This window comes from Algibacter aquimarinus, assembly GCF_039543265.1.
Taxonomy (GTDB): domain Bacteria; phylum Bacteroidota; class Bacteroidia; order Flavobacteriales; family Flavobacteriaceae; genus Algibacter_B; species Algibacter_B aquimarinus.
Genome location: NZ_BAABJK010000002.1, coordinates 173,014 through 288,356, shown reverse-complemented (window position 1 = coordinate 288,356; position 115,343 = coordinate 173,014). Strand labels below are relative to the sequence as shown.

The 115,343-nt window shown below is 34.2% G+C and carries 66 protein-coding genes (2 of these 66 only partly in view); 57 read left to right on the top strand and 9 right to left on the bottom strand.

What is annotated here, in order from left to right; translation table 11 throughout:
• The 16 genes from ABD939_RS01140 to ABD939_RS01065 form a co-directional block, all read left to right on the top strand.
• Positions 1-754 carry the 3' portion of a sulfatase gene (locus ABD939_RS01140; RefSeq protein WP_345163495.1) on the top strand. The gene continues 797 nt to the left of window position 1, outside the view, so the window shows 754 of its 1,551 coding nt (coding positions 798-1,551); the start codon falls outside the window, past its left edge; the stop codon is at positions 752-754.
• A gap of 2 nt (positions 755-756) precedes the next feature.
• A complete protein-coding gene (locus tag ABD939_RS01135) occupies positions 757-1,845 on the top strand; it encodes a PKD domain-containing protein (RefSeq protein ID WP_288956391.1) in 1,089 nt (362 codons plus the stop codon).
• An 18-nt stretch (positions 1,846-1,863) separates the two neighbouring features.
• Positions 1,864-2,820, top strand: a complete 957-nt coding sequence (locus tag ABD939_RS01130) for a hypothetical protein (protein ID WP_345163488.1) — start codon at positions 1,864-1,866, stop codon at positions 2,818-2,820.
• 64 nt (positions 2,821-2,884) lie between these two features.
• On the top strand, positions 2,885-6,127 hold the full coding sequence (locus tag ABD939_RS01125) for a glycosyl hydrolase (RefSeq protein WP_345163485.1): 3,243 nt from the start codon (positions 2,885-2,887) through the stop codon (positions 6,125-6,127).
• Positions 6,128-6,155: 28 nt separating this feature from the next.
• A complete protein-coding gene (locus tag ABD939_RS01120; protein WP_345163482.1) occupies positions 6,156-8,921 on the top strand; it encodes a family 78 glycoside hydrolase catalytic domain in 2,766 nt (921 codons plus the stop codon).
• Positions 8,922-8,968: 47 nt separating this feature from the next.
• Positions 8,969-9,661 (top strand): SGNH/GDSL hydrolase family protein, encoded by a 693-nt coding sequence (locus ABD939_RS01115; RefSeq protein ID WP_345163479.1) that lies wholly within the window; start codon positions 8,969-8,971, stop codon positions 9,659-9,661.
• A 111-nt stretch (positions 9,662-9,772) separates the two neighbouring features.
• Positions 9,773-12,535 (top strand): glycosyl hydrolase, encoded by a 2,763-nt coding sequence (locus tag ABD939_RS01110; RefSeq protein ID WP_345163476.1) that lies wholly within the window; start codon positions 9,773-9,775, stop codon positions 12,533-12,535.
• Positions 12,536-12,559: 24 nt separating this feature from the next.
• On the top strand, positions 12,560-16,582 hold the full coding sequence (locus ABD939_RS01105) for a glycoside hydrolase family 2 protein (protein WP_345163473.1): 4,023 nt from the start codon (positions 12,560-12,562) through the stop codon (positions 16,580-16,582).
• Between the two features lie 7 nt (positions 16,583-16,589).
• The gene (locus ABD939_RS01100; protein ID WP_345163471.1) at positions 16,590-18,002 is read left to right on the top strand and encodes an L-fucose/L-arabinose isomerase family protein; all 1,413 of its coding nucleotides are present in this window, start codon (positions 16,590-16,592) and stop codon (positions 18,000-18,002) included.
• 120 nt (positions 18,003-18,122) lie between these two features.
• Positions 18,123-19,553: an arylsulfatase gene (locus tag ABD939_RS01095; protein ID WP_345163468.1), complete on the top strand. Its 1,431-nt coding sequence runs from the start codon at positions 18,123-18,125 to the stop codon at positions 19,551-19,553.
• 26 nt (positions 19,554-19,579) lie between these two features.
• Positions 19,580-22,459, top strand: a complete 2,880-nt coding sequence (locus tag ABD939_RS01090) for a glycosyl hydrolase (protein WP_345163466.1) — start codon at positions 19,580-19,582, stop codon at positions 22,457-22,459.
• Positions 22,460-22,471: 12 nt separating this feature from the next.
• Positions 22,472-25,753, top strand: a complete 3,282-nt coding sequence (locus tag ABD939_RS01085; RefSeq protein WP_345163461.1) for a glycosyl hydrolase — start codon at positions 22,472-22,474, stop codon at positions 25,751-25,753.
• 50 nt (positions 25,754-25,803) lie between these two features.
• Positions 25,804-29,283: a glycosyl hydrolase gene (locus ABD939_RS01080; protein ID WP_345163458.1), complete on the top strand. Its 3,480-nt coding sequence runs from the start codon at positions 25,804-25,806 to the stop codon at positions 29,281-29,283.
• Between the two features lie 81 nt (positions 29,284-29,364).
• Positions 29,365-30,759, top strand: a complete 1,395-nt coding sequence (locus ABD939_RS01075) for a sulfatase (protein ID WP_345163455.1) — start codon at positions 29,365-29,367, stop codon at positions 30,757-30,759.
• Positions 30,760-30,936: 177 nt separating this feature from the next.
• Positions 30,937-31,989, top strand: a complete 1,053-nt coding sequence (rhaT, locus tag ABD939_RS01070; protein ID WP_345163452.1) for an L-rhamnose/proton symporter RhaT — start codon at positions 30,937-30,939, stop codon at positions 31,987-31,989.
• An 84-nt stretch (positions 31,990-32,073) separates the two neighbouring features.
• Entirely contained in the window at positions 32,074-33,837 is a 1,764-nt protein-coding gene (locus tag ABD939_RS01065) for a T9SS type A sorting domain-containing protein (RefSeq protein ID WP_345163450.1), read from the top strand.
• A 4-nt stretch (positions 33,838-33,841) separates the two neighbouring features.
• Here the strand turns inward: ABD939_RS01065 and ABD939_RS01060 are convergent, their stop codons facing one another.
• Entirely contained in the window at positions 33,842-34,711 is an 870-nt protein-coding gene (locus tag ABD939_RS01060; RefSeq protein ID WP_345163447.1) for a hypothetical protein, read from the bottom strand.
• Between the two features lie 183 nt (positions 34,712-34,894).
• Here ABD939_RS01060 and ABD939_RS01055 point away from each other — a divergent pair, with 183 nt between their 5' ends.
• Genes ABD939_RS01055 through ABD939_RS01045 form a run of 3 tightly spaced genes read left to right on the top strand, consistent with a single transcriptional unit; the run spans position 34,895 to position 40,321 of the window.
• The gene (locus ABD939_RS01055; RefSeq protein WP_345163444.1) at positions 34,895-37,729 is read left to right on the top strand and encodes a DUF1549 domain-containing protein; all 2,835 of its coding nucleotides are present in this window, start codon (positions 34,895-34,897) and stop codon (positions 37,727-37,729) included.
• Positions 37,730-37,739: 10 nt separating this feature from the next.
• Entirely contained in the window at positions 37,740-39,203 is a 1,464-nt protein-coding gene (locus ABD939_RS01050; RefSeq protein WP_345163441.1) for a DUF1501 domain-containing protein, read from the top strand.
• A 14-nt stretch (positions 39,204-39,217) separates the two neighbouring features.
• Entirely contained in the window at positions 39,218-40,321 is a 1,104-nt protein-coding gene (locus ABD939_RS01045; RefSeq protein ID WP_345163438.1) for a 6-bladed beta-propeller, read from the top strand.
• A 10-nt stretch (positions 40,322-40,331) separates the two neighbouring features.
• Here ABD939_RS01045 and ABD939_RS01040 read toward each other — a convergent pair whose 3' ends face one another.
• Both ABD939_RS01040 and ABD939_RS01035 read right to left on the bottom strand, forming a co-directional pair.
• On the bottom strand, positions 40,332-41,498 hold the full coding sequence (locus ABD939_RS01040; protein ID WP_345163435.1) for a sensor histidine kinase: 1,167 nt from the start codon (positions 41,496-41,498) through the stop codon (positions 40,332-40,334).
• A gap of 192 nt (positions 41,499-41,690) precedes the next feature.
• Entirely contained in the window at positions 41,691-43,058 is a 1,368-nt protein-coding gene (locus ABD939_RS01035; RefSeq protein WP_345163432.1) for a sigma-54-dependent transcriptional regulator, read from the bottom strand.
• 186 nt (positions 43,059-43,244) lie between these two features.
• Here ABD939_RS01035 and ABD939_RS01030 point away from each other — a divergent pair, with 186 nt between their 5' ends.
• From ABD939_RS01030 to ABD939_RS00935, 20 genes are all read left to right on the top strand, one after another.
• Entirely contained in the window at positions 43,245-44,576 is a 1,332-nt protein-coding gene (locus tag ABD939_RS01030; protein ID WP_345163428.1) for a TolC family protein, read from the top strand.
• A 9-nt stretch (positions 44,577-44,585) separates the two neighbouring features.
• Positions 44,586-45,836: an efflux RND transporter periplasmic adaptor subunit gene (locus ABD939_RS01025; RefSeq protein ID WP_345163425.1), complete on the top strand. Its 1,251-nt coding sequence runs from the start codon at positions 44,586-44,588 to the stop codon at positions 45,834-45,836.
• A 5-nt stretch (positions 45,837-45,841) separates the two neighbouring features.
• Complete coding sequence (locus ABD939_RS01020) at positions 45,842-46,516, top strand: ABC transporter ATP-binding protein (RefSeq protein ID WP_298338804.1); 675 nt, start codon at positions 45,842-45,844, stop codon at positions 46,514-46,516.
• A gap of 34 nt (positions 46,517-46,550) precedes the next feature.
• Positions 46,551-48,980 (top strand): ABC transporter permease, encoded by a 2,430-nt coding sequence (locus tag ABD939_RS01015; protein WP_345163420.1) that lies wholly within the window; start codon positions 46,551-46,553, stop codon positions 48,978-48,980.
• Between the two features lie 131 nt (positions 48,981-49,111).
• Positions 49,112-51,970 (top strand): alpha-L-rhamnosidase, encoded by a 2,859-nt coding sequence (locus ABD939_RS01010; protein ID WP_345163417.1) that lies wholly within the window; start codon positions 49,112-49,114, stop codon positions 51,968-51,970.
• A 35-nt stretch (positions 51,971-52,005) separates the two neighbouring features.
• Entirely contained in the window at positions 52,006-53,796 is a 1,791-nt protein-coding gene (locus ABD939_RS01005; RefSeq protein ID WP_345163414.1) for a glycoside hydrolase family 43 protein, read from the top strand.
• Between the two features lie 82 nt (positions 53,797-53,878).
• Positions 53,879-54,685, top strand: coding sequence for a carboxylesterase family protein (locus ABD939_RS01000; protein WP_345163411.1), 807 nt, complete (start codon positions 53,879-53,881; stop codon positions 54,683-54,685).
• Complete coding sequence (locus ABD939_RS00995; protein ID WP_345163408.1) at positions 54,678-56,273, top strand: sulfatase; 1,596 nt, start codon at positions 54,678-54,680, stop codon at positions 56,271-56,273. The genes ABD939_RS01000 and ABD939_RS00995 overlap by 8 nt, the downstream gene beginning before the upstream one ends.
• A gap of 8 nt (positions 56,274-56,281) precedes the next feature.
• Positions 56,282-57,040: a 3-keto-disaccharide hydrolase gene (locus tag ABD939_RS00990; protein ID WP_345163405.1), complete on the top strand. Its 759-nt coding sequence runs from the start codon at positions 56,282-56,284 to the stop codon at positions 57,038-57,040.
• Between the two features lie 491 nt (positions 57,041-57,531).
• Positions 57,532-60,573: a SusC/RagA family TonB-linked outer membrane protein gene (locus ABD939_RS00985; protein WP_345163402.1), complete on the top strand. Its 3,042-nt coding sequence runs from the start codon at positions 57,532-57,534 to the stop codon at positions 60,571-60,573.
• Between the two features lie 10 nt (positions 60,574-60,583).
• Positions 60,584-62,167 carry a RagB/SusD family nutrient uptake outer membrane protein gene (locus tag ABD939_RS00980; RefSeq protein ID WP_345163399.1) on the top strand — a complete coding sequence of 528 codons (1,584 nt, stop codon included), beginning with the start codon at positions 60,584-60,586 and terminating at the stop codon, positions 62,165-62,167.
• A gap of 163 nt (positions 62,168-62,330) precedes the next feature.
• On the top strand, positions 62,331-63,722 hold the full coding sequence (locus ABD939_RS00975) for a cellulase family glycosylhydrolase (protein ID WP_345163396.1): 1,392 nt from the start codon (positions 62,331-62,333) through the stop codon (positions 63,720-63,722).
• A gap of 32 nt (positions 63,723-63,754) precedes the next feature.
• Positions 63,755-65,920 carry a beta-xylosidase gene (locus ABD939_RS00970; RefSeq protein ID WP_345163393.1) on the top strand — a complete coding sequence of 722 codons (2,166 nt, stop codon included), beginning with the start codon at positions 63,755-63,757 and terminating at the stop codon, positions 65,918-65,920.
• 481 nt (positions 65,921-66,401) lie between these two features.
• Positions 66,402-67,199: a T9SS type A sorting domain-containing protein gene (locus ABD939_RS00965; protein ID WP_345163390.1), complete on the top strand. Its 798-nt coding sequence runs from the start codon at positions 66,402-66,404 to the stop codon at positions 67,197-67,199.
• 118 nt (positions 67,200-67,317) lie between these two features.
• On the top strand, positions 67,318-67,632 hold the full coding sequence (rhaM, locus tag ABD939_RS00960) for an L-rhamnose mutarotase (protein WP_345163387.1): 315 nt from the start codon (positions 67,318-67,320) through the stop codon (positions 67,630-67,632).
• Positions 67,633-67,657: 25 nt separating this feature from the next.
• A complete protein-coding gene (locus ABD939_RS00955; RefSeq protein WP_345163384.1) occupies positions 67,658-68,971 on the top strand; it encodes a Gfo/Idh/MocA family protein in 1,314 nt (437 codons plus the stop codon).
• Between the two features lie 112 nt (positions 68,972-69,083).
• Complete coding sequence (locus tag ABD939_RS00950; RefSeq protein ID WP_345163381.1) at positions 69,084-71,276, top strand: T9SS type A sorting domain-containing protein; 2,193 nt, start codon at positions 69,084-69,086, stop codon at positions 71,274-71,276.
• Between the two features lies 1 nt (position 71,277).
• On the top strand, positions 71,278-71,985 hold the full coding sequence (locus tag ABD939_RS00945; protein ID WP_345163378.1) for a fibronectin type III domain-containing protein: 708 nt from the start codon (positions 71,278-71,280) through the stop codon (positions 71,983-71,985).
• 162 nt (positions 71,986-72,147) lie between these two features.
• Complete coding sequence (locus ABD939_RS00940) at positions 72,148-72,417, top strand: hypothetical protein (protein ID WP_345163375.1); 270 nt, start codon at positions 72,148-72,150, stop codon at positions 72,415-72,417.
• Entirely contained in the window at positions 72,384-73,088 is a 705-nt protein-coding gene (locus ABD939_RS00935; RefSeq protein WP_345163372.1) for an alpha/beta hydrolase, read from the top strand. Before ABD939_RS00940 ends, ABD939_RS00935 begins: the two co-directional genes overlap by 34 nt.
• Positions 73,089-73,120: 32 nt before the next feature.
• On the opposite strand, the gene ABD939_RS00930 is transcribed toward ABD939_RS00935, so the two are convergent.
• Genes ABD939_RS00930 through ABD939_RS00910 form a run of 5 tightly spaced genes read right to left on the bottom strand, consistent with a single transcriptional unit; the run spans position 73,121 to position 78,494 of the window.
• Positions 73,121-74,146 (bottom strand): Gfo/Idh/MocA family protein, encoded by a 1,026-nt coding sequence (locus ABD939_RS00930; RefSeq protein ID WP_345163370.1) that lies wholly within the window; start codon positions 74,144-74,146, stop codon positions 73,121-73,123.
• Positions 74,136-75,401 (bottom strand): MFS transporter, encoded by a 1,266-nt coding sequence (locus tag ABD939_RS00925; RefSeq protein WP_345163366.1) that lies wholly within the window; start codon positions 75,399-75,401, stop codon positions 74,136-74,138. Before ABD939_RS00925 ends, ABD939_RS00930 begins: the two co-directional genes overlap by 11 nt.
• 1 nt (position 75,402) lies before the next feature.
• A complete protein-coding gene (locus ABD939_RS00920; RefSeq protein ID WP_345163362.1) occupies positions 75,403-76,803 on the bottom strand; it encodes a four-carbon acid sugar kinase family protein in 1,401 nt (466 codons plus the stop codon).
• Positions 76,803-77,438, bottom strand: a complete 636-nt coding sequence (locus ABD939_RS00915; protein WP_345163359.1) for a cyclase family protein — start codon at positions 77,436-77,438, stop codon at positions 76,803-76,805. The genes ABD939_RS00920 and ABD939_RS00915 overlap by 1 nt, the downstream gene beginning before the upstream one ends.
• Before the next feature lie 6 nt (positions 77,439-77,444).
• Positions 77,445-78,494, bottom strand: coding sequence for an isocitrate/isopropylmalate dehydrogenase family protein (locus ABD939_RS00910; protein ID WP_345163355.1), 1,050 nt, complete (start codon positions 78,492-78,494; stop codon positions 77,445-77,447).
• A 348-nt stretch (positions 78,495-78,842) separates the two neighbouring features.
• Here ABD939_RS00910 and ABD939_RS00905 point away from each other — a divergent pair, with 348 nt between their 5' ends.
• The 9 genes from ABD939_RS00905 (at position 78,843) to ABD939_RS00865 (ending at position 96,734) form a co-directional block, all read left to right on the top strand.
• Positions 78,843-81,008: a beta-N-acetylhexosaminidase family protein gene (locus tag ABD939_RS00905; protein ID WP_345163352.1), complete on the top strand. Its 2,166-nt coding sequence runs from the start codon at positions 78,843-78,845 to the stop codon at positions 81,006-81,008.
• An 8-nt stretch (positions 81,009-81,016) separates the two neighbouring features.
• Positions 81,017-81,826 carry an acetolactate decarboxylase gene (locus ABD939_RS00900; RefSeq protein ID WP_345163349.1) on the top strand — a complete coding sequence of 270 codons (810 nt, stop codon included), beginning with the start codon at positions 81,017-81,019 and terminating at the stop codon, positions 81,824-81,826.
• A gap of 329 nt (positions 81,827-82,155) precedes the next feature.
• Entirely contained in the window at positions 82,156-84,909 is a 2,754-nt protein-coding gene (locus ABD939_RS00895; protein ID WP_345163346.1) for a family 78 glycoside hydrolase catalytic domain, read from the top strand.
• A gap of 15 nt (positions 84,910-84,924) precedes the next feature.
• On the top strand, positions 84,925-87,687 hold the full coding sequence (locus tag ABD939_RS00890; RefSeq protein WP_345163342.1) for a family 78 glycoside hydrolase catalytic domain: 2,763 nt from the start codon (positions 84,925-84,927) through the stop codon (positions 87,685-87,687).
• 6 nt (positions 87,688-87,693) lie between these two features.
• Complete coding sequence (locus ABD939_RS00885) at positions 87,694-89,703, top strand: hypothetical protein (protein ID WP_345163339.1); 2,010 nt, start codon at positions 87,694-87,696, stop codon at positions 89,701-89,703.
• Between the two features lie 30 nt (positions 89,704-89,733).
• A complete protein-coding gene (locus ABD939_RS00880) occupies positions 89,734-90,705 on the top strand; it encodes a family 43 glycosylhydrolase (RefSeq protein WP_345163335.1) in 972 nt (323 codons plus the stop codon).
• A 25-nt stretch (positions 90,706-90,730) separates the two neighbouring features.
• Positions 90,731-92,230, top strand: coding sequence for a sulfatase family protein (locus ABD939_RS00875; protein WP_345163332.1), 1,500 nt, complete (start codon positions 90,731-90,733; stop codon positions 92,228-92,230).
• A 9-nt stretch (positions 92,231-92,239) separates the two neighbouring features.
• Entirely contained in the window at positions 92,240-93,700 is a 1,461-nt protein-coding gene (locus ABD939_RS00870; RefSeq protein ID WP_345163328.1) for a sulfatase, read from the top strand.
• A 43-nt stretch (positions 93,701-93,743) separates the two neighbouring features.
• A complete protein-coding gene (locus tag ABD939_RS00865; protein ID WP_345163326.1) occupies positions 93,744-96,734 on the top strand; it encodes a glycoside hydrolase family 2 protein in 2,991 nt (996 codons plus the stop codon).
• A gap of 292 nt (positions 96,735-97,026) precedes the next feature.
• On the opposite strand, the gene ABD939_RS00860 is transcribed toward ABD939_RS00865, so the two are convergent.
• Positions 97,027-98,709, bottom strand: coding sequence for a GH39 family glycosyl hydrolase (locus tag ABD939_RS00860; protein WP_345163324.1), 1,683 nt, complete (start codon positions 98,707-98,709; stop codon positions 97,027-97,029).
• Positions 98,710-98,875: 166 nt separating this feature from the next.
• Here ABD939_RS00860 and ABD939_RS00855 point away from each other — a divergent pair, with 166 nt between their 5' ends.
• The 9 genes from ABD939_RS00855 to ABD939_RS00815 all read left to right on the top strand — a co-directional run.
• Entirely contained in the window at positions 98,876-101,905 is a 3,030-nt protein-coding gene (locus tag ABD939_RS00855) for a glycoside hydrolase family 2 TIM barrel-domain containing protein (protein ID WP_345163321.1), read from the top strand.
• A gap of 5 nt (positions 101,906-101,910) precedes the next feature.
• A complete protein-coding gene (locus tag ABD939_RS00850) occupies positions 101,911-104,028 on the top strand; it encodes a polysaccharide lyase family 8 super-sandwich domain-containing protein (protein WP_345163318.1) in 2,118 nt (705 codons plus the stop codon).
• 6 nt (positions 104,029-104,034) lie between these two features.
• A complete protein-coding gene (locus ABD939_RS00845; protein ID WP_345163315.1) occupies positions 104,035-107,421 on the top strand; it encodes a glycosyl hydrolase in 3,387 nt (1,128 codons plus the stop codon).
• An 8-nt stretch (positions 107,422-107,429) separates the two neighbouring features.
• Entirely contained in the window at positions 107,430-108,860 is a 1,431-nt protein-coding gene (locus ABD939_RS00840; RefSeq protein ID WP_345163312.1) for a BNR-4 repeat-containing protein, read from the top strand.
• A 21-nt stretch (positions 108,861-108,881) separates the two neighbouring features.
• Positions 108,882-110,213, top strand: a complete 1,332-nt coding sequence (locus ABD939_RS00835; protein ID WP_345163309.1) for a sulfatase-like hydrolase/transferase — start codon at positions 108,882-108,884, stop codon at positions 110,211-110,213.
• Between the two features lie 66 nt (positions 110,214-110,279).
• The gene (locus ABD939_RS00830) at positions 110,280-112,205 is read left to right on the top strand and encodes an ulvan lysase-like protein (RefSeq protein WP_345163306.1); all 1,926 of its coding nucleotides are present in this window, start codon (positions 110,280-110,282) and stop codon (positions 112,203-112,205) included.
• A 17-nt stretch (positions 112,206-112,222) separates the two neighbouring features.
• The gene (locus tag ABD939_RS00825; protein ID WP_345163303.1) at positions 112,223-113,752 is read left to right on the top strand and encodes a sulfatase; all 1,530 of its coding nucleotides are present in this window, start codon (positions 112,223-112,225) and stop codon (positions 113,750-113,752) included.
• A gap of 28 nt (positions 113,753-113,780) precedes the next feature.
• The gene (locus tag ABD939_RS00820; RefSeq protein WP_345163301.1) at positions 113,781-115,202 is read left to right on the top strand and encodes a sulfatase; all 1,422 of its coding nucleotides are present in this window, start codon (positions 113,781-113,783) and stop codon (positions 115,200-115,202) included.
• A 45-nt stretch (positions 115,203-115,247) separates the two neighbouring features.
• Positions 115,248-115,343: the start of an alpha-L-rhamnosidase-related protein gene (locus tag ABD939_RS00815; protein WP_345163298.1), read on the top strand. It continues 2,292 nt past the right edge of the window; 96 of the gene's 2,388 nt are visible here — the first part of the coding sequence; the start codon lies at positions 115,248-115,250; its stop codon lies off the right edge, out of view.

Below are 115,343 nucleotides of genomic sequence, written 5' to 3'. Positions count from 1 at the left end.
TTTAGACCAAGCAGTTGGACGATTATTAGACGAAATAGATAGATTAGGAATTAGTGATAACACAGCTATTGTTTTCTTTAGTGATAATGGAGGAAACATGTACAATGGAATCCGAGAGACTTCGCAATCTGGTGAAGAATTTATCACTGAACCTACAAGTAATCGTCCTTTACGTGGAGGTAAAGCTACAATTTATGAAGGAGGAACAAGAGTGCCTTGTGTAATTGTATGGCCTAAGTTGACAAAGCCAGGTTCTAGGTCGGATGTTATGATTCAATCCACCGATTTTTATCCAACCATATTAAATCAATTAGGAATTGCATTACCTATAAAACATAAGATTGATGGTGTAGATATTACAAAAGCGTTAAAAGGCGATACTCAGGATAGAGGACCAATCATTACCTATTTTCCACACAATCCTAAAATACCAAATTGGTTGCCACCATCTGTTTCTGTACATGATGAAAATTGGAAGTTAATTCGTGTTTTTAATAATGGAAAAGATTTTGCACATCAATATTTCTTATACAACCTAAGGCAAGATATTGGAGAAGTACACAATCTTGCAGGAAAATATCCAGAAAAAGTAAAACAATTAGACGCCATAATTGAAGCGCATTTAAAAGACGCTAATGCTGTTTTACCAATTATAAATCCTGCATTTGATCCAGAAAAATATCATCCAGAAGATATAGGAATTCAAAAAGGAGGACTGCGTGTTGCGAAAAGAGTTGAACATAATAAAAAATAAAAATGCGTTTACTGTTTTGTTTTGTATGGATTTTAGTTTTTGGGTTTGGTTTGTTAAAATCTTATGCCCAATCTAGTCGTGATACGATTTATCCCATATTTCAATTTCCGCAGAACAAAATACCAAGAATAGATGGAGATTTTTCTGATTGGAATTTAGTCCCAAGCACCTATGCCATCGGTCTGGATCAAATGAAAGAATCTATCAATGGTATTGGGTTTAATCTTGATGCAAAAGATTTGGATATTACAGTTAAGGTGGGATGGGTAAAAGACTTGAATAGATTATATTTCTATCTTGAGGTATTTGATGATTTCTGGGAATTTGAGCAATTGGATATTAGGCAAGATATTTTTGAATTGGTGGTAGATGCTGATGTCTCTGGAGGTAACTTTATAAAAAAGTGGAACGCCAACAAAAGAAATATTCCAATTGAAGAACTACATTTTAGAGGACATGGAGCACACGCGCAGAACTACCATGTTTTCATTCCTGCTGTAAATAAAGATTGGGCTATGGTTTGGGGAAATACGCCGTGGATTAAAAATTTCCCTTATGCCAATTCAGCTTATAAGCACAATTTAGAGCAAGGTAAATCAGGTAAACTTCAACTGGAATTTTGGATAACGCCATTCGACTATGCCGCTATTGAAGGCATTAATCGTTCTGCAGTTTCTACCTTAAAAGAAAATGAAATTATTGCAATGTCTTGGAGCGTTCTTGATTATGATGATGACAATAAGGAAAGAAAGGATTTTATAAACCTAGCACATAATATTAAAATGATTCATGATGGCGACTATATGAATGCATTCAGATTAATGCCATTGATAAAACCCTTGCAACCAAAATTACAAGCTAATTGGTCTTTTGTTGAGGTAGATAGAGACAGGCGTATTTTCGCATTTAAAGATGAATCGTTGGGTATCATTGAAAAATGGACATGGGATTTTGGAGACGGAACTACCTCTAAAGAACAGAGTCCAGTTCATCAATACAAAACTGCAGACCATTGGACTGTTGTCCTCACTGTAGAAAATAAAGATGGAAAATCAATACATTCAAAAGTTTGGGATGTGGTTACTAAATAAGTTGAACTAATTTTTACTATGATTAAATTAAACATATATGTTATTCTACTGTCGCTTTTGGCGCTTTCTGATCATTCCTATGCACAAAAAGATTCAGCCCGAATCAATTCTGCTATTCCAACTTTTATGGAATTGAGTAATGACTCACTTCGTTTAAAATTAGATTTAACAAGAGGAGGTGCTATTGCTTATATTTCTAAATCAGACGTAGATAGAAATATTGTAAATGTTCATGATGAAGGTAGGTATATTCAGCAATCTTATTACGGAGGTAATATAATTAATAGGCAAGAAGAAGGTCAGAAAAAAGCATGGTCGCCTTGGTCTTGGAATCCCATTCAAGTGGGTGATTGCTATAAAAATCGAGCAGAAATTCTAGAATACAAACAAGAAGGAAATACATTGTATGTAAAATGTATTCCTATGTTGTGGGATATGAAAAATAAACCTGCAGAAGCAATCATGGAGCAGTGGACAACATTAGAAGGTAATGTAATTAAAGTTCAAAATAAATTATCCTGTCATAGAACAGATACTATTTATGGAGAAGGAAAATCACATAATCAAGAATTACCTGCAGTTTACCCAATATCAGCCTTAAATAATTTGTATTCTTATTTTGGTGATAAACCTTTTACGGGAGAACCAATCAATAAACCAAAAGTAGTAAACTTAACAAGTGGTTTTTGGGGAAAATATAAAAATAATATGGTTACCGAAAGCTGGATGGCTTTTGTCGACGATAATTTATGGGGAATGGGAGTTTACACACCAATCTCTACTAATTTTTTAGCAGGAATGTCTAGAGACCCAGGTTATGAAGCTCACGACAGAGCAACATCGTATATGGCACCATTAAGCAAAGCAACATTTAATAAAAATACAGTGTATGAGTATACTTACTATTTGATAGTAGGTGATTTAAATGACATTAGAAAAAATGTTTATAATTTAAATCAATCAATAAAAGAATAACAATTCAAAAGAGTTAGTAAAACCAATTTCGCATATGTTTTTAAAAAATAATTTAAAGTTTTTGATGTTATCATCAGTATTGTTTTTAGGCTTATTGTCATGCAATAGTTCTAAAAATACAGAAGTAGAAAAATTTAATTACGAAATAATAAAATCAAATTTTGCAAACCCAACAGAAGAAAACAACCTCTGGTGCTATTGGTATTGGATTAATGATGATATTTCTAAATCAGGTATTACCAAAGATTTAGAAGCCATGAAAAAAGCGGGAATTGGTGGTGCCTTAATTGGTAATATTAACCCAGCTCGTAAAGACGGAAAAGTACCTATGTTAAGTGAAGAGTGGTGGTCACACATGGTGCATGCTGTTGTTGAAGGAAAACGAATTGGTGTAGATATAGGCGTTTTTAATTGTCCAGGTTGGAGTCAAAGTGGGGGACCTTGGGTAGATTCTGAAAAAGCAATGCGTTATTTAACCTTTAGTGAAACGAAAGTTGAAGGAGGTAAGTTAGTTAACGTTAAATTAAAACAGCCAAACGAAAAATTTCAAGACACACATACGTTAGCTTTTAAAACATCTGAGACAGAACAAAAAAGTACACAATTCATCCCAACCAAAGTAACTGCCAATTGGAATGATGTAGATGTAAAAGCACTAATTGATGGAAACACAGAATCAGACACTCGTTTTGAGGTTCAAGGAAAGCAAGCTTTAGAAATAACTTTTACTTTAGATGAAGAAATAAAGGCACGTTCTATTTCATTAACACCCAGTCAAGATTTTAAGTGTAAGGTAGAATTATCTGCTATTGTAGATGGAAAAGAGGAAGTAATCAAAAAATTCACTTTCGACCGTTATAAAAGCACTCCGAATGTAGGACCAATTTTAAAAGGTGCTTATGCTACAATATTACCGGAAGTTACATCTCAGCAATTTAAGTTGAAGTTCAGTCAGTTTAGTTCTCGTAAAAAAACATATGGATTTGCTGAAATTACGATTTCAGAAGCTCCAATACTAGATAAATACATCGAAAAACAGTTGGGTAAAATGCACCCTACACCAAAGCCAAAATGGGATACTTATGTTTTTAGCAGGCAAGAGGAACTTCAATCTAAAGAATTAAGTTTAGATCCAAATCAGGTTGTTGATATAAGCGATAAAATTGATAAAAATGGAAATTTAAATTGGAAGGCACCCAAAGGAAATTGGATTGTTTTACGAATGGGAATGTCGCCTACAGGAACTAAAAATGCACCAGCTGCACCTCAAGGCGTAGGGTATGAAGTTGATAAAATGAATAGCAAGCTTGTCCAATATCATTTTGATAATTTCGTGGGCGAATTGTTAAAACGCATTCCAGAAGAAAGCAAATCTGCCTTTAAATATGTGATAGCAGATAGTTATGAAATGGGTTCTCAAAATTGGACTGACGATTATGAAGTAAAATTTCAAGAAAAATATGGCTACGACCCTGTAAAATATTTACCTGTACTTTCTGGTAGAATTGTTGGAAGCGTAGAAGAATCAGAGCGTTTTCTTTGGGATTTACGTCGCTCTATTGCCGATGATGTAGCGTATGAGTATGTTGGAGCTTTAAAAAAAGCAAGTAATAAACACAATTTGAAAACCTGGTTAGAAAATTATGGACATTGGGGCTTTCCTGGAGAGTTTATGATGTATGGTGGGCAATCCGATTTGATTTCTGGAGAGTTTTGGAACGAAGGTACATTGGGTAATATAGAATGTAAAGCCTCTTCATCAACGTCTCACACATACGGAAAACCTATCACTTCTGCTGAAGCGTTTACATCTTCTCGAAAAACGTACCTTAGGCACCCAGCCATGTTAAAAAAACGAGGCGATTGGTCGTTAACAGAAGGTGTCAATCATTTTGTCTTGCACTTATACATTCAACAACCAGACGATAATCGTAAACCAGGAATGAATGCTTGGTTTGGTACAGAATTCAATCGCCATAATACATGGTTTAATCAAGCCGATACTTATTTTGATTATTTAAGACGTTGCCAACATGTGTTACAACAAGGTAAATATGTAGCAGATGTGTGTTATTTTATTGGAGAAGACACGCCAATAATGACGGGCGGTCGTGTTCCTGAAATTCCAAAAGGCTATTCGTATGACTATATCAATGCCGAAGTAATTCTAAACAGATTGTCTGTAAAAGATGGACGTTTTGTGTTACCAGATGGTATGTCTTATAAAGTTATGGTGTTGCCACCTTTTAAAACCATGCGACCAGAACTGCTAAAAAAGATAGAAGAGTTGGTGCAACAAGGAGGAGTCATTTTAGGACAAAAACCTGAAAAATCGCCAAGTTTACAAAATTATCCAGAAAGCGACGAAATCGTTAAAACCATTGCTAACAAAATGTGGAGTGGTACCTACAATCAAGGTAAAATGGATAAAGCATTAGGTAAAGGTAAAGTGTTAGACGGTTACGAATTATCTGAAGTCTTTGAAAAGCTAAAATTAGCAGAAGATGTGAACGTTTCTGATGATGCACCTGTGTTATGGACACATAGAACTACGCCAGAAATGGATATTTATTTTATCACAAATCAAAGTGATGAAACCATAGAATTATCTCCAGTTTTTAGAGTGCGTAAAGATTTGAAACCACAACTTTGGGATGCAGTTAGTGGAGAAATCAGAGCATTACCAGAGTTTGAAATCACGAAAACGGGAGTAAAAATACCTTTACGATTAAAAGCGGCTCAGAGTTGGTTTATTGTGTTTACTAAAGATAATAAGTTATTAGAAAAATCGACGAGTACAGAAAATTTCCCTGCATTTGAAACAGTAAGCGAATTGAAAAATCCGTTTTCAGTAGATTTCTCAAATAAGGAAATCGGTCCTAAGGAACCTATCGTTTTTAATACTTTAGAGGATTGGTCTACATCAGAAAACGAGCAAATTAAATATTATTCCGGAACAGCAACGTATACAACCACTTTTACAATAGACAAGCTTTCAAAAAATAAAGCGTTTTATTTGAATTTAGGAAAGCTTTCTGTGATGGCTAAGGTAAAACTAAATGGAAAAGATATGGGAGGGCTTTGGATAGCGCCTTATCGTTTAAACATTTCAAAAGCACTAAAAAAAGGAGAAAATCAATTGGAAATAGAAGTGGTTAATTTATGGCGAAACCAATTGATAAAAGACAAACAACGGTCAGAAAATGAAAAATATACTTGGTTAGTTATTGATGATATCAAACCGAAATCAAAATTACAGCCTTCGGGATTGTTAGGTCCGATAAGTATTGAAACGATTAAACAATAATAAATAATACACACAAATATAAAATAACATGTACATAATTTCGAGCAATAGATTGGTAACAGTCATACTGGCAATACTATTTTTGGTTTCGTGTTCTTCAGTTCAAAATACTATTCCACCACAGGAGTTGGTAGTAAGTGAGCAATTTAAAAATCCAATAGGTTTTTACGATGCTACACCTTCTTTTTCTTGGAAACTACCACAAGATAAAAACATCAAAAAGCAAACAGCTTATTCTATTGTAGTTGCTTCTAAACCAGAACTACTGCCAAATAATGCTGATTTATGGGAAAGCGGAAAAGTGGAAAGTGAGCAAACTCTATTTGTCAAATACAAAGGAAAAAAACTCTCTTCGCGACAAAAAGTGTATTGGCAGCTAAAGTTTTGGGATCAAGATAAAAATGCTTCAGCTTGGAGTGAGGTGGCTAACTTTGAGTTAGGACTACTTCATAACTCCGATTGGCAGGCCAAATGGATTAGCTTGTCAAAAGTTGATAAAGCAAAGTCGCCAAAAACGAATAAAACCTCTTATAAAGTACAGTACTTGCGAAATGAGTTTACTCTTGACTCTAAAATTGAATCTGCTAGATTGTACATTACGGCAAAGGGACTTTTTGAAGCTAAAATCAATGGCAAAAAGGTTGGCGACGATGTAATGGCTCCAGGTTGGACCCCTTACAATAAACGCATTGAAACGTTAACTTATGATGTAACAGATCATTTGCAAGATGGTTCTAATGCCATTGGAATTGCTCTGGCAGAGGGCTGGTATGCAGGTCGATTAATGCTTAGAGGCTATCCAAAAGTTTCGCCCAAAGTAATGTGTCAACTTGAAGTAAAATATACCAATGGTGATGTTAAAACCTTTATTAGTGATGAAAGTTGGAAAGCTACCCAAGAGGGAGCAATTGTTTATGCTGGAATTTATGATGGAGAGCAATATGATGCACGAAAAGAACAAAAATCTTGGTCGTTAACATCATTTGATGATGCAAGTTGGCAAAAGGTAGTTGCTGGAGATATAGATGCACAAATTAGTTTGACACCTAAGCGACACAATACAGTTAAATCTGTAGAAGAGTTAGCTCCAATTGCTATTACAGAGATTGATAAAGGTGTGGTAATTTTTGATATGGGACAAAATATGGTGGGTGTACCGCGTATTAAAGTGCCAATGGATAAAGATGGAACCTTAAAAATACGCTTTGCCGAAATGCTTCAGCAAGATGGACGTATGTATACTAAAAATTACCGAGGTGCAGTTTCAACCGATTATTATACCGCTAAAGAAGATGGACAAATTGAATATCAACCAACATTTACGTTTCACGGTTTTAGATATGTAGAGTTGAGTGGTTTTAATGCAAATGCTACACCAGATAAATCGTGGGTAATAGGTGTTGTGCAACATTCTGATTATAATTTGAATGTTGAGTTTAACTCGTCACACGAAAAACTAAATCAACTACAAAGCAATATTATTTGGGGATTAAGAGGTAATACACTTGATATACCAACCGATTGTCCGCAGCGCGATGAAAGAGCAGGCTGGACAGGAGATGCTCAGGTAATTGCACCCACCTCGTTTTTCTTAGGTGATGTGCATTCCTTTTGGATGAGTTGGTTGCAAAGCGTACGAAACGATCAAGATGAAGATGGTGCGGTGCCTGTAATGGTACCTTCTTTAGGTGGTAGACTTAGAGCTGGAGCTGGTTGGAGTGATGTGATCACTATTGTCCCTTGGGAAACTTACCAACGTACTGGTGATGTAGGTGTTTTGGAGGAAAACTATGCAAGTATGAAAAAATGGGTAGGATTTTATCAGTCAAATGCTAAAGACCATATTGTTAAAATGTTTACACATGGCGATTGGTTGCAACCCTATTCAACACACAAAAGAGATGAGCGATTTGGTGTAACCTCAAATAAGCTAATTATTACTGCCCATTATGCACATTCTGTTAATCTAACTGCTCAAGCAGCAAAAGTGCTAGGATTTAAGTCTGAAGCCAAAGAATATGAGCTTTTATTTGATGCAATTCGCGATGTATTTCAAAATAGTTTTTTCGATACTCAAGGACGCATTATTGAAGGTCCTGAAACTCAAACCGCTTATTTATTAGCCTTAGCATTCGATTTGTTGGATGATGAATTAGCGCAAAAAGCAGTACCTCATTTATTGGAACAAATAAAACTAACCGATAACCATTTGCGTACCGGTTTTTTAGGTACACCTTTATTGCCTCTGGTACTTGATAAAATAGGCGAGACCGACTTGATGTATGAAATTTTGTTTAAAGAAACCTACCCATCTTGGTTCTACTCCATAAATCAAGGGGCAACTACTATGTGGGAACGTTGGAATAGTTACACCCATAAAGATGGTTTTAACAAAGGTGGTATGAATTCTTTCAACCATTATGCCTACGGAGCTATTGGTCGTTGGATGTACGAACGCATTGCGGGTATTAAACCTATTAAAGTAGGCTACAAAGAAATAGAAATTGCTCCTATTCCAGGCGGCCCTTTAACGTCTGCGGCAGCTACTTATAATTCGCCTTATGGCAAAGTAAGTTCAAGTTGGAAAATAGTCAATAAGCAATTTAATTTAGATATAATAGTACCTCCAAATACAACTGCTCAAGTTTTTGTGCCAGGAAATACACAAGAAAGCATTAAGGTAAACGGAGTAGAATTTGATAGTAATTCAGATATAAAATTAATTAGCAAAACAAATAAAGCTTTTGTTTTTCAGGTAAACCCAGGAACATATTCATTTGAAACGAATTATTAAAAAATACATCTTTTAAAATGCTTAGAAATCATATCATATTTTGTTTGATGTTTCTTTTTTATGGATTTGGTTTTGCTCAGGTTGTAGAAATCGAAAGTAAAAAAGATCAAGATTATTTATTGGAAATTAAGAAAGAACTTAATGTAAAGTGGCCAAATAATAGAACTATAAATATTGTTTTTCACGGGCATAGTGTGCCTTCAGGGTATTTTAAAACACCTGTAGTTAATACCTTGTCTTCTTATCCGTATCAGGTTTTAAGGAAAATTAAAGAAGAATACCCCCATGCCGTTGTAAATTCTATTATTACTGCAATTGGAGGAGAAAACTCTGTAAAAGGAGCCGAAAGGTTTGAAAATGAAGTTTTAAATCTTAACCCTGATGTTCTATTTATAGATTATGGCTTAAATGACCGAAAGATAGGATTAAAAAAGGCAAAACGAGCTTGGGAATACATGATAGAAAGTGCTTTAAAGAATGACATTCTTGTTATTTTATTAACACCCTCACCTGATAGTAGGGTTGATTATAGTAATCCTGAAAATAAACTATGGCAACACGCTAATCAAATAAGAAAACTAGCTGAGACTTATAATATAGAGTTGGTTGATAGTTATAAGGCTTTTGAGTTTTTATATTCTAAAAAGAAAAAACTTAAAAAGTATATGGCACAAGTAAATCATCCTAATGAAAAAGGACATGAGTTGATCACTAAAGAAATTATGAAACACTTTAATTAGGTATATATGGGTTGTAAAAAGATTTTAGTAAAAAAAGAAAATACCTGGAATTTAATATATCTATGGCTTTGTTTGTTAATTTTAAGTTCCTGTAGGACTCAAAATGATAAAATGGAAACTCAAGATTTATTCATGGGCTTTCAAAACCCACCAGCTGAAGCACGTCCTTTTGTGCGATGGTGGTGGAACGGAAATAAAGTTAAGGCAAGTGAACTAGATAGAGAATTAGAGTCTTTACATAGTGTTGGTTTTGGTGGTGTTGAAATAAATCCTATTGCAATGCCTGTAGGTCCTGATAATAGCGATAAGTCCCTAGTTTGGATGAGTGATGTATGGATTGATATGGTAGTTCATGCCTGTAAGAAAACGAAAGATTTGGGTATGATTGCCGATATGATTGCAGGTACAGGTTGGCCTTTTGGGGGAGAGTTTCTTCAAGACAATGAAACGTCTCAACGTATGGTATCAGATCATATTCTTTATAAACAGGGTGCAACTATTGAAGTTGATGAAGCTAGATTGATAGAATTATTTAAAGACAAGCACAAAAACAATAGATCTCAAAAGCACATCAGTAAAAGAACAGCTTATAGATTGTCATTTGTAAAATTAGTGCCCGAAAATTGTAATGATACGAACCAAATAGTCGATTTAAAAAATCACATAGACGCCAACGGAAAAATATCTTATCAAATAGTACAAAAAGGTAATTATGTATTGTCCTATGGTTTAATTCAGCAAAATTTTAGAGATGTTACACTGGGTGCTCCGGGTGGCGCTGGTCCTGTAATGGACCATTATAAAAAGGAAATGACCTTGGCATATTTAAATCGGATGAAGAAAATATCTGAACGTTCAGGTATTCCGCTTAGTGATTTAATTCGAGCTATATTTTGTGATAGCATTGAAGTTTCTGGAGCGAATTGGACGGATGGTTTTGAGCATCTGTTTTTTGAGGCCTATGGCTATAAACTAGATAACTGGCTGCCCTTTGTTTTTTATCAAGCTAATGGCAACTACTCACAAGGAACCTATTCTGAAAATTTTACTCCTGAGTTCAAAGACCAATTAAAGCGTGTACGCTACGATTATAATAAGTTATTGGTTGAAGTTTTTTTGAAAAACTTCACACAGACGTATAAAGATTTTTGCGAAGACAATAATATTCTTTGCCGCTATCAAGCATACGGCACTCCTTTTTTAATGGGTATGTTAGATGGTTACATGATTCCAGATATACCCGAGAGCAACAATTGGATTTATACCGTTGAGATGAAAGATTCTGTTTGGGATTGGAACCAATCTCACGGCTATATGATTTGGAATATGTATGCTTCAGCGGGAGCGCATCTAACAGATAAAAAGATTACAAGTTGTGAAACCATGACCAATCTGGGAGGTGTATTTAAAGCAACCCTAGAGGAAATAAAGCAGCATGATGATATGAATTTCATAACCGGAATAAATCATTCTGTGTTACACGGTTATAATTATTCGCCACCAGAAGTGGAATTCCCTGGTTGGATACGTTTTGGGGCTTATTTTAGTGAGCAAAACACCTGGTGGAAACACTTGTCTAATTGGATAGATTATAATTCTAGATTATCTTATGTTTTTCAAAACTCTCAAGCCGATAAATCTATTGCAATCCTAGGTCCAACCGCTGACCTATGGGGAGATAAAGGTTTAGCAAGAACGCCTTTCCATATGGAGCCAGAGTACTTGTATAGATTATGGGAACCAATAAGTCAATTAGGATATTCTGCTGAGTATATTAATCAAGGTGTTCTTGAAAGCGCTACTATAAATGAAGAAGGAATTACCTATGGTAACATGACCTACAAATTATTAGTTTTTGCCAGTTTAAAATCATTAAGTCCTAAGGCAGCAGAGAACATCAAGCTATTTGTAGAATCCGGAGGTAAAATTATTGTCATAGATCAATTGCCTATGAAGTCTTTACATTTTTCAGAATATGTAAAAAACGATGACTTAGTTAATAATACCATGACAGGTTTATTGGCTAATTATCCTGAATCAGTAATCCAAGTGAAACAACCGGAGTCCATAGACGCTTTATTCAACTGGACAAATGATGTTCTGAAAACAACCCAATTGGAAGCTGATGTCGTGATAAGTAACCCCACTGAAAACGTATATCAAATTCATCAATATACCGATGAAAAAGATATTTATTTCTTCACCAATGTACACCGTTATAGCACAACATCATTTGACGCTAAATTTCCTGTTGATGGCAAATATCCATATATCTGGAATCCTGAAACAGGAGAGAAAAAGCCTTATTATTTTGAGTCAAATTCAAATGAGTTAAGTGTTACTTTAAACCCTTTGGAATCCCTTCTACTAGTTTTTGGAGATGATAAACCTGCAGAAAAAGCTATTGAAGTTGTGGCTAAAATAAAAGAATCTAAAGTGCTTGATGTTCATTGGAAAGTCATTGGCAAGCGAAAAGATGAAAAAGTGTTTACTTGGGATATGCCTACGCTTATTGATTTCAGTAAGTCAACAGATAGTACTCAAAATACTTTTGGTGGCGAAATTGTTTACAAAACAACGATAAATAATGCAGAAGGTTTCACTCATTTAGATTTAGGAAATGTAAATGAAGGTGTCACAGAATTGTATGTGAACGGACAGAACGTTGGAAAACGCTGGTACGGAAAAGCGGTCTATTCAATTTCAGATTACCTCAAGAAGGGAGAGAATGCCATTGAAATTCATTATACAACCGTTTTAGCTAATTATGCCAAATCTCTTAAAAACAATAAGATGGCGTTTGAATGGACAAAGCGATATAAAGATTTGGTGCCAACAGGTATAGAAGGACCAATAACTTTAATTAAGAAATAAAGACAGTCTAAAAAAATAAAACGAATGAAAAAATTGAACCAGATTCTTTTTGTAGTTATTGTAATTTCTGTTGAGGTGCTTTTTGCCCAAAGCGCAGATTATCATATAAAACGTTTGGTAGGTAACCAGAATTTGGAATGGTTAAATACGATTAGTGATAAATTACCTGTTTATAACGTCGAGTTTATAAAGCGACAAGCACCTGGATTTAATCAAGCAGATGCTCATGCAAGAACTCAGATGGTGTTAAATAAGCCTTGGACTTTTTTTAAAAATCAAGAGAAGCACATAAAAAATACTCCTGAACTAGTTTCAGTCCCTCATGCTTTTGATAAAGGTAGAGCATACCATTCCGCATGGTATTGTTCCAAATACAATGTAGATAAACAAAAGAATAAACGCTATTTTTTAATGTTGAGCCGGGTAGATTTAATAAGTGGCGTCTACATAAATGGGAAAAAAGTGGGGTCTCATATAGGTTCTTATACGCCCTTTGAATTTGATGTTACAAATCATATTGAAAAAGGTGAAAATACCATTGCCATTTTTGTCTACGATAAAAGCGGCGCAGTAGATGGTAATCGTTTAATTACGCAAGTTGGTCCTAACTATATGAAGGTAGATGAAAACAGGTTTAAACATCCTGGAGGTATAGATGATGTACCAATATTGGAAGAAAGGAGCCCTCAATATATTCAGGATATTTTTGTAAAGACCTCTACTCGTTTAAACGAAATTGAGGTTGAATTTGAGATCAATAGAGAGCTTAATTCTAATAAACAAAAAGTCTCTTTTGAAGTTTTTAAATGGCCAAATGGTGAAAAAGTAGATTTAAAAATCCCAGATGTAGAGCTTGGTAGTATTAAAAATGGCGTAAACTCAATAAAAACGAAATGGAAAAACCCTGAGCCTTGGAGTCCAGATCATCCCAATTTGTATGTTTTAAAAACGACTTTAAAAACGAACTCAGGAATAGATGTTATAGAGACTCGTTTCGGTTTTCGTGAGTTTTGGATTGAAGGTAAAACGTTTATGTTAAATGGCGTACCAACTAAATTACGAGGAGAGTCTCATTATCATTTATTTCGTAGTGGTGTAGATTTTCATCGTGAAGTTTTTAAAATGCATAAAGAGTTGTTCGAATCTAATGCATGCAGAGTTCATGCATTTATGCCGCATCCAGATATTTTTTTGGGAGCAGATGAAGCAGGTGTTTTAATAGTAAATCAATCTGCTGTTTGGTCAGTAAATGGTCAATTATACGCTAGAGGAGGCGATGAATTATTAGACAATCTTGAACGCGAGTATGAGGCATGGGTGAAGCGCGATAGAAATTCTCCATCGGTTGTTATTTGGGATATAGAAAATGAAATGTTGCGTTTTGATTTTGATTTGCACTTGCCTTGGATTTCAAAACTGCCAGATTTTGTCAAAAAGCATGATGATACACGTCCTATAAATCTATCAGGTGCAGGATGGTTTAGTCCGAATCAAGATATGGTGTCTTTGCACATGCAGGACCATTATGCTCGCATCATGAACGACTGGAAAACAAAAGACAACAGACCTTTGATCACTGGAGAGTTTTGGGTAGGAGCAAGAGCAGACCAACGCTTGCCTAGTGCACCCGAAATCACATCGGTACACGAAAGATATGTAGAAGAAGCTGCGGCTTATGAGCGTAATATTTTAGAAATGCGTTATTTTGGAATTTCAGGCTTTATGCCATTTAGAATTTCAATTCTTGGTTTAAAACAGAGGCCACATTCAGCAGAGGGTTATGAATTTACAGCACCCAATAATTTGGAAAAAGAAAAGCGTCAAAACGATGTGATCATAAAATTAAGGCATGCTTTACAACCCGTGACGACATTCTTTTGGCCTCGTGAAAAATATTGTGATGCCAACCAACCATTTCAACGCGAATTGGTTATTTGTAATGATAGCGAAACAAAAGACCAATTCGAGGTTGAATGGAAATGGGAAGGTCATGAAGGTAAAAAGCAGTTATTAGACATAGTGCCAGGTGAGCAAAGAAAAATAAAGATCAAAGCCATAGCACCAAAATCGGCTACAAGTATTATCGCGCTGTTAAAAAAGAAAGAGAAAATCTTATCTGCCGATACTATTTCAATACATCCAATACAACAAAAAAAGACTAAGTCAACGCAATCTATTCGCGTTTTTGATGATGCAGAATTGGCGAATAAACTTTTAGCAGCTGGATATAAGGCCACAACCAATAAAATAATACCCAATGCAAAGGAGAAGGTGCTTTGGGTAATTCCTGAGCATGCTAGTAATAGAGCACTCGAAGCCTTAAAAGGCGATATTTTAAATTACTTAAATGAAGGTGGCAATATATTATGTTTAAAACAAGAGCAAGTGCCCACATGGTTTCCTATAAAATTTCAATTTTGGTCGGCTAATTTAGTACATCTACATTCTTATGCAGCTATGGGGTGGGAAGGATTGAATAAAGATTTACGCTATGCTAAGTTCGCTACTGTTTTAGCGCCTAAGCATCCTGTTTTTGAGGGTATTACCAATACATCATTACACCTATGGAATACTTTTGATGGTCGAGTGGCAGATGATGCTTATTCCCGCCCAAGCAGTATCGATAAGTATGAATCAGGAAATTGGAGACCATTGGCGGCTTCAGCAAAAAATACGCAAATGAGTTTAGCTGAAATCTTTTATGGTAAAGGAACATTATTGGCGTGTCAACTTCATGTAATTGATAATTTAGAAAACCCTCAAGCAAAACGCTTATTTGATAATGTGCTTAGCTACTTAGCAAACAAAGAGGCAAAACAACTTGATGGAGAAGTTGTTCTCGAAGGTTCCATTTCTCCTGAAATGATATCTAGAATAACAGGTGCTAACAATCAAAACTTGATGGGTCATCAAGACACCAAATACATGTTTGCTTTTGAGGGGGCTAATCAGGAAAATATTAAAAAATGGGCAGAAAAAGGCGGCACAGTTGTGTTGTTTTCATCCAAAATAGCCAAAGGTTTTAGAGACATAGAAGTTTCTCCTGTTAAGGAAGATGTGAATTATATGGCCACTAAAATTAATAATCATCCTTTACTGGAAGGCATTTCTTCAGGGAATTTTAAGTCGACCATAACAGATGGTTATTTTAAAGGCATACCAAAAAATGCCAAAGTATTATTGCAAGGTTTTGAAAGTGACATGGGATTATGGCGAATTAAAGAAGCAGGACCTGTAATGATTTCAATACCTTATAAAAAAGGAGAAATTATCTTGTCAACGATAAATGTTGATGAAAAGTCTAGTAATGCTTCAAAGGAATTTTTAAGACAGCTACTTTCTAATATTAACGTGCCAATAGTTTATAAGGAATTAGGCCCTGAAATAACAACCATTAAAAAGACCGTTCCTATTAAGGTGGATGGAATATTAGATGAATGGTTAGATGATATGGAGGACCGTTTTGTTTCGCAATATGTACATGCACAACCTGTCTATTTAACGTCTCAACAGAAGGTAGAAGGACCTACGGCCTACGATTTAAAACTTTCTGGAATTAATTACTTTTTATGGAATAAAGAAGCGTTGCATATAGCGGGCGTTGTTTTTAGTGAAGAAAAAACAGCTATGTCAGGCATTAGATATGGTGCTGAAAAAGCATATGCACAACAAATACGATTCAATGATGATGTGATTGATGTTGTGTTTAAAAAAGGAAAACTATCTATAACAGTAAATGGACAAACCAATGATGTTATTGCGTTTGAAAACAGTCAGTTGGATTCAAAATATATGACTGATGCCACAAGTTTACAGTTTAGTTATATCAATGGAGGTGGAGAAATTACGACAGTTCCAAGTTTGGTAGGAGAAACCTTTGAGGTGAAAATTCCTTGGGAACAACTCAACAGTAAACCTAATAAAAAGAAGTTAAAAGTCATGTTGAACTTAAGCTCAAAGAGTACAACATTACAGCAGCCTATTACAGGGAATAAAGCAGATAAGGCATCATGGTTAGATTTTAAGTTAGATTATAATGATAAATAATTAAGAAATGATAAAAGTAGGATTATTTGGTATCGGTTTAGATACCTATTGGCCTCAATTTGATGGCTTATTAGAACGATTAGAGGGCTATCAAAAACAAGTAGCCGATAAGATGGAAAGCTTCGGAGCCGAAGTGATTAACGTAGGTTTAGTTGATTCTCCTGTAAGGGCAAGAGAAAAAGCACAAGTATTAAAAACTGAAGATGTCGATATGTTATTCTTATATGTCTCTACCTATGCCTTGTCATCTACGGTTTTGCCTGTGGTTCAAAAATTAGGATGCCCCGTTGTGATTTTAAATATTCAACCCGTGGCAGCTATTGATTACGAAAGTTTTAATAAACTTGGAGATCGTGGTAAAATGACAGGTGAATGGTTAGCGCATTGTCAAGCCTGTTCTGTGCCAGAGTTGGCTAATGTATTTAATCGTTCAGGAATAGATTATGAATTTGTCACTGGCTATTTAGATGAGCCAGCCGTTTGGGATGAGATTCATGATTGGATTGATGCAGCAAATGTTGCTAAGGTAATGGCAAATAATAGGCTAGGGGTTTTAGGACATTATTACTGCGGTATGTTAGATGTATATTCAGACCTTACAAAGCAATCAGCTGCTTTTGGCACACACATTGAAATTTTAGAAATGTGTGAGGTGAAAAAATATCGTGATGCGGTTACCGATGCTGAAGTGGAAGAGAAAATAAAGGAATTCCAAAGCACCTTTGAGGTTATAGATGCCTGTGAACAGTCTGAATTGGTCCGTGCTGCAAAAACATCAATTGCCCTAGATAAATTGGTAGAAAACCACAATTTAGGGTCTATGGCCTATTATTACGAAGGGGAAACCGCTAACGAATATGAAAATATAGTGACCTCAGTAATAGCAGGAAACACGTTACTTACGGGTAAAAACATTCCAGTTGCAGGAGAATATGAAGTGAAAAATGCTCAAGCCATGAAAATTATGGATGCCTTTGGAGTTGGTGGGTCTTTTTCTGAGTTTTATGCCATGGATTTTAATGATGATATTGTTATGCTTGGTCATGATGGGCCTGCACATTTTGCTATTGCTGAAGGAAATGTACAGTTAGTGCCATTACCGGTGTATCACGGTAAACCAGGAAAAGGGTTATCCATTCAAATGACTGTGAAACATGGCCCTGTAACCTTATTATCAGTTGTAGAAGGAAAAGACGATGTTTTTTTACTAGTAGCTGAAGGGGAATCTGTTGAAGGGCCTGTTCTGCATATTGGAAATACCAACAGTCGTTACCGTTTTTCAATAGGAGCAAGAGCTTTTATGAACGAATGGTCTAAACAAGGGCCTTCGCATCATTGTGCTATTGGCGTAGGGCATATTGCCAATAAAATAGAAAAATTAGGAAATATTTTGAATTTACGAGTAGTACACATTTGTTGATTAATATTGTGAATATTAGCAACATGATTTTACAGGATAGTATTAGAATTAAAGATAATTAATTTTGTTTTTATTAATAGCTTCTCGCATAATTAACTGTTAAAAAAATAAGGTCTTAGGATGAAAATATTTAAAACGAATTATCTAATACTCATATTGGTCTTGTTTTCATTAATGTCAAGTTGTAAAAGTGAAACAACTAATAAAAATACAAAAGTAGCTACAAAACCCAACATTATTTTTATCCTAGCTGACGATCTTGGTTATGGAGATCTAGGATTTAATGGTCAAGACAAAATAAAAACACCAAATATTGATAAATTGGCCGCTAAAGGCATGGTATTTACGAATCACTATACGGGATCAACTGTATGTGGACCTTCGCGTGCTGTTTTGATGACGGGTAAACACACTGGACATAGTACTGTTAGAGGTAATCCAAGATGGACGGCCAGTGGAACTCCGGTTGATTTAAGTGAAAAAGATGTTACTGTTGCAGAAGAATTAAAACGTGCAGGATATGCTACTGGAATTGTTGGGAAATGGGGATTAGCGGAAAATCTTTCAGATGGTGTGCCTAACAAACAAGGGTTCGATTACTTTTATGGATTCAATCAACATTCTCCTGCTCATCATTATTACCCTAAAAGTGTATTTGAAAACGAAACACGGGTTGCGATAGAAGGTAATGACCCTCAAAATAAAAAAGGGGAACACATCCATTATTTAATAAATGAAAAGGCAACAGATTTTATTAATAATAATCATAAAAAGCCGTTCTTTTTGTATTTGACTTATACTATTCCACATTTTGAGTTAACTATTCTTGAAGAAGAAAAAGAGCAGTACAAAAATTTGGGATGGCCTAAGCGGAAAATGATACCGGGGCATTATCGTCATGATGAAGATGGTCATATTACTTATGCAGCAATGGTTTCTACCATGGACAGACATATTGGTAACCTTATCGAAGAACTCGAAAATCTTGGTGTAGCTGAAAACACGTTAGTTATTTTTTCTAGCGACAATGGTCACGAATACGATGATTTGAAAAACGAATTTTTTAATAGTAATGATGATTTTAAGGGGCATAAACGCGATTTGTATGAAGGTGGAATTCATACACCTTTTGTCGCCTACTGGCCTAGTAAAATCAAAGCAGGAACAAAAACGAATCATATATCTTCGTTTTGGGATTTTTTACCAACAGCATGTGAGTTAGCAGGTATAACACCAAGTGATGAAATAGATGGTGTTTCCTATTTGCCTACACTTTTAGGAAATAATGAAAAGCAACAAAAACATGATTATTTGTATTGGGAATTTAATGAAAGACAAGGCCCTATTCAAGCAGTTAGAAAAGGCAAATGGAAAGCTGTTAAATTTAAAGATAAACCAATAGAAATTTACAACTTAAACCAAGATATCGGCGAAAATAATAATTTGGCTAACGTAAACCCCAATAAGGCTCTAGAGTTACTTTATCTTATTAATAATTCGCGCACTGAACATTCAGAATTCCCTTTGGTAAAGAAGACACAGAAACAATAATTATTTACTTAAAGTTTGAGTTATTTATGAAAAACAAAACTTTTATTTTATTTGTAATCATTATCTGCATTGAGTTACTTCTACTTGTTACTTCATGTCGAAAAATATCAAACCCAAGTAATTCTGAAATTAAAGCTCTTGAAGAAAACTTCAAAAACCCACCTCATGAGGTAAGACCACAGGCCTGGTGGTGGTGGTTACAAACTCCTACAAACAAAGAAGCCATTACGAGAGACCTAGAAGAAATGAAAGCAAAAGGCTTATCTGGTTGTATGGTGTTAGACGGTGGTGTTGGTCCTTTTGGTCCTCGTAAATGGAAAAAGAAGACTATTATTGATACTACAGAAATTAGATACGAAATTACAGATGAGTACAAAGGCGGAAGCTTGAGTCAACCCAATGATAAAATGGAAACATGGTCTAAACCTTGGCGAGACATGGTTCGTTTTGCTTCTCTTGAAGCTGGAAGGTTAGAACTAGATTTTGGTGTTTTTATTGGGCCTGCGGGATGTGCTGCACCATGGGTAACTCCCGATTATGGTCAACAAGAGCTGGTTTGGAGTGAACTATCAGTTGAAGGAGGGAAAAGGATCAACCAAGAATTTCCAAAACCTAATCTTCCTGTTCAAACAAAAAGACAACGAGAAAATCAAACGGTAAAAGACGCACAAAATACTTTTTACAATGAGATTGCAATTTTGGCTTTACCTGATAAGAAAACACCCTCGATAAACGAAATAATAAATATAACCGACAAGCTTGATGAAAAAGGTCATTTAAACTGGAATGCACCAAAAGGGTATTGGCGTATTATTCGTTTCGGTTACCGCCCAACTGGTCGTAATTTAGGGGGTGTTTTTTATATCGACCATTTAAGTAAAGAGGCATTTGATTTGCATTGGAAAAATACGGTTGGAACCCTGTTAGATGAGATGAGTCAAGAGGAAAGAAAAGCTTTTAAATATGTAGAATGTGATAGTTGGGAAGCAGGTGATCCTAACTGGACGAAACATTTTTCAAAAGAATTTAAAAATCGTCGTGGATATGATATTATAAAATACATGCCGGCATTGATCGGAGTTAATATTGAATCTATTGAAACAACAGAACATTTCTTAAATGATTTTAAACTAACGATTAGCGATCTAATTTCTGAAAACCATTATGGTAGACAACAAGAAATTGCACATAAACATAATTTAGAATCTTATGCTGAAGCTACAGGACCTCATCAATACCAAGCCGATTTAAAAAAATGTGTGAGCAAATGCGATGTAGCTATGGGAGAGTTTTGGATGCCATCACCTCATAGAGAAAAACCTAGTGGTCGATTTTTAGTACGCGAAGCCGCAACTGCAGCACATACCTATGGTATCAAAAAAGTATTTGCCGAATCGTTTACTTCCGTTGGGCCGAATTGGGAAGTCTCTCCTTTTCAAATGAAAGCAGCTGCAGATCAAGCATTTTGTGACGGACTCAATTGGATATGCTTTCACACGTATACACATCGTCCTTCTGTTACTGATGTTCCTGGTTTGACACATAGTGCGGGTACTCATTTTGATAGAACGAATACATGGTGGAATCAATCAATGCCTTTTGTTAATTATCTTTCTCGTTGTTCTTATATGCTTCAACAAGGTTTGTTTGTGGCAGATGTGTTGTTTTATAACGGACATGGTTTGCGCTCAGGTGCTGATGCATTTGAATGGAAAGATGGTATGAAAAATCCACCCGAAAGTTTAGGAGAAGGTTACGATTATGACAAGTGCAACGAAGAGGTTTTGTTAAGCAGACTAGAATTCAAAAATGACAAACTGGTGTTGCCTGATGGAATGAACTATAAGGTTTTGGTTATTGACGAAAAAACACCGGTATCGCTAAAAGCATTGAAAAAAATTGTGAAACTTGCAGAGCAAGGAGCAACCGTTGTGGGTAAAATAGAATATTCAATGTTGGGTACTACAGATGATCTTCATGAGTATCAAAATTTGATTAAGCGCATTTGGGGTAATCTCGAAAAGGGAGAACATAAAATTGGCAAAGGGAAATTTGTTTGGAATAAAACCATAAGAGAAGTCTTGCTAAATAAAAACATTCTTCCAGATTTTGAATGTACTGGATTAAGTGATACTGGGGTTATCGATTTTATCCACCGAAAAACAGAAGACGCTGATATCTATTATGTTGCCAGTAAATGGCAACCTACTGAAAAAGTATCTTGTAGTTTTAGAGTGATTAACAAACAACCCGAGTTATGGAATCCTATTACTGGAGAAACGCGTCTTTTGACCAATTTTAAAGTTGAAAATGGACAAACCATTATCCCTATGGAATTTGGTCCCTCTAGTTCTTATTTTGTAGTTTTTAAAGAACCGATATCAACACAAAATTCGGATTCAAACTGGCCTCAACTTAAAACAGTTCAAAACATTGAAGGGGCGTGGAATTTGAGTTTTGATAAAAATTGGGGAGGACCAGAAACAATTGTTTTTCCAAATTTAGTAGATTGGTCGAAACACGACATCTCAGGAATTAAGTATTATTCTGGTACTGCCACATATCGTAAAACTTTCAACATGGTTTCTTTAAATGAAAATCAACAGCTTTACCTAGATTTAGGACAGGTGCATGAGTTGGCTCGTGTTAAACTAAATGGTATTGATTTAGGAATTACTTGGTCAAAACCATACCGCGTAAACATGACATCGCACGTAAGAGCAAAAGGCAACACTTTAGAAATAGATGTTGTAAACCTCTGGCCAAATCGACTAATTGGCGATGCCTTTTTACCAGAAGAAGAACAATTTACTAAAACCAATATCAGGAAGTTCACTAAAGCAACACAGCTTTTGCCTTCTGGATTAATTGGTCCCGTACAAATCTTAACAACAGAAACTAATTAATTTATCTTGATTATGAAACGATATTTTTCAATTCTAATGCTATTTGTTTTGACTATGTCTTCTTGTAAAAAAGACGAAGTAGCATCTATAACGCCTCAAGAATATGCCAATTTAAAAGAGGAGTTTATCAATCCACCTGATTCAACAAAACCAGGAATATATTGGTATTTTTTAAGTGGTCATATATCTAAAGAGGGCATTACTAAAGATTTAGAAGCCATGAATGCCGTTGGTATCGGAGAGGTTTTTATTGGGGATATATTTTACATGCCTCCTTCAACCAATCCACATGGATTAAGTTATGATACACCAATGGGGAACACGCCTTCACTAAGCGATAAATGGTGGGATTGTATGCGTCATGCGATAAGTGAGGGTACGAGATTAGGGATGAATATTAGTTTTTTCAACTCACCGGGGTGGAGTCAGTCTGGTGGCCCATGGGTAAAAGAAGAACAGGCTATGCGCTACTTGACGTATTCTGAAACCGTTGTTTCTGGCGATAAAAGTATTGAGATAGCACTAGAAAAGCCAAAAGAATTCTTTCAGGACGTATCGGTTTTAGGGTACCCAATTCATCAAAAGCAATCGGCCACACCTAAAATCAAGGCTCTAAACTGTAAAGCTTCAGCATTGAAAAACTTGCTAGATCAAAATAAATCCACAGTAACCACTTTCAGTAATAATGGACAAGAACCTTTAATCTTAGAGGTTTCATTTGATAGGCCTATCACAGCAAGAAGTCTAACGGTTAGCCCAACAAAAATGCACTTTACATCGCATATTGAAGTGCAAGTCTTTGAAGATGGGAAATTCAAATCCGTAAAGAAAAGGCTTTTTGATCGTGCTTTTAGTTTGCCTGGGCGTGGTCCTATACCCGATGCAGATATGATTATGACATTGAATCATATTGAAGCTCAAAAATTTAGAATTGTAATGGACAAAGTGCCTGCTGATTTTGAATTGACAGGAATACATATTTCTGAAGATTATAAAATTGAACATGGGAATGAAAAATGGCTCAATAAAATGGCCAATAGAGGGGTTCCTGGATGGGATGTGTTTCAATGGAAAACACCGGAATACAGTGAGCAACAAGACGTATTAAACACTGATAAAATTATAAACTTAACCGAACATTTTGATGGTAAGGTGCTAAAATGGGATAATGCACCTGCAGGGCAATGGAAAATATTGCGCATAGGCATGACACCTACAGGGCAAACTAACCGACCTGCAACCCCTGATGCTCGTGGCCTTGAAGTAGATAAATTAAGTACAAAAGCATTGCGTTCTCACTTTGATGCTTATATGGGGAAAATGATTAAGTCAATGACACCAGAAGAGCGCAAATCTCTAAAACGTGTTATTGCAGATAGTTATGAAACGGGGCCACAAAACTGGACAGATGATATGAAGGAATCCTTTGAACAAACCTATGGCTATGACCCTACACCTTGGTTGGCAACACTTACGGGAAACATAGTCAATTCTGCCGAAGAATCGGACCGTTTTTTGTGGGATATACGTCGGTTAATAGCAGATAAGGTTGCCGATGAATATGTGGGCGGATTAAGAGATATTTGCGAAGAATATGGTGTTTCTATGTGGCTTGAAAATTATGGGCATTTTGGTTTTCCTTCTGAATTTCTAAAATATGGTGGACGTGCCGATGAAATTGGTGGTGAATTCTGGATTCATCGTCAAGGACCCGAATCTAAACTTGCCGCATCTGCGAGTCATATTTATGGTAAAAACCGAGTCTATGCAGAGTCTTATACTTCACGTGAAGTCCCTTTTTCGGTAAGCCCTGTTAGGTTAAAGAAATCAGGAGATTGGAGTTATACACAAGGCGTGAATCAAGGTATTCTACATGTATATATTCATCAGCCTTATGAAGACAAATTCCCTGGTATGAATGCTTGGTTTGGAACGGAATTTAATCGAAACAACACTTGGTTTGCGCAAAGCAAAGAGTGGATTACTTATCAACGTAGAAATTATTTCCTGTTGCAACAAGGTAAACATGTTGCCGATGTTTGCTTTTATATTGGCGAGGAATCTCCTAAAATGAGAGGATGGGTCGATCAAAATCTATCTGCTGGTTATGAATATGATTTTATCAATGCTGAAATCATCACAGAACAGACAAAAGTAGAAAACAGTAGATTGGTTTTGCAAAGTGGCGCAAGTTATGGCGCATTGGTATTGCCTCCTTGGAATACCATGCGCCCTAAAGTTTTAAAAAAACTTAAAGATTTGGTTGAACAAGGTGCTACCTTAATTGGTCTGCCACCTGAAAAATCTCCTAGTTTTCAAAATTATCCAAATTGTGATATTAAGGTACAGCAACTGGTTAAGGAATTATGGGGAGAGAGACAACCAAAGGCTAAAGACTTTTTCCACCATAAATTTGGCAAAGGAAATGTGTATGCCAACGGAAATATTAATGAGATTTTAAACAAACATCAAGTCTATGAAGATTTGATATTCCCTGATTCATTAAATGTAAAATGGATACATCGTAAGTTAAAGGGGGCAGACATTTATTTTATAACCAATCAAGGAGATACCCAAGTGACTTTTGATGCTTCGTTTAGAATTGCTGGTAAAAGTCCAGAACTCTGGTCTGCGCTTGATGCTACATCTCGAAAATTACCCATGTATAGTAATGAAGAAGAACGTACTATTGTTCCTTTAAGTTTTAATGTGAATGATAGCTACTTTATTGTTTTTAGAGAGCAAGGCCATGGAATAAAGAAAAATCTATCCGTAGCACAAAATTTCGAAGCCGAAAAACCATTGAAACAATTAAGTGCATTATGGGATATTCAATTTAAAAATGAATGGTTAGAAACCGATTTTACATTAGAAAAACAGCCGTTATTTGACTGGACTACTTCTTCTGATGAAAAAATTAAATATTTCTCTGGAACTGCAACATACACCACTTCTTTTGAATTAACCGAGGAGGAATCAAAAAAGGCAATCGCTTTAAACTTTGAAAACATTGGTACTATAGCAACCGTCAGACTCAACGGGAAAGAATTAGGAACACTATGGACAACCCCTTATCGCATTTCTATTGAAAACACTGTTGTTCAAGGTACAAATACACTTGAAATTGATGTTACAAATAATTGGATGAACCAAATGTTGTGGCAAAACAAGAAACCTCAACACAAAAGAGACACCTGGGTGCTAGCAAATACTCTTGAAAAAATGCCCAACAACGGCATCATGTCATCAGGTGTTTTCGGTAAAGTATGGGTGTCAACTAGAAATATTGAATAAAATATATAGATATGATGAGTAATCAAATGCTCAATAACAAAATTAGAAGTATGATAAGTAGAATCATTTTTGTAGCGTTAATGCTTAGTTTGTTTACCTCAGCTTTTCAAGCTCAAAATACGTCATTGGAACAGAACTTTCAAAACCCTCCACCTTCAGCAAAGCCACAAACTATTTGGTTTTGGATTAATGGAAATGTAACAAAAAAGGGAATAACCGCCGATTTGGAAGCCATGAAAAATGTAGGCATTCAAGGTGCCATTCTTTTTAATGTGAGTTTGGGAAATCCTGAAGGTGTGGCACCTTATTTAAGTCCAGAGTGGCTGGAACTCTTTAACTATGCAGGATTGGAAGCTCAACGTTTAGGGCTTGATCTAGGTTTTCATAATGGTGCTGGTTGGTCTTCCTCTGGAGGGCCTTCAATTACCCCAGAATATGCCATGCAAGAACTGGTTTATACAGAAACGATACATCAGGGAGCCACAGTATTTAAAGGTAACTTAGAACAACCTGAAACCAAATTGGGATTCTACAAAGATATTGCTATACTGGCTTTTCCTAAACCCAAGAGTGATGTCCGTATTGATGAATTAGAAATAAAAACCCTTTCTCATAAAGTTCGTAGTCATTTAAACCCTGATGATAAACCTATTTCTGATTTGGCAGTAGTAAAAAAAGGAGACATTATTGATTTAACATCGAAGCTTAACAGTGATGGTTTTTTAGAATGGAATGCACCTACAGGAGATTGGGTTATTTTAAGAATTGGACATACGCCAACAGGTGAAATGAATCGTTTTCCAAGTGATGGAGGTCGTGGTTTAGAATGTGATAAAATGAATAAACAAGCGGTTGATGTATTTTGGGATGGTAGTATTAAACCCATAATAAAAAAGCTAGACACACTTGTTGGTACCACTGTTAAAAGATGTCATATTGATAGTTATGAAGTTGGAACAACAAACTGGACTTCCAATTTCGGCGAAGCATTCAAAAGACTGCGTTCTTATGATTGTCGTTCATATTTGCTCGCTTTGGCTGGTTATTACGTGGAGAGTGGAGAAGAAACCGAGCGGTTTCTATGGGATTTCCGTCGTACCATAGGTGATTTAATCGCTGAAAATTATTACGGACGCTTTGCTGAACTCAGTCATAAAAACAACATGTTGCTTTCTATTGAGCCTTATTGGGGACCGTTTGATAATATGCAAGTTGGAGAAACCGCAGATATGGTTGTGTCTGAGTTCTGGAGCGGAAGCCTTGCCTTTTTTGACTCGCCTAAATTTGTGGCCTCTATTGCCAAATTAAATGGAAACCCGATTGCTGAGGCAGAGTCTTTTACTGGCATGGGAGGTTGGGATCAGCATCCAAGTACACTTAAAGCCATGGGAGATTTAGCATGGGCACAAGGGATTAATCGTTTTGTATTTCATAGTTATGTACATCAACCTTGGGATGTTGGTCCTGGGTTGACATTACAAGTATTTGGAACCGACTTTAATCGTTTAAATACGTGGTGGAACCAAAGTAAACCGTTTGTAGATTATATCAGTAGAGGTCAGTTTTTATTACAACAAGGGACATCAGTAGCTGATGTATTGGTGTTTACAGGAGAAGCATCTCCCAATGACGCCTTATTAATGCCAGAAATAAAAAAATTAGGATATGATTATGATGTGATTGGGTCTAACAAGATAAAGGCATTAACGGTAGAGGAAGGTTTAGTTTGCACATCGGTTGGTGAAAAATATCAAGCTTTAGTGTTACCTTCAAACGAATGGATGACACCAGAAACGCTTGCTAAAATTGAAGAACTGACTGAAAATGGAGCTTTAGTTATTGGCTCAAAACCTAACAAATCTCCAAGTCTTAAAAAGAATTCTGAATTTGATGAAAGCGTCAAGCAAATGGCCGATAGATTATGGGATAAAGGACTCGTAAAAACGCATTCTATTGTAGATGTTTTGAAGAATGGAGCATTGCCTCCCGATTTTTTTATTGAAGAAGAAAGTCAGGAATCCATAGATTTTATTCACAGAAAAACAGAAGACACCGACATTTATTTTGTAGTAAATTCTAAAAAAGAAAGTCGAGAGTTAGCCTGTCGTTTTCGAGTATCAGGAAAACAACCTGAGCTTTGGAATGCCGAAACCGGAGAAATAACTAAGGCCACAATATGGCAGAAAAATGATGATGGGACTACAACAGTATCGATAGCGTTTGAGCCAGAAGGTTCTGTGTTTGTGGTTTTTAGAAATCCGACACATTCAGATCAACACATTGTAAATGCTGAAATGAAGTTGAAAAATCCAGTGGTAACGCTCCTTTCAAACTTGAAGATTATCAAAGCAGAATTTGGAACATTTTTACCTGATGGTTTGGTTGATGTTACGAAGGTCGTTGCAAACAGGATTCAAAATAATGGATTAAATATACACGCGACTAGAGAACTTTCTATAGGAGATCCTGCCCCTGGTTACAAAAAAGAATTACGCATTCAATATAAAATAGGAGAAGCGATTTTCGAAAAAAATGCCATGGAAAGAGAATGGTTAGAAATAGAGGCTACAAACAGCGGGGAATTAATAGTCTTAAAAGCTGTCTTTGGAAAGTTTGCTAGAGGCGTTGATGGCATCCCCCCAAACAAACCAGTTTTTGATGTAACGGAAAAAGTAAAATCAATGGTAGCTTCTGGAGTATATGAAATTCCAGTAAATGATGGTTTTCTTGAAGGACAAGAGATTAAGACAAAGAATGCCTTACGCGTTAGTTTCACAACTAATAATGAAGAGAGAATGGTTACGGTTTCCAATGGCGGTTTATTAAAATTGACTCAAACAACATCAGAACCAAAATTAGTGTATAATAAGGGTAAACTGAATTTGGTTACGCCCTTTGCTGGTGAAATGACCTATGAATCTTCAAACGGAAAAGCCAAAACGTTAAAAGTGAAATCAGTTCCAGAACCTATTGAATTGATAGGGAATTGGAACGTCAGTTTTCCTCTAAAAGATAAAGTTGTTTTAGATAAAACTTTTAAGAATTTGATTTCATGGTCAGATGCTTCAGAAGAAGCTATTCGTTATTTTTCTGGAACAGCTAGTTATAAAAAAGAGTTTAAAATCCCTGCAAAACTTATAAAATCATGTTATTCTTTAGAATTAGATTTAAGTAATGTTAAGGTAATTGCAGAGGTGATTCTTAATGGAAGAAATCTAGGAATATTATGGAAAGCCCCATACAGGATAAATATTGATGACGCTGTTATAAAAGGCACCAATACACTTGAGATAAAAATTACAAATCTTTGGCCAAATAGATTAATTGGTGACGAACAATTACCCCTAGATTATGAACGGAAAGGACCGCATATAAAACAATGGCCAGAGTGGCTTTTAAATAATACTGAGCGTCCAACCGAGCGTGAAACACTGGCCGCTTTTAAACATTGGCATAAGGATTCAAAATTGTTGCCATCTGGTTTATTGGGGCCAGTAAAAATTGTGGTTTCTAAAAAGAAAGTATTATAGTATTTTAAATAAAATCAATTGAATTTGATTTTGAAACTATTTTTAATAATCTTTAACAAATTTGTAAAAACTAAAAAAATAATGCGAATATTTCCCTTGTTTATATTACTGCTGCTCTGTGTTGCGTGTAACACAAAAAAAAATGCTATAGCTCCCAATATCATTATTATAAACGTTGATGATATGGGCTGGAAAGATGTTGGTTTTATGGGAAGTGAATACTATGAAACTCCTAATATAGATTACCTATCTAGTTTAGGAATGGTATTTACAAATGGCTATTCATCTGCTTCCAACTGTGCGCCGAGTAGAGCTAATTTAATGACAGGGCAATGGGCACCACGTCATGGGGTTTATACAGTGAGTCCATCAACTAGAGGTAAATCTGAAGATAGAAAAATAATCCCTATAAAAAACACGCATACTTTATCACCAAAGCATTTTATTTTACCAGAGGTTTTGCATGAAAACGGATATCTAACTTGTCATGCAGGAAAGTGGCATTTAAGTGATAATCCTCTAGAATATGGATTTGATGTAAATATTGCTGGAGGTCATAATGGATTGCCTAAAAGCTATTATCCACCCTATAAAAATGTGAAGATAGAAAAAGGGAATAGCCAATATTTGACTGATTTGGTGATGGAAAATGCTTTAAAGTTTGTAGATACAATTCATAAACCATTTTATTTGAACTATTCGCCTTATGCAGTTCATGTGCCTATAATGCCAATAGACAGTATTGTTCCTAAATATGAGAAAAAAACACCTTGGGAAGGTCAAGGTAACGCGGAATATGCTTCTATGGTAGATAATCTAGATAGAAACATAGGACTACTTATCAATAAATTAAAAGAAAGAGATCTTTTTGAGAATACACTCATTGTGTTTACTTCAGACAATGGCGGTTTGTATGGAATTACGAAACAAAAACCATTAAGAGCAGGAAAAGGAAGCTATTATGAAGGTGGTATTAGAGAGCCTTTTTTCTTTGTATTAAATAGTAAGATTCAACCGAATACGAAGAGTGAAATTCCGATAACGAATTTAGATATTTTTCCAACGGTATTGCAATATGCTGGTATTGATGCTAGCTCACTTCAATTGGATGGTAATAATTTAGCACCAGTTTTAGAAAAAGAAGTAGAGGTTTTAGAACGTCCTTTGTTTTGGCATTTCCCTATTTATTTACAAGCTTATAATGTGAACGATAACGAAAATCGTGATCCTTTGTTTAGAACGCGTCCGGGTTCTGTGGTAAGAAAAGGAGATTGGAAATTGCATTATTACTTTGAAGATGACGAAGTTGAATTATATAATTTATCCGAAGATATTGGAGAAAGAAATAATCTAGTAGAAGTAAATCCTGAAAAAGCAGATGAATTATTAACGCTTTTAAAGGCTTGGTGGAAAGATACCAATGCGCCAATTCCAACAACTAAAAATCCAGATTATATAAATGTCAGTAATAATTAATGAAATTTAAACCAATCTAGAGTATTTATTAAGATTAGGAATTAATAAGCAAACAAAGATATTTTGTCTAAATACATAGTAAATACAAACAGATAATTCTGTCATGATACAACAGGACAGTTTAGTGTTCTTCAAAGTTTAATTTAGGCGTTATTTTCAAATTTTAAAAAAGTAAATATGCAAGCATTATTAGGAGTAATATTTCATTCACTAGGAGGGATAGCCTCAGGAAGTTTTTATATGCCCTTTAATAAAGTTAAAGGATGGGCATGGGAAAGCTATTGGATGGTTGGAGGTTTAATGTCGTGGTTAATAGTGCCGCCTTTAGCAGCATATTTAACGGTTCCTGGGTTTTTAGATATTATTTCTGCTGGTTCAAGCACTGTTGTAGGGTTTACTTTTTTGATGGGTTTGCTTTGGGGCGTAGGAGGCTTAACTTACGGACTAGGCGTTCGCTATTTAGGAATGTCTTTAGGTAATTCAGTTGTACTTGGATTTTGTGCGGCATTTGGTGCTGTTGTACCTTCAATATATTATAACTTTAACCCTGAAGAAGGAAAAGTATCTTTTACTGATATGTTAGGCTCTTCAGGTGGTCAAGTTGTATTACTGGGTGTTTTAGTTTGTCTTATTGGTATTGGACTTTCTGGAAGAGCAGGTATGTTGAAAGAGAAAGAACTTTCTGATGAAGAAAAAAAGGAAAGTGTTTTAGAATTTAATCTTGTGAAAGGTTTAATTGTTGCTGTTCTTTCAGGAATTTTAAGCTCGTTTTTTAGTTTCGGTATAGAGTCTGGAAAACCTTTAGCTGATGCAGCTGTAGAGGCTGGTTATGATCATTTGTTTGCTAACAATGTAACTTTTGTTGTTATTTTGTGGGGAGGTTTATTAACCAATTTAGTTTGGACAACCATATTAAGTATTAAAAATAAATCTTACAAAGATTTTACAAATAAGAGTACACCAATTCGTAACAATTTAATATTTTCTGCATTGGCTGGGACTATATGGTTCCTTCAATTCTTCTTTTATGGTATGGGAGAAAGTAAATTAGGCAGTGGCGCAAGTTCTTGGATTTTACATATGTCTACTATTATTTTAACCGCAAATCTTTGGGGTATTTATCGTAAAGAGTGGAAAGGTGTTGCTAAAAAAACAAAACTGACAATAACAGCTGGAATTATAGTTATTCTTTTATCTGTTGTATTAGTGGGTATTGGGAATTCTATTTAAGTAAGTTTATTCTTAAGCTATACAGTACAGGATAGTTTTAGTTATTAATAACACTATTTTTATTTAATTGAACTAGAAAAAGATATGTTAAAGAAATTACTTAGTTTTTGTGTTGTACTTTTAATAACAACATTTGTATTTGCTCAAAATTATCCTTTCAGCTTGCCTTCAAATATGGAGGCTACTATTAATATTAATTCTACATCAACAGAAGTATATAACAATTTGTTGCTTGGAACAAATACACATCATTTTTCAACCACAAAAGAGAAAGATTTAATAAACAAATTAAAGCCTATAACCATAAGGTTTCCACATGGTTTATGGGCTAACTGGTATGATTGGCGTCGTGACGTTACTCGACTTTTTGGAACAGAGAGCTTTCAGTACGAACAAGGCGTAAATAAAACTGTCAGAACAAAGACAGTAGACAAACTAGCTAACATAAATATATTCGATAATCTTGATATTAAAGTTGGAATAGAAGGTCTCACAAGTTTAAATGCAAGCAGGAAATCAACCACAGGTAAGGGGTTTGATATGATGTGGACATTCAACATGAGTGCTGACGGTACCGATTTTAATAATGGATGTCCTGAAACCATAGCAAGATATGATGATTTGATTGCTAGAGGTTTTGAGGTGAAAGTTGTAGAAATGGGTAATGAAAATTTTTATCCAGGTCAAAGAAGCTCCATCATTCCAAATACGGAAGATTATATAGCTAGAGCAAAATCGATGTCTGCAGCGCTCAAAAAGAAAGACCCAAACATAAGAGTTTCTATACCATTATTACGAAGAGACAATTGGGCAAACCCTAATTGGAATGCAGATTTAACTGAAGACTTAACTTATTTTGATGCGGTAACGGTACACACTTATGTAGGTTCAGATCCTGATGATTCAACAAATAGCGACGAAGCTTATGGTACAGCACTTACTGCGCGCAAGCACTTAGGAAATTCTATTTATGATTATGCACATCAAGTAGCGCCTAATAAACCCATTTGGTTAACCGAATGGGGTGTAAAATCTGGTGGGCCAAATGCAGTATCTGCTTTAGGAATGGTAGATTGTTATATTTTTATGAGTCAAAATCAAGATGTTTTTGAGCGTGCCAATTGGTTTAGTGTAAATGGTAAACTAAATTCACATTACGTTTGGGAAACATATATTTCTCCTAGTGGAGTAGAACGTCCAAGAATTAAATATCCTTTAGAAAAAACACTCTTTGGATCAGCTTATGAAATTATACGTTTAGCGCTTGAAAATACTACGTTAATTGATAGTGATGTACAAGTTCCAAACCTTGTAGATGGTGTAAAAGCGGTTAACGCAAGAGTGGTAACAAAAGAGGGTGAAACCTCAGTTTTTGTTGTAAATCTTAGTAATCTGGATGTGCCATTTAATGTGAACATTGATGGTGCAGCTTATACTGAAACTGCAGTGCATAAAGCCATTTCATTTACTACTATGGATGAAGAAAGAGCTATGGGAATTGATGTAGATCCGTTAACTTTAATTAGCGATAGCAGTGAAAGTATTACATTACCTAAATTTTCAATAAATATTATTGAATTATCTAACGCATCATTATCTACATCACAAATCGCAAAAAATGCTGAAGTTAGAATATACCCAAACCCTAATAAAGGTGTGTTCAACATAAAACTAACCCATGGAGAAGAAGCTCAATATAGAATTTATTCTATAAGTGGTGTGGAAATTCAAAAAGGGGATTTTATATCAACAAAAGAAATTCGTTTTGATAATAATCAGACAGGAATTTACATTTTACAACTAAATACTAACCAGGGTGTTTCGACTCATAAAATTGTTGTTAATTAATATTTTATTCCCTGCATAAATTAACTTCTTTAAATTCTATGTGTGCAGTTACATCGCCAGTGTCACTTGTGCCGTAAGCGCCATATCTCGTGTAAACTCTTTCGGTGGTGTGATTATGTTCAATATAGGTTTCAGTATCGCCAACTATTAATTTTGAAAATGCAGTACCATTAGCATCGTATCCTGTTTCATAAACAAAAGTGTATTCTTGATTGTAATTTAGGGTTTTAAAGTTTTTTACGTCTCTGCCACCACCTGTATCTGTTGTATACGGATTAATGGTTACATGTGTTTCTAGCTGTATTTTATTACTGGACTTCTTTGCATAAAGTAAAAATTGTGCACTTCTGTTTGTGCTTCCAGATTCTTCCCCTTTTAAAATATTGCCACCTGCGTGGGACTGGATAATACATGTATTTCCATCACTTAAATCTACAATTTTAAGTGTTCCAGTTAGAATAGTGTTTTTATTGTTTGCTTGCGAAATTGTTTTAAAAAATCGTTCTACTCTAGTTCTAGTGCCATCATATCGTATTTCTCCACCAGTAATTTTGTAGCTTCCCCAATCATTAGCTAAATTTTCAAAACCTCCAACGGAATTATCTGTTCTACAATCTAAAGTGCCTTGATTGTTAGGGTTTGAAACATCATTACAAGATTGTGATTGTGACGCTGAAGGGCCTAGGTTCGGAAAATCTGATACGTCATCACAAATCTGGTTAGGAGTAGGATTCGAGTTATCGTCCTTTGGTTCTTCTATCATGGTTTCTTCTTTTTCTGATTCGTTTTCAGAATTGCTAGAACATGACATTAAAAGGGCTAAAAGCAAAATGAGTCCACTTTTACCTATTAATGGAATTTTGTATATCATCATAAAAAAATATGGTGGTTTGGGTTATTAAATAACTGATTAAAAATACTTATTAAACTCTTAACAGGTATCCTGTTCTATCTTGTGTTATGTTCATTAAAGCATGAGAGTACAGGATAATTTTAAGTTGCATAAAGAATAACTTTACTATTAAAATTTCATAAACTTACTTTTTGCTTAAAATAAATGGAAAACACAAATTGGGTACTACAATTTTTAGGACGCTTACATCCACTATTGGTACACTTTCCAATAGGTCTCTTGGTAGTTGCATTACTACTTGAGATATTAACTATAGGAGGTAAACGAAAAGGACTTAGAGAAGGTATTAATTGGATGATTTATATAGGTGCAGGATTTGCAGTATTTTCAGCACTCTTTGGTTGGTTCTTAAAAACTCAAGAAGCGTATACTGGCGATTTAGTAGATAATCATCAATACACAGGTATAGCAACAGCAGTATTAGCAATAGTTACAGCCATAATTTTAAAAAATAGTTTTAAAAAAACCATTGTAAATTTAAAAGCATATCGGTTTATGCTCTTTGCAACAGTAGTTTTACTTACCATAGCAGGACATTTAGGAGCCAACCTAACTCATGGCGAAGATTATTTAACATCCGTTTTTCCGGGTAGTAAAGAGGGATATAGCAATAAAGAATCGGGAGCATTACTATCTGAACTTAAAGGAGCAGATTCTTTATCAGAATTACAAAAAGATAAATTAAACTTAGAAGTAAGGGGGCTTTTTGCTCATAAATGTTACCAATGTCATAGTGAAAACAAGCAAAAAGGCGAGTTAGTGCTTGAAACTAAACGAGGTGTTTTTAAAGGAGGCAAAAGTGGACTGGCAGTTGTACCAGGTAAGCCAGAAGAAAGTGAAATTTACAAGCGCATTATTCTTCCAGCTAATGATAAAAAGGTAATGCCTACAAAAGGTAAACTATTAACTACAGATGAGATAGCGCTTGTAAAACTATGGATTAAAGAAGGCGCACATTGGTCTGATAAAGCGGTGAAAGTTTTTCCAGAAGCAACATTAGCCCTAGTGAAGCCAGAATTACCAAAGGTTGAAGATATTTCACATCCTATAGATAAATTAATAGCTATTTATTTTGATGAAAATAATCTTGATTGGCAAGAGGTTATTGACGATAGGGCTTTTATAAGACGTGCCTACATGGATGCTGTTGGGTTATTACCAGAACCAAGCGTAGTTAAGAATTTTATAAACGATAATAATCCAAACAAAAGAGAAGCGTTAGTTGATACTTTGCTAAATGATAATCAAAATTACACGCAACATTGGTTAAGTTTTTGGAATGATTTGTTACGAAATGATTACTACAGCGTAGGAGGAAAAAAACAGATTACACATTGGCTGTATAATTCGCTAATGAAAAATAAATCTTATGACCAAATAGTAACTGAATTGGTAAACCCTATAAAAGGTTCAGAAGGTTTTATAAAGGGTGTAAAATGGCGTGGTGTTGTTAATGCTAGTCAAAGAACCGAGATGCAAGCAGCTCAAAACATTGGGCAATCTTTAATGGGTGTTAATGTAAAATGTGCGTCGTGCCATAATAGTTTTATTAGTAATCTAACTTTAGATCAAGCCTATGGTTTTGCAACTATATTTTCTGATTCCATATTGGAATTGAATCGCTGTGATAAGCCCATAGGGAAAATGGCTAAGGCTAATTTTTTATATCCAGAATTAGGGAGTGTTGAAGGAGAAACCGTTAAGGATAGATTGTTAAAACTATCAGAGGTGATGGTGCAGAGAGATAATGGGAGACTCTACCGAACCATTGCGAATAGGTTTTGGGATCGATTAATGGGACGTGGTATTGTCGAGCCTTTAGATGAAATGGATAATGCGCCATGGGACGCTGAGGTACTAGATTGGTTATCAGTAGATTTTATAGATTCGGGTTCAGATTTAAAGCATTTAATTAGGAGAATCATGACCTCTAAAGTCTATCAATTACCCATGGTCAATTATAAAAAAGCGGAAGATTTAAAAACGAAGTATGTCTTTAAGGGTCCTGTAACACGCCGATTAAGTGCTGAACAATTTTCGGACGCTGTAAGTCAAATTATTGCGCCTTTATACCCACAAGCAGCATTTAACCCTAACGGAGATGATATTAAAGCCATACGTATATGGCACCTAGAAGAAGAGTTGGGAAGAGTAGTACTACCTGAACCTGGTAAAAGGTATTTTAGAAAATCGTTTAATGTTTCAAAAGAAACTATTAAAAAAGGAGAGGTTTTAATTTCGGTTGATAATTCTTATGTACTTTATCTTAATGGAAAAAAAATATTACAAAATAAAAATTGGAAAGTCGTTGATAAAGTTGATGTTACAAGTTATCTAAAAGCAGGAAAAAACTCCATAGCAATTATAGGTGAAAATGGAGGAACTATTGCAAATCCAGCTGGAATATTATTTGCTTTAAAGTTAGACTATGAAAATGGAAAAAGTATACTCTTAAAATCCGATAAATCTTGGGTGAGTTCTCGTGATTTACCAGAAGGCGATTGGGTTGCGGTTGCGTATGATGATAGTTCATGGAAAAAAGTTAGAAATTATAGTACCGGAAATTTTAAAAATTGGGGACAACTACTTGATTTTACATTTAAACCACATACCGAAAAATTTGCACGTGCTAGTTTGGTAAAACAACATTCATTTATGAAAGCTTTAGGAAGGCCTAGTAGAGAAATTGTTACAACCTCAAGAGAAGATCAAGCTACGCTATTACAGGCTTTAGAGCTTACTAATGGTGAGTTTTTTAATGGGATTTTAGAAGAAGGAGCACAATCATGGTTAAAAAAATATGGAGATGATAGCGATACTATCGTTATAGACTTATATAATAAGGCATTAAATAGAGAACCTTCAAATGAAGAAAAAACAATGATACTGAATATTTTAGGAGAGCACCCAAAACAAGAACAATTACAAGATGTGTTTTGGTCTGTTTTAATGTCGCCAGAATTTCAGTTTATTAACTAAAAATAAAAAAATGGATACAAATAAGTCACGTAGAGATTTTTTGAAAAAAATGAGTGCTGCTAGTTTATCAGCAGCTGCAACTACAATTCCAGGATTTAGTTTTTTAAGTTCTTGTTCGCCTGAGGTTCAAAAAATGGCATCTACAGCAGATACTGTTATTTTACTCTGGATGGCAGGAGGAATGGCACATACCGAGACATTTGACCCTAAAGCTTATGTGCCTTTTGAAAAAGGCGTAGAAAGCAAGAGGGTGCTAAGTACTTTTCCTAAGAAACCTACTGTAGTTGATGATTTGTATTTTTCTGAAGGATTAGAGGGTATAGGGAGTGTAATGGATAAAGGTGCTATAATTCGTTCATACAAATCTGCAGATTTAGGACATATTTTACACACCAGACACCAGTATCATTGGCATACTTGTTATGAGCCACCACAATCTGTACAAGCACCTCATATTGGAGCGTGGATAGCTAAAGAGTTAGGGCCTGCAAACCCTGTTATTCCGCCTTTTATTGCCATGGGGCAACGCTTTACAATGGGGGAGTCTGAAGAGCTCAAGGCGTTTCACTCTGCAGGGTTTTTAGGTACAGAATATGGGCCTTTTTTAATTCCAGACCCTTCAAGTGGTTTAGAAAGTGTGCGCCCACCAAAAGGCATGTCGCTTAAACGTTTTGAAGCACGTTATAAATTATATAAAGAACTAGCAAATAAGAGCGAGGTGATGGAGCAGGGTAGCGATTACCAGCGAGAGTCATTAATGCGTTCTATGGAGCAGTCGTATCGTTTATTAAATTCGCCCGAAGCTAAAGTTTTTGATTTATCAGAAGAACCAAAAGAAGTTTATGATACATACAATACAGGACGTTTTGGGTTAGGCTGTTTGTTAGCAAAACGACTAGCCATGAATGGAGGTCGATTTATTAGTGTGTCTACAGAATACGAACCGTTTTTGGGGTGGGATACTCACGAAAATGGACACACAAGACTTAAAAAGATGAAAGCGCTTATAGATAGACCTATAGCTCAACTTGTTAAAGATTTAGACGAAACAGGTCATTTAGATAGAACACTTATTATTTTGGCAAGTGAGTTTAGTCGAGATGCTATTATGGAGGGTAGACCTGGAGAACTTGTTAAAAATCAAGTAAATCAACCCGATATTATAAGAAAAGAAAAACACTATGGGATGCACCGTCATTTTACTGATGGAAGCTCTATTTTAATGTGGGGAGGCGGTGTAAAAAAAGGATTGGTTTACGGTAAAACTGCCGATGAAAGACCTTGCTCTTCTATAGAAAACCCTGTTGTTATAGATCAAGTACATCAATCTGTTTACCATGCTTTAGGTATTCATCCAGAAACCCATTACGAAATAGAAAGCAGACCATTTTATACAACGCCAGATGGTAAAGGAAAACCAATATTAGATTTATTTGGAAACCCTATGAAATCATCAAAAGAAAACATCGCTTAAAATTTAATTCCGTCATGACAAAATCCAATATGAACCGCAGAACATTTATAAATACAACAGCAAAAGCAAGTTTAGGTTTGGCTGTTGTGCCTCATTTTAACATATTAAAATCTAAACCAGATATGTATAATAATATCATTGGTCATGGCGATTTTAAGTATAAAGTGCATAAATCTTGGGGAGATTTAGATAGGGCTGTTACCCCTGTAAAAAATTGTCATGAAATGGTAATGGATTCTCAAGGTAGGCTTATAATGGTGGGTGATGACACACATAATAATGTTTTAATATATGATAAATCAGGTAAATTGTTAGATGCTTGGGGAGTGCGTTACAAAGGAGGTCATGGATTATCTTTATGGAATGATGGCTCTGATGATTTTTTATTTATAGCTGATACTAAAGGCGGTGAACTTATTAAAACTACAACTGATGGAAAAGAATTAATGATTATAGGGCACCCATCTCTATATGGAGCTTACGATAAAAAGGATAAATTTAAACCTACCGAAAGTGCCATTGGACCTAATGGAGATATTTACATAGCCGATGGTTATGGGTCGCAGTACATACTTCAATTTACAAAAGACGGAGAGTTTATTAGAAAAATTGGAGAAGGAAATGGGACAGGGCAAAACCAATTTCAAACAGCACATGGTGTTTGTATAGATTACAGAGGAAAAGGAGAACCTACATTGCTTATAACCTCTAGAGCTAGTAATTGTTTTAAGCGTTTTACATTAGATGGCGTGTATATAGAGCAAATAGACTTACCTGGAGCCTTTGTTTGTCGCCCTGTTATTCATAATGATAATTTGTATTCAGGTGTATGTTGGTCTTCAGAAATTGACTATGATGCTTCAAGGCGTATGGAAACTCATCCTACAAAAACAAGCCCAGGTTCTGGTTTCGTTACTATTTTGGATGATAAAGGTAAAGTAGTTTCCAACCCTGGTGGTACAAAACCAAAATACAAAAAAGGAAAGCTACAACGTATGGTTCAAGAAAAACCGATTTTTCGCCATTGTCACGATGTGTGTGTTGATAATGATGAAAATTTATACGTGTGCCAATGGAACGCAAATAAAGCGTATCCTATTAAACTTGAAAGAGTCTAAAAGGCTTGTTTTAAAACAGCAATGTAAAAACAGTTTCTACGTCAGGTGTAGATTTTACCATTAAGTGCCCTTGATGCAATTGCATAATATGTTTAGAAAGACTTAAACCAATACCTGTACCTTTTTCTTTGGTTGTAAAAAACGGAATAAAGATTTGCTTAAGATTGTTCTCTGATATTCCAGTTCCATTATCTATAACTTGTATTTCTATATTTCCAGAAGTTGTTTTTATAGCTTGTAGTTTAATTACTCCGTTAGCATGATGGGTTAATGCATCTATTGAATTCTTAATCAAATTGACTAAGACCTGCATAATCTGATTTTCGTCTGCAAAAAACTCTAAATTTGTTGGTGTAATTTGAGTTTCGAGAGATATGTTTTTATGTGCCTTTTCGTTACTTACTAACGTGATTATTTTTTCGAATAATGCAGACACTTTTATAAGTGTTTTATCGGGTTTAGGAATTTTTGTTAAAGAACGATACCCTGTAACAAAATCGGTTAAACCTAAACTTTGTTCTTGTATTACAGCCAATCCTTTTTTTACTTTTTCTAAATCACTTTCTTTTAATTGGTTCAATTGAATTTTACCATTATCAGTTTTAATGACCTTAGACAAACTATCTGAAATAGAAGTTATTGGTGCCAAAGCATTCATAATTTCATGGCTCATTACTTTTATTAATCCCATCCAAGAATCGACTTGTTTGGTATCTAATTCGCTATAAATATTTTGAATACTAACTAATAAAAGAGACACATTGTTAACTTCTATAGGTTTAGATTCAATTTTTAATTCAATTGTTGCACGTTCGTTCGTTATAGAAATTACCTGTTGCTTAAAAGGTTGTAGTTTACTAACTAAATTGTAGACGCTGTTATCTATTTTTTTTAGCTGTTGAATATGTGTAAGCACATCGCAATTCAACAATTTTTTTGCACTTTCGTTGGCAAACAAAATATGCCCTTTGGCATTAATAGATAATAAGCCAACATTGGTATATGCTAATAAAGTTTGGTAATACTGCTCTTGGGCTTGGGTATGCAATTTTTCATCTTGAATAATTCTATTAACCTTATTTAAATGCGCATTTAATTGATTTGTTACCGAGTTATTTGTGTTTTCTGAAAAGCTAATGGTAGAATCTGAGTTTTCTATAGCATTAAAAAAAAACATGAGTTTACGGTTGGTACTGTTTAGAAAATTGACAAGTGAAATTATTTGTAAAATTAATACGATTCCTAGTAATACAGCAATACCTTTTATATCATTTAAGATAAAATACACTACGCTAGCACATACCAATACTAGCAATAGTACTCTTAAAATTATTTTTAGATATAAATTTTTAGATAGCATTTTAGAATATTAAATTTTATAACGCTTTGTTTTATTGTATAAGGTTTGACGAGTAATACCTAACTGTTCTGCAGCAGTACTATAATTACCATCGTGTTTTTTTAGCGCAGTAATAATCATATTTTTTTCCATTTCGTCAATGGTTATGTCTGCCGTGTTTAATGCTTTTGTTTGCCGCTGATTAAACATAAAATCATTTACCGTTAATAGATTATTTTCACTTAAAATAACACAACGTTCCATAGTATGCTGTAGCTCTCTAATATTTCCTGGCCAAGGGTATTTAAGTAGTTTTTTCTTGATAGCACTACTCAATTTCAATCCTTTTTTATCATATTTATTCGCATACTTATTTAAGAAAAATTCTGCCAATTCTATAATATCATTGCCACGTTCTCTAAGTGCAGGTACTTCAATATGTATGGTATTTATTCGGTACAACAAATCTTCTCTAAAAAGTCCTTCATCAACCATTTTATTCAAATCGCAATTGGTAGCGCAAACCAATCTAACATTTACAGGAATAACTTTGTTAGACCCAATACGAACGATTTCTTTTTGTTGAATCACTTTTAATAATTTAGACTGTAACTGTAATGGCAAATTACCTATTTCATCTAAAAAAAGCGTACCATTATGTGCAACTTCAAACTTACCTGCTCTATCATTTTTAGCATCGGTAAATGCGCCTTTTACATGTCCAAAAAGTTCACTTTCAAAAAGGCTTTCGGGTATGGCACTTACATCTACATTTACTAAAATTTCTTGATGTTGCGCAGATTGATTGTGAATGGCTCGCGCAATTAACTCTTTACCAGTACCATTTTCGCCAGTTATTAAAACATTTGCAGAGGTTTTTGCAACTTTTTCAGTAATTTTTAAAACGGCATTTATTGCTGAAGAATTTCCAATAATTTGCTGCTCTGTTTCGTTGATAAGGTGTTTTAATTTTTTTTCACTTTGTTTTAGTAAACTTACTTCTTTCTTAGATTTTCCTAATTGAAAAGCTGCATGAATGGTGGCTAAAATCTTTTCGTTATCCCATGGTTTTAATACAAAATCTATGGCACCTTCTTTTAAGGTATTTACAGCTAATTCTACATCGCCAAAAGCAGTCATCATTATTACAGAAGCATCGGGTGCTATTTCTTTTAATTTTCGTAGCCAATAAAAACCTTCATTTCCTGTATTTATTCTGGATGAAAAATTCATATCCAAAAGAATAACATCGTAGCTTTTTAAATCGATAACCGAAGATATTCCGTTTGGGTTTTGAAGCGTAGTTACAGTTTTGTAAACATCTTGCAACAACAATTCTAAGGCGCTTAGTACCCCTTTATTGTCGTCTACGATAAGTATTTTTCCAGATTGCAACATAATAATCCAAAGCTACAAATAAGAATAATACTCAACTACAAAGTGTAAAATATTTTTACACTTTGTATAAAAATATTTTACATAAAAAGGATGATTAGATATTGATGGCGTTTGTAACCTGTTGAATTGCAGTGTATTGTTTTTTTTGGCACGCATATCGTTATATAAAATGCAAAACAATAAAAAATGAAAAACACTTTCCTAATTTTTGTAACCTACATTGCCTTTTCTTTAAATGGTAATGCACAAAAATTATGGACTTTAGAGGAATGCATTGTTTATGCTTGTGAAAATAACTTAGACCAAAAAACAAAAATTTACAATTCGGAGATTGATAAGGAATCGTTTCAACAATCTAAACGAGATTTTTTGCCAGATTTTAATGCTGTATCAAATTTAAACAGACGATTTGGTAGGTATGTAGACCCAAATAATAACGAGGTTATCAATACTGCAACATCATCAAACACCTACGGAGTAACATCGTCTTTAAATCTGTTTAATAATTTTAAGAAGTGGCACCAAAGGTCGCAGAAAAAACTACTATATCATGCAAGCTTAGAAGCTGTTTTGCAAGCAAAATACAACCTTTCTTTTGATGTGATGAACGCTTTTTATCTTGTGAAATTTAGAGAAGATTTATTGCAAATCACAAAAGAAAAATTAGAAATCTCTAATTTAAACTACGAGTTGGTAACTTCAAAAATAGAACTAGGACTACTAGCGAAATCTAATTTATACGATATTGAATCTGAATTAGGTACTAATAAATTAGAAATAGCTCAAGCCCAAAACGCCTTAAATGAGGCGACTTTAAATCTTATTCAAATCATGAATTTTAATGGTACAAGTATAAAGCTAAAACCCGATTTAGTAGCATTAAAATCTCTTGATAGTTTAACTTTAGAAACTGTTTTTTCTAAAGCAATTGCGTTTCTTCCGTCTATTAAACAACAAGAATTACAGGTAAATGCTTCAGAAAAAAACTTGGCTATTAGAAGGAGTGATTTTTATCCATCATTAGCATTAAATGCGGCGTATAGAACAGGTTATTTTGAAACGAGTATTGATGAAAATGGATTGATAACTCCTTTTTTAGACCAGCTATCTAATAATGCTGCCAAATCCATTGGTTTGTCTTTAAGAATTCCGATTACCAATAAATGGTCAAAACATTCTAATGTAAAAATTGCTAAAATAAATATCTTAAAAGAAAAGAATATTCTGGAGCAAAAGAAGCAAGAACTTTATAAAGAAATACAAAAAACAATTCAAAAAAACACTGCGCTTTTAGCGGAAAAAGAGGAGAATGAGTCTAACCTAAAATCTAAAGAACTCGCTTTTAACTTTGCTCAAAAAAAGTTTAACAAAGGGCTGGCTACGATTTACGAATTAGAGGTTGCCAAAAATAATTTAGCACAAGCTAAAATAGAAAGAACCAGAATTAATTTACAATTACAATATCAAAAAAAGGCAATAGATTTTTATTGCGGTATTGCTGTTTTTCCTTTTAAATAATAACAAAGAATGGATACTAAAATAGAGAAGAAAAGAACACTACAACCCAAACATATTGGCATAGGATTACTTGTAATTATTTTAATCGTAATATTTCTATACAATAGTTTAGGCACGCCTAGTACATCATCAGAAGTTAAAAAAAATGAAATTACGATAACAGAGGTTAAACGCTCTAATTTTAATGATTACATTACAATTAATGGCGTTGTAAAACCCATTACTACAGTATATCTTGATGCCTACGAAAACGGAAGAATTGTTGAAAAATATATAGAAGAAGGCAGTATTGTAAAAAAAGGAGATATTATATTAAAGCTAGAAAACAGGCAGTTATATGAGCAAATTTTAGCAAGCGAAAACAACCTAGCCATTAAGCAAAACAATTTAAGAGAAACAAAAATAAATTTTGAGTCGCAACGTGTTTTTAATCAAAAAAGTTTACTTGAAGCAGAATACAGAGTTATAAAAGCAAACAGGTCTTTTGAGCAAAACAAATCGTTATTTGAAGAAGAATTAATAGCTAAAGAAAATTATATAAGAGCCAAAGAAGAAAAAGAATTGGCGTCTAAACAGTACGATGTTATCAAGTTTAAAGCAAAGCAAGATTCGTTATTAAGTGCTACAGGTATAAAAGAATTAGACAACGATTTAATACGAATGAAAAAAACCTTAGCCATGGTTTATGAAAGAATTGAACACTTAAATGTTAGGGCAACTATAGATGGCCAATTAGGAATGCTTGATGCCGAAATTGGGCAAAGCATTTCCCAAGGACAACGTATAGGGCAGATACACGTGTTAACCAATTTTAAAGTACAGTCTAATATAGATGAGCATTATATTGATAGAGTTACAAGACATGTTTCTGCATCTTTAGAACGCGATGGAGAAACCTATGCCTTAAAAACTAAAAAAGTATATCCGGAGGTAAGAGATGGAGAATTTCAAATAGACCTAAGTTTTATAAACGAAAAACCAAATAATATTAGAACGGGGCAAAGTTATTTTATAAAATTAGAATTGGGTACACCTACAAATGCGATACTTGTTAGCAGAGGAGCATTCTCTAATACTACTGGCGGAAATTGGATTTACGTTGTAGATGCTTCTGGTAATTTTGCAACAAAACGCCAAATAAAAATTGGCAAACAAAACCCCCAATATTATGAAATTCTTGAAGGCCTACAACCTAACGAACGTGTAATAACATCTAGCTATAAAAATTTTGAAAACAGCGATAAACTTATTTTAAATTAATAACCATGATACAGACAAAAAACCTAACTAAAATATTTATTACAGAAGATATACAAACTAAGGCATTAAACGATATAAATCTACATGTAAAAGACGGAGAATTTATTGCTATAATGGGGCCTTCTGGTTGTGGAAAATCTACCCTTTTAAATATACTTGGACTAATTGATACCCCATCCGATGGTAGTTATATGTTTCATGGAAAAGAAATAGGCAACTTAAAAGAAAAGGAGTTAACCAAAGCAAGAAAAGGTAATATTGGTTTTATTTTTCAGAGCTTTAATTTAATTGATGGCTTAACGGTTTACGAAAATGTTGAATTGCCATTAACGTTTATGAACATCAATCAAAAAGAACGAAAAGAAAAAGTAAAAGCTGTTTTAAAACGCATGAAAATAGACCATCGTTCTAACCATTTTCCGCAACAATTATCTGGAGGGCAGCAGCAACGTGTTGCTATTGCTAGAGCTGTAATTACCGAGCCTAAATTATTATTAGCAGATGAACCTACGGGAAATTTAGATTCTAAAAATGGTACCGAGGTTATGAATCTATTAACAGAGCTAAGTCAAGAAGGTGCAACTATTATTATGGTAACACACTCCGAAAGTGATGCAAATTACGCACACAGGGTCATCAACTTATTTGATGGGAAAATTGTAATGGAAACAAGCAATTAGTAATACAGCCAATTAACTAAATAACTAGATAAAAATGAACTTTATCAAACTAAATATTTTCTATCGTAATTTAAAAAGAGATAAACTTATTTCTATAATTAATGCAGTAGGTTTAATTATAGGTATACTAAGTGCCTTGTTTATTTTAGAGTATGTGTATTACCAAAGAAGCTACGATAGCCATCACGAAAATGCCAAAGATATTTATCGTGTTGCTTACAATCGTTATCAAAATAACGAAGTGTTATGGAAAACAGCCAATTCATTTCCACCAACCGGAAAATGGTTAAAAGAACATTATAGCGATGTTGTAAATCATGCGAGGATAACTCCAAAAAATGAAATAACCATAAGCTATAACAATGCCTCAGGAAGTAAAATTATTTATTCTGAAGATAAAACGTACTATGCAACCTCTTCTATATTTGAAGTATTTACAATTCCATTATTACAAGGCGAAAAGGACCCTTTAAAAGCGCCAAATACAGTAGCAATATCACACCTCGCAGCAGAGCGTTATTTTGGAGAAGAACGTCCGTTAGGTAAAACAATAAAAGTAAATGGTAATGAAGATTACATGATAACTGCCGTATATAAAAAGATGCCAAAAAATTCGATTGTAAAATCCGATTTTTTGTTTTCTATGGAAACCATTTACAAACAACGTCCTAGAATTAGAACAAGTTGGGGCTACGATTATGGCAGTACTTTTATACAACTAAAACCAAATAGCGATTATAAAAAGCTAGAAAAAGAAGGTCTTCCTGAGATGATAGCTGCTAATTATAAAAAGCGTCTAGATTCGCAAGGAAAAAGAGATACATACTATTTACAACCGTTGCAGGATATTCATTTAACCTCTAATATAGAATATGAATCGGAGCCTCCTGTTAACGGAAAAATTATAAGTATTCTTTTTGGATTTTCTATTTTTCTTTTAATTATAGCTTGGATTAATTTTATAAACCTAACTACAGCACGCTCTATAGAAAGAGCCAACGAGGTAGGTGTTAAAAAAATTAATGGAGCCTCTAAAATGAATTTAATAACTCAGTTTTTAAGTGAAGCTTTTCTTTTTAACATACTTTGCTTAGTCATAACTATTGTATTATTTTATGCTTTAAATCCTTGGTTTAAAACCATTACTCAAATAGGAGATTTTAATTTATTTGAGCACTCTAAATTCTTAGGTACATTTATAGTAATTTTTGTTTTAGGCATTATAATTTCCTGTATTTATCCTGCTGTTATATTACAATCCTATAAACCTGTAACTGTTTTAAAAGGGAAATTTAAAAACAAACGCGAAGGAGTCTTTTTTAGAAAACTATTAGTTACTCTGCAATTTGTAATTTCAGTTGTATTGCTTTGCGGTACACTTATAGCATACAAGCAAGCTACGTTTTTAATGGAAAAAGATATGGGTATTAATTATGCTCAAAGTATAGTAATTAAAGCGCCCAAAACAGGAGAAAAACAGAGTGAATTACAAAGTAAAATTCTTTTAATGAAAGATGAATTAACTCAAATTCCTGAAGTAAAAGGATTTACTTTTTCATCTGATATTCCTGGTCAAGAAATTCAACATTGGTTTAGTTGTAGAAGAAAGGGGTACGACAAAACAGACACAAATTCTTTTTTCCAACTCTCTATAGATGACCAATTTCTAGAATTTTACAATATAAAACTACTTGCAGGAAGACTATTCAGGAAAGGCGAAAAAGAAACTGGAACCAAGAGTATTATTATGAATGTAAAAGCTATGGAACGTGTTGGTTATAAAACACCAGAAGAAGCTATTAATAACTTTGTTGTAACTGGTAGAAATGAAGAGTTTAAAATTATAGGCATTGTTGACGATTTTTATTATCAATCCATCAAAAACGAACCAGTACCAACGGTATTAAGACTTACCGATAGTCACAAAGCCTTTTTAACCTTAAAAGTAGCTAGTAATAATACCACCGAAATTCTTCAAAAGTTAAAAAACATTTATGAGAACTATTTCCCAGAACAACCTTTTGATTATTTGTCTCTAGAAAATAAGATAAGTAATACGTTGAAATCAGACCGAACGTTCTTATTTGTCTTTAGTTTATTTTCAATACTTGCTATTATAATTGCCGTAATTGGTATTGTGGGCTTAATATTAATCACTATTAGCCAACGTATGAAAGAAATAGGTGTTAGAAAAGTCCTCGGCTCAGAATTAATGGATGTCTCTAAACTACTAGCTAAAGAAGTTGCTTCACAGATTATTACAGCTATAATAATTGCCATTCCTTTAGCTTGGTATGGTTATCAAAATTGGTTTTTAAAAACCTATATTAATAGCATAGAGTTGCATATATGGATGTTTTTAGTTCCTGTTATTGTGCTTTTTATAATCGTTTTTTTAGTAATTCATCTTGTGGCTTTAAGAGCGTACCAAATGACTTTGTCTGAAGTATTGCAAAATGAATGATTTCTGAAATAATTGAAGTATTATAAATTTTTTAAAATACATGAGAGTACAGGATAATATTTATTAAGCCTTTAGATACTTTTAAGGAATAAATATTAATTTAAATCAATATCTACCTGAAGATTATTAAAATGATAAAAAAACAGCACCTCTTTTCAATTGCATTATTAGTTATTTTTTGTTTTTCTTGCAATGAAGTATCAACGTCTCGAACATCAATAGCTTTTGATAAGTTATTAACCAATTCAAAAGTAAATCCGTCAACAATTGAAAGCGAGCAACCCACGTTTTCTTGGATAATACATGTTGAAGGGTTCAACAAATCGCAATCGGCTTATCATATTTTGGTAGCGTCTTCAAAAGAAAAATTGGATGAAGACAATGCGGATTTATGGAATTCAGATAAAGTAAATAGTCATAAATCTACATTTGTAAAATACAAAGGAAAATCTTTAGAACCGCTACAAAAATACTTTTGGAAAGTTAAAATTTGGGATGAACAAGGTACTGTTTCTAGATGGTCAGAGATTCAAGAATTCGAAATGGGATTGATGACCAATGAAAATTGGGGTGCTTCAAAGTGGATTACTCTAAATAAAGATACACGAACTTCAGAACATAGATTTAGAGGGTATAAAAGAGGTAACATGAAAGAGTCAAAACCAGTAAATGGTTTTGCGGCTAGTTATTTTAGAAATGAATTAGAGCTTGATAAAAAGGTTGAAAATGCACAAGTTTATATTTGTGGATTAGGTTATTATGAGTTGTATTTAAATGGAGATAAGGTGGGGGACCATGTCTTAGACCCAGCACCGTCTAACTACGATAAGCAAGCATATTATGTAAATTATGATATTACAGAACAATTAAAGTCTGGGAAAAATGCTTTCGGAATTATATTAGGAAACGGATTTTACGGACAAAATATTTCTTGGAGTAGAGATCCAGAATCGAATAAAAAAGGAGTTTCTTACGGGCAACCAACAGTGCGTTGTTTGATAAAATTGAATTATACTGATGGAACTTCAGCAGACTTTTATACAGATGAAAACTGGAAAGAAGCTACAGGGCCAATTGTGTTTAACAACATTTATGGTGGAGATACTTATGATGCACGTTATGAATTGGGTAACTGGAATACTGTTGGCTATAATGATGCCAAATGGGGTAATGCAAAAGTAACATCACCTGATGTTAAAAAAATAAGTGCAAGTCAAATTCCACCGATTAAAAAATTAAAAGAGTTTGAACCGCAAAAAGTTTTTAAAGGGTCAGATGGTAACTGGATTGTAGATTTTGGTCAAAATATTGCGGGTTGGGTAAAACTAAATGTTAAAGAAAAAGAAGGGCAATTAATAGAGGTTGTTACTACAGAAGCCTTGTTAACAAATGGAAAAGATATTTTTAAAGGATCTACAGGAGGCGGAGCAAACGGAATGGCTCAAATATACAAGTACATTTGTAAAGGAGATGATTTAGAATCTTGGGAACCTAAATTTAGTTATCATGGATTTAGATACGCTAAAATTACAGGTATTTCTAGAAAACCAGATGCAGACATGATTAAAGCTGTTTTGGTGGCTACAGATATTCAAGAAACTGGAAATTTTACTTCTTCGGATGAATTGTTAAACAAAATGCATAGTATTAGCAAATGGACTATTGTAGATAATGTACATGGAATTCCAGAAGATTGCCCACATAGAGAAAAATGTGGTTGGTTAGGAGATGCACATGCTTTTTGTGAGTATGCACTTTATAATTATGATATGTACGATTTCTACAAAAAATATATGGAAGACATCAAAACACAGATGCGCCCTACTAAAGGACATAATAATCCAGAAAAAAAATGGTTAGTACCAACAATGATTGCTCCAGGAAAACGTACATCTACCTATGCAAAAATAGATTGGGGAGTAGCTACCATGTATTTGCCTTGGTATAACTATAAGTTTTATGGAGATGAAACTATTGTAAAAGACTACTACGAACCTATGAAAGGGTTAACAGATTTCTATTTGAACTATAAAGGAGAAAATGGAATTATGCAAGATGGTATGGGAGATTGGTGTCCACCAAGATGGGACAGACGTAAAAATCCGAAAGCTATGGAATGTGATCCTATTATTTCTGCAAATGCTTATTTCTATGACGTGTTAGGTATTATGGAAAGATTTGCTAAAATGAATAACGATGCTAGCTATGAAGCACAAATGAAGCAAGAAAAAGAAGCATTAAAAAAAGCATTTAATAAAGAGTTTTTAGTAACCATTCCAAATACCAGCTACAAATGGTATCAGAGTCAAACAGCTACTGTACAAGCATTACAATTTGGTATTGTGCCAGAAAATGAAATAGAAAATGTGGTCAATGGTTTAGCACATGATATTGTTGCCGTAAAAGGCGGGCATCATTCAACTGGAATTCATGGGAATAGATATATCTATACCGTGTTAACAGAAAACGGAAAAGGAGATTTAGCACATGAAATTTTAACAACACCAGAATTTCCTAGTCAGACGTATGTGATGAACTCTGGTTTTACAACATGGCCAGAGCGTCAATTTGTTTGGGAAGAAATGGAAGGACCAACAAATTCGTTAAATCACCCAATGCACTCTGGTTTTGCAGCTTATTTTTATGAATCATTAGGTGGTATTAAATCTTCAGAAGATCAACCAGGTTACAAAGTATTTACTGTAAACCCTGAGTTTCCTACTGCAATTAGAAAAACTGAAGTAAAAGTGCCAACACCTTATGGCGATATTACCAATAATTGGTCTATAAAAGATGAAGTTTTAAGTATAAATCTTGAAGTACCGTTTAATACAAAAGCTAGGGTTTTAGTGACGCCTTCAGAACTTGAAAGTCTAGAAATAAACGGAGTACCTATTTCAGAATTTGAACAGAATAATACTGTTGAAATAGCTGAGGGGGTTATTATTTTAGGCTCAGGAGAATACATAATAGCATATTCTAAAAGCTAAATTTATAAGACACTAAAATACTTAACAAACAAAGCATGAAACTAGTATATCATATTGTTGTAAAATCACTAATTATTATACTATTAGTGTCATTTACCAGTTGTAATTCGAAACCAGAAAACAAAACAGCAACATCATCAAAAGATGTGGCTCAAGCCCAAACGGGAAGCTTTGGAGATCAAGGCGATGGTACATACATCAATCCTATTTTAAATGCAGATTATCCAGATTCTGATATCGAGCAAGTAGGCGATACGTATTATATGATTACATCAAAGCAACACATGTCACCAGGGATGCCAATTCTAGAATCTAAAGACATGGTGAACTGGACCAATGTGGGGCACGTGTTTGAAAGTTTATCTTGGGCGCCAGAATACAATTGGGATCGCATGAATGGCTACTCTTTTGGAACTTGGGCAGGCGATTTAGCATACCATGAAGGCACTTGGTATTGCTACCAAATAGATTACCAACATGGTTTAATGGTAGCAACAGCAAAGGATATTAAAGGTCCGTGGAGCAAACCTATTATGATGCTTCCTAAATCAGAAGTATTAGACGATCCAGCTGTTTTTTGGGATAAAGAAACTCATAAAGCATATGTAATAATTAATACGGCTGGCAAGCAAAAAGCAGCAAGTAATGCAATTGAAGGTAACGAAAATAGAATTTATGAAATGAGTTGGGATGGTACAAAAATCCTAGGTGAAGGTAAATTGGTCTACACTGGTATGGGCGCCGAAGCTGCTAAAATTTATAAAATTGACAGCACTTGGTATATCTTTTTAGCACAATGGACCATGGGCGACAGGTCAACCAAACCAGGTGTAAAAAACCCTAAAAACGATAGAAAACAAATTGTACTACGTTCAAAAGAAAGTATTTACGGGCCTTACGAAGTAAAAACCGTATTAGAAAAAGGTACAGCATTTAATAACCGTAGTGCAAGCCAAGGCGCATTAATGCAAGCACCAGATAAATCATGGTGGTATATGCATCAATTGATTCAGAATGATACCATTCCATTTCAAGGGCGACCGCAATGTTTAGAGCCTGTGAATTGGGTTGACGGATGGCCAATTATAGGCATAGATGAAGATAATGATGGTATTGGAGAACCTGTAAAACAACACAAAAAACCTATAGACGGTTATCCAATTACGGCCCCAAGTTCAGACGACGATTTTTCATCATCTAAATTAGGGTTCCAGTGGGAGTGGAACCATAATCCACGAAACACGCATTGGTCTTTAACCGAGCGTCCAGGGTGGTTACGACTTAAAGCAAGCAAAATATTACCAAACGAAAAAGGTTATGGGCCAAACATAAACGAGTGGACAAACAACGATGGTTCAGATTCAGATTTCTGGAGAGCTTACAATACCTTAAGTCAGCGTATCATGGGCATCACCACAGGAACAGCGGTTGCAAAATTCGATATTTCAGGGATGCAACCTCACCAATTAGCAGGCTTTGTGCGCTATGGTGGCGTGTTCAATTTGTTAGGTGTAGAGGTTGATGAAAACGGTGAAAAGCATATCTTTTACATAGATACTTTTGGTAAAAAAACAAAAGGTCCGAAAGTTGTTGGGCCTGATTTTTATGTACGCACCGTAAACCAGGGTAATCAAGCTAATTATGAATTTAGTCTAGATGGTGATTACTTCTCAGATTTTGGACCAACCTTTACTATTGCTTTTGGAAAATGGACTGGAGATCGTTTAGGATTCTTTACATGGAATGAAAAAGAAGATGCAGGGTATATCGATGTTGATTGGTTTACTTATGATTATGATGGGCCAAAAGCAGCAAAGTCAAAATAAAAGTATATGAATTATAAAAAATCTACGGAAAATATATAGAAGTTAAAACAATAAAGGGTACAGTAAACAGAAAATTAACAATATGATTACCATTTCATCAAAGTCATTATTAAAACGATTAGTGTTTATTTTAATTATGTGTAATGTGCTGGCTACTATTGCTCAAAATATTCAAGAAACACTTAACGATATCAATTCACGTTTTAAAAACGTAGAAGTAAGTATATTAAATTGGCCTGATGATTTAAAACCCCATCTAGGTGATTTAAAAGAATCAGCATTTATTGCTTTACCACTAAAAAAATCTACAGGAAAAATACCTTTACTAATAACATTACACGGTGGCGGTGGAAAAGTATGGAGTCTTGAGCAGCAACTTTCACGGTCGGCACTAGTAAAAGGACTTTCATTAGCTGAATTATCAGGAAAAGAATTAATGCTGCTTGAACCAAATTCTTTCAGTAGTTGGGATCCAAAAGCGTTGAATATCATGCTAGATTATATACTAAAGCAATATCCAGAAATTGATACAAACCGCATTTATGTTATGGGGCACAGTATGGGTGGTAGCGGTACATGGGCATGGATTCAAGATACGCCAGAACGTTTTGCAGCAGCATCGCCTTCGGGCTTTAGTAGTGTTAGAGATACAGATGATATAAATAAGTTAGTAAACTTACCCATTTGGGGAATGGTAGGAGGTAGCGATGTTAAGAACGTTGAACCAGTAAAAAAAATGATAAAACTACTAAAGGAAGCAGGGAACACCAATGTGAGATATACCGCGTTTCCCGAAGCTAATCATGCTCAAGGCAATGCAAAAGTATTTAGTGCTGTTGAATGTGTAGATTGGATGCTTTCATTTTCTCTAAAAAAAGACCATGATTAATTTTAAATATTTTTTTCTACTATTTTCTTTTGTGATTCTTTTCGGTTGTAATGAGAAAACATCTTCAAAACGAACAAATGTCAACAGGCCAAATATATTATTCATTCTAGTAGACGATTTAGGCTATCATGATTTAGGGGTTACGGGCAGCACTTTTTACGAAACCCCTAACGTAGATAAATTAGCCAATGAAGCCATGATGTTTACCCAGGGCTACGCGGCAAGTAGAGTATGTAGTCCATCTCGCGCCAGTATTATGACGGGTAAGTTTACAGCACGTCATGGTATTACCGATTATATTGGTGCTAAAACAGGTGAAGCGTGGCGTACAAGAAATCGATATGACAAATTATTACCCGCAGATTATGTAATGCAATTACCAAAAGCCGATATCACCATTGCAGAAGCTTTTAAAAATCACGGATACAAAACTTTTTTTGCAGGAAAATGGCATTTAGGAGGAGAAGGTTCGCACCCTGAAGACCATGGTTTTGATATTAATATTGGGGGTATAGATGCAGGATCACCCAGAGGCGGTTTCTTTTCACCTTGGAATAATCCAAAATTGCATAATAAGCAAAAAGGAGAAAATTTAACCTTGCGTTTAGCCAATGAAACAGCAGATTTTGTTTCAAAACATAAAGACACAACGTTTTTTGCATTTTTATCCTTTTACGCGGTGCATGCACCAATTCAAACTACGGAAAAAAAATGGCGAAAATATCGCGATAAGGCAGATAGCTTGGGTGTTGCAGATTCGGCTTATGTTATGGAGCGTGTGTTACCTATCCGTCAAGTGCAAGACAATCCTATTTATGCAGGATTAGTTGAAACTATGGATGATGCTGTTGGTATCGTTTTAAAAGCATTAAAAGATAACGGATTAGAAGAAAATACTATTGTAGTTTTTACTTCCGATAATGGTGGTGTAGCTTCTGGAGATCATTACGCTACCAGTAATTTGCCACTTAGAGGTGGGAAAGGGTACCAATGGGAAGGTGGTATTCGCGAGCCCTATTTTATTAAAGTACCATGGTTAAAAAATGATGGCGCTACAACGGAATTTCCAGCAATAAACACCGATTTTTATCCAACGCTTTTAGATGTTGCAAATGTACCGTTACATCCAGAACAACATATAGACGGTATCAGTCTCAAACCATTATTAGAAGGAAAGCATTTAGAATTATCCAGACCTTTATATTGGCATTATCCGCATTATGGCAATCAGGGCGGTGAGCCAGCTTCTATAATACAACAGGATGGCTGGAAGTTAATTCATTATTGGGAAGATGGTCGAGAAGAATTATTCAAATTACCTTCCGAAGAAAAAGACCAACAAAATTTACTATCAAAACACCCTGAAATTGCTAAAAGCCTAAGTCATAATTTAATGTCTTGGTTAAATAATGTAGATGCTAAATATCCTGTAAAAGACTCAGTTTATGATGCTGAAAAAGCTAAAATAAGATATTCAAATACTGTAAATAAGAAATGGCCTTCGCTAGAAAAACAGCGTTTGGAGGTGTTGTCAAAAAATTTTCAACCCAATGAAAATTGGTGGAAAAGTAAAGTAACCGTTGATTAAGATATAATATGAGATTAAAAGCTATAAAACACCAATTCGTAATACTAATATTAATGGCCTTAAGTTTTTCATGTAAAAACGCTGTAAATAAAACAGAATTTAAATCCATTTTTAATGGAAAGGATTTAAAAGGATGGCAAGGAGATGCAACCTATTGGCGTGTTGAGAATGGTGTTTTAACAGGAGAAGTAACACCAGAAACCATTTTAAAACGAAATTCTTTTATTATTTACAAACAGGAACAACCCGAAAACTTTGAGTTAAAACTAGAATATAAAATTACCAATTTAGGGAACAGTGGAGTAAATTACAGAAGTGCACTTATAAAAACTATGCCGTTTGCCTTAAGAGGGTATCAATGTGATATAGATGGGAAGAATAAGTACACAGGTCAGAATTACGAAGAGAAAAAAAGAACTACACTGGCTTACATGGGTGAAACTGTAACTATACCGCAAATGCCAGATAGCATACCAAAACAAAATATACGTAAAAATGTAAAACGAAACTGTTGGCAAACAAGAGACTTGATTGATACAAAATTAAAATCAGAGTTAGTATCTTCTATAAAATCTAACGATTGGAACACGATACATCTCATAGTAAAAGACAACAAAATGAAACATTATGTAAATGGTGTGTTGTTTAGTGAGGTGACTGATTTAGATGAAATCAATAGGGTTGTAAAAGGCTATATTGGTGTACAAGTGCATGTTGGGCCACCAATGAAGGTTGAGTATAAAAATATAAAACTAAAGCATTTATAAAAACGTATTTATCTTTTAGTCTATAATCCAAATACAACACATATCGGCTCCTTAGTGAAAAAGTGCTAAGAAGAAATAAACTTATAATTAGATTTCGAAACTCATAGTTTTAAATGAGCGTTTATTTACACATTTTATTTCTATAATTAATTGGTGCTAAATCTTCAAAGTTTTGCTTAAGATAACTTTTTCGTCTTTGCTTAAAAGCTTAAACTTTTATATTGAATTTCAAGGGTTTTTAAAATTTAGTTATAATTAATATTTGTCCTTTTAATCCATTTACAATTTGAAAGTAAAAAGGAGATGTATGGTTGTGAATAGTAGTATTAATCATGAATATATTCAAAATTAACGAAGAATTATTTTGTTTATAGCTTAAATTGAAATTATATTTTTTTGCGATATTCTTAAAATAGTCAGGATGCAACAGGATAGTTGATAATAATTTACTTATAAATTTGTGAAATAATAATAAACAAACTAAAATATTTATGAAATTAAAAACTACACCAAAGATGTGTCAAAGTTTAATGAAAACTTTCACATGTCTTTTTTTGATGTTGTTCTTTACATCAATGCTAGAAGCTCAAACAGTTTCAGGTACCGTAATTGCTGACGGACAACCACTACCTGGAGCAACTGTTATAGTCAAAGGAACTACAACAGGGACAACAACCGATTTTGACGGAAATTTTACAATTGCTGCAAATGCAGAAAGTACATTGGTAATTTCTTATGTTGGTTTCGCTACAAAAGAAATACTTGTGGGAAATCAAACTCAGATTAATGTAACTTTAGAAACAGATAACAAACTTGATGAGGTTGTTATTATTGGTTACGGTACACAGCGTAAGTCAGATTTAACAGGTTCTGTTTCATCTGTAAGTGCTGAAGATTTAACAGCTATTCCAGTAGCAAGAGTAGATCAGGCTTTACAAGGTAGAGCTTCTGGTGTACAGGTAACTCAAGTTAGTGGAGCTCCCGGAGCAGGTACCGTTATTAGAGTAAGGGGTGGTAACTCCATCACAGGTAGTAATGAGCCACTTTGGGTTATTGATGGTATTGTAGTAGGAACAAATTTCAACTTAAACAACATTAATAGTAATGATATAAAGTCTATTGAGATTTTGAAAGATGCATCATCTATTGCTATTTATGGATCTAGAGGTGCAAATGGTGTAGTATTAGTAACTACAAAAAATGGTGCTGGAGTTGGAACAGGAAAACCACAGATAAGTTTAAACCTTTACACAAGTTCACAAATTTTACCAGAATTACCAGATAGGTTAAACCAAAGAGAGCAAATAGAATTTACAAACGAAAGTGCTCGTTTTAGGTCAGCTGCTGAACCATTTCCAGACGATCCATCTACCTATCCAGATAATGATTGGGTTGATTTGGTATTAGGTTCTGCTCCAATCTATAATGCAGATTTATCTATCGCTGGAGCAACAGACAATGTTAATTATTATACTTCTTTAAATTATTTTAATCAAGAAGGTATTGTAAAGAGTTCAGGTATTGAAAAATATATTTTCAGAACAAATTTAGATATTAAATTAAGTGATAAAGTAAAAACAGGATTTAGATTAAATTACTCTAGATTAGAACAAGATAATGCCTTAGCAAGTTTTAGTCAGGCAGCTTTTGGAATACTTAGAACGCAGCCTATTCGTAATGATGATGGATCCTTTAATGGGTTTAATGATGTTGTAGGATCCCCTTTTTCAAATCCTTTGGCCAACAGAGAATTAAATACTAACGAAACGTTTACTAATAACTTACTGGCAACGGTTTATGTAGAATATAGTCCTGCGCCAAAATGGACTATTCGTTCTACATTCAGTCCAGAATTTAATAATACAAAGCGAAACATATTTAGATCAAGTCAGGCACCAGATTTACTATCAATAGGAGATACTGGACAAGGAAGCGCTAGTGTTCGTACGGTAAATAGCAATGGGTGGAACAATGAAAATACGATTCAATACCAATCAGATTTTGGAGAAGATCATAGTATTACTGCTCTTGCAGGTGCTTCTTTTCAGAAAGTATCTACTGAGATTGCCGAAGCTGAAGCTTTTGGTATTACTAGTGATGCCACAGGTTTTAATAATTTAGGTAATTCAGATCCTACTAGATCTGTAGTAAGTAGTGATTTTACTGGATTTCAAATCGCATCTTTTTTCGGTAGATTAAATTATTCTTATAAAGATAAATATCTTTTAACTTTAGTAGGAAGAACAGATGGTAGTTCTCGTTTTGCTGAAGGTAATAAATACGAGTTCTATCCGTCTATAGCTGGTGCTTGGAAAATATCTGAAGAAGATTTTATGCAAGATCAAGATATATTCCAAGATTTAAAATTAAGAGCGAGTTGGGGTAGGTCTGGTAATCAAGCGATTGGTCCTTACAGAACATTAGGTCTTTTAACAGAAGCTAACACGACGCTTAATGGAGTTGAAGTTCCTGGATTAACTTTAGGAAGACCTTCAAACCCAAATTTACAGTGGGAAACTACGAGCTCATTTGATATTGCTTTAGAAGCATCATTATTTGGAGGTAGAGTATTTACAGAGTTTAACTATTATTATAAAGAAACAGAAGATTTATTATTGGATGTTACTATACCAAGACAAACAGGTTTCAATAGTCAATTACAAAACATAGGGTCTTTAAAAAATTCAGGATGGGAGTTGTTGATAAATTCAACAAATGTTAGCAATTCTAATTTTAATTGGAATTCTACGGTTACCTTATCAGCTAATAGGAATGAGGTCTTAGATTTAGGAGGTGTAGATTTTATTGATATTGTTGTTGATCCAATTATTGGGTCTGGTAATACCCGCTTAATTGTTGGTGAATCTGTTCCTTCATATGTAGGGGTAAGATATTTGGGAACTTGGAAAAGTCAAGCAGAAATAGATGCTTCGGGTAGAACGGATCCTCAAGTTGTTGGAGGGTCACATTTTGAAGACTTAAATGGAGATGGTATCGCTTCATCAGAAGATGCTGTAGTTTTAGGTAGTCCATTTCCAGACTTAATCTTTGGTGTAGAAAATAATTTCTCCTACAAAAATTGGGATTTCTCATTTTACTTTCAAGGAACTCAAGGAAACGAAGTGTACAATTTAAACATGAGAAATAATTATTTCAATCGTGGTGAAACTGTTAAATTCGGTGATTTACGTAACCGTTGGACAGTGGATAATCCAACATCTGATATACCTAGAGCAGGTGCAGACTCGGTAACTAATTCATTACCAAACTCTGAGTACGTTGAAGATGGGTCGCATATACGTTTAAAAACCGTAAGATTAGCCTACAATTTCCCTGTTGAAAAAATGGGATTGAATGGCATTAACAATGCTACTGTTTACTTTTCAGGAACTAATTTATTATTGTTTTCTAAAACGAGATTAATAGATCCAGAAGCAAGTAACTTTGGTCGTAGTAATATAGCACAAGGGTATCTTAGTGCTCAGTATCCTAACCCAAGAGTTTTAACACTTGGTCTAAACGTAACTTTTTAAAAAAACAGATATGAAAACAAAAAATATATTTTTATGTGTCTTTATAGCTTTTGCATGCTTTAGTTGCGAGAGTTTTTTAGAAGAAGACCCTAAAGCGCTTATTTCTCCTGAGTCATTCTTTGCTTCTGAAAATGATGCAAGACAAGCGGTTCAAGGAATGTACGCTATTTTAAAGAATAATTCTATATATGGTCAAGTAGGACTAGATCATTTTTATGACAATGGTTGTGATATTATTGAGCCTAACCGTGCTGCAAATTTTGTTGCTCCCATAGGCAATTACACACTTAATGAAGCAATTGCAGACGTGTCTGTTCAAAAAATGAGTGTTTCAGATACTTGGAAAGATCTTTACAGAACCATATTAAATGCAAATCTAATTATAGAAAGAGTAACAGATAATGAAGCGGTAGGTACTCAAGAAGTAAGAACTGATATTATTGCCGATTCTAGATTTATTAGAGGTTTATGTTATTGGCATATTACCAATCTTTGGGGAGATGCACCTTATTATACTGAAGTGTTAACTCTTGAGGAGATTAGCTCTTTAGGAAGAGCGCCTGAGGCAACTATAATTACAGGAGTTTTAGAAGATTTACAATTTGCTCAAGATAATTTACAAGATGCCTACACTGGAGATCAAAGCGGTAGAGCATCAAAATGGGCTGCAGCGATTGTTATGGCTAAAATTTATATGAAGCAACAACAATGGCAGCTTGGTTTAGATAAGTGTTTAGAAATTTTAAACCAATCTCCTCACAGTATATTACCAACTTACAATGAAGTTTTTGATCAGTTTAACGAATATAACCCTGAAATTATTTGGTCTTTAGATTTTGCCAGAGATATTAATAGTCAATTTGATCCAGCATTTCCAGGTAGATCATTTGCGGGTAATAATAACTGGCGACCAAGTATGTTTAACCCTCGTTTAAGGGATGAGCCTCTTAATACAGATGAAAGATCAGCTTTAGGAGACGCACTTAGAGATAGAGGTGAGGCTTTTAATGGTACAGGTTTACAAGTTGCTTCAAAAGACTTTGCAGAGTCATTTCCAATGAATGATTTAAGAAGAGAGCTAAATATTGTAGATAACTATTTAGGTTTCGATTTAGTATTTCCTTATATGGCTAAATTCTGGAATTTAGAATTAGATAGATCTCCACGTTTTAACCACTCTGATAATAGAATGGTATTTCGATTAGCTGATGTTGCTTTAATGGCTGCAGAATGTGAAAACGAACGTCCTGGAGGAAATCCTGATACTGCTTTTGAATACATAAGAGAAGTAAGAGAGCGTGCTTTTGCAACTGTTGCTGAAGCTGAGGCTATTTTAGGTCTAAGCCAACAAGAGTTTAGAGAAGCTATCTATGACGAACGTAAATGGGAATTAGCAGCAGAAGCTCATAGAAGATATGATTTAATTAGATGGGGAATTTTATTAGACGTAGTTCAAGATTTAGAATTTCGTTTCTGGAATCCAGCTGATAATATCAGACCATGGCACGTAAAATTACCAATTCCTTTACAGGAGTTAGAAAATAATCCAGCTCTATTGGAGTCAGACCCAACAAATAACGGATATAGGCAATAATTAAGTTTTTTATTAAGTTGTTTTAGTTAGTAAAGCCAGGAGATACATCTTCTGGCTTTATGCTTTTTAAAAATTAGTATAAAATTAGTTTAACTATTCAGCACTGTGCAGGACACAATGTTTCATTAGGTATGCTATTTTTAACGTCTTAAAACTAATTTATATGAAGAACAGCTTACTTTTCATTATTTGCCTACTAATCACCTTAACTACATATTCGCAAATAAAACATGGGCTTAGAGATGAACAAGGTAGACACATAATACCTCGCGGTTTTGTTATAAATACAAATGACCACGCAGGTGAAGTGTTTTTTAATAATGATGACTATGCACGCATGGTTAGAATGGGTGCTAATACTCAGGTTATTCGTTTAGAATTAGGGAAGCTAAGTAATTTTCCTGGAGGTAAGTTAGAACCAGATTACCTTAAAAAACTAGATACATTAGTAAGTTTAGGACAACGTTCCGGAATTAAGACAGTATTTAAAATGACCGTTTACGGCGTAGATAAGTTTATATGGGAAGAGTTTTGGCAAAATAAGAAGAAAGAATACAGCACTTATATTGATGCTTGGAAAGTCATTTGGAAAAGATACGCTGAAACCCCCTCTGTTTTAGGTTACGATGTGGTTAATGAGCCAAGAAAATTAACAATGGATATCTCTTATGAGGATTTAACCAATACTTATTTAATACCGCTCTACAGGACTATTATTGATGAAAGTCAAAAAATAAATGCCGATAAAAAAATATTATTTCAATCTATATTTATGAATAAAGGTGAGGGTATTGATAACAATCAGTATGCAGAAATTACGTCGCCTATTAATAGAAAGAATATCATTTTTGCACCACATATTTATCAGAATAAAAAGCATTTAGTAAAGCCAGTTATGGACCGTTTTGATAAAGAATCTGAAATGCTTAACGCACCAATTTTAATTGGAGAATGGGGGTTTCCAACATTTGCTAAAACAGATACACTAGTTTCTGGTAAACTAGGGCAATTAGAGTATAGAGACTTATATATTAAAACAGCCGAGGTGTTTGATAGGATGGGAGTAGGCTCAATAAAAGCTTGGTTTTTAGGAAATAGATCAATGCAACATTTTCTACCTGGCGGGCCTTCAACCTGGTCAATATTTAGTGATAGTACTGATGCAGGAACGGTAGAGCGGAAGTATATTACTGATGTAATATCAAGACCATTTCCTCAAACAATTGCTGGAGATATAGATACGTTTATGTTCAATTTTGCAACTAGAACATTAAATTTAAATATAACTTCCAATAATAGTAAAGGAGCTTCAACAATATTTATCGGTGCAAATCGACACTATCCTGATGGCTTTTCTATTTTAATTGATGACGATATTGTAATGTATCATAATCCATTAAAAAAAGTTAGATTGGAAACTTACAAAGCTCCAAAAGATTTTAATGCATCAGATTTTATATGGGACGAATACACTCAAAAATTAACCATCCTTAAGTGGCCAAATGATAAGAGCAATTTAAACATAAAAATTGTTCCTGGTTTACGCAATTTTTAACTATTAAAAGAACACATTAAAAAACTATATAAATGAAAAAAATACTATTAATATGTTTTGTTGTAGCGGCATTTTTTAGCTGTGACTCCAAAAAGGAGACTTCGAAATCTGGAGACTCAGAAATATCTAAAAAAGTTGAGCAACTCATTAGTGAAATGACATTAGATGAGAAAATAGCAGAAATGACTCAAGATGCACCTGCCAATGACCGTTTAGGAATTCCATATATGAAGTATGGTGAGGCATTACATGGATTATGGCTTGTTCTTGATTATTATGGTAATACAACGGTTTATCCGCAAGCAATTGCTGCCGCTTCTACTTGGCAACCTGAGTTAGTCAAAAAAATGGCTTCACAAACAGCGCTAGAAGCACGTGCTTTAGGCGTTACACATTGTTATTCTCCTAATTTAGATGTAATTTCTGGAGACCCAAGATATGGTCGTGTAGAGGAGTCTTATGGAGAAGACCCTTATTTGGTGTCTAGAATGGGTGTTGCATTTATTCAAGGTTTACAAGGTATGGGTGATGAGCGATTTGATGAGAATCATGTTATTGCAACAGCAAAACATTTTATTGGATATCCAGAAAACCGACGTGGAATTAACGGAGGATTTAGTGATATGTCTGAACGTAGATTAAGAGAAGTTTATTTACCACCTTTTGAAGCTGCTATAAAAGAAGCAAAGGTAGGTTCTGTTATGCCAGGGCATCAAGATTATAATGGAATTCCAAACCACATGAATACGTGGTTGCTAAAAGATATTTTAAGAGATGAGTTAGGTTTTGATGGGTTTATTGTTTCTGACAATAATGATGTTGCTAGGTTAGGAACCATGCATTTTATTGCTGAAACCAGAACCAAGTCAGCTATTTTAGGTTTAAAAGCTGGTGTTGATATGGACTTAGTTATTGGAAAGAATGAAAAGCTAGCAGCATATAACACCAAAGTGTTGAAAGATACATTAACACAGAATCCTGAATTGGTAAAGTACATAGACAAAGCAGCATCTCGTATTTTAACTGCAAAATATAAATTGGGTTTATTTGATACTGAACCAAAAGAGATTGATACGGAAACTGTAAACGCTGGTAGAAAAGAACACCAAGAGTTTTCTTATGAAATGGCTAAAAAAGCAATCATTTTATTAAAGAATGATAACAGTCTATTGCCTTTAGACATGTCTAATATAAAATCTTTAGCAGTAATTGGTCCTAATGCACACGAAGATAGACCTGCAAAAGGCACCTATTCCTTGTTAGGAGGCTATTCTGGTTTACCACCATTTTATGTTTCTGCCTTAGACGGTATTAAAGCTAAAGTAGGCGATAAAGTAAAAATCAATTATGCAAAAGGTTGTGATTTATTAAGTAATTCTAAAGCTGGTTTTCCAAAAGCAATTACAGCCGCTAAAAAATCTGATGCAGTTATTTTGGTAATTGGAGGTTCTAGAAGAACAGGAGGAGAAGGTGTAGATAGGGATAATTTAGATTTATATGGTGTACAACAAGAATTAGTAGAAGCAATTCATAAAACAGGAAAGCCCATTATTGCTGTATTAATGAATGGTAGACCCTTGTCAATTAATTATGTTGCAGAAAACATTCCATCTATTCTAGAAACCTGGTATTTAGGAATGCGTTCAGGTGATGCTATTGCTGATGCTATTTTTGGAGATATAAATCCTGGAGGAAAATTAACTGTTTCTTTTCCAAGATCTGTTGGGCAAGTTCCTGTAACTTATTTGGAAAGACCAGATTTTATTGGTTCTGGAAAAGGATTGTATAAAGACAGTGATAAAACGCCATTATTTCCTTTTGGTTATGGGTTAAGTTATACAACATTTGAATACAGTGAGCCTAAGTTAGGATCTTCCAATATTTCTTTAGATGGAGCAACAACAGTGTCAGTAGATGTTACTAATACTGGAGAAGTTGAGGGTGATGAGGTTGTGCAAATGTATGTCCGTGATGATTTTGCATCGGTAGGCAGATATCTTAAAATGCTTAAAGGTTTTGAGCGTATTACATTAAAGCCAGGTGAGACTAAAACAGTAAGTTTTAATTTAGGTTTTGATGAGTTAAATGTACTTAATCAAGACATGAAAAAAGTGGTTGAGCCAGGAACTTTTACTATTTCAGTTGGAACATCTTCTTTAGAAAAAGACTTGAAAAAGGTAATACTTACAGTAAAATAAACTGCATTCAAATTTTAAAAAAGAGATGAAGAAATTCATCTTTTTTTTTTAAAATTAAAAATAGAATAAGCTTTTATAAATTAATAACTTTTTACCTTAACCTATTCTTTGATTTTATACTATGTGTTTTTTAATTATTCTTTAAAAGAATAATCTACTTGGCTATCAATAAAAATATATAAAATCATTCATATTTATCAGCTGTGTTTACTGTATTATGTTAATCATGAATCTTTTTATCAAATAGATAATTCAATCATTATTTCACTCATGTTATTTATAACTTTCTATAATGTTAACAGATTAACTATTTAGTAGTCTCATTAACAACAGTGTAAGAAAAAAAACATAAATTTACTTCTCACATAATTTTTTATGTTAATCTTATTAAGATTATAGGCTATTGCAGGATAGTACATGATACTATTTAGATTCTTTTTTTCAATATTTAAAAAATTAATTAATCAATTAAACTAAAATTATGAAAAAAACTACTTTAAAAATTACTACTTTTCTATTACTAACTATGTTTGCTTTTCAGGTGCAAGGTCAAGCTTTTGACGGTACACCAGGTATTTACAAAATCAGAGTTAATGGATCTAGTCCAGAACTTTTTGTTACACAAGATAGTGGAGTTAACAACGCAAAGTATCAGGTAGCGGCAACAGCTGGTAATGAGAATACACAGTTGTTTACAATTGTAGCCCATCCAAGTGGAACCATGTGGTCTATCACGTCTCAAATGACTGGTGAAGGAGCGCTTCAACCAAATGATACTTCTGGTACTAATTCTACTATGGGTTTTGGGACTGAAGCAATGGCATCAGGCCAACAAGACCGGTGGGAGATTAGAAATGGAACTAGATTGTTTCTTGATAGTGATGATACTGGTACAGGATGGGAAGGTGCTTCTGCTAAAAGAAGAATTCAAGTAAATTCTGGAGGTATTGCCGCAGACAAATCAATGTTTATGGCTGGTGGCACTCAAGCTGTATTTGATTTTATTCTTGAAACATCATTATTAAGCAATGACAAATTCGATACAAGTTCAATATTTGTTTCTAACCCAGTTAAAAACGAAATAAGTATCAAAGGCTTAACTCAAAACGTTAAAGAAGTTTCAGTGTATTCTTTACTTGGTCAAAAAATGATGACTAAAGAGGTAAGTGCTGAATCTTCAGATGTTTCCATAGACGCTAGCTCTTTAAGAAGCGGTATGTATCTTGTTGAAATGAAAGGAGACAACGGTTCTTACACTAAAAAAATTGTAAAGCAATAAAATAGACTTTACAAAATATTTTTACAAAAACATCCTATCTTTACTTAAAGGTAGGATGTTTTTTTAGTTAGACTTTAAAATAAATTTTTAACCCAGAAAAAAAAACAGCTATTACATTATGCAAAGATTAGCGTTTAAAATGAAGTTAAATAAAGGCCAAAAAGAAGCCTATAAAAAGCGTCATAACGAATTATGGCCTGAGTTAAAACAATTATTAAAAGAAAACGGTGTAAGTGAGTATTCTATATTTTTAGATGAAGAAACCAGTACACTTTTTGCTTTTCAAAAAGTTTCAGGCGATGGTGGTTCTCAAGATTTGGCTGATAATCCTATAGTACAAAAATGGTGGGCATTTATGGCAGATATTATGGAGGTTAATCCAGATAATTCTCCAATTTCCATACCTCTTGAAGAAGTATTTTACATGCCATAATAAAGTTATTTAAAAACATATAATTATGACCAAAATAAAAAAAGTAAAGACCGCATACAGTTCAACAATATCTAGAAGGAGTTTCGTAAAAAATACGGCACTTGCTGTTGGAGGAATTAGTATTATTCCGCGTCATGTTTTGGGTCAAGGGTTTACTGCACCTAGCGATAAAATAAACTTAGGCTTTATTGGCTTAGGTAAGCAAGGAGGTATTTTGGCTAATTATTTTATTTCAAATACAAATGTACAAATAGTAGCTGGTGCAGAAGTTTGGTATGCTAAACAAAATTGGTTTAAGAGTCTTGTAGAAAAGTATTATTCAGAAAAAAGAAATATAAGTAACTATAGTGCTATAAAAACGTATACAAATTATCAAGAATTAATTGGTAGAAAAGATATTGATGCGGTAGTAATAGCAACACCAGACCATTTGCATGCCATACAATCTATAGATGCTATGAAAGCAGGAAAAGATGTGTATTGCGAAAAACCTATGGTTAATACCATAAAAGAAGGACGAGCCATGGTTAATGCCGTTAAAAAATATGACTCGGTTCTTCAAGTAGGAAGTATGCAGCGTAGTTGGAGTCGTTTTATAAAGGCCAAAGAGATAGTTAGTAGTGGTCAATTAGGAAAAATAGAAAAAGTTATTGTTAATGTAGGCAATCCAGCAAAACCATATGATTTACCATCTGAACCTCTACCAAAAGGAATTGATTGGAATTTATGGTGCGGACCAGCACCTTTATTGCCTTACAATAAACTTATTGCTCCAGAGTTTGTTAAATCTTACCCTAAATGGAGAAATTATAAAGAAACCGCTGGAGGCATACTATCAGATTGGGGAGCACACATGTTTGATATTGCACAATGGTGTTTAAATATGGATGAAACAGGACCGGTTTTATATATTCCACCAAACAATCCTAAAGCAGTAAGAGGCTTAAAAATGTATTATGATAATGGAATTGAAATGGTACACGAAGATTTTGGTCGTGGTTGGGGTGTGCGTTTTATTGGATCATTAGGGTCTATGGATGTTAGTAGAAAATATTTAGATACATCCCCTTCAAATATTATAACCACATCAGATACTGACTTAGAAACACTACTTAAAGACAAGGGGAATCATTATCAAAATTGGATATCATCTATAAAGTCTAGAAAACAACCTATTTGTGATGTTGAGACTGGACATCGATCTGCAAGTATTTGTAACATAGCTAATATTGCTTATGAATTAAACGAAACTCTACATTGGAACCCGATTAAAGAAAAGTTTAAAGGTAATAGGTTAGCTAACAAAGCAAGAAAAAGAAAACCACGAGCTTACAATTAAGCTGTCTAATAGTGTGAGTTTCCATATCAAAAATACAGGCAGTACACATCAGGATAGTTTTTTTTAAAAAAACTATTAATTTTATAAAAAATATATTTAAAAGAAAAAACCTATGAAAAAAAAATACGCTCAAAAAAAGAGCTTATTTAGCTACTTGTTAATGGCTGTAATGTTAGTTTTTACTAGTGTTTCAGATGCGCAAGTTGTTCTAGAAAAGGAAGTTAAAATCACAGATTTAGGCTTACATTTTGACGGCAGTAAAGTCTCAAGTGGTACTTCAAATTCTGGAGACAATGCACCCTATGATTATTTTTTTGGTAGAAACATATCAGCACATGGTGATGCCATAAAAACCTATGGTAATTATGTCTTTATGACTTGGTATAGAGGCGGTAAGAATGACCGACATGTCATGTTAACCAGATATAATACAATTACAGGTACAATGGCCACAATTGAGTTTCCTCACAGGCATACTGGCTATCAAAATCAATATTGGATTGGAGAATCACACAATACTATAGCAGTAGGTGTAAGTCCTTTGGATGGAACAATTCATTTGTTGTACGATATGCATGCTTATAGTGCTTCAAGACCCTCTAATGGAAGTTTAGCTAATGATTATTTTAGATATTCATATTCAGTTAAAAATGCAGCTTCGTTATCAGATGCAGATTTTACCTTAGATAAGTTTGTTAAAAACTCTAATGGAGATTATAAACATTTAAGAATGCCAGGAACCGCTGCGCAATCAGAATTTGTGTCATTAACCTACCCAAGATTCTTCCAAAATGATGGTGGGGAGATTTTTATGCTCATGCGTGAGGGTGGAAATAACAATGGTATGTTTAAGTTTATAAAATATGATGCTAATACTGGAGAATGGGGCAACTTTACAGATTTTAATAGGTTGAATGCAAGAAGTCAACCAGGAATTGACTTTAATTGGGGACTTTACGGTGATATGAAATATGTTAACGGCAAGTTTCGTTTAGGTTTTCAACGTAGGTCTCAAAATAATGATGATAAATTTCTTTATCAAAACGGAGTGTATTATGCCTATTCTGATGATCAAACCGCTGCTACAGGTTGGAAAAATCATAAAGGAGAATCTTTTAGTCTTCCATTATTGGATGCCGATTTCATAAAGGTTATGGAACCCGGAGATTATGTTGCAACAACTCAGCCAAACCAAGTATATATTGTTGGTGGTTTTGATTGGACAGTAACTGCTAATGAAGATGTACATATTATAAGTCGAGTAAGAGATAGTGAGAATAATGTAACCAAGAATTTACATACTTATCGCCCATCCGGTGCTACAGATTTTATTACTTCAGAAGATTTTTCAGGAGGTTCAGCAATTTACACATCAGGAGATAGTGTTTTTTTAATTGGGTTAAATAGTAGTGGTCGTGTATTTGTAGAGAAAGCAGTAGGAGGAACCAATAATTTCACTAATGTATATGAAGCAACAAGTGGTAGAACTTTTGATCATGGTGTAGTGCACATTGAAAATGGAAAAGTTTATTATTACCTCATGGAAGATAAATCTGGTAATTCACAACCACTGTATCTACAAATCATAGATTTAGATATTGTACCTGCCGATCCTACATTACCAAATAATTTCACAATACAAGCCATAGGTGAAACTTGTACAGGAAAAGAAAATGGGGTGCTAAATATTAATGGTGCCGCTACACATGATTACATAGCTACTATAGATGGAGTTAGCTACGATTTCACAAAAAATAAAACTATTGAAGGCTTAAGTCCTGGTACTTATGATTTGTGTATAGAAGTAGTTGGTGAAAACTACACCCATTGTTATGAGGTAACCATAGAAGAAGCAGAAGGATTAACAGGTAAAATAAGTATTAGTAAAAAATCAGCAACAGTATCTGTGCAAACAGGGAAGGCACCTTTTACTGTTATAAAAAATGGGAAACAATTATTTGAAACGTATCAATCAAACTTTTCTGTAGATGTAAATCATGGCGATAGTATACAAATAAAAAGTAAAGAAGCCTGCCAAGGAGAGATGGTTAAAACTGTTAATTTACTCCAAGAGCTTAAGGCGTATCCAAATCCTACAAGTGGGTTGTTTGAAATGTATATTCCCAATAGTATAGATACCATAGATTTAGAGGTGTATAATATACAATCTCAACTAGTAGTTTCTAAAACTTATACCGCAAATGCTGGCAAGGTACAATTGAATTTAGAAGATAAACCAAATGGTATTTATTTTGTAAAAGTTAATGCTGATCAACCAGTATTTGTTAAAGTAATAAAAAAGTAAAATGAAAAAGACATATTTATATTTAATAGTAGCTGTGGGGTTGATTATGATGTCTTGCAGCGGTGGTGGAGATGATCCAGAGGAGATGCAAAAACCAGATGAAAATACTGCTCCAACAGTACCTACACAAGTGTATCCATTAGACAATACAATTTGTACAGATAACAATGTTGTATTTGAATGGAATGGATCTACGGATGCTGAAGGGAATGCAATAACGTATAAGATTGAAGTATCAGAGAATAATTCTTTTTCACCCATATCACATACGGCAACTAGTTCTTCAGAATCAAAATTAATTAGCTTGGAGAAAGGGAAAGCATATTATTGGCGTATTAAAGCAACAGACAATCGATCAGCAGAAAGCAATTATTCACCAGCGATGCAATTTTTAACGGAGGGAGAAGGTGTTTCTAACCATATTCCTTTTGCACCAAGTTTATTGTCACCTGCACTAAACTCAGAAGTAGATGGCACAAGTACAACACTAAGTTGGTCAGCATCAGATGTTGATGGAGACGCTTTAACATATGATGTTTATTTAGATACTAATGCAGACCTAACAACAAAAGTGTCTGAGAATCAATCAGCAACTACTTATGATGCTACAGGTTTAACAGCTGTAACAACTTACTATTTTAAAGTGGTTGTTAAAGACGGTAATGGAGGTGTAAGCATAGGGCAAGTTTGGAGCTTTTCTACAAAGTAGTTTAATTATAATTAATAATAAAAGCTGTTATAGTCAATTTGATTGTAACAGCTTTTTTATGTTTTTGGTTGCTTTAGATATAATAATATCTTGATACAATACAAAATTAGTATTAATGTATAATCTTTTGTTTTTAGCCATACTTATGGCTACTTTTATTAAATGAATTTATATGTAAAGCAAACTTTAGTTCTTCTTTTTTTAAGTGTTAGCTCTTTTTCTCAAGAATATACAATAGAAACTATAAATCTTTGGGAGGATAATAATATTCCTTTCAATAAAGAAAATATAGTTTTAAATGAAACTTTAGATGAAGTTGGTACGCGTTATACACAAATTTCGGAACCAGCAATTTTTGTTTATAAAAATAAGGTTGTTAAAAAAACGGCGCAGCTTTATTGTTTTGTCCAGGAGGAGGTTACTCTAAAGTAACCATTGGTAAGAATAATGGAGAAAATAAAGCAAAGCATTTTTTGAAAATGGGCTTTAATGTAGTTGTTGTTTTAAAATATAGATTGCCCGACAATCGTATTGTGAACTCACAAGAGAAAGTGCCACTTTGCGATGCCCAAAAAGCACTTTCAATAGTTCATCAAAAGGCATTAAGTTGGTCTGTAAATAATAATAAAATAGCAGTTATTGGTTCTTCTGCTGGCGGACATTTGGCAGCTTCTTTAGCGAATTTTAAGGATGATATTGTTGCGCCAAATGTAAAACCGGAAGAGTTAGAACATGCTATCTCTATTTTGATGTATCCTGTTGTTTCGTTTAACTTGCCGTACCGCCATAGGGGATCTTTTAAACGACTTTTGGGAAATAAACATCAGGACCAAATATTATTGGATTACTATTCTATGGAAAATCAGGTTAGCGAAACTACACCGCCAACTTTTATAGTTCATGCGGAAGACGATGCAGGTGTGGTTTATCAAAATAGTTTAATGTATTGCGAAAGTTTAAAAAAGCATGGTGTAAAATATAAATATGTTCAACTAGAAAAGGGTGGACATGGTTTTGGACTTAATTTTGAAAAAACAGGTGTAGATTGGACTGAAGCTTTAGGAGAATGGCTTCACTCAGAAACTAATTTATTTAGTAAATAACTTTAATATGATCTTCTTTTTATAAATGTAAATCACAAAAATACAGGTCTATTTATTTCTGCAGATTTATAAACCGCTTCTTGTGCTTGTAATGTTTTTATATAGTTTTGTCCATTAGTTTCAAAAGAATCTCCAGATATTAATTTATCTATAAAGTCTCTTTGGAAAATATAGCAGCAATCTCCTGCAAAACTAACATCATTGTGAATATAAGAATGATTTTTTTCAGCTTCTCCTAATTTTTGAACCGTGATATTTCCATCAGAATATAATCGAACAGACCCCTTAGAACCATCAATTAAATACTCGCCAAAGGTGTAACGCTTCTTTTTGAAATTATTCTCGTTGTAACGATTGGCATCCCATATAGCATGCGAATTGTTTTCAAAATTAAGAATAACTAAACCTGAATCTTCACCTTTTATAACAGGATTCAATCTTTTTAGTATGGAATACACACTTTTAACCTCTCCTGCATGATAACGAAACGTATCGATAAAATGAACGCCCGTTTCGTAGATAAGTAACTTTTTATAATCTCTAAAATAGGGTTGTCTAGAAAGGTAGGCCTCTTCGCCCCAGCCATCACCCATCCGACTTCTAAAATTCAAACTGAACAAATCACCGATGTCTCCTTGATTAATAATTTTTTTTATTTCTCTGTGCCAAGGTTGAAATCTGAAATTTTCGTGTACTACAAACCGAACGTTCTTTTTGGAAACATAGTCCACAATTTTTTGTGATTCTTCAATGGTAGGCGCCAAAGGTTTTTGACAAATGATGTGTACGCCATTATCTGCCGCAAACTTACACATCTCAAAATGCGTTTCTGGCGGGGTAATAATATCAACAAAATCTGGTTTTTCTTTAAGTATCATGTCCTTATAATCGGTGTAATGGTTTTTTACACCATAAGGATTCATAATACTTTTTGCTCTTTCCAAATTAGAATTACAAAGTGCCGTTATCTCAACTTCAGGTATTCGAGTCCAAGCTTCGTATTGAAACTTGCTAAAATAACCTGCGCCAATGGCAACGCCTTTTAATTTAGTTTTCATCTAGTATCGGCTTAGTAGAGTCCATAAATATCCAACAAATTATTGCAATAACGCCTAAAATAGCTGCTACGTAAAAGAAGGGTTCGTTAGACCCTGTCCATTCTTGTAAATAAGGAAAAGCCAGCGCCGTTGTAAAAGCGCCTATATTACCAGCCATATTCATCATTCCAGATACTTTGCCTGAATGTTCTTTACCTATATCCATACAAAAGGACCATGATGGACTCAAGGTCATATCTGCGCCAAAAATGGCAACGGACAAGCATAAAACTGATGCTAAAGCCGTATCCATATACAAACTAGAAATAATACCTATAACCACCAAAATGAAACCTATAATGGCAGGTATTTGTCTTGACGCTTTCCATTTTCCTGTTTTGTAAATGGCATCAACAGTGTATCCAGAAACCCAATTTCCAACGGCTCCTGCTAATAATGGTAGCATAGCATAAAAACCTGTTGTTACTAAATTTAAATCGTATTTAGCCTTAATATATGGGAATAACCAAGTTAACATAAAAAAGAAAATAAAATTACTTCCTATGTATTGCATCATGGCTAAAAGCACATTTTTAGTGCCTAGAATTTTGCTTACAGGTAATTGAGTAATAACTTTTTCTTCTTTTTGCTGGCGGTTTTTAATAATAAATTCTTTTTCGGCATCCGAAATACCACGATGTTCTTCGGGCTTATTTCTAAAAAGGAAATAAAACAGTGCAGCACATAAAATACCTATAGCACCAAAAAAATAGAAAATAGAACGCCATCCCCAAGCATCAATTAAATAAGCTACTAAAGGCAAAGCAAATGCTGCTCCAAGTCTAGAGCCTGAAAAATTAATCCCTTGAAAAATACCGCGTTCTTTTAAAGGTACCCAAGAGTATGCTGCTCTTGAAATATTTGGAAATGCGCCTGCTTCTCCAGCTCCAAATATAAATCTTGCTAAAAGCATGGATATGTAATTCCATGCAGCACCAGTAAATGCTGTGAAAATAGACCATAGTATCATAATAGAAGTCATCACTTTCCGCACACCATATTTATCGCCTAATGCGCCACCAGGTACTTGAAATAGAGCATAGCCTAATGCAAAAGCACTTAGTACCCATCCCATTTCAATATCGCTAAGATTTAAATCGCCACTAATTGAATCCTTTGCTGATGAAATACATACACGGTCAATATATAACAATAGTGTAATTAAAAAAGAACCTGCAAAGAATCCGTATCTTTTAGTTGGAATGCGTGTACTCATATCAAGATAGTTTTTGTATTATTTCTGAAAGTGATTTTTCGTTGCCTACGTTACCAGGAAACACAATATATAACATGTTAGGAAACCTTGTTTCTTCTCCCATTTCCCATGCGGGAATTCCAGGAAGTATTTGCCCTAATACTTTAGAGCGTTTCATTTCTAATCCTTTTATTGCTAAGTCGTGCGATGTTATACCGCCCTTGGCCAATAAATATTTAGGCCGGATTTGAATGCCTTGAACTAAAGAAACCAAGACATGCGAAACTTTTGATGCTATATTTATATTCGAATCAGCGTTGTTTCCGGTTATTAATTTTCTACTTGTATAAACGATAACATTTTTACCGCTCTTTAGGCTCATGTCTATTTTAGAAATAATGGATTTTATGTAAGAACTTGATTCAGCTGTCAATATAGCTTCAACATCAACTTCAATAATTTCTTTTTCAGTTGTGTCTTCTAAAACAAATTTAAGTTGTGAAGATGATTTTGGAACATAAGAGCCCACAATGGTTAAACCTCCTGTTTTACTTTTAGAATCAATGATTTGTTTTGCTGATAACAGCGATTTTGGTTCTAACCCAATATATGAAGGTACAAATGAACTTGACGTTCGGTATAAAATTTGTTTTCCGGATTTTTCTGCTAATAATAAAGCTTGGGTTGCTTTGTCTAAATCGTTGTAATTTAAAGCATTTGCGATACAGAATTTGCCGGATTCAATAGATTTTATTTTAGTACTTAAAGTTTCAATATCTAAGGTGCGAATGGATTCAATACCTATGGAAACTACGTTTGAAGCCTTAATTTTTCCTCTAGTTTTTTCTTCGATGTAAGCTTTTAAATCAGCATTTGAATAAGCGAATGTATGGTCTTTAGAAAAAGGAGTTTCGTTAACAGGTGTTAAGTCGTTATGCTCTGAAATATAATGAGTGTCGTTAATTGTAACACGTCCGCCTTCAAACATGACTGGAATGAAAACCGTTATGGCTTCATTAAAATTACTAGCTTCTTTTATAATTTCTATTTCTGAAAAATGACCTCTTAAAGTAGAATCACTTCTGCTGATAATTGTGAAATCGCGATTTGTAACTTTAGATGCTTTTATGATGTTCTCTGAAATGTCTCGAAATATTTCTGAAGATTCCTTTTTAGATAAACTTCTTGAATTGGTTAACAAAAAGAATGCTGGCGTTTCATTTTTAAATTCGTTTATCAAGGTATCCAAATCCCAATTGGTTAATAGCGGAATATTATGAACGGTCTGATTACCTGTTGGGTCGTCATCTATGACCACACAGGTTTTATTTAGAGTTTTGAATAATTTTTGATTAAGATTTCTGTAATCAGAAGAGTCTTCTGGTGGTAACTGTTTTGATATATGTTCTAATGAAATACCCATTACTGTTTTTCAATGGCAATAACACGCGCTGGAGAACCATCTCCACCTTCAATTTTTAAAGGAAGCGCTATTAGTTCTACACAATTAGATTGCAATTTTTCAAGATTGGTTAAGCCTTCGATGATTACCACACTTTTTAATAAAATTTGATGGATTTTAGTAACTTCTTCTATATTATTCACATCAGCAACCGAAGGCGGTTCAACACCAATCATTTTCACTTTATTATCGACACACCAATTAGCTAAATCTTTGCTTATTCTTGGTAATTCATCCCTGTATTTAGGGATGTTTACATATTGTGACCAGCCTGTCCAAAAAACTAAACTATCTCCAGAAACAAAGTCATTTAAAACATCATTAGGAATATGATTTACAGTAATTAATCCTTTTGAGCCAACTTCACGAACATCAATAACCCAAGCTTTTCCAACAAAGTCGGAAACAGGTATTTTGTCAATAGTTTGTTGGCTTACATTAAAATGAATGGGTGCATCCATGTGGGTGCCACAATGCGAGTAAAAGGTAAGTATACTCGCATTCCAGCCATCCTTTTTAATAGTTCTACTGGTTTCTTTTGAGAAACCAGTAAAATCATTGGTGTAATTTAATGTAAGATCAACAATCTTATTCATTTCGTATTATAGGTTTTTAATTACGGCATCAGCTACATCTGATGTACTCGCACTACCACCTAAATCGACAGTTAAGACCCCAGCAGAAGTGCTTTTGTCTATAGCCTCCATAATGTTATTTGCAGCTTCTACCTCACCTAAATGTTCTAACATGATAGCTGCAGACCAAATTTGTCCATAAGGATTTGCAATATTTTGACCAGCAATATCTGGTGCAGAACCATGAATAGGTTCAAACATGGATGGGAATTCTTTTTCAGGATTAATGTTGCCACTTCCTCCAAGACCTAAGCTACCCATTACAGCACCACCTAAATCACTTAAAATATCACCGAAAAGGTTTGTAGTTAAAACTACATCGAAAATCTCAGGTTTTAAAACAAACATGGCTGTAGAATTATCAATATACATTTGTTGGTGTTCTACATCTGGATATTCTTGAGCTACTTCTTTAATAACTCTATCCCAGTATGATAGGCTGTTTATTAATGTGTTGGATTTAGTAATATGAGTTACTTTGTTCCTCCTTGTTCTAGCTAACTTAAACGCATAATGTGCTATTCTTTCAATTCCTTTTCTAGTAAAAACACTTGTGTCTATTCCCATGCCATTAGCTTCATCTGGTAAATATTGTCCTCCCATTTGAACAAATTCACCTTCTGAATTTTCTCTTACAATAACAAAATCTATGTGCTTCTCTGATCTTAGTGGTCTTTGTACGCCTGGGTAAGTTCTAACAGGTCTGTAATTAACATATTGGTTAAAAGCTGTACGTACCTTAAAAGTGTAGTCTTTCGCTGGAAGTGTATCGTCTACAGCTGGTAATCCTACAGAACCAAAATATACGGCATCAAATTCTTTTAATGTTTCTAAACCATCATCTGGAAGGAATTTATCATTTTTTAAATAATATCCCGCACCCCAATCAAAGGTTTTAGAGTTTAATCCGAAATTATGTTTCTTAGCCACGGCTTCTAAAACTCTATATCCTTCAGGTACAATTTCATTTCCAATACCGTCTCCTGGTACAACTGCTATGTTGTAATTTTTACTCATAATTAATTAATTTTTATTGATTGTGTTTATACCAATGCTTTTAATTTTAAATCAAATTTAAAGTATAAATACCTATTAACTCACCTGTACTTTACTGCTTAGATAAAATATTATGCATGTTTTTAAGTATTATTATTCAGATAATTTATATTAAAAGAGAAAAAAATAATTTAAAGAGTATTTATTACAAAAAATGACAAACCTGTTAGGATTTTTTTTGAAGTAATATTAACCTAAAATTTTTTTAATAATTAGGTTAATACATAATTGTACAGGATAGTTTTTTTTAAACCATATCCTATTTTTATATGAATAGGTTGAATAAACATATTCTCTAAACTTCAGTAAATGTATTCATCAAACTTTTTTTCAAAAGCACTGAGTTTTTTTGTAATTATTTTGTGTTTTAGCTGTTCTAATAAAACTAATAAAATTGTAATCTATTCAAGTCTAGATACACCAAAAGTTAATTTTGCGATAACCGATCTATCAGAGGTTATTGGAGATAATTATATCACTTTTGAAAGTTCTGATAGGTATAAATCGAACATAACTTTACACGTTGAACCAGAAGAAAAACTTAAGAAAGAAGGCTTTTCAATTCAAAAAGATGATAACAAAATTGTAGTAACAGGCTATGATGAAGCAGGTCTTATGTATGGCACTTTAGAGCTTGCAGAACAACTAAAATTATACGGTTTTGAAGGTGTAAAAACTATAACACGTAATCCATACCTAGAAATGCGTGGGCCTAAATTTAATATTCCATTAGATGTTAGAACGCCAAGTTATTCTGATGTAAGCGATGCAGCTCAAAATAATATTCAACACATGTGGGACTTTACCTTTTGGAAAGACTACATAGACACTATGGCGCGCTATCGATATAATTATATTTCACTTTGGAATTTACATCCCTTTCCTTCCTTAGTAAAAGTGCCCGGATATGAGGATATTGCTTTAAATGACGTGCAGCGCTCAACTGTAAAATGGAAAGAAAATTACAATTTGATGGCTATTGGTTTTGATGCACCAGAAATTCTTGAAAATCCTGAAATAGTAAAAACGATTTCCATTGAAGAAAAAATTGAGTTTTGGAAAAAAGTAATGGCCTATGGTAAAAATAGAAATATCGATTTTCATTTCATAACATGGAATATTTTTGATTATGGAACCCAAGGTAAATATGGGATTACAGATGATAGAGACAATGAAATTACGACCGATTATTTTAGAAAAAGTGTAAAGCAACTATTTGTAACTTATCCAGATTTAGCAGGAATAGGATTAACCACAGGCGAAAACATGAAAGGTGCCAACCACAAAGAACGCGAAGCATGGGCTTATGATACGTATGCGTTAGGTATACTTGATGCAGCCAAAGAAATGCCAGAACGACAGTTTAAATTTATACACAGGCAACACCAATCTGGAGCCAGGGAAATAGCTGAAAAGTTTAAATCTGTAGTTGAAGCAGATAATGTAGAATTCTTATTTTGCTTTAAATACGCCAAAGCGCATGTGTACAGTGCAACAAAACAACCCTTTCATGAAAATGCTAATTATGTCGAACAAATTAAGGGTATGAAAACCTTATGGGGTTTAAGAAATGACGATACATTTTATTTTAGATGGGGTGCTCCAGATTTTACTAGAGAATTTATTGAAAATTTGCCTTATGATGTAGCAAAAGGTATTTATTTTGGCTCAGACCAATGGATTTGGGGACGCGATTTTTTAACCAATAATCCAGAAACACCCAATCAAATTGAAGTTTCAAAACATTGGTATCAATGGTTGTTGTGGGGTAGATTAAGTTACGACCCTACAATTTCAAATAATAGATTTAAAGATGTGTTGGCAAATCATTTTTCTGGAATTGATGCCGATAAACTTTTTTCTGCATGGCAAAATGCATCTATGGTGTATCCGATTACAACAGGTTTTCATTGGGGTAGGTTAGATTTTCAGTGGTATATAGAAGGCTGTAAAAGTAGACCGCAACAAGCAGAAAACGAAACAGGGTTTCATGATGTAAATCGTTTCATAACATTAGGTGTTCACCCTAAATCTGGTAATCAATCAATACCAGATTATGTTAAAATGATTACAGAAGGGGAAACAACAGCATTAAAAACTCCTCTTGATGTGGTTAGTAAGCTTCATGATGTTTCTGATAACGCGTTATTAAATATCAAAGGACTAAAAACTAATGAAAACAAAGAACTTCAATTTACTATAAATGATATCGAATCGCTTTCCTTTTTAGGGAAATATTATGCTTACAAAATTGAAGGCGCTACCTATTTGGCATTATATAGAAAATCAAACGATAAAAAACATCAAGAATTAGCAGTTAAATCTTTAGAAGCGGCATTAGTATTTTGGGAGAAATATGTTAGTGAAGCTATGTCACAAAACCATAACCCGTTATGGACAAATAGAGTAGGTATTGTAGATTGGAAACAAATAACCGAGTGGGTGAAACTAGATATTGAAATAGCGAAGCAATAATTTATACTATGAAACAACTAAATATAGTCTTAAGTATCATTATTTTGATACTAATAACTACTTGTAAGCAAGAACAAAAAGATATTGTAAAAAACCAAGAAGAAAGTCATGTTGTTATTCATAATAAATCCGATGTTTTTTACCAATACTCCATTTGGTTTGCCTTTGTAAATAAGGTTTTTGATGGTGATTTAAAAGTGTCGGAACTTAAAACCAAAGGTGATATTGGTTTAGGCTCATTTGATTATTTGGATGGAGAATTAGTAATGTTAGATGGTGTGCCTTACAGAATAAGAGAAAATGGGGAAATAAGTGTTGGGCAAGATGAGGATGAAATTGTCTATGCTGATGCCACATTTTTCAATACAGATGGGATGTTTCAAATAAAAGAGCCTGTTGATTACCCTTCATTTCAACAAAAACTAAATACTGAAATGGAATCTGAGCATTATTTTTATGCATACAGAGTTCCTGTGAAATTGGATTATATTAAGCTAGGAGGTGTCCCAAAAGTTGAAAAACCATTTACAGATGGTCTGGATGTATTATTGCCTATTCGCCCCGTTTTTGAAGCTGAAAACATTAGTGGTACTTTAGTAGGCTTTTATTGTCCAGAATACATCGGTAATATTAATGCCTTTGGTCATCATTTTCATTTTATTTCGGATGATCGTAAGTGGGGAGGACATGTTATGGAATTCAAAACCAAGCATGATATAGAGGTGCCTTGGGATCAAAAAATAAGCTACTCGTTTGATCTGCCCAAAAATAAAACGTTTGAAAACGTAAAATTGGACAATGAGTTCCAGTATAATTAAACTTTATTATACCCGATTTGTCATTGTTGTTTTTCATGATAACTTTCATGCATAAAATTATTGTACACCCTTATTTTTCTGAGTTAAAGTTGTAAGAAAAAATATGTTTTTAATTGAAGACAACCACGGTAGTTCTTGCGTTTTATTTGCTTTCCTAGGTATGTAAACGTTCATCTAGTGTAAATTGAATTTAGGTAAAAATAATTTAACTATATATCGAGATACAACAGGATAGTTTTATTACAGAAAAAAGAGAAATTGCAATATTATCTTTTAACTTATTTTTTTTACTTATGAAGCTTAAGTCTATAGTGTTAATTTTTTCATTAATGGTTTTATCAATTGGAATGACATCTTGTGATAAAGATGTTGTACAAAAACCACAAGAACTTACACTTTCCGAAGGTTTTAAAAACCCAACAGGATTTTATAATGCAAACCCAACGTTTTCATGGAAACTACCTGTTTCAGAACAAATTAAATCGCAATCTGCTTATCAAATAGTTGTAGCATCATCAAAAGAACTATTACCAGATAATGCTGATTTATGGGATTCTAAAAAGCAAAAAAGTACGCAATCTACTTTTGTAAAGTATCAAGGAAAAGCATTAAAATCAAGACAAAAAGTATATTGGCAAGTAAGGTATTGGAACCAAGATGAAAATGCTTCAGATTGGAGCGAAACCAATTCTTTTGAGTTGGGACTATTAAATAATTCCGATTGGCAAGCCCAATGGACAGGATTAGATACTGCAAAAGATAGCATTAAAGGCGTTCGTAAATTTTTAATGCACAGACCACAATATTTAAGAAAAGGTTTTGAGTTAGCTTCGGATGTTGTTTCAGCAAGAATGTACATTACAGCAAAAGGTGTTTTTGATGTGCATTTAAATGGAAAAGATGTTAGTGATGATGTTATGACTCCGGGTTGGACACCATACAATCATCGAATAGAAACATTGACTTATGATGTTACTAAACTTTTGCAAACTGGTAAAAACGCTTTAGCGGTTGAGTTAGCTTCAGGATGGCATTCAGGAAGAATTAGTAGAGGTAGAGCGTTATATGAAAATTTTGCATCACCAAAAATTCTATGTCAGTTAGAAGTTGTGCTGAAAGATGGTTCAAAACAAACCATTGTTTCTGATGAATCTTGGAGAGGAACAACCAACGGACCAATACGTTTAGCAAGTGTTTACGATGGCGAAGTGTATGATGCAAATTTTGAAATACCAAATTGGAACACTGTTGCTTTTGACGACTCTAACTGGAAATCGGTTGAAGTTGAGGCGATTGCTAAGGATGTTAAATTAGCTCCAAAAAGACATCACACCGTAAAAAATCAAATCGTTTTAAACGATGTAGAAATTGTTTCGGTTAAAGAAAATACATCGGTTTTTAATATGCAGCAAAATATGGTAGGTGTGCCAAGAGTAAAAGTACCGATGAAAAAAGGCGATACCTTAAAAATACGTTTTTCTGAAATGTTACTGAAAGACAATACCTTTTATACTAAAAACTACCGTTCTGCAAAGTCAACAGATTATTACGTAGCAGCTAAAGATGGTGTTGTAGAATATGTTCCAAAATTTACGTTTCACGGATTTCAATTTTTAGAATTGAGTGGTTACGATAAAAATGCGAAACCAAACGCTTCTTGGGTGCAAGGTATAGTACAACATTCAGATTTTGAGAAAAACGGAACGTTTACATCATCTCACGATAAGTTAAATCAATTACAAAGTAATATTACTTGGGGGTTACGAGATAACTTTTTTGATGTGCCTACAGACTGCCCACAACGTGACGAACGTTTGGGTTGGACAGGAGATGCGCAAGTAATTGCACCAACAGCATTGTTCAATTATAGTACTCACGCTTTTTGGACGGCTTGGTTGCAAAGTCTAAGAGAAAATCAGTCTGAACACAAAAATGGTTTAGTACCTTTTATAGTGCCAGATGTATTGCAAAACAAAAACGGTGGTTCTGGTTGGGGCGATGCCTGTGTTATTGTTCCTTGGGATATTTATAACATCACAGGAGATGTTACCGTACTTGAAGATAGTTATGAATCTGCAAAAAAATGGGTTGGATACTACCAATCAAAAGTTAGAAAAAAACCTTATATCCCGATAATGCATTCTTTTGGAGATTGGTTGCAGCCATATCCTTCTAAAAGTTTAAAAAAGGGAAATAGAGGAGATACACCAAAAGAGTTGATTAACACCGCTTATTTTGCGCATTCCGCACATTTAATATCTAAAATTGCTGGTGTTTTAGGTAAAACAGACGATGAAAAAAAATATGCAGCTTTATACAAAGCTGTTGCCAACGCTTTTGAAAATGAATTTTTTGATGAAAACGGAAAGTTTAAACAAGAAAGACAAACGCAAACAAGTTATTTACTAGGTATATATTTAGAATTATTTCAACCAGAAACCAAACTAAAAGCACAGAATCACTTGCTTGAAGAAATTAAGAATGCCGATTATCATTTAGGAACAGGGTTTTTAGGAACACCAATTCTACCAAAGGTTTTAGATGATATGGGAGAAATCGATTTGATGTATAAAATTTTGTTTAAAGAAACCTATCCATCTTGGTTTTACTCTATAAACCAAGGGGCAACGACGATGTGGGAACGTTGGAATAGCTTTAGTAAAGAAGGTGGTTACAATTCACAAAGTATGAATAGTCTAAATCATTATGCATACGGAGCTATTGGGCAATGGATGTACGAGCGTATCGCAGGTTTAGCATCGTTAGCGCCAGGATATCAGAAAATTAGAATTGCACCTTTACCAAATACCGAGTTTTTAACGTCAGCTTCAGCAAGTGTAAAAACACCTTATGGAAAAGCGTCATCATCTTGGAAAATTGAGAATGATTCTTTTAAACTTGATGTTGTTATTCCACCTGGCACATCTGCAGAAGTGCATATTCCTTATGGAAATAAAGATAATTTATTAGAAAATGGAAGTATTTTTACAGAGAATTCAAATTTAAAATTAATGAGTTCTGATGATAATTCAGTAATAATTTTAGCAGAACCAGGAACCTATAACTTTCAAACTAAATTGTAAATCATGTTAAAAAAAATGAACTTAAAATATTTTGGATGTGCTTTGTTTGCTTGTGTGTGTTTGAGCTTTACGTCATGTAAAGAACAAGCAACTATAGCAGAAGCTCAAAAATTAACCATTTCAGAAGGGTTTGAAAATCCGTTAGGGTTTTATGATAAAACACCTAGTTTTTCATGGCAATTGCCAGTTTTAGAAGGCGTTTTAAGTCAATCAGCATATCAAATAGTAGTGGCTAGTAGCCCAGATTTATTACCTGACAATGCAGATTTATGGAACTCAGAAAAGCAACAAACAGCTCAGTCTACTTGGGTAAAATATGCTGGAACAACTTTACAATCACGTCAAAAAGTATATTGGCAAGTGAAATACTGGAACCAAGATAATGAAGCTTCACAATGGAGTAAAATGAGTCACTTTGAGTTGGGCTTGTTAAGAAATAGCGATTGGCAAGCAAAATGGATTGGCTTAGACACAAAAAAGGAAAAAGTTTTAGGAAGTCAAGAAAATATCATTCATAGACCGCAATACTTAAGAAAAGGTTTTGAGTTATCTAATGATATAGCTTCGGCAAGATTATACATTACCGCTAAAGGTGTGTTTGATGTGGCTATAAATGGAGAAGATGTTAGTGATGATGTAATGCCTCCCGGATATACGCCTTATAAAGAACGTATTGAAACAATTACGTATGATGTTACCGATTTAATAGAATCTGGACAAAATACCATAGGTGTTGAGCTTGCAGCAGGATGGCATTCAGGACGTTTAGGTTGGAAAAAAGAGTTGTGGGTTGATACAGAAACGCCTAAAATGATATTTCAATTAGAATTAACGATGAAAGATGGTTCTAAAGAAATGATTTTATCTGATGATACATGGAAAGGAACAACAAACGGACCAACTAGAATATCAGAGATTTATGATGGAGAAACCTATGATGCCAATTTAGAAATGCCAAATTGGACCACTAATAATTTTGATGATAAAACATGGGAGTCTGTAAATACGTTTCCTGTAACGAATAACATCCGTTTAGAGCCAAAAAGACATACCACTGTTAAAACTAAAATTGAATTAGCAACAGAAGAAGTTGTAGAAAAAGGTGGCGTAGCTGTTTTTGATTTTCAACAAAACATGGTAGGTGTGCCGTTACTTAAAGTACCTATGAAAAAAGGGCAAACGCTAAAAATTCGATTTGCTGAAAAGTTATCTCCAGATGGTACGTTTTATACCGAAAATTATAGAAGTGCGCAGTCAACGAATTACTATACAGCTTCAAAAGATGGTATTATAGAATGGATGCCAAAATTTACATTTCACGGATTTCAGTATGTAGAATTAAGTGGATATGACACTTCAAAAACCCCATCAAAAGATTGGGTAACAGGATTAGTACAGTATTCTGATTTTGAAGAAAACGGAACATTTACATCGTCTCACGAGAAGTTAAATCAACTACAAAGTAATATTGTTTGGGGATTAAGAGGAAACTTTTTTGATATCCCAACCGATTGTCCGCAGCGTGATGAACGTATGGGGTGGACAGCAGATGCACAAGTATTTGCCCCAGCATCTATGTTTAATGCCGATGTATATAAATTTTGGGCAAGCTGGATGCAAAGTGTTGGCGAGTCGCAATCTGATAATGGAGCTGTGCCATGGGTCGTACCAGATGTGTTATTTAATAATAAAGTAAGTGCAGGTTGGGGAGATGCATGTACCATTATTCCTTGGAAGATTTACCTGAGAACAGGAGATAAAAAAATCTTAGAAGAGAATTTTGAAACTATGAAAGGCTGGGTAAAATACCATGAAAGTGTTACTAAAAATTATATCTCTTCTATGGGCTTTTTTGCAGACTGGTTACAGCCGCTTCCTGAAAATGATAGCCCTAAAGGGGATACATCACATTCCTTAATAGGAACTGCGTTTTTTGCACATTCGGCAAATTTAACAGCAAAAACAGCAAAAGCTTTAGGTAAAACCGAAGCGTTTGAAAAATATAATGCGATTTACAAAACTGTAGCAAATGCTTTTGAAAATAAGTTTTTTGAAAACGGAAAAGTAAAAGGTGTTGCAGAAACACAAACCTCTTATTTATTGGCTTTAGCTTTTGGTTTACTTTCTGAAGAGCATAAAGCAAATGCTAAACAACATCTATTGGAAAAAATAGCAGAAGCTGATGATCATTTACGAACTGGTTTTTTAGGAACACCATTATTATCTGAAGTGTTGGATGCAACAGGAGAAATAGATTTGATGTATAAGATTTTGTTTAATGAAACGTATCCGTCTTGGTTCTATTCTATAAATCAAGGAGCAACCACTATCTGGGAACGTTGGAATAGTTACAGTAAAAAAGATGGTTTCAATCCAATGAAAATGAATAGCTTAAACCATTACGCTTATGGAGCTATTGGCGAATGGATGTACGAACGTATTGCAGGAATAGCGCCTTTAGAAGCGGGTTATAAAACCATTAGAATAGCGCCTGTACCAAAAGAACCATTAACATCGGCTGCAGCTAGTTTAAATACGCCTTACGGAAAAGTAGTTTCTTCTTGGGAAATAAAAGGAAGTAAATTTGAATTACATGTAGTAGTTCCTCCAAATACAACGGCAAAAGTTACCATTCCTGCTGATACAAATGAAGCACTCATGCTAGATGGTTCAACTCTTGGAGGTAATTCAAATGTGAAACTAATTAATACAGGAAAAGATGCATTTGAATTGGAAGTACAGCCAGGAACATACTCATTTCAATCAAAACTTAAATAATTAAAAATGAAAATAAAATTAGTATCGTTTTTGCTAATCGTATCAAGTTTATTTTTGAACGCTCAGTCCACAAAATTCAACACGCCTATTGTTGATAATGAAGTTATATTTCAAGAAAATAACGGTATGGTTGCTGTTGAAGCTGAATACTTCAATAAACAGAGCAATTCAGAACTACGACAATGGTATATCACTTCAAAGAATGCTGTATCGAATTTAGGTAGTGATGAAGACGCTCCACATCACATCAATGCAAGTAATAATACTTACATTGAAATATTACCAGATACAAGAATAACACATTCCGATAAGCTAGTCCAAGGTGAAAACTTTTCCAATAAGGCAGGTGAAATGGGTATCTTGCATTATAAAGTTAGATTTAGTAATCCAGGACGTTATTACGTTTGGGTACGTGCATTTAGCATAGGAAGTGAAGATAATGGTTTACATGTTGGATTAAATGGAGAGTGGCCAGAGCACGGGCAGCGCATGCAGTGGTGCGAAGGAAAAAATAAATGGACTTGGGAAAGCAAGCAAAGAACAAAAGAAGTGCATTGCGGTTTGCCAAAAGAAATTTATTTAGATATAGATAAAGCTGGTACTTACGATATTCAATTTAGTATGCGTGAGGATGGTTTTGAGTTTGATAAATTCATTTTAACCAAAGACAGTACGTACACACCAAAAGGCGAAGGTTTAAAAGTAACCACACTTTGGCCTTTACAATCGTATTACAAACAAATAGCAGCTTCTAATATTGAAAATAAAACCCTACCTATTGATGATTTTCCAATTAAAGGCACAGGGTTTTATAAACACGCTGGAGGTAAATGGCTAGGTATTAATCCAAACAAGCAAAAAGAAGCGCAAACAACAACACCTTTCACGTTTAAAAATGGAAACTATGATTTGGTATTTGTTGCTGTAGGGGAAAATGATGGACAATCAGAATTTACTATAAAAATCAACGATAAAAAATTAGGAACGTTTAAACCGCCATTAACCAAAGACTTATTTGAAGAAGGAGAAAGTAACAACGCACTCTGGGAAAATATAAAGTTTAAAAAAGGTGATAAAATCACGGTCATTGCCAAAATTGGAAGTGCCGACGGAAAAGAATGGGCAAGAGCACGCTGGTCGGGTATTATTTTTGCCCCAGTTGGCAAAGGAAAAGATGTTATAAAAACACCTTATAATGGAGCATTAAAAGTGTTACCAAATACAAAGCCAGAGATAAACGCGCCCAAAGGTCGTATTGCTGTTGTGGCTGATGGTAACTCACCCGACCCTGACGATTTAGGTGGTACTGCCATTACCTTAGCCTTATTAAGAGCCACAGGTTTAGAAAATACATTGGTACACTATTCTCATAGTTGTGATATTGTTCGTGTCAACAGAATTTCTGAAAAAGCAGAAATGGAACGTCATGCCCTTATGCAAAGTGTTTGCGATGTTACAGCAAGACGATGGGGTGGTTTTGATGGGATTAAATTTTTAGATGCAAAATGGAATATAGATGAAACTATTAAAGATTTAGCTAAAGCCATTAACGCATCTACAGCTGAAGACCCACTTTGGATTATAGAAGCAGGCGAACCTGATATAATTGGTTTTGCACTTGATGCGAGTTCTAAAGACAAACATAAACATGTAAAAGTAATAACTCATCACCCTGCTAACGATGATGCGGGAGATTTTTACACATGGCAGCAAATTTTAGATTTTGGAGTTGAAGAAGTTAGGATTCCAGACCAGAATATAAAACTTAAAGTTAATATTGCAGAGTGGGATTGGGCTAGAGATCATAGTGATCCTAGATTACAACAAGTATGGTTATATGGTAAAATGGCTGAGGTTGATGATGTGGTTAAATTTCAAAAAGGGAAATGGGACTGCTCAGATGCTGGTATGATTCTGTATTGGATAACGGGAGCCAATACTAAAAATGGACTAAAACAGGGCACAGTAAAAGATGTAAAAGCGATATTATTGGATTACATAAGCGGTAATAATTAGAATTTTATTTTAAAGTGGAAAAAAGGATAAATGAGAGTAAGTGCCAGAAAAATAAAGACTTTATTGTTAGTTTTTTCTATAGTAATAGGCTGTAAATCTAACTACACAAAAGTAACAAAAACAGAACAGCAAGAAGTTTCAATTGAAAAAGTAAATAACAATCCTGTAATTCGTCATATTCGTACTGCAGATCCATCGGCACATATTTGGCAAGATGGTAAAGTGTGGATGTATACTTCTCGAGATGCAGAAGATGCAGTAAATTATAATTCAATGGATGGGTATCGCGCATTTTCATCAACAGATATGGTCAATTGGACAGATCATGGAGAAGTATTGCACTCTAAAGACATTCCATGGGGAGTTCCTGGTTGGATGTGGGCTCCAACTGCTATTTATAAAAATAACAAGTATTATTTATTGTATCCGCATTCTGTAAAAGGTTCTAAAGACGATATGAGATGTGGCGTTGCTGTTAGTGATGTGCCTGAAGGGCCATTTAAAGATATCGGTTGGATAGCAGGTGTTGAAGGACAATGGTTGGATCCTTGTGTTTTTACTGATGATGATGGAAAAACCTATTTGTATTGGGGCGTTAGAGAACCAAAAATGGCTTTATTAAAAGACAATCTTTTGGAATTGGCTGAAACTCCTAGAAGTATAGCGTATGGAGCTAAAAATTTCTTTGAAGCCAGTTATATGCATAAATACAACGGAAAGTATTACTATTCTTATAATGCAGGTTTAGGTGGTTTTTATGCTATGGGAGATAGTCCTTACGGACCATTTGAGTATAAAGGAGCCATCAATCCAAAGCAAAGACAAGATCATCATTCCATCATCAATTATAAAGGACAAGATTATTTCTTTTACCATTGGCAAGGTTGGAATGAAGGTTCAAAATTTAGAAGAAACACATGTATTGAATATCTATATTATAACGAAGACGGAACAATACAAGAAATTTACGCAACAAAAGAAGGAGTTCAAAAAATTAAATAAACCAACTAAACAATTTATCTGAAAAATGAAAATCAAATTATTTTCAATAACTCTATTATTAACAGTAGTTTCTTTATCAAGTTGTAAAAAAGAAACAAAATCTGAGTCAGTATCAGAAAATTCTAAAGAAGTATCTAAAAAGCCAAACATTGTATACATTTTAACCGATCAGTGGAGAGGATCTGCTTTAGGATATGCAGGAAACGTCGATGTAAAAACACCTAATTTAGATGCGTTTGCAAAAGAGTCAGTTAATTTTACAAATGCTGTATCTGTAACGCCCGTATGTACACCGCATAGAGCAGCTTTATTAACAGGTAAGTTTCCAACCACAACAGGTATGTTTGTTAATGACGTGTATCTGCCATCCGAAGAATTAACAATGGCAGAAATTTACAAGGCAGAAGGTTACAATACAGCCTATTGGGGTAAATGGCATTTAGATGGTCATGGACGGTTAAATTACACTCCAAAAGAAAGGCGACAAGGTTTTGACTATTGGAAGGCTTTAGAGTGCTCGCATAATTACACCAAAATGCCGTATTATGATAATGATAATCCTGAGATAAAATACTGGAATGAGTATTCGCCATTCGCAATTGTTAAAGATGCTAATAATTATATAGCTGAAAATGCCAAGGACGACAAACCGTTTTTAGCATTCATTTCAATTGCAACACCGCATTTTCCGCACCATAATGCGCCTAAGAAGTATAAGGATATGTACCCACCAGAATCTTTAACCTTAAACCCAAATGTTGCTGAGAAGTTTAAAGATAGAAGTCGTGAAGAATTACAAGGATATTATGCACATGCAACCGCAACCGATGAAGCCATTGGAACCGTTTTAGATAAATTGAAAGAGCTTGACTTATTAAATAATACTATCGTCGTGTTTTCAGCCGACCATGGCGAAATGATGGGGGCACATGATGTTAGACCGTTTCAGAAACAGCTGGCATGGGATGAATCTATTAGGGTCCCGTTTTTAATAAGTTACCCAGGAATAGATAAACAAAAAGGTACAGTTGTAAATGCGCCTATAAACACGCCTGATATTTTGCCTTCGTTATTAGGGTTGTCCAACATAAAAATCCCAGAAGATATAGAAGGAGAAAATTTAACAGCACTAATAAAGAATCCTGATTCTAATGCAGATAGAGCAGCATTAGTAATGAGTGTTGCGCCTTTTGCAGGAAATTATAATAATCCACCATATCGCGCCATAAGAACCAAACAATATACCTATGCAAGAACACCTGACGGCCCAAGTATGTTTTTTGATAATGTGGCAGATTCATATCAAATGAACAACTTACTAGGTAAACCTGAGTTCAAAACAATTCAAATAGAATTAGATAATAAATTGAATGAAAAATTAGCTCAGATAGGAGATGAGTTTAAATCAAGAGATTATTATCTCAAAAAATACAACTACACATTTGATAAGAAAAAGCCAGCTGTTCCCCATTGGGAATTTGAAAAAGGTCAAGGCATCGTACAATCACCAAAACCAGTTCAATAAATGATTCAAATGATAAAAAAATTATTAGTAATATTTCTAGCTTTAGCGATTACGTCTTGTAAAACTCAAAAAGCGACAGAAAGTAAAGATAGCTCGCAACCCAATGTGTTGGTTTTTTATGTGGATGATTTAAGGGCAGAATTAGGGTGTTACGGAAGCGAAACAGCTATAACGCCCAATATAGATAAACTAGCGAGTGATGGCGTAATGTTCAATAAAGCCTATACCCAACAAGCTATTTGTGCGCCTTCAAGAATGAGTACGTTAACTGGGTTACGTCCAGAAACGTTAGGTGTTTATAGCATTTTTACACCACTTCGAAAAGTGCATAAAGATGTAGTATCTATGCCACAATTATTTAATGAAAATGGTTACAAAACAGTAAGTATTGGTAAAGTATATCATCATAGTTCAGATGATAAAAAAGAGTGGTCTGTGTATTACGGGAAAGAAGCAAATACTTACAATGATCCAAAAAATATAGCAATAATAGAACAATTAAAAAAAGAAGGGAAAAACCCAAAAGGGCCTGCTTTTGATTCTGCAGATGTTAGCGATGAAGCCTATAAAGACGGACGAGCAGCTAAATATGCTATTGAAACTTTAGAAAAATTAAAAGACGATAAATTTTTAATGTTTGTTGGATTAAGTAAACCACATTTACCTTTTAATGCACCAAAAAAATATTGGGATTTGTATGATAAAAGTAAATTTAAAATTCCTTCTAGAAAAAAGCCTGAGGGCGTTTACAGATTATCATTAACCAAATGGGGAGAGTTAAAAGGGTATCATGGTATTCCAAAAGAAGGAGATTTAGATGATGATTTAACACGCGATTTAATTCACGGGTATCATGCTTCAGTTAGTTATATCGACGCACAAATTGGAAAGGTAATGCAAACACTTGAAGATTTGGATTTACGTAAAAACACGATGATTGTTTTTATGAGCGACCATGGGTATAAAATTGGAGAATACGGTGCATGGTGTAAACATTCTAATATGGAAATAGACACAAGAGTGCCATTAATTATTAGTAGAGAAACCAACTATAAAAAAAGAAAAGCAGGTAAAACATCAGATGCTTTGGTAGAAAATGTAGATATTTTTTCAACCTTAGTAGATGTATGTGATTTAAAGTTTGCACCTGTGTCAGATGGAAAAAGCTTGATTCCAGTTATTGATAATCCACAACAAAAATGGGATGAAGCAGCCTATAGTGTATATGCTAGAGGAAAAAAAATAATGGGTGTAACAACTACAGACGGTAATTGGAGGTATACAGAATGGAGAAATTCTAACACGCATGAAATTTTAGGAGCAGAATTATATGAGCATAAAAACAGTCTTTTATCTTATGAAAATGTATCAGGAAAAGGCAATTACAAATCAGTAGAGCAAAGAATGAAAAAGCTTCTTGAGATTAAATTTCCAAGTAATGGAGAGCCGTTTTTACAAAACGATAAATAGAAGATAATTTTTCTTGAAAAAGCTACTTAATATAAAATAAATAATGATAAACATACATCTAATTAAGTTTAAAACCACGCTTTATTTAGCAATTTTAACAGGTTTAATTTTAACATCTTGCGTAAACAGTAACCAAGAAGACCAAGCCATTACAGAAAGTAATAGAACCAAATACAATTTTAATATAGATTGGAAATTTATTCAAGAAAATCCAAATAACGCTCAAGAATTGGGGTTTAATGATGCTTCCTGGAAAACGATTAGTTGCCCACATACCTTTAATGATGTAGATACTTTTGATGATTTAAGTCACGGACATCATGATGGAGAAGATAATCAATGGAGAGGTACAGTTTGGTATCGTAAACACTTTAAACTCCCAGATTCAGATTCTGATAAAAAAGTATTTATCGAGTTCGAATCCGTGCGCCAAATAGCAGATATTTATGTTAACGGTATTCATTTAGGGCAAAATCAAACAGGGTTTATTCCGTTTGGTTACGATTTAACACCACACCTTAAATTTGGTAATGAAGACAATGTTATAGCCGTAAAAGTCAATAATGACCGGGGAGACCATTTTAGAGATAATTTTCCTCTAGTTTGGAATCACGAACATTGGCATCCTACTCACGGTGGTATTTATAGAAATGTTTTTCTTCATACTATGGATTCAGTGCATATTACATTACCGCTTTATGATAATTTAGAAACTGTGGGGACTTATGTTTATGCTGAAAATATAAGTAAAGAAAAAGCAGATGTTACTGTTACGGCTGAAGTTCAAAATGAATATAAGGCTGCTAAAAACATTACATTTATATCTCAAATAGTAGATAATGATGGTAAAGTTGTAGAAACAGCAACAACTGAAAAAAGTATACCAGCCGGAGAAAAGTTTACTTTTTCAACAACTTCAAGTATTAAAAATCCTAATTTATGGTACACGCGCCATCCTTATATGTATAAAGTTATAACTGCTTTAAAAGAAGGAGACGTTATTTTAGACAGCTATGAAACACCATTAGGGATTAGAAGTTTCGATTTCAATAAAGACACAGGGTTTCATAATAATGGAGAATACGCAAAACTTCATGGTTGGGGGCAAAAGCCAACAAACTCATGGGCAGGATTAGGTGCTGCATTACCAGATTGGTTACGCGACCATACGTATCGATTGATGGATGAAGCAGGAGGGAATTTTATAAGATGGGGACATTGTGCAGGATCGCCAGCAGAAATTGCAATGGGTGATAAATATGGTTTTGTAACATTAATGCCAGGTGTGAGTGGTGAATCTGAAGATGAAGGTGAAACCTGGGATATTCGTATAAAAGCGTTTAAAGATATGATTGTGTATTACCGTAATCACCCATCTATATTTATTTGGGAAGGCGGTAATTGGGCAGAAACTGAAGCACATTATAAAGAAATTCTTGAGGTTATTAAAACGTGTGATCCTAACGGAAAACGTTTAATGGGGAATAGAAGGGCTGATGTTAAAAATGATTCTGAAGGCTATGTTTCTATTGAGATAGGAACCGAAGGTTGGGAGCGCGAATATGCAGATTTACCATTAATTGAGAGTGAGTATAACCGTGAGGAAGCACCCCGTCGTATTTGGGACAAACAGTCTCCAGACGATAATTTTTACAGCCATCCAAATATTGATAGAAATACGTATAAGTTAAATTCTGAAGAATTTGCAGTAAAACAAGCCTACCATTGGTGGGATAAAATGGGTAGAAAAGCCTATCATGTTGGTGGTGCAAACTGGGTGTTTACAGACGGTCCGCATGGAGGGCGTTGTCCTACCGAAGTAACCAGAGCTAGTGGAGAAGTAGATGGAGTACGCCTTCCAAAAGAAGCTTTTTATGCTTTAAAAGCCATGTGGAGACCAGAGCCTCAAGTCCATATCGTAGGGCATTGGAATTATGAGGCAGGCACTAAAAAAGACATTTTTGTGATTTCAAATACTGCTGCTGTAAAATTATACGTAAACGGAAAACTTTTAGGCGAAAATAAAACCCCTAAAAATGGTTATGTATATCAGTTTAAAAATGTGACTTATGAAGCAGGAGATATAAAGGCAGAAGGCATAATTGAAGATGAAGTTCGCATAACACAAACTAAAATTACCACAGGGAAACCAGTAGCATTAAAATTAACACCAATTAAGGGACCAAAAGGTTGGCAAGCTGATGGGTCTGATGTGGTATTAATAGATGTTGAGGTTGTTGATGCTGAAGGTAGAAGATGTCCGTTAGCAAAAGGACGTGTAGATTTTACAATGTCTGGCAAGGGAATTTGGCGTGGTGGCTATAATAGCGGAAAAGCAAATAGTACAAACAATTTGTATTTAGATATTGAAGCTGGTATAAACCGTGTTGCTGTTCGGTCGCTTTTAGCTGCAGGAACTGTGAAAATTACTGCAATTCAAGAGGGATTAGAAGCTGCTAGTATTGAACTAAAATCCTTGCCTGTGAAAATAGAAAATGGCTTAACAACTGAAATGCCACAATTTTATGAAGATGTATTAACAGAAGAACCAATGCCTGTATATACACCAGAAATACCAGAATATGTTCCTGGTGTTACTAATAAGAGTAAATTGTTTAAAAAATTCAGTTATACAGGTGATGCTAGAGCCATGTTAAGAACAAACATGCATTGGGGTAAAAAAGCGTATACAGATTTAGAATATAACTATACCGTACTTCCTAGATATTTGAATGAGTCAGAATATGTAAGAACCCCTAATTCAGATAATAGGTATTGGGCAAGAGATCAATTACAATTTATAGCAGGTGTAAAGATGCATATTTATGTTTTACATGATGATACCGTGCCACGACCTGAGTTTTTACTGAAAGATTATAAAGATAACGGGGATAATGTAAAAGTAGGTGATGTGGTTATGTCTGTTTTTCATAGAGTAGCAGAAGAAGGAGAAAGTATTATCATGGCTGGAAATAGTGATGGTGATGCTCCAAAAAATTGTAGAATGTATACGGTAATTGCTAAGAAATATTAAATAAAAATCAATTTTAAATTAAGCCTTTGTGCTGTATTTATACTGTTGTGTATTAATAATGTTATAGCCCAACGTACCGAAAAAAAAACTTAATAATAATTGGAACTTTGTTTTAGAAGATAATGCTACTTTTTCTAAAGAAAATATAGATACTTCTTCATGAAAAACCTTTGTTTAGAAATGATTTGCCCAAAATTAATTAGAGTTTTTTTTGAAAGAAAAACTTATAAAACTAATAAAACCCCATTTTACAATTTGTAAATGGGGTTTTAAAATTTAAACTATCAGCTAATTATTCCGGTATTAACTCAATGAGTTTAACACTATGTGGTTCTAGATTAACTTCTAAAGTAAGTTTGTTATCTATCTTTTTAACAATCTTGTCTTCAATAGTTTTAGGTAATTTAGATATGTTTTCATATTTGGCTAAATTAGAATTTAGTACATCTCTCCAACCATCTTCAAAACGATCTGATGGTCTATTTCCATAAATACGCCCATTAGTTTTTTCTCCCACACCAGCAGCTCTTATATCTTTATAAAGCTCATGCATCATAATACCATGATCTTTATCTACAGTCCATTCATTCATTTTCCACTCTGTATTCCCAGTTATTTCTCCTCCTTCTAATATAGGGAAAAAGGTTCGTGTAGCGGTACTGTTTCTTGAGGTGTTGTGGTTATAAACTAGCATATAAATATTTCCATTTTTAGTTACAGGAATAATTCCAGCGTTTACATTAGAGTTGAGGTTGTCTTCGGCTTGCAATCTATTACCACCTTCCATCATTTGAAACATTTCAGTTACATTTCTTCTACCTTGCGGTAGATTACTAGACTCGATTTCTTGACCCCAATCATATATTTCAGTTATTCTATATTCGAAAGCCAAGTCAGCTACTCTAGCATACCAACTAGCACCTAATTCTGTAGCGTCAGTTAAACTAACACCTCTAACCGCATTTTCATCGCGCAGCATTCCAAATTCTTGTATATCAAGAGGTATGTTGCTAAACTGAGAATAACTGTTCAACTTATTTCTGTAAGGTTCAATTTTTTCGGGTAGTGAAACCGTATTTTGGTCTATTTTCTCGTAATACGAAATACTGAAAAAATCCATTTTAGTACCAATAGCACCAGTGGCATAATTAGTTCCTGTTGCACAATGATCTATGAGTTGCGTTGTATAAGTAGCTGCACCTTCAGTAAGCATATTTCCAGGGCCAATAATGGCATCAGGTATTACCTTTAAAACTTCATCAACAGTAATATCATAATGCCTAAAATAATCCTGCATAGTACCATTCCAGTGGCTTGGTGTAAAATTAGGTTCCGTACTCACTCTAAAACGCCAAGTTTTCACCTCGTTCATCCCAAACTCGTTAACCAGTGTGGTTAAAAAAGCATTCACATATTGCCTCCAATGGTCGTAATTGTCTGGTGGACTTGTGTTTCCATAAGTGTTAACCACTTTGTTAGCTACCATTTCCCAAGGTACTTTACTTAGTACAATTCTAGGTTTAAACCCCGTACTTCTAAAGTTTCTCATAGTAGATATGAGTTCGCTAAAATCTGTAATAATATTACCAGAGGCATCTACACCTTTATAAAAGTCATTTAAATTATCGGTTCTCCCACCCATGGTTCTCACCAAATTGTAACTTTTCACATAATCTTTAATGGGGTTTAAAGACGTTCTAAAACCAGCAGCATTAAACCGCGATTGATTTATCATAGGTCGTGTAGACCAAAAATTGTAAAACTCTCCAACAACACTTCCAGTATTTATGGATACAACTTTATCAGGGTCAACATTAATAACTTCGGGTGTTTGTGGATCTGGATTTGGTTCTTCAATAATCTCTTCTTCTAGTTCTTTTTCAATCCCATCTTCTTTTGAGCAGGTATATAAAATTGTACTGATAGACATCAGTAAAACAAAGAAAAATAGTGTGTTCTTTTTTAAGTAATTCATAACATTGTTTGTTTTGTAACAAATTTAAAGGTTAAATCTAAATAAACTTTCCTGTACTATCTTGTTACATATATGACGTAATAAATAACAAAACATGACACTACAGGATTATAAATAAATTTTAAAAAATTAAATTTGTTTAATGATGACAAACCAATTTAGACTAATGAAAAATACTTTTTTCACTTTATTTTTAATCTTCTGTATACAGGTGTCTAGTGCACAAAGAATTGAAACCAACTTTAATAACAACTGGAACTTTATTTTAGAAGACAATCCATCGTTTTCAAAAGAAAATGTAGATGATACCAATTGGAAAAACCTAAACGTTCCACATGATTGGTCGTTTGAAAAAGGGGTAAGAAAAGGAGGAGACCAAGGTCAAGGTGGTGGTTATCATGACGGTGGTATTGGTTGGTACAGAAAATACTTCAACATTAAAAAAGAAAGCCTATCAAAAATTACTTACATCAATTTTGATGGCGTGTACATGAATAGTGAAGTTTGGATAAACGGGAATTATATTGCAAAAAGACCTTACGGATATATTAGTTTTAGATACGATATTTCAAAATACTTAAAAGAAGGAAAAAACACGATTGCAGTAAGAGTAGATAATGCTTTAGAACCTTCTGCAAGATGGTATCACCCTTGTGGAATATACGCACCTGTAAAATTGATTGAGGTAAACAAAACCCATATTCAACCCAACAGCATTTTTATAAAAACACCTTCCATCAATAAAAATAAAGCACAAGTTGTGGTAGATGCTGCAATTAATGGAGAAATTAGAAAGTTGAAATATGAAGTGAAACTATTCTCTCCAGAAGGAAAAGAGTTGACCAATAATTGTGAAAAACTAGAAAATACAAATCCATCATATCAGTTTGAAATAGAGAATCCACAATTATGGAGTCCAGAAAGTCCAACGCTATACAAAGCAGTAACTCAAATTTTAGACGGTAAAAAAGTAATTGACGAGATTGAAACCACTTTTGGTTTTAAAACTGTAAAATGGGAAACCAAAACAGGTTTCTGGCTAAATGGTGAAAACGTAAAATTAAAGGGAGTTTGCGAACATTGGGAAGGAGGACCAGTTGGAGGAGCTTGGACAAAACCTTTATTGCGCTGGAAATTACAGAGTTTAAAAGATATGGGTATCAATGTCATCCGTCCTTCGCATAACCCAACACCTCCCATGTTTTACGATATCTGTGATGAGATTGGGTTGTTGGTTATGGATGAAATTTTTGATGGCTGGCATAAAAAAGCTCCACAAGATTATGGAAAACAAGCCTTTGATGAATGGTGGCAACGTGATGTAACCGAATGGATTACAAGAGACCGTAACCACCCAAGTATTTTCGTTTGGAGTTTAGGAAATGAAACGCACAGCCCTATTGGTCCTGAGTTGGTTGAATTTGGTAAAAAATTAGATCCAACACGCTTATTTACCTCTGGAGCAGGAAACCCAGAAGATATGGATATTACAGGTGTAAATGGTGGTTCTGAAACCAAATCATTTATAGAAAGTAAAACATTTGATAAACCGTTTATTTCTACAGAAGCACCACATACATGGCAAACACGAGGGTATTACCGAACACAAACCTGGTGGCGCGATAATGAATTACCTGGGACTTATGAGTTACCAAATCTAACAGAAAAAGAAATCTTTTTCTATGAAGGCATAAATCCAAAAAATTGGAGAAACAGAAAACAAAGTTTCAATTCGTCTTATGATAATGCCACCGTAAGAGTATCAGCTAGAAAATATTGGGAAGTTATGCGCGATAATCCATGGCATAGTGGTCATTTCCGTTGGACAGGTTTTGATTATTACGGTGAAGCAGGTTTAGTACACGGTGGTTTACCTTTTAATTTGTTTATGGGAGGCGCTTTGGATGTAGCAGGATTTAAAAAAGATTTGTTTTATTTCTATCAGAGTCAATGGACTAAAGAACCAATGATACATATGTTGCCAAGTTGGACACATCCAAGAATGAAAAAAGGAACGGTTATTCCGGTTTGGGTATATTCTAATGCCGATGAGGTGGAATTATTCTTAAATGGAAAATCTCTAGGAAAAGATAAACCAGGAACGGTTTGGAACGAGATGCAGTGCGAATGGCTAGTGCCTTATGCGGAAGGGAAATTAGAAGCTGTTGCATATATAAATGGAAAAGAAGTGAAAAGAACATCTTTTTCGACCAGCAAACAAGCTTCAAAATTAAAAACAAGCATAGAAAAATTAAATACTGAAGACAGTTTTACCACAAGTTACATTATCACATCAGAAAGTTTAGATGAAAATGACAATTTGTACCCTTACGGAGAAAATAAAGTCTATTATAATATTCAAGGCGATGTAAAAAAGATTTCTATGGAAAACGGAAACCCAATAGACCCAACAAGCAGAACCAAATCAGACTTTAGAGCTTTGTTTTTCGGAAAAACAAGATTGTTTTTAAGAGAACAGCCTAATGCAAAAACGGCATCCATTATTACAGGATCTATTTTAGGTGATAAAGCACTATATACTTCAAATAAAATAACCATTGAAGCCAAACAGTTTGCTGTTTTAGGAAAATTAAAAACATCTGATTTAGAAATTTTATATACCATAAATGGAGAAAATCCAGAAACTAACGGAAAAGTATACAAAGATGCTTTCGAAATTCAAGATAAAACAACTGTAAAATCCATTGTAAAACAAGATGGAAAAATTGTATTAAAAATGGAAGAAACTTTTGGTAAAAACCAAGGTTTATTTTGGGGAGATGAACATTCTAAAGACATGTGGATTGGTAGAGGTGTAAATATTTCTGCTGAAGAAGGTATTTTAAAAGGAAGTGCTGTAGCAAGTAGAGAAGCCAGACGATTTAAAGGTTCTGGATTTGTAGATTTTAAAGGTAAAGAAGGATCCGTGGAATTTTATCAAGAAAATGACGGAGAAGAAGGCGATTACAGTATGCGTTTTAGGTATATGCATAATAATGAGGGAGCATTACATCCTATGAAATTATATTTAAATGATGAATATGTAAGAACTTTAGAATTTAAACCAACAGGGGGATGGGAAAAGGAATGGAAGTTTGTTCCGGCAATTTTAAGACTTAAAGCAGGTGCAAATAGTATCCGACTAGAAACATCTGGAGAAAGTGGCCCTTATATTGATGAGCTGTTTATTGACTAAGGGAAATGATGACATGTTTTAGAAGGCTTTTTTTTTTAATTTTAACTCTAATAATTAGTAGTAGTTGTAGCGATACAAGCACCAATAATAGTGCTAAAGGCTCCTATCCAGAGAGTCTTGTGCAACTTCAAGAAAATGTTTTAAAGTATTATGTCAATCTTAAAGCAGCTGATAGAGTAATAGAAGATTTATTGCCAAATTTAGAAGAAGATGGTTCTTGGTCAAACATAGATTACACCAATAAAATAAGAGGTGGTTGGCCTGTAAAAAACCATTTAAAGTATGTGCAAACTTTAGCAATCAATTATAAAAACGAGACTTCTAAATATTATTTGGATAAGAATCTTTCAAAAAAAATTCATAAAAGTTTAAATTTTTGGTTAGATAACGATTTTCTAAGCACAAATTGGCACGACCAACATATTGGCGTTCCAGAGTTGCTGTTGCCAATACTTTTTTTAATGGAAGAAGAACTAAGTCAACAGCAGTTAGACAAGTCTTCGATTCTACTTCATAGGGCTAAAATAAAAATGTCTGGTCAGAATAAAGTTTGGTTATCTACCAACGTCATGTTACGCTCATTGTTATTACGAAAACCAGATTCGGTTGCTATAGCCAGTAAAGCCATTCAAAATGAATTACAAATAGCCAAAGGTGTTGGTGTTAAATTAGATTGGTCGTATCATGAGCATGGTGCGCAAATGCAATTTGGTAATTACGGTTTGTCTTATCTAGAGGATATGATAAAATGCTATACGTTTGTGAGCAATACACCATTTAAATTTGAAGCCAACAAAATTGAATTTTTAAGAAACATTATTCTTAAAGGACAGCAATGGGTCATTTGGAATGATACTTACGATGTTAGCGCTTCTGGAAGACAGCTTTTTGAGAATGAACAAACAAAAAAAGCAAACCGTCTTAAAGCATGTATTCAAAGTATGAAGATGCTAGACAAGGACAATGCGAAAGTTTATAATGAGGCTCTTGATGCTAAAACCCTCGCAGGAAATAAACATTTTTGGAAATCCGATTTTCAAGTGCACCGCAGAAAAAACTTCTACTTTTCTGTTAAAATGAGTTCGGAGCGCGTTGTAGGTACAGAGTCCGTTAATAAAGAAAACGTTCAAGGCTATTATTTGGGAGATGGAGTCTCATTATTATCAACAACAGGAAAAGAATACGAAAATATCTTTCCATTTTGGGATTGGAAAAAATTACCAGGAACCACTATAATTCAGGATAAAGACCCATTGCCAATTATTAAGTTTAGTGGTTTTAAAACCAATAGTGTTTTTGTTGGAGGCGTTAGTAATGGTGAAAATGGTATTGCTGTAATGGATTATAATCGGGATGGTTTAAAGGCTAAAAAATCATGGTTTATGTTTGATGATAAAATTATTTGTTTAGGAAGTAGAATTTCTACAAATGCAAACCATCAAGTTGTAACATCAATAAATCAATCTTTCTTAAAAGGTAGCGTTGTAATCGGAAAAGATGGTGTTTTAGAAACTAGCGTCAGAAGAAAAAGAGGATTTACACCAGATTGGGTTTTGCACAATAATATTGGGTATTTATTTCCTAAAGGTGGTAACGCAAACCTATCTACCCAAATATTAGAAGGTAGTTGGAACAAAGTTGCAAAACGTTACAGACCAGTTATTCTCACAGAGCATATTTTTAAATTGTGGTTATCTCATGACGCACAACCTAAAAATGAATCTTATAGTTACATTTTAGTGCCAAATGCATCAGAAGAAAAAATGAAGAGCTTGCACAAAAGCAATCCTTTTAAAATTGTGAATACCAAAGTGCAACAGTCTGTTGTTTCGTCTGATGAAAAAAAGGCAGGTATTGTATTTTATAAAAAGGGAACAACTACAATTAAAGGAGGAATTTCTGTAGATGCACCTTGTGTGATACTATTAGAAGAAAAATCAGGTTATTTGGATTTTGCAATTAGCGATCCTTCTCAAAAGCTCACTAAAATTGGCGTATCTATTAAAGGAAACTATAGTATTGAAAATAGTAATTACAAGAATGGTAAAACTCATTTTGTAATTCATTTGCCTCAAGGAGAACAAGCAGGAAAAACAGTTCAATTGCAATTTAAAAGGAATTAAAAAAGTATGAAAAAGACAGTTGTATTTTATGTGCTAATGTTGTTCCTATTTGTTTTTACAGTAAGATGTCAAAACATTAAAAAGGAAGTAAAAACAACAAAAGAATTAGCAAAAGGATTTCAAAATCCGCCTGACGAATCAAAACCAAGAACTTGGTATCATGTAAATAGTGATAACATGTCTAAAGAAGGGTTTACTAAAGATTTAAAAGCCATAAAAGAAGTTGGTATTGGAGGTGTTTTGGTGTTTAATGTTTCTATGGGTTTGCCAGAAGGTGATGTGAAATACAATTCGCAAGAACATAGAGATATTTTAACGCACGCAGCCAAAGAATGTGAGAAATTAGGATTGAGTTTTGGAGTACATAACTGCGATGGATGGACGTCTAGTGGTGGCCCTTGGGTTACTCCAGAAAACGCCATGAAAGTTGTGGTACATAGTGAGCAGATTGTAAAGGGAGGTCAAATAAATACCAAACTTGTACAACCACCTTCAAGACACAATTTCTATAAAGATATTGCTGTGGTTGCTTATCCTTCATTAAAAACAGAATTAATAGATGCAGAAGTGCAGCCTATAATTACTTCTTCAGATAAGGCGTTTAATGCAAAATTGGCTACTGATAAACAAACCAATACGCACGCAGATTTAAAGCAAAAAGAATGGATTCAGTTCGATTATGGTAAACCACATACCATACGTTCGTTGTCTATTTTTATCAATAAAAGAAAAGGAAGATTTAGTTTGTTAAAATCAGACGATGGTATACATTTCAGTTTAGTTCGTAAACCCAATGAAGAACGTATTGGAAAAGACGAATGTTATTTTAAAGAACAGTTTAAACCTGTTACTGCACGCTATTTTAGATTGGTTACAGACTTAGATACTGGCATTTATGAAATGAAACTTTCAGCGAATTATAGCTTAGGAAACGAACTAGAATTTACTTCCTACAGAAGACGCAAACGTCCTACTGGAAATCCTGATAAGGAAACGTTTATTCATAAAAAAGACATTATCGTACTAACTGATAAAATGGACGATAATGGTGTTTTAAAAACGAGTTTACCCGAAGGAAACTGGACCATTATGCGATTTGGTTTTACAGCTTCTGGAGCAACAAACGAGCCTGCATCTGATGCAGGAACAGGATTAGAGATTGATAAATTCAGTAAAAAAGCCTTAAAGATTCACTATGATGCATTTGTAGGTAAATTGGTAAAACAAGCCAAAATTGATGCTCCAAATGCTTTGCAGTATGTAGAAATTGATAGTTATGAAGTAGGGCCACAAAATTGGACAGACGACATGGAAATCATATTTAAAGAGAAATACAACTATGATTTTGTGCCCTTTTTGCCATTATTTGCAGGTAAATATGTAGAAGATGTAGCAACAGTAGAAGATGTGTTTTGGGATATGAAACGTTTGGTTAGCGATTTAATGGTAACCAATTATTTCGATTACTTCACAGAATTATGTCACGAAGATGGATTGTTGTCTTATATAGAACCTTACGGTTTTGTAGGGCCTTTTAATAGTTTAGATGCAGGTAGAAGTGCAGATATTCCTATGGGAGAATTTTGGTTGGGGAAACCAAACAATCATAAAAGAGCAGCCGTATCATCAGGACATATTTATGGGAAAAATGTCATTTCTGCGGAAGCTTTTACAAGTACAAAATTAAACTGGAGTTTTCATCCAGCGTTAGCTAAACAAAAAGGCGATTACGAGTGGACAAACGGTATTAACGAATACATGTTTCATCGTTTTGCACACCAATCCAATACCCATGTAGAACCAGGCATGTCTATGAGTTTTGTAGGTTCGCATATAGATAGAACGCAAACGTGGTGGGAAAATGCAGGGCCAGAGTGGTTCAATTATTTGGCAAGAGGTTCGTACATGTTACGTCAAGGAAATCCAGTGGTAGATTTGTTATTTTTTGTAGGAGATAGAGCTCCAAATCATGTAATACATCGCAAACAAATTAAGCCACAATTGCCTAAAGCTTATAAATACGATTGTGTAAATGCTGAAGTTATTGTAAACCGATTAACGGTAGAAAACGGCAAGTTGAAATTACCTAATGGGATTACGTACAATGCTTTGGTTTTGCCTAATACCGATGTAATGACTTTAGCAACTGTAAAGGGTATTTGGGAATTAAGTAAAAAAGGCGCAATTATTATCGGGAAAAAACCGAAACGTTTAGGAGGTTATCAAAAATCACAGGAAAATCAAGAAACGTTTAACGAATTAATCGAAGCGATTTGGTCTAGCAAAAAAACATATACTGCTTTTGAATGGGAAAACATTTTCAAAACAAATAACATCCAAAAAGACCTTATTGTTAAAGGTCAACCCGATTTTAACTATTACCATAGAAGAACCGAAAACGAAGATATTTATTTTATCTACAATCATAATTTAACGGAATCTGAAACTTTAGAGTGTAGTTTTTTAATTGATGGAAAAGTGCCAGAATTATGGAAAAGTACTAGAGGCGAAATTGTTGAATTGGCAGCTTATTCTCATAAAAATGGAAGAACAGATGTGTCCATTGATTTAAAACCACAAGAATCGGTGTTTGTCGTGTTTCAAAAGTCTTCAAAAAAAGCGACTAAAATTACTGCTATTGAAACAAATGCTTCAAAAAAACCTTTGTTTTCAGTAAATCAAAAAGGCCAAAAATTGAAAATGGAAGTTTTCGAAAACGGAAACTATTCAAGCTTAATTAACAATACTGAAAAATGGAATATAAACGTTACCGATATTCCTAATCCTGTTGCAATTGCTAACGCATGGACTATCGATTTTCGTGAACAAGATCATCACAAAGCACAAATAAAAACCAATACGTTATTTGATTGGACAACCCATAAAGACGAAGGTATTAAGCATTATTCAGGTACAGCTATTTATCAAACAACGTTCAATATTCAAAAAGGATTTTTACAAGAAGATAAGGTGTTTATGTTAAACCTTGGAGACGTTCATGTTATTGCAAAAGTAATGCTTAACGGAAAAGAGATTGGTGTAAGTTGGTTAGCACCTTACAGTCTCGACGTAACTTCAGCTTTAAAAGAAGGTGAAAATGAGTTGGTTGTTGAAGTAACCAACCAATGGACAAACCGTTTAATTGGTGATGAAAAATTACCCAACCAAGCAGGGTATGATATAAGACGAGGTAGTCCAGGTTTTGGGCCTTCAGATTTTAGAGGCGATATGATAAAAATGCCAGAGTGGTTTAGAAATAATGAGCCACTTCCAGAAGGGCCGAGAAAAACGTTTAGTGCGTATTCGTTTCAAAAAGCAACAGATAAATTATTGCCATCAGGATTGTTAGGGCCTGTAAGCATTACAACATCAAAATTAATTACAAAAAAATAAAACTTTAAATGATACTAAATAAATTTTGTATTAAAATACTATTCATTTGTTTTTGCGTTTTGGGATGTGTATCAAAAACTAAAAATGAAAATGCATCTACTGAAGAAAATGAAATGGTAGATTATTTTGCCGATAACGGTTTCGGTAATGCCGTCGCCATTGTGCAACATCCATCTGGAGTTTATCACAAAGGCATTACTTATGTTGCTTACCAAGGGACTAAAGAAGACCCTTATGTAGTGTCATACAATCATGAAACCAAAGAATGGAAAGGACCTTTTAAAGCTGGTGTTAGTGAAATGGGTAAAGATCCAAACCGTAAGAAGAAAATAGATAATCATGGTAAACCAGCATTACTTATTGATGATGCAGGATATATTCATGTTGCTTTTGGTGGTCATGGCGGGACACCCAAAGACGGTAAAAATCCTTTAGGTAATCATCATTATGGAAAAAACTTGCACGCCGTTTCTAAAAAACCTTTAGATATTTCGGCTTGGGAAACACTAGATAATATTTCGATATTTGGTACATATAGCCAGTTTATAAAAATGAATAATGGTGATGTTTATTTATTTTACCGCCATGGAGCGCATAGAAGCGATTGGGTATATCAAAAATCAACTGATAATGGTGTAACTTTTGAAGAACCTGTTTCATTTTTAAAACATAAACGTAGAACGGATTTGGAGGCAGAAGATTCTTGGTATCCATGGATTACTAAAGGTGACAATGATGAATTATTGGTGGTTTTTGATTACCATTTATGTAGTGACGTAACTAAGAAAACCAAAGGTTTAGGTCATATTGCTAAACGTTATAATGTGTATTTTATGGTATTCAATACCCGAAATAATAAATGGAAAAACGTGAAGGGAGAATCAATTGCAATACCAGTAACTAGAGAAGAAGCAGATGCAAAAGCATTAGTTGCCAATACACCAAATAATTGGACGTTTCAAGGTGTTGTAGATTTAGACCCTGATGGAAATCCGCATATTGGAATGACCATTGGTAAGGAAATCAAGGGGTCTAGACGAAGTGCACCAAAAACAATGCATCATTTTAAATGGAATGGAACGGAATGGATACATTCAATAAACGCTGGTTTACCTAAAGGTAACGGCGATTTTAACGTAAAATCGGCCAAAGAATTAAGTTTTTATTTAGAAAGTAAAACTCAGGAAGATGTTGGAGAAATTAGTAGATGGGATAGCTTTGATGGCGGAAAAACATTTAAAAAGAACACCGTTTTTTTAAGTAGAAAACATTCTGGATTTGTGATATCATCGCTTATAGATAATCCGCATCCAGATGCAAGAATTATTGTAGGAGAAAAAGAAGAAGGTTCAGATTTTAGGAAGATGTACCTTTTGGGTGATAATGGTCCAATAAAACGTTCAAAAAAAGAAACTCAAATTTTAAATAAAAAAAGATAATACACTTAAAATCAATTAAAAATGAAAATAATTAAACTACTACTCTTTAATCTTTTATTTGTAAGCTCTTTTTTATCTTGTGGGAATAAGACAAAAGAGAATACATCCAAAAATGAAAATTCAGCAGAAAATCAAACGCAACCTAATATTGTTTTCATTCTTTCCGACGACCAATCATGGACAGATTATAGTTTTATGGATGATGAAAATATAGAAACTCCAAGGATAGATCAGTTCGTAGAAGAAAGTTTAACGTTTACTAGAGGCTATGTTCCAACACCTTTGTGTTCGCCATCGTTAGCTTCAATTATTACTGGTTTATACCCAAAAGATCATGGAATTTTAGGTAATGATAAGGTTTATGATCGTGGAAATATCCGTGGAAAAGAAAGAGCAGAAGCCTATAAACCGGTTATTTCAGCTTTTGAAAAGCAAACTACACTTCCCGATATGCTTAAAGAAAAAGGCTATTTATCGTTTCAAACTGGAAAGTGGTGGCATGGTAACCACAAAATTGGAGGTTTTGATTATGGTATGACACATGGAGACCCAACGCGTGGTGGAAGGCATGGTGATTATGGTTTAGAAATTGGAAGACAAGGTTTAGATACGATTAATAGCTATGTAGATTTAGCATTAAAAGAAAAGAAACCGTTCTTTTTATGGTATGCACCATTTTTACCACATAGGCCACATAACCCACCACAGCGTTTGTTTGAGAAATATCAAAAGAAAACAGACTCAGAGCATTTAGCAAAGTATTGGGCGATGTGTGAGTGGTTTGATGAAACTTGTGGACAATTATTCGATTTAATTGAGGATAAAGGCTTGACAGAGAATACACTGTTTGTATATGTATGTGATAATGGTTGGGCGCAGGATCCCACAAAAAGTGGGTATTTAAAACACTCTAAGCGTGCACCTTATGACATGGGAATTAGAACACCAATCATGTATAAATGGGCAGGAAAAATAAAGCCTAATATGGATACTAAAACTATAACAAGCAGTATAGATATGGTGCCAACCGTATTAGATGTTTTAGGCATTGAAAAACCAGAAAATTTACCGGGAGTAAGTGTTTTGGATGAAAAAGCATTAAATGAGCGTAAAGGAATTTTTGGAGAAGTGTATGCGCATGATTTTGATACCATAGAAAATAGTATGTTTTACAATATGGCTATTTTTCCTCCTTATAAAATAATTGTTCCAGATCCGGTTAGAAAGGCAAAGGAGAAAATTCAATTATTTAATATTGATGAAGACCCTTTCGAAAAAAATAATTTAGCCGAAAGTCATCCTGAGATAGTTAAAGATTTACAAGGAAAAATTGCAGCGTTTAGGGCTGAATAAAATCTAAGTAGTATAACATAATAAAAGACTAATTTTTAGATAGTAAGGAAATAATGAAGCGCTAAGATGAAACGAAGAGAGTTCATTCAATTATCAACAATAACTAGTGTTGGATTGTCATTGTCAGCAACTAATTTTTTTAGTTCCTGTGCATCAGGTGTAAAACAATTTCATTCTTCTGAATATAGAACATTGGTTTTTGATTTGTTGAAAGATTGGTGTGATGGTATGATTAAAGCGCAAATCATAAAACCTTCGGATCCAAAAGTTCATGGACTCATGGATTGTCCTGCTTGCGATACTGTTCACGCAAGAGTAATGGATGCTGTGTATCCGTTTTTTTATATGGCTAAAGCTACAAGAGATAAAAAGTATCTAGAAGCTGGTATTTTGGCATTTGAATGGGGTAAAAACGTAACCAGAGATGATGGGGCATGGACAAACGATTTAAATCCAAAATCATGGGATGGTACCACCGTTTTTGGAGCTATCGCTTTGGCCGAAACTTTAAAATATCATGCCGATTTATTAGATGAAAGCACTCTTGGACGATGGTATAAACGTTTAGAGTCAGCAACCGAATTTGTTTATAATCGATTTTATAAAGTAGATGCGTCAAATATCAATTATGGAGCAACTACTATTTATGCATTGAATTTAATTGGAAAATTACTTAATAATTCAAAATATATAAATAGAAGTAAAGAATTGGTTGCCCAAGTTAAAAGCCATTTTACAGAACCCAATGCGCTTTTATTTGGTGAGATACAAGGTAAGGATAAGAAAAAATTGAGTCCAAAAGGCTTACCAGGAATCGATTTAGGGTATAATATTGAAGAATCCTTAAATAATTTGGTACTATATGCTTTAGAAGAAAAGGATGAGGATTTATTTAGTATACTTAAAAAGTCTTTAGACTCGCATTTACAGTTTATTCTACCTGATGGTGGTATTGATAATAGTTTTGGTAACAGAATGTTTAAGTGGACGTATTGGGGCAGCAGAACTAGTGATGGTATGCAACCAGCATTTAGTTTTATGGCTACCCATAATCCTGCATTGGGTTCAGCAACTTTTAAAAATACAGAACTTTTAAGACAATGTACTCATAACGGATTATTGCATGGAGGCCCACATTACGTATCTTATGGTATTCAGCCTTGTGTGCATCATACATTTGCACATGCCAAACCATTGGCAACTTTATTAGATCATTGGGATGATTTACCGGAAATAGACAAATCAGCACCATTGCCTAGAACTATTGCTGATGGAGAAACTTATTTTGAAGAACTTGATGTTTCTCTATTTGGAAAGGGAGATTGGAGAGGGACAGTCTCGGCTTATGACTCTATTTATAGTCAAAAAAATGATGTTAGGCAGGCTACAGGAGCATCTCTTGGGTTACTGTATCATAACAAAGTTGGTTTGCTCTGTACAGCAAGTACTGCAATTTATAAAATGTTAGAAGCGTATAATCAGCAACCTCAACCAGGAAAAGATTTTGCGTTAACACCAAGAATAGAAACCTTTAAGGATACAATTTGGTATAGTAATTTGTTTGATTTAGAGGCAACATATTCTTCAAAAGAAGATGTCAATACAATTGAATATAATGCCAATGTTCAGTTAAAAAACAAAGCAAAAGAAACGGTATTAGAAACAGCTTCAGATTTTGAATTAAACTATACATGTTCAGCCGAAAAGCTAGAAATTACTGTTGCAACCAAACAAATCATAAAAGACGAAACGGCTTTTGTATTACCTATTGTTTCTCCAACAGGAGAAAAAGTAAATCAAATTTCAGCAAATGAAGTCACGATAGAAAAACCAAACGGAACCGTAAAAATAACGTCTAACTGTAGTATTAAAATAAAAGATATGCTAAAAAGTAGAATTTTTAACATGGTACCTGGCGTAGAAGCTGTTCCTTTAATTGCCAAATTCAAAACCGATAATACGCCATTAAAAATAACTATAGAAATAGTATAAATATCAAAAATATAACAATGAGAAAAATAGTCTATTTAATAGTTGTCTTTAGTTTACTTATCAGTTCTTGTAAAGGTAAATTAAAACAAGAACAAGAAAATTCAATTGAAAACACTAAACCAAATGTATTGTTTATAGCTGTAGATGACTTAAACAACATGATAGGACCTATTGATAATTTTTCAAATATTAAAACACCAAACTTTGATAGGTTGGCAAAAATGGGAGTTACTTTTACAAATGCCCATGTGCAAGCGCCACTTTGTGGACCTTCAAGAGCTTCTTTAATGACGGGTTTAAGACCGTCAACCACTGGTATTTATGGAATGACGCCAGACAATAAAATAAGAAGAGCAGGTAACCCAGCTACAAAAGACATTACGTTTTTGCCTGAATATTTTGAGCAAAATGGGTATCATACCATGGGTATCGGAAAATTGTTTCATATCCATGCACCAGACAGTGTGTTTAACGAATCTGGTGGACGTGTAAAAGGTTTTGGGCCTTATCCTAAAAAACGATTTGTTTGGGATGGTTTTGGAAAAGGTATTAGAGGAACGCATGGAAGAACGAGTACTGATTGGGGAGCTTTTCCAGAAAGTGATACCTTAATGCCAGATCATCAATCTGTAAATTGGGTTACAGAAAGATTGCAAAGAAATTATGATAAACCGTTTTTTATGGGACTTGGTTTTTTACGTGTGCATGTGCCGTTGTATGTGCCTCAAAAATGGTTCGATTTGTATCCTTTAGATAAGATTGAAATGCCTCCATACAAATCTGACGATTTAAACGATATTCCAAATGTTGGGTTACAAATTAATGATTTACCTATGATGCCATCAACAGAATGGGCAAAGGAAAGTGGAGAGTGGAAAAAGATTGTACAAGCCTATTTGGCATGCATTAGTTATGTAGATTACGAATTGGGTCGTGTTTTAGATGCTCTAGAAAGTAGTAAATATGCAGATAATACAATTATTGTTTTGTGGTCCGATCATGGCTATCGTTTAGGAGAAAAAGGCACTTTTGCAAAACACGCATTATGGGAAACGGCAACAAAAGCGCCATTAATGTTCGCTGGACCCAATTTGCCACAAGGAAAGAAAATTAATGCTCCTGTAGAAATGTTATCTATTTATCCAACCTTATTAGAATTGAGTGGTTTACCAGCTTATAAAAGAAATGAAGGAAAAAGTTTAGTTGATATGATGCAAAAAGATGAAGGGATGAAAGATGCTTATGGCTTAACAACTTTTGCAATGAATAATCATGCTATAAAAAAAGACGGATACAGGTATATACGCTATGAAGATGGTACAGAAGAATTTTACGATCACAGTACTGATCCTAATGAATGGACTAATGAAGCCAATAATCCTAAGTTCAAAAATAAAATTGAAACGCTAAAAACGTTGTTACCAAAAACGAATGTCAAGTGGGATTCAGAATCCAACTATACCTTTCAGCCCTATTTTGTTGAGCAGAAAAAACGTGTAAATGGTTTGCCTGAAAAAGCTACAGAAGTGATTGGGGCAGATAGATAATATTAATAACCAATAATAACAGTATAAAATGAAGTATTATAAAATCAAATCAATTATTGTTTTAACTTTTACTGTTTTTTTGTTTGCTTGTGGCACAAAACCAAAAGCAGATTTAGTACCTTCAAAAAGAGAGAAACCAAACATTTTGTTTATTGCGGTAGATGATTTACGTCCGGAACTCAATTTTTATGGTGCCAGTCATATAAAATCTCCAAATCTAGATAAGTTAGCGTCACAAAGTTTGATTTTTAATAAGGCGTACTGCAACATTCCTGTTTGTGGAGCTTCTAGAGCCAGTTTAATGACAGGGGCGAGACCTACAAGAAAACGATTTATCAATGCGCATATTAAAAAAGATGAAGATTATCCTGAGGCTATATCGCTTCCTATGTTACTAAGGAAGAACGGATACAAAACCATATCTAATGGAAAAATATATCACTACAAAAATGATGACTCTAAAGCTTGGGATGAAATTTGGCAGGCTGATAGATTATGGAGTTATGCGCTTACTGAAAGTCAAGACATTAGAAAAAACACAAAGAGAGGTTTGCCATTTGAAGCTGCGGAAGTTCATGATTCGGTTTATAGAGATGGGAAATTAGCTTTGAAGGTGATTCAAGATTTGAATAAGCTTAAGCAATCAAATCAGCCGTTTTTCTTAACCATGGGATTAGCAAAACCACATTTACCATTTACCGCACCAAAAAAATATTGGGATTTATATAATAGAGATGAGATTGAACTTCCCGAGAGTTATGTGCAACCAAAAACAACTCCAAAACAAGCATTTCATAATTATGGAGAATTGCGTCAATATGAAAACATACCAAAACGTGGTGACTTACCAGAAGCTTTGGCTAAAGAATTGATTCATGGATATTACGCCTGTGTAAGCTATATAGATGCGCAAATAGGTTTAGTTTTAGAGGAGTTAAAACGTTTAGAATTAGAGGATGATACGATTGTCATTTTGTGGGGAGACCATGGCTGGAATTTAGGCGACCATAAACTATGGTGTAAACACGTGACCTTTGAAACTGCTTTACGCACACCATTAATGATAAAAGTGCCAGGAAAAACAAAAGGACAAAAAACAGATGCTATTACAGAGTATATTGATATTTACCCAAGCTTAGCAGAATTGGTGGGATTAGAAAGTCCAAATACAGTGGATGGAAAAAGCTTTGTACCTATATTAAATGGACAGAAAAGTAAAAAAGACTGGGCAGTCAGTAAATTTAAAGACGCAGTTACTCTAATAAAAGGCGATTTGTTTTACACAGAATGGACGGATGATAAAGGTATTGCCTATGCACGTATGCTATTCGATCATAAAACAGATCCTTTGGAACTAGATAATCTTGCAGAAAAACCAGAATATCAAGATAAGGTTAAAAATCTTTCTATGGAATTAAGAGAAAAATGGGGAGAAGATTTTTTGAAATAATTAATTAAGATTTCAAGTTTTGAACCTTAAAATAAACTTAAACTGATGAAAAAAACAATTCTAACTTTCTTGATCGTCTTTTGTGGACTTCTGCTAAGTGCTCAAAACACAGCTGATGTCAATTCTAAATTACTTAAAGAA

Excerpts from the sequence above, each read along its gene's own strand:
- ABD939_RS00900 (WP_345163349.1), top strand. The coding sequence starts at position 81,017 with ATGAAACAACTAAATATAGTCTTAAGTATCATTATTTTGATACTAATA.
- ABD939_RS00940 (WP_345163375.1), top strand. The coding sequence starts at position 72,148 with ATGAATTTATATGTAAAGCAAACTTTAGTTCTTCTTTTTTTAAGTGTT.
- ABD939_RS00870 (WP_345163328.1), top strand. The coding sequence starts at position 92,240 with ATGATAAAAAAATTATTAGTAATATTTCTAGCTTTAGCGATTACGTCT.
- ABD939_RS01105 (WP_345163473.1), top strand. The coding sequence starts at position 12,560 with ATGAAAAAATTGAACCAGATTCTTTTTGTAGTTATTGTAATTTCTGTT.
- ABD939_RS01005 (WP_345163414.1), top strand. The coding sequence starts at position 52,006 with ATGAAACTAGTATATCATATTGTTGTAAAATCACTAATTATTATACTA.
- ABD939_RS00820 (WP_345163301.1), top strand. The coding sequence starts at position 113,781 with ATGAAGTATTATAAAATCAAATCAATTATTGTTTTAACTTTTACTGTT.
- ABD939_RS00930 (WP_345163370.1), bottom strand. The coding sequence starts at position 74,146 with ATGAAAACTAAATTAAAAGGCGTTGCCATTGGCGCAGGTTATTTTAGC.
- ABD939_RS00825 (WP_345163303.1), top strand. The coding sequence starts at position 112,223 with ATGAGAAAAATAGTCTATTTAATAGTTGTCTTTAGTTTACTTATCAGT.
- ABD939_RS00990 (WP_345163405.1), top strand. The coding sequence starts at position 56,282 with ATGAGATTAAAAGCTATAAAACACCAATTCGTAATACTAATATTAATG.
- ABD939_RS00915 (WP_345163359.1), bottom strand. The coding sequence starts at position 77,438 with ATGAATAAGATTGTTGATCTTACATTAAATTACACCAATGATTTTACT.
- ABD939_RS00995 (WP_345163408.1), top strand. The coding sequence starts at position 54,678 with ATGATTAATTTTAAATATTTTTTTCTACTATTTTCTTTTGTGATTCTT.
- ABD939_RS01085 (WP_345163461.1), top strand. The coding sequence starts at position 22,472 with ATGAAACGATATTTTTCAATTCTAATGCTATTTGTTTTGACTATGTCT.
- ABD939_RS00965 (WP_345163390.1), top strand. The coding sequence starts at position 66,402 with ATGAAAAAAACTACTTTAAAAATTACTACTTTTCTATTACTAACTATG.
- ABD939_RS00980 (WP_345163399.1), top strand. The coding sequence starts at position 60,584 with ATGAAAACAAAAAATATATTTTTATGTGTCTTTATAGCTTTTGCATGC.
- ABD939_RS01000 (WP_345163411.1), top strand. The coding sequence starts at position 53,879 with ATGATTACCATTTCATCAAAGTCATTATTAAAACGATTAGTGTTTATT.
- ABD939_RS01015 (WP_345163420.1), top strand. The coding sequence starts at position 46,551 with ATGAACTTTATCAAACTAAATATTTTCTATCGTAATTTAAAAAGAGAT.
- ABD939_RS00880 (WP_345163335.1), top strand. The coding sequence starts at position 89,734 with ATGAGAGTAAGTGCCAGAAAAATAAAGACTTTATTGTTAGTTTTTTCT.
- ABD939_RS01135 (WP_288956391.1), top strand. The coding sequence starts at position 757 with ATGCGTTTACTGTTTTGTTTTGTATGGATTTTAGTTTTTGGGTTTGGT.
- ABD939_RS01025 (WP_345163425.1), top strand. The coding sequence starts at position 44,586 with ATGGATACTAAAATAGAGAAGAAAAGAACACTACAACCCAAACATATT.
- ABD939_RS00865 (WP_345163326.1), top strand. The coding sequence starts at position 93,744 with ATGATAAACATACATCTAATTAAGTTTAAAACCACGCTTTATTTAGCA.
- ABD939_RS01020 (WP_298338804.1), top strand. The coding sequence starts at position 45,842 with ATGATACAGACAAAAAACCTAACTAAAATATTTATTACAGAAGATATA.
- ABD939_RS01060 (WP_345163447.1), bottom strand. The coding sequence starts at position 34,711 with ATGATGATATACAAAATTCCATTAATAGGTAAAAGTGGACTCATTTTG.
- ABD939_RS00970 (WP_345163393.1), top strand. The coding sequence starts at position 63,755 with ATGAAAAAAATACTATTAATATGTTTTGTTGTAGCGGCATTTTTTAGC.
- ABD939_RS00895 (WP_345163346.1), top strand. The coding sequence starts at position 82,156 with ATGGTTTTATCAATTGGAATGACATCTTGTGATAAAGATGTTGTACAA.
- ABD939_RS00830 (WP_345163306.1), top strand. The coding sequence starts at position 110,280 with ATGAAACGAAGAGAGTTCATTCAATTATCAACAATAACTAGTGTTGGA.
- ABD939_RS00835 (WP_345163309.1), top strand. The coding sequence starts at position 108,882 with ATGAAAATAATTAAACTACTACTCTTTAATCTTTTATTTGTAAGCTCT.
- ABD939_RS00985 (WP_345163402.1), top strand. The coding sequence starts at position 57,532 with ATGAAATTAAAAACTACACCAAAGATGTGTCAAAGTTTAATGAAAACT.
- ABD939_RS00845 (WP_345163315.1), top strand. The coding sequence starts at position 104,035 with ATGAAAAAGACAGTTGTATTTTATGTGCTAATGTTGTTCCTATTTGTT.
- ABD939_RS01130 (WP_345163488.1), top strand. The coding sequence starts at position 1,864 with ATGATTAAATTAAACATATATGTTATTCTACTGTCGCTTTTGGCGCTT.
- ABD939_RS01115 (WP_345163479.1), top strand. The coding sequence starts at position 8,969 with ATGTTTCTTTTTTATGGATTTGGTTTTGCTCAGGTTGTAGAAATCGAA.
- ABD939_RS01120 (WP_345163482.1), top strand. The coding sequence starts at position 6,156 with ATGTACATAATTTCGAGCAATAGATTGGTAACAGTCATACTGGCAATA.
- ABD939_RS00850 (WP_345163318.1), top strand. The coding sequence starts at position 101,911 with ATGATGACATGTTTTAGAAGGCTTTTTTTTTTAATTTTAACTCTAATA.
- ABD939_RS01065 (WP_345163450.1), top strand. The coding sequence starts at position 32,074 with ATGTTAAAGAAATTACTTAGTTTTTGTGTTGTACTTTTAATAACAACA.
- ABD939_RS00840 (WP_345163312.1), top strand. The coding sequence starts at position 107,430 with ATGATACTAAATAAATTTTGTATTAAAATACTATTCATTTGTTTTTGC.
- ABD939_RS00975 (WP_345163396.1), top strand. The coding sequence starts at position 62,331 with ATGAAGAACAGCTTACTTTTCATTATTTGCCTACTAATCACCTTAACT.
- ABD939_RS00910 (WP_345163355.1), bottom strand. The coding sequence starts at position 78,494 with ATGAGTAAAAATTACAACATAGCAGTTGTACCAGGAGACGGTATTGGA.
- ABD939_RS00920 (WP_345163362.1), bottom strand. The coding sequence starts at position 76,803 with ATGGGTATTTCATTAGAACATATATCAAAACAGTTACCACCAGAAGAC.
- ABD939_RS01100 (WP_345163471.1), top strand. The coding sequence starts at position 16,590 with ATGATAAAAGTAGGATTATTTGGTATCGGTTTAGATACCTATTGGCCT.
- ABD939_RS01030 (WP_345163428.1), top strand. The coding sequence starts at position 43,245 with ATGAAAAACACTTTCCTAATTTTTGTAACCTACATTGCCTTTTCTTTA.
- ABD939_RS00855 (WP_345163321.1), top strand. The coding sequence starts at position 98,876 with ATGAAAAATACTTTTTTCACTTTATTTTTAATCTTCTGTATACAGGTG.
- ABD939_RS01125 (WP_345163485.1), top strand. The coding sequence starts at position 2,885 with ATGTTATCATCAGTATTGTTTTTAGGCTTATTGTCATGCAATAGTTCT.
- ABD939_RS00875 (WP_345163332.1), top strand. The coding sequence starts at position 90,731 with ATGAAAATCAAATTATTTTCAATAACTCTATTATTAACAGTAGTTTCT.
- ABD939_RS01080 (WP_345163458.1), top strand. The coding sequence starts at position 25,804 with ATGATAAGTAGAATCATTTTTGTAGCGTTAATGCTTAGTTTGTTTACC.
- ABD939_RS00885 (WP_345163339.1), top strand. The coding sequence starts at position 87,694 with ATGAAAATAAAATTAGTATCGTTTTTGCTAATCGTATCAAGTTTATTT.
- ABD939_RS01035 (WP_345163432.1), bottom strand. The coding sequence starts at position 43,058 with ATGTTGCAATCTGGAAAAATACTTATCGTAGACGACAATAAAGGGGTA.
- ABD939_RS01075 (WP_345163455.1), top strand. The coding sequence starts at position 29,365 with ATGCGAATATTTCCCTTGTTTATATTACTGCTGCTCTGTGTTGCGTGT.
- ABD939_RS01050 (WP_345163441.1), top strand. The coding sequence starts at position 37,740 with ATGGATACAAATAAGTCACGTAGAGATTTTTTGAAAAAAATGAGTGCT.
- ABD939_RS01010 (WP_345163417.1), top strand. The coding sequence starts at position 49,112 with ATGATAAAAAAACAGCACCTCTTTTCAATTGCATTATTAGTTATTTTT.
- ABD939_RS00860 (WP_345163324.1), bottom strand. The coding sequence starts at position 98,709 with ATGAATTACTTAAAAAAGAACACACTATTTTTCTTTGTTTTACTGATG.
- ABD939_RS00950 (WP_345163381.1), top strand. The coding sequence starts at position 69,084 with ATGAAAAAAAAATACGCTCAAAAAAAGAGCTTATTTAGCTACTTGTTA.
- ABD939_RS01110 (WP_345163476.1), top strand. The coding sequence starts at position 9,773 with ATGGAAACTCAAGATTTATTCATGGGCTTTCAAAACCCACCAGCTGAA.
- ABD939_RS00905 (WP_345163352.1), top strand. The coding sequence starts at position 78,843 with ATGTATTCATCAAACTTTTTTTCAAAAGCACTGAGTTTTTTTGTAATT.
- ABD939_RS01045 (WP_345163438.1), top strand. The coding sequence starts at position 39,218 with ATGACAAAATCCAATATGAACCGCAGAACATTTATAAATACAACAGCA.
- rhaT (WP_345163452.1), top strand. The coding sequence starts at position 30,937 with ATGCAAGCATTATTAGGAGTAATATTTCATTCACTAGGAGGGATAGCC.
- rhaM (WP_345163387.1), top strand. The coding sequence starts at position 67,318 with ATGCAAAGATTAGCGTTTAAAATGAAGTTAAATAAAGGCCAAAAAGAA.
- ABD939_RS00925 (WP_345163366.1), bottom strand. The coding sequence starts at position 75,401 with ATGAGTACACGCATTCCAACTAAAAGATACGGATTCTTTGCAGGTTCT.
- ABD939_RS00890 (WP_345163342.1), top strand. The coding sequence starts at position 84,925 with ATGAACTTAAAATATTTTGGATGTGCTTTGTTTGCTTGTGTGTGTTTG.
- ABD939_RS01040 (WP_345163435.1), bottom strand. The coding sequence starts at position 41,498 with ATGTTTTTTTTTAATGCTATAGAAAACTCAGATTCTACCATTAGCTTT.
- ABD939_RS01090 (WP_345163466.1), top strand. The coding sequence starts at position 19,580 with ATGAAAAACAAAACTTTTATTTTATTTGTAATCATTATCTGCATTGAG.
- ABD939_RS00955 (WP_345163384.1), top strand. The coding sequence starts at position 67,658 with ATGACCAAAATAAAAAAAGTAAAGACCGCATACAGTTCAACAATATCT.
- ABD939_RS01055 (WP_345163444.1), top strand. The coding sequence starts at position 34,895 with ATGGAAAACACAAATTGGGTACTACAATTTTTAGGACGCTTACATCCA.
- ABD939_RS00945 (WP_345163378.1), top strand. The coding sequence starts at position 71,278 with ATGAAAAAGACATATTTATATTTAATAGTAGCTGTGGGGTTGATTATG.
- ABD939_RS01095 (WP_345163468.1), top strand. The coding sequence starts at position 18,123 with ATGAAAATATTTAAAACGAATTATCTAATACTCATATTGGTCTTGTTT.